The following is a 110,306-nucleotide window of genomic DNA, read 5'->3' on the forward strand; positions in this document are numbered from 1 at the left end:
GAACGAAAGCGGCCGGCGGATGGGATCCGCCGGCCGCTTTTTTATCGAGAGGATGGGGCGACCGAAGTCGCCCGCGCCGATCTTAGTTGAAGTGGTAGGACGCCTTGGCCCAGACCGTGTGGAAGTCGAGGTCTTCGTCGTTCGAATCGGTCGTGTAGCTGATCGTGTCGCCGGCGCCGTTCGTGCCGGTCACGGTCTGCTCGTTCGAGCCGAGGTTGGTGTAGAGATACTCGACGCCGAAGGAGAGGTTCTGGGTCGCCATCACGTCGACGCCGGCGCCGACGGAGTAGCCGATGTCCGCATCGTCGCCATCGGAGTCGAAGTCGTAGCCGGCGATCGACGGTGCCGAGATGTTGTTGTCGACGCCGGCATAGGCGAGACCGCCCGAACCGTAGACGAGAACGTTGTCCATGGCATAGCCGAGGCGAGCACGAACCGTGCCGAGATAGTTGATCTCGCTGTTCGCGTTGAACTCGGCGCCGCCCGGCGTCGTGTAGGAGCGGTTCGTCTCGGCGTCGATGTAGTTGAAGTCGGTGACGGCACCGAGAACGACGTTGTTCTGGAACTGGTAGTCGTAGCCGATATGCGCGCCACCGATGAAGCCGGCATTGTCGTCGTCATCGAAGACGCCCGTGCCGAACACCGGATCGCTGGTGTTGAAGTTGGCGCCGTTGTCGCTGTTGCCGAACGCGACGCCGGCCTGGACGCCGAGGTTGAGGCCGCTCCAGGTGGTCGTCTGCGCGATCGGCTCGATGGCCATCGGGGCCGGTGCCGGGGGCTCGGGGACGAGGATGTCGGCAGCCATGGACGGGGTGGCGATCGCGGTGGCGGCGAGAAGCAGTGCGAGGCGTTTCATGTATCAGTCTCCTTTGTCGCAAGCGCGACGAATGGGCAGAGGGCCGTGGCTCCTGCGTGGCGGATCCGGAAGGCATCCGAATTCGACAACGACCCCTGATCCGTATGGTTGGCTGAAAGATGGCAGGAATGCGGTCATATTTGCTGTGTTGCAGATGTGCCGCACTTGCCTCCGTCGCCGCGCTCTTAATGACCCATTCATCCTATGAAAGCGTTGAAAGTCGCTTAAAAATCAAGGTGAATAGAATTTTCCTCAAATCCGCCAGAGCTTTACGAGTGTGGCGAAACTGTGGAGACAAAATTCCCAAACGGAAGATCCGCCAGCCGCCCTGGTCCGTCGGGCGCGGACGCGTCCGCAGCCGCCTGCGGGTCCCCCGTCCGGGGCGGCCGGAACCGCCCCGCAGCGTGCAGCGGCCATGAGGCGCGACATGGCGTCACCTTGGATTGGTTCTCATCTCTGATTGCCAAGCCGGCCTCTCGCGCAATATGGTCCCCTCAGCAGGTGCTTGGGCAAACTGACCAAGATTGTACAAAATGGAGGATCAATGCGTAGTTTCAGTCTCGCCATTGCCGGTGTGGCACTCGTCTTCGCCGCCGGCGCGGCATCGGCCCAGGACGTCGGCGATCCTGCGGCCGGCGAGAAGGTGTTCAACAAGTGCAAGGCGTGCCACGCCGTCGGCGAAGGCGCCAAGAACAAGATCGGGCCGGAGCTGAACGGCATCGTCGGCGACAAGCCCGGTGCCGACCGTGGCGGCTACAAGTTCTCCAAGCCCTTCCAGGATTGGGCAGCCGACAAGACCTCCTGGAACCAGGAGCTCATGAGCACCTGGCTCGCGGATCCGCGCGGCACGGTCAAGGGCACCAAGATGGCCTTTGCCGGCATCAAGAAGCCCGACGAACTCAGCAACGTCATCGCCTATCTCGCGACCTTCGACGAGAATGGCGGCGCGCAGGATCCGGCCGAGGCGCTGAAGGCGGCAGCCGCCAAGTAGTCTTCGGGCGACCCTCGCCCATCATGAAGAGCGGTGCCGCCCCTGTCGGGGCGGGCCGCTTTTTGTTTGGCGGGGACTTTGAAGACCGGCGATTCTTCCGGCCGCGGCATCCGCATCATCGAGATCCCCGCCGTCATTCCTCGCCGGGCGCGATGCTCCGGCCGTCGGGCATCCGGTTGCCGCTCTCGCCCGCCGGATTGCCGAACGGCACCGGCGGCGCGCCGGCTCGCGCTTCCTCGTCATGGGCGAGCGCCCAGTGCACCGAGGGAAAGGCGAGTTCGTCGCGGGGGATCTCCGCCGGATCGAACAGCCGGACCTCGAGGCTTTCCGGCCCGGCGGCGACATGCCCCGTCGCCAGCCTCGCCCGGTAGATCAGCTGCACCTGGCTGATGCGCGGCACCGAATAGACCGCCAGGAGCCGCTCGATCACCAGCGCGGCCTCCGCCTCCTCCATCGCCTCGCGCCGCGCCCCGTCCTCCGGCGTCTCGTTGAGTTCGAGATAACCGGCCGGGATCGTCCAGAAGCCGCGTCGCGGCTCGATCGCCCGGCGGCAGAGGAGGATCCTGTCGTCGTGGCGCACCACCGAGCCGACGACGATCTTGGGGTTTTCGTAGGCGACATAGCCGCAGCTGTCGCAGATCCTGCGGGCAACGCTGTCGTCGTCGGGGGTGCGGAGGGTGAAGGATGGTTCGGCCATGGGCCTATAGATGGTCGCGGCGGCGCGCCGGGGAATGGCAAAGGCCGGCAAGCGGGGGCGCCGACTGGTTCTCCGCGTATCTTCTGGCCTCGGTTGCTCGCGGGGTCCGCGGCGGAGAAGGTCCATGACGCCGTGGACGGGACGCCGACGCGTCGGGCCTGGCGGTTTCGTCCCGGCATGACAGGTCGTAGGATCGGCGCGCGCGCGTCGCGGCGTTGGCGCGCCCGAAGCGGGCCACCGGCTCGGGCGCGGCCCTGAAGCTCCGCGGCAGGTCGTCGCAGGCAGGTCGTCGCAGGCAGGGAGAGTGAGCGATGTCGCAGGATCGTGAAATGGCGGACTCAGCCGCGGGGCCGGCGACGGTCTTTCGGGACGAGTTTCTCCATCGGGTGCTCGGGCTTGCGGGCGATCGCCGGGTGATCGTCGCGATCGCCGGCTCGCCAGGCTCGGGAAAGAGCACGCTGGCCGACTGGCTGGTCGGGGAACTCGACGTCCAGCGGCCGGGCACCGCCGCCGTGCTGCCGATGGACGGGTTCCATTTCGACGACCTGGTGCTGAACGCGCGGGGCCACCGCCCGCGCAAGGGTGCGCCGCACACCTTCGACACCGGCGGGCTGGCCTCGACGCTCGCCCGGCTCGCCGCCGACGACGGCACCGAGATCGCGGTGCCGGTCTTCGACCGGGCGATCGAGATCGCCCGCGCCGGCGCCCGCATCATCGGGCCGACGATCCGGACCGTCGTGGTGGAGGGCAACTATCTCCTGCTGGACGATCCGGCCTGGGCGCCGCTGCGCCGGCATTTCGACCTGACGGCGATGCTCGACGTGCCGGAGGAAATCCTGCGCCGGCGGCTGACGGAGCGTTGGCTCGGCTTCGGCTACGATCCGCAGGCGCTGGAGACGAAGCTGTCGGGCAACGACCTGCCCAACATGCGCACCGTGCTGGCAAACAGCGTCCGGCCGGACCTGCGGATCGCCTGACGGCTGGCCGCCGCGTCAGCGCGCACGGGTTCTCGCGCCGGCCATCCTCGTGACAGGCTCGGGGACCGCGTCGCTCCGCCGGCCGGCATGGATCGCGGAAAGATCCGGCAGGACCGCCGGCCTCGCCCAGCCGGACGGCTGCAATATGGTCATCGGCGTGCCGAAGACCTTCGACAGGACGCCCTCTTCCACCAGCCGCGCCGGCTCGCCGTCGGCGGCGAGCGCGCCGGCCTGCAAAACCATCAGCCGGTCGCAGAAGCCGACGGCCATGTTGAGGTCGTGGAGCACCGTGACGACGATGCCGCCCTCGTCGGCAAAGCGCCGGGCGATCGCCAGGACATCCAGCTGGTGGCGGATGTCGAGGCTGGCGGTCGGCTCGTCGAGGAGCAGCAGCTTGGCGCGGCCGTCCTCCACCGGACGGCCGATCTGGCAGAGCACGCGGGCGAGCTGCACCCGCTGCTGCTCGCCGCCGGACAGGCGCTGGTAGAGGCGGTCGCCGAAGCCCTCCAGATCGACCGCCGCGAAGGCCTCCTCGACGGCCTGCCGGCGGGCCGTGGCGGTCAGCCCCGCCCGCTGACGCAGGCCGAGGCCGACGATCTCGAAGGCGGTGAAGGGAAAGGCGATGGCTGCCGCCTGGGGCAGCACGGCGCGCCGTCTGGCAAGCTCTGCCGGGGGAATGGCGAAGACGTCGTCGCCATCGAGGCTGACATGCCCGGCCTCCGGCCGCCGCTCGCCGCTGATCGCCTTCAGGAGCGTCGACTTGCCCGCGCCGTTCGGGCCGATCACCGCCGTCATCCGCCCCGGCCCGATCTCGGCCGAGACCGGTCCGAGGATCTTGCGGTGGCCGGCGACGACCCGGATGTCGGAAATTGCCAGTGCCATGCCGGTCAGAATCCTTCGAAGGCGCGTCGGCGCATCAAAAGCCACAGGAAGAACGGCGCGCCGATGGCCGCCGTGATGATGCCGATCGGCAGTTCGGCAGGGGCGACGAGCAGCCGCGCGCCGATGTCGGCGACGAGCATCAGCAGGGCGCCGCCGAGACTGGAGGCCGGGATGAGGAAGCGGTGGTTGGCGCCGACCGCGAGCCGGAGGAGATGCGGCACGACGATGCCGACGAAGCCGATGGTGCCGGACACCGCGACGGCGACGCCGGTCGCCGCGGCGACGAGGAGAATCGCCAGCCGCTTCATCGCCTCGACCCGCAGCCCCATGTGGAAGGCCTCCGCCTCGCCCAGCACCAGCGCGTCGAGGCCGCGCGCCAGCAGCGGCGCCGAGGCGACGATGGCCAGCATGATCGGGCCGGTGATCATCACCTTCTCCCAGGTCACGCCGCCGAGCCCGCCGAGATTCCAGAAGGTGAGGTCGCGCAGCTGGGTGTCGTCGCTGAGGAACGCCAGATAGCCCATGATCGCGGCGGCGAAGGCGGCGAGGGCGACGCCGGCGAGCAGCATCGTCGCCACCGAGGTCGAGCCGCCGCGGGTGGCGATGGCGTAGAGGGCGAGGGTGGCGGCGAGCGCGCCGACGAAGGCCGCGAGCGGCAAGGCATAGCCGCCGAGGATCGCGGTGAGCGGGGCGAGGGCGCCGCCGCCCAGCACGATCATCGAGACGGCGCCGAGGGCGGCGCCGTTCGACACGCCGAGGATCGCCGGGTCGGCGAGGGGATTGCGGAACAGCCCCTGCATGATCGCGCCGCCGAGCGCCAGCATCGCGCCGATCAGCACCGCCATGATCGCCCGCGGCAGCCGGATCTGCCAGACGATCACCACCTCGCCGAGGGGAAACGCCCGGGTATCGGGCCCCGCCGCGAGGATGCGGACCACCCTGTCGGGTGACAGCGCCGAGGGCCCGATGCCGATCGCCAGAACCGCCATCACAGCCACGCAAAGGGCGAGGATGCCGAGGGCGACGGCCTCGGCGAGGGAGCGGTCTCCGGGTGCGCGGGCCATGGCCGCAGAAACGGTGAGCGGGGTCATCTGGCCGGCTTGATCGTGCCGGGATAGAGCTGCGCGGCGAGATCGCGCGCCGCATCCGCCGTGCGCGGGCCGAAGCCGAGGAGGTAGGAGGCGTCCATCCGCACCAGCGCCCCGGCCTCGCCGGCTGGAGTGGCCGCCAGCGCCGGGATTGCGAAGGGATCGACCGCGGCATGGTTCGGCCCCGCCCCGGTCATCATCACGACGACGTCGGGCGCGAGCTCCGTCGCGGCTTCCGCCGACAGCGTCTTGTAGCCGTTGGCCTCGGCAAAGACGTTCCGTCCCCCGGCGATCGCGATGATCGCGTCGGCGGCGGTGTCCGATCCTGCCGCCATCGGCCGGCCGTCGACGATGGAGAGGATGAAGAGGACCCGCTTGCGCTCCTCGATCGGCGCCAGCTCGGCTGCGAGGCGCTCGAGCCCGTCCTCGACCGTCTGCGCGAGCGCCTTGCCCTCTTCGGGCTTGCCGGCCGCCGCGCCGATCGCCGCCAGTTTCTCCGCCAGCACCTCGATCCCGTGGCCGCCGGGGATCGTCTCGACCCGCACGCCGGAGCTCTTGAGGAGAGCAATGGCCGGCGGCGGGCCGGCGCCCTCTTCCATCAGCACGAGGTCCGGCGACCGGGTCAGGACACCTTCGGCGGACAAAGCGCGCATGTAGCCGACATTGGGCTTCTGCGCGGCCTCGGGCGGATAGACCGAGGTGGTGTCGACGGCGACGATCCGGTCCTCGACGCCGAGGGCATAGAGGGTCTCGGTGACGGCGCCGCCGATGGCGACGATGCGCGCCGGCTGGCTCTCCTCTGCGCTCGCCTGGAAGACGAGCGACGCCGCGAGGGCGAATGGCAGGACGGCGCGGATGGCGGCGGGGATGAGGGGTCTGATCGACATGGGCGTGGGGTTCACTTCGTGAGGATGAGCTTGCCGGCCCTCGTCAGCCGCAAGCGGTAGATGGCATCGCCGTGGTGGATCTCGATTTCGTGTTTGTCCGCAAAGAGTTCCGTGGCGGAGACGACGCGCCGGCCCGCTTGCGCGGTCGAGATGGCACGTCCAACCGGTTCGGACGGGTCGGTGCGGAGATCGTCATCCACTTTAGAAAGTCTCCAATCATGCAGCGATTTCAAGGCAATAGAAGTTGACTCTGGTTATCATATTATCTATCGCCGTCAATGGCGATGGCGAAACCGAGGGGGTTGCACCATCGGCCGAGGACGTTAGCGAGCCAGCCCGCGAACCGCGGGTGCCAGCCAGGTCCCTGTCGAATCTCGAAAAATCAGGGGGTCTCCATGGCACGTCATTCGCGCCAACTTGCCGGTGCTGCGTCCGGCCTGGTCATTTCGCTCGTTCTCGGCATGCCGGCGGCGGCCCAAGAGGCCAACGCGGCCGGCGACGCATCCATCCTGCTCCAGCCCGTCATCATCGCCGGCGAGGACGATCGGGCGGCGTCGCAGAACCAGACCGCGACAAGGGCCGCGACCGTGTTGACGGAACGCATCACCCGCAGCGAGCTCGACGCCGCGCAGGTCTTCGACGCCGACGACATCTCCCGGCTCGATCCCGGCGTCTCCTACAGCCGCTCCAACGGCAGCTTCAGCGTCCGCGGCCTCGACAAGAACCGCGTCCTGACCACCATCGACGGCATTCCCATCCCGTGGCTCAACGACGGTGCGCGGGGCGTGCAGGGCGGCAGCGCCACCTTCGACTTCGACACGCTCTCCTCGCTCGACATCGTCAAGGGCAGCGACTCCAGCGTCTTCGGCGCCGGCGCACTCGGCGGCATCGTCGCGGTGCGCACCCTCAACCCGGAGGATCTTCTGCCCGGCGACAAGACCTTCGGCGGAATCTCGCGCGCGTCCTTCGACAGCGCCGACGAGAGCTGGGGCGTCGACCAGGCGCTCGCGGCCCGGATGGGCGACACCTACATGCTGCTCCAGGGCGGCTATCGCTCGGGCCGCGAGGAAGACAACAAGGGCGACGTCGGCGGTTACGGCTCCACCCGCACCGAACCCAACCCGCTCGACTACGACCGTGAGAACGTCCTGGTGAAGATCCGCCAGCATGTCGGCGTCGACCAGGTCTTCGGCGTCACCGGCGAACTCTACAAGCGCGACGACGACATCGACAGCCGGACGTCGTCACCGACGACGTATGCGCCGGGATCGGTGACGACGAACGACGTCGAGAAGCGCGAACGCGTCTCGGCCCATTACGAACTCGGCACCGGCGCCGGCGCCTGGCTCGATGCCGCCGACGTCGTCGTCTACTGGCAGCGCCAGGAGCTTTCGAACGACCTGTGGGGCGAGCGGCTGTCGTCGCCCGCCGGCGACTATTCGCGCCTCAGCGACCTCGAGGACACGACCTTCGGCATCAATGCCAGCGTGATGAAGCATTTCGACCTCGGCGGCCTGGACCACAAGATCTCGCTCGGCACCCAGACCTTCGGCAATCGCACCAAGCAGCTCTCCAGCGGTGAGGACAACTGTCCCCCGCCGCCCTATCCGCCGTTCAGCTCCTGCAACTTCCTGCACACCAACCAGGCCGACATGCCCGAGGTCCACGGCGTCTCGCTGGGCCTGTTCGTCGAGGACGAGATCGCGGTGACGGACAGGTTCCGCCTGACGCCCGGCATCCGCTTCGACTATTACGAGCAGAACCCGCAGGAGACCGCCGCCTACGAAGACAACGTCACCTATAACGGCCTGCCTCCTTCCTCCAGCGACAGCGCCGTCTCGCCCAAGCTCAGGGCCGAGTTCGACGTCACGCCGAACGCCACGATCTACGCCCAGTATGCCCGGGGCTTCCGCGCTCCGACGGCCGAAGAGCTCTATCTCAGCTATGGCGGCCCCGGCACCTATCTTACGATCGGCAATCCGGATCTGGAATCGGAGACCAGCAACGGCTTCGAGGTGGGACTGCGGGCGAAGCACGACGATTTCGACTGGAGCGTCTCGAGCTTCTACAATCGCTACAAGAACTTCGTCGACACCCAGTCGGTCGATCCGGCGGAGGTGGGGCTTTCCCCCGGCGACTATCCCTTTGGCATCACCCGCTACTTCAACCGTGCCAATGTCGAGATCTACGGCATCGAGGCGGCGGCGCGCTGGCAGATGGATGCGGTGTGGCACAGCGGCGCGAGCGTCGCCGCCTATATCGGCCGCGATATCGACACCGACGTCAATCTCAACTCGGTTCCCGCCGCCAAGGGCATCTTCAACCTCGGCTACGACAACGGCGTGTGGGGCGGCGACGCCTTTCTGACGCTGGCGGCTTCCCGCGACGATGTCGAGAACGACATCTCGAAGACGCCGGACTATGCGCTCCTCGACCTCACCGCCTGGTGGAAGCCGGAAGAGCTCGAAGGGGTGAAGCTGCAGGCCGGGCTCTACAACGTCTTCGACGCGACCTATTACGACGCCCTCGACATCCCCGACAGCGCCACCCAGCCGAAGGAGTTCTACTCCGAATCCGGGCGCTCCTTCCGGGCGACGCTGACCTACCAGTTCTGATCCCGGCCGCCCGGGAGATCGGCTCCCGGGCCGCGACCATCCCCACCAAAAAGACCGATCGGGGCCGCTGGCCCCGGTCGTCCGGACGAACGCTCGCCGAAACGGGCGAGCGAGACGACATCCATCCAAAAGACTGTGGAATCACCGATGTATATTGCCATGAACCGCTTCAGGGTCGCCCCGGAGAGCACGGAGGCCTTCGAGATCGTCTGGATGACGCGCAAGTCCCATCTCGAGGAGATGCCGGGCTTCGTAGAATTCCACATGCTGAAGGGCGCCGACAAGGGCGATCACGTCCTCTACGCCTCCCACACGGTGTGGGAGAGCCGCGAGGCGTTCGAGGGCTGGACGAAGTCGCAGGCCTTCCGCGATTCGCATGCCAGTACCGGAGCAGGCGCCGGTGCCAATGCCGGGGGCGAGCGGCCCAAGCTCTTCCTCGGCCATCCGGAATTCGAGGGATTCGAGGTGTTCCAGCACATTGCGGCCCGGGGCGAGACCGCTTCCGCGGCCTGATCCCGGCGCCGGCCGGTCGTCCCGCTGGAACGACTTTCAACGACATCGCGCATCCCGGCCTCGTCGCCGGGGTGCCGTCAACTGGTCGGCGTGCGCGCCTTCGGCTCGCGCTGCAGCGCCCGCTCGACCGCCGGCATCAGCCCGGTCCGGATCGCCTCCGGCGTGAACGGTCCGGTCTGCTTGTAGAGGATCTCGCCGTCCGGAGCGACGAGGAAGGTCTCCGGCACGCCGTAGACGCCCCAGTCGATGGTCGCCGCGCCCTTCTGGTCGACGCCGATCGCCGCATAGGGATTGCCGAGATTTTGCAGGAAGCCGAGGGCGTTGTCCGGCTTGTCCTTGTAGTTGATCGCCACCAGCCGGAACCGCTCGTCCTTGGCAAGCTGCATCAGCAGCGGATGCTCGTCGCGGCAGGGGGCGCACCAGGAGGCGAAGACGTTGACCAGCACCGGCCGCCCGTCGCCGGGGCCGGAAAGGTCGAGGCCCGGCACCGGCTGGCCGTTGGGCAGGGTGGCGCCGGCCAGGGCGGGCAGCACGGTCATCGGCGCGCTCTTGCCGACGAGAACCGAGGGGATCTCCTTCGGGTCATGGCCGGAGAGGAGCTGGTAGAGGAAGACGCCGGCAAGCGCGAAGAACAGGACCAGCGGCAGGAGGACGACCGGCCGCGGGCCACGGCGCCGTTCGGGCGTTGCCTGGTCGGCGGGCGCCGTCTCGAGCAGCGTGCCGTCCTCGTCGCGGGCGCTCATCGGCCGGCCTCGGCCGATGAGCCCGAACGGGCGCCGGCTTGCGATCTGCGGCGGATGCCCTGCGCTTCCAGCGCCTTCAGGGCGCCGCGCTGGGTCCGCGCGTCGAGGAACACCCAGATCGCGAGCCCGAGGATGGCGAGCGCCGAAATGCCGTAGGCACTGGCGATGAAGGCGAAATAATCGGCCTGCATGGGATGAACTCCGGTCAGTCGGCTCAGGCTTCCGCCCGCCTTGCGGCGAGCCGCGACAGCGCGGCGACGCGCCGGCGCAGGATCTCGGTGCGCATCGCCGTCAGATGCAGGGCGAAGAACAACAGCGTGAAGCCGATCGCCGAGACGAGCAGCGGCGTCAGATAGGCGGCGGGCATTGCCGGTCCGTCGACCCGCAGCACGCTCGCCGGCTGGTGCAGCGTGTTCCACCAGTCGACCGAGAACTTGATGATCGGGATGTTGACGAAGCCGACGAGGACGAGGATCGCCGAGGATTTCGCGCTCTTCGACGGGTCCTCGAGCGCGCGACTGAGAGCGATCAGCCCGAGATACATGAGGAACAGCACGAAGACCGAGGTCAGTCGCGCGTCCCACACCCACCAGGTGCCCCACATCGGCCGGCCCCAGATCGAGCCGGTGATCAGGCAGAGCGCGGTGAACACCGCGCCGATGGGCGCCGCCGCCTTCACCGACACGTCGGCCAGCGGATGGCGCCAGACCAGCGTGCCCAGCGCCGACAGGCTCATCACCGTCCAGATCATCATCGACAGCCAGGCAAAGGGGACGTGGACGAACATGATCGTCACGGTCGGGCCCTGCTGGTAGTCGGGCGGCGCCGTCAGGCCGAGCGTGATGCCGACGGCGAGAGCGGCGAGCGCCGCGCCATAGAGCCACGGCTGCAGCTTGCCCGACAGCTCCAGGAAGCGGGTCGGATTGGCGAGGATGGCGAAGCGCGAGGGCTTGGCGCTGGCGGAGACGTCGGTCATGGCGCTGAGTTTAGAGCCTCTTCAGCCTGGCCGCAAACGGATGATGTCCCGATCGGGTCACCTTTTCGCGGGATCGCCGCGCCCGAACGGATCATCGTTTCGCGGGATCGCCGCGAAAGAACCGCGCCATGCCGATCGAGGCCGGCATCACCGGTTCGAAGCCGAACTTGGCATAGAGGTGCCTGGCGTCGCCGTCGGCGATCAGGCTGACATAGGCGGTGTCGGGCACCGTCCGCGTCAGCCAGGCTTCGAGCGCCGCGAAGATCGCCTTGCCGATGCCCTTGCCCTGGTGCTCCGGCTCGACCGCCATGTCGACGACCTGCATGTGGCAGCCGCCGTCGCCGACGACGCGGCCCATGCCGATCGCCCGGCCCCCGTGCCGCACCACGACGGCGTAGAGCGTGTTCGGCAGGGCGATTTGGGCGGCCTCGAGACTCTTGGGGGACAGGCCGGAGATTTCCCGCAGGCGGCGATAGTCCTCGATGGCGGGGATTTCCTCGACGAGCTCGTAAGGGGCGGGCAACTCGCCGGCCGCGGCAGGAATGGACATGGGAGGGACTCGCACCTCTTTTCGGCGGGACATCGGTTCTGGTCGGCGGGACATCGGCTCTGGCGGGGAATCAGCGCCTTGCGACGATGAAGAGGCGAGGGAAGGCCAGAAGCACCCGGCCGTCAACGCGCCGCGGATAGGCGGCGGCGATCTGTTGTGTATAGGCGTCGAGGAAGGCGGTCTTCTCCGCCTCGTCCAGCGGCTCCAGGAACGGCCGCAGCCCCGTCGCGCGCAGCCAGTCGACGATTGCCGGGGCATCGGCGAGGACGTGGACATAGGTCGTGCGCCAGATGTCGAGGGCGGCGGCGAGGGGCGCCAGGAGATCGTAATAGGCCTCGACGGGCAGGATGCGGGCGCGAACCGCTCCGGCGTCGCCGATCTTTCCGGCAAAGTCCGGCCGCGCCGCCACCTCCCGCATCAGCCGGTGCGACGGCTGATCCAGATTGTCCGGCATCTGCACGGCCAGCACCCCGCCCGGCGCAAGACTTTCCATCAGGCGGGGAAACAGCGCCTCGTGATCCGGCAGCCATTGCAGCACGGCATTGGCGAAGAGGAGGTCGGCCGGCGGCTCGGCCGCGAAGGTCGCGGCGTCGCCAAGGGTGAAGGCGACCTCCGGCAGGCGGCACCTGGCCTTTTCCAGCATGTCCGGCGAGGTGTCGATCCCCGCGATCGTCGCTTCTGGATAACGCCGGACGATCAGCTCCGTCGAGTTGCCCGGACCGCAGCCGATGTCGACGGCATGGCGCACCGCGGCGAGCGGCACCCGCGCGAGCAGTTCGGCGGCGGGGCGGGTGCGCTCTTCGGCAAAGCGGAGATAGAGGTCGGCGTTCCAGTCGGTCACGGAGGCTCGCGGGGGGATCGGTTGCGGTCACCGAGATATAGGGCAAGCGGGGCGGGGATGGCCCGACCGGCATCCACTGGCGCCGAGGCGGACGAAGGCAAAATTAAGGCAAGGTTTACCATCGCCCTCTAAAACCGCCCCGGTCGGGCTCGACGCGGCGACAGGTCATTGTCGGCCGCCATGCCTTTGCAGCTTCCTGGCCTTTCTGTCCGATGCCGGCTCGATCCAGCCGCCACGGCAGCGACCGAACCCGGAGAGGAAAGCGTCGAGCGTTGGCAAAGAGGCGAGCACATTCGATGACGTCGAGGCGCTGCGCCGCTCCATCCTCGTTGCCCTCCTGATCTTCACGACGGTGTTCGGCGCGAGCTTCGCGGTCCTCAACTATCTCAACGCCAACTACACGGCGATGGCCGGCGAGATCGCCATGGGGCTGTTCGCGCTGTGCCTCGTTCCCGTCATCCGCAGGACGGCGCATCTCGTCCGGTGGTCCTTCGTCTATCTCGTCCTGTTCAACACGACGATGATGCTGATCCTTTCGACGCCGCAATCGGCGCCGTCGGTCTTCGCCTGGGTCCTCCTGATCCCCATCCTGTCGCACATGCTGCTCGGCCGGGCCCTTGGCGGCGGCGTCACCGCGGTCTTCCTGGCGACGGCCTTCGCCATCTACTACACGCGCTTCTCCGACAGCGCGGTGACCGGCAATCCGCGGGCGCTCCTCAACGTCGCCGGTGTCGCTCTGTGCATCTTCGGCTTCTCCTTCGTCTACGAGACCTCGCGCTCGCGGGCAGGCGTGGAAGCCTGAGGCGCGGACACACGAACTTCGTCATCCCGGGCTTGACCCGGGATCCATTCCTCTGCGCTGAAATAACCATTCGCTTCAGAATGTTAGGATCCGCGTTCACCGATTTGGAATGGATCCCGGCTCAAGGCCGGGATGACGACGCGTTGATGGAATGCGCCCGTTCTGACCGGTGGCGAGTCAATCCTATTGCGGGTATCACGGATTGCAGAAATCCGGTGCTCTGGCTGCTCTGTGGCTACCGGGGATTCAGGCGGAGAGGACCCGCCATGCAACCGAGATACGCAAAGCCCTTGACCATTGAAGAACTGGCCGCGCTGCCGGACAGCGAGATCGACACGAGCGACATCGCGGCGCTGGACGAGGCCTTCTGGAGGAACGCCAGATTGTCTCCGCCGCGGACGAAGCCGAACGTCTCCTTGCGGCTGCCCGAAGAGGTGTTGAATTTCTTCACGGCGGAAAGCCCGAAGGGCTATACGTCGCGGATGGCGGCGGTGCTGTCGGCCTATGTGCAGGCGCATCAGGCGAAGCGGTGATGGCAACGGAATTGACAATCTGTTTCAGATTGTGCCGCTGCGACCCGCAACGGAACGTTTGCACTTCACCTGAAAGAATGCCGCCGCCAATTGAGGAGGATGGCATGAGTGGCACTGTCATTAGATTTGTCACGCGTTCCACGCACCGCCCGTTCGGGCATCGCAGCGGGGTGTTTAAGATCGCCTATCAGCTTCGCCGAGAATCCCCAACGGCATCTCCTCATCTTCCAGAGCTTGAAGAACTGCTGTCATGGTTCGAAAGGAACCTCGCAACACCGACGCGGTTTTCGACATCGCGCCATCCACGTGCACAGGAATCCGCCATCTCATGGGTCAGGGCAAGCGCCGGTGACCACGTCAGAAAATTGCGCAGGCTTGCCCTACTGGTCGAGGAGGCTGGGGATATTTGCATCGACGAACTGCGGACAGAACGACCGGGCTATGTTGTCTTTGAAGACGATCATCAAGTTGTTGCCCTGCCGTTCGCAGACACTCCTCGATAGGTTGCCGTCCCGCCTCGGTACGGACAAGCGAATTTCAATCAGAATTATTCTACATGATTCACAATTTGGAGGATGGTATTTGATCATTTGCCAAATGCTCGAATAATGGATGAAAATTTCATATGATGATGAACGCGGACGCTACAATCTATCATCAAGTGCCGGGGGGCGTGGAGCTTCTACAGTGGTTCGGTCAGGTACCGAGCTTCCATGACGCAGAAGTGCTTAGCCTCGAATTAAGGAGGAAAGAGCCGAGCGTATTAAGGCTACATGGCTGGATCAACACGGTAAGGCACGACGGATCTCATGTGCTCGACCGGCAAGCCGTTGTAAGTTTTATTCTCGGTGAAGTTATGGACCTCCAACTCGACGGCTTCAGCCACCAAAATGTTATTTATAGCTTGACTCTGCGCCGCGCGATTGACCGAGCTGAACGTCGAGGTTCCCTCTCGGTCAATCCGTTACCCGACGACGTCGAGATAGAAATTGAGCCTTGTTACGGATTGGGTGGGTTCATTCGTGCCAGAGCGGTTACAATCGCGTTTGTTCCTGGCACGCCAGAATCTCGTGTGTGAAACACTTTCATTCTATTCCGTTTCAACCCTCGACCATCCATAGTGAGCCAGCGCGACACGACGCCCCGCCCTCAATCCCCGCCCCCCTTCAACGCCGCCCCCGCCGCCACCGGCCCGAGCGCCCCGAAAAACAGCGTCAGCGCGCATAAGATCATGAAGGGCGGCCAGAACGGGTCGGGTTCGTTCACCGCCGCATAGGTGGCCGAGACGCCGAAGATCAGCACCGGGATCGCCAAGGGCAGCACCAGCACCGAGACGAGGAGGCCGCCGCGGGGGAGCGCCACGGCGACGGCGGCGCCGACGGCGCCGATGCAGACGATGGCGGGGGTGCCGACGAAGAGGGTCGCCATCACCGCGAGGAGGGCGGCGGGCTGGAGCGCCAGGAACAGGCCGAGGACGGGGGAGGCGAGGACCAGCGGCAGGGACGAGGCGGTCCACAGCGCCAGGCATTTCGACAGAACCACCAGCGGCATCGGCAGCGGGCCGGCGATCAGGAGGTCGAGGGTGCCGTCGTCGCGGTCCGCCTGGAACAGGCGGTCGAGGGTCAGCAGCGTCGACAGAAGCGCGCCGATCCACAGGATCGCCGGGCCGATGCGCGACAGAAGGTTCAGATCCGGGCCGACGCCGAAGGGGATCGTCGCAATCACCGCCAGGAAGAAGATGACGCCGGTGGTCGCCCCGCCGCCGCCGGCAAAGGCGAGGCGCAGGTCGCGCAGGAACAGGGCGGTCACAGCCAGCCCTCGGCGCTCGCGAGATCGTCTTCGTCGAGCAGCGCATCGGGCGTGCCGGGGCCGGAGGATCGCGGGTCGCGCGCGTCGATGTGCAAGGTCTTTGCCCCTTCGAGGCCGAGCGGGTGGTGGGTGGCGGCGATGGCGATGCCGCCTGTCGCAAGATGGCGCGCGACGATCTCGGCGAAGCGGCCCTGCGAGGCCGCGTCGAGGGCCGAGGTCGGCTCGTCGAGGATCCACACCGGGCGATCGGCGACGAGCAACCGGGCAAGGCTCGCCCGCCGCTGCTGGCCGGCGGAGAGATAGGCGAAGGGGATGGCCTCGAGGCCGGCAAGGCCGACGGCCGCCAGCGCTTCGGCGGGAGAAAGGGGCAGCGATGCGGCGGCGTTGCCGGATGCCGTGACTGGACCAACTGCGTGGGTCGGGCCGGACGCGGACGCGGATTCTGGAGCCGCACCGGCGGGCTCATCGACACCGCCACCGCCGCCGAGATACCGCGCCCAGAAGCCGAGATTGTCGCCGACGCTGATCTGGCCCTTCATGGCGTGGCGGTGGCCGACATAATGGGCGGCGTCGGCGAGGCGTTCGGCCGGTTCGCCGTCGGCGGCCACGAGCCCGTCGAGGCGAATCGCACCGGCGAGCGGCGGCAGCAGGCCGGCAAGCGTGCGCAGAAGGGTGGACTTGCCGGCGCCGTTCGGGCCGGTGACGACGAGGGCCTCGCCCGCCGCGACACCAGCGTCGAACGGCCCGGCGACGGCGACGGTGCCCCGGCCGACGACGAGGCCCTGCAGCGAAAGCCTTGCAGCGCTCACGGCTGCACCCTCGGTGTCGGTGATGTGCCGACCGGGGCTGCGATCGCGGCGGCGGCGGGTCGATGGGCTGTCATATTTTGTCGCCTTTGTTCCCAGCGGGCCTTTATAGCCATTACAAACTTGCCTATAAGGCCCTCAACCACTCCAGCGACCGGCGTGGAAACATCAAGCGCCGATCTCATGGCGCCCGCACGGCACCGACGGGCGTCAGGGCGGACAGCGGAAATGGTCGTACCCGCATCTTCGAGCGCGCTGATCCGCGGCGCATGAAGGCCGTTCGCCCTTCGGACTATTTTATCGGTTCGAGAAGGAATGTGAGCCTCGTGACCAATCATCCCGACAGTTTCAAAGCCAGGAAGACGCTCTCCGTCAATGGCAAGGACTATGTCTATTTCGATCTGAAGGAAGCCGAGAAGAACGGTCTTTCCGGCGCCTCGCGCCTGCCCTTCTCGATGAAGGTCATCCTCGAGAACCTCCTGCGAAACGAGGACGGGCGCACCGTCTCGGCCGACGACGTGCGCGCCGTCGCCAAGTGGCTCGACGACAAGGGCAAGGCCGGCCACGAGATCGCCTACCGCCCGGCCCGCGTCCTGATGCAGGACTTCACCGGCGTTCCCGCCGTCGTCGATCTGGCCGCCATGCGCGACGCGACGAAGCAGCTCGGCGCCGACCCCAGGAAGGTCAATCCGCTGGTGCCCGTCGATCTCGTGATCGACCATTCGGTGATGGTCGACTTCTTCGGCCAGAAGGATTCGTTCGAAAAGAACGTCGACGCCGAATACGGCCGCAACGGCGAGCGCTACACCTTCCTGCGCTGGGGCCAGGAAGCCTTCCAGAACTTCCGCGTCGTGCCTCCCGGCACCGGCATCTGCCACCAGGTCAATCTCGAATATCTCGCCCAGACCGTCTGGACCAAGGAAGAGAACGGCGAGACCATCGCCTATCCCGACACCCTCGTCGGCACCGATTCCCACACCACCATGGTCAATGGCCTGTCGGTGCTCGGCTGGGGCGTCGGCGGCATCGAGGCGGAGGCGGCGATGCTTGGCCAGCCGATCTCGATGATGATCCCCGAGGTCATCGGCTTTAGGCTCGAGGGCAAGCTGCCCGAGGGCACGACCGCGACCGACCTGGTGCTGACCGTCACCGAGATGCTGCGCAAGAAGAAGGTCGTCGGCAAGTTCGTCGAGTTCTTCGGCCCGGGCCTGTCGAACCTCACCCTTGAGGACCAGGCGACGATCGGCAACATGGCGCCGGAATACGGCGCGACCTGCGGCTTCTTCCCGATCGACAAGGACACGCTGGCCTATCTCGAGGCCACCGGCCGCGACAAGGACCGCATCGCCCTCGTCGAGGCCTATGCGAAGGCGCAAGGGATGTACCGCGAGGACGGCACGCCGGACCCGGTGTTCACCGACACGCTGGAACTCGACCTTTCGACGGTCGTCCCCTCCCTCGCCGGCCCCAAGCGCCCGCAGGACCGCGTCGCTCTGACGGAAGCGGCGGCAAAGTTCGTGGATGCGCTCTCCGAGATCAAGGGCGGCCGCAAGAAGAGCGAAACGCCGCAGTCGACCGGCGATTCCCGCTACATGGACGAGGGCGCGGTGCCGCCGAACGAGACGCCGGAGACGGTGCGTCATTCGGTCGAGGGCACCGACCACGGCCTTGCCGATGGTGACGTGGTGATCGCCGCGATCACGTCGTGCACCAACACCTCCAACCCGAACGTGCTGGTCGCCGCCGGCCTCGTCGCCCGCAAGGCCCATGCGCTGGGCCTGACGGTGAAGCCCTGGGTGAAGACCTCGCTGGCGCCGGGCTCGCAGGTGGTGACCGAATATCTGAAGAAGGCCGACCTCCAGAAGGATCTGGATGCGATGGGCTTCAACCTCGTCGGCTATGGCTGCACCACCTGCATCGGCAATTCCGGGCCGCTGCCGGAGGCGATTTCGGAATCGATCACCAGGAACGACCTCGTCGCCTGCTCGGTCCTGTCGGGCAACCGCAACTTCGAGGGCCGGGTCAATCCGGACGTGCGGGCGAACTACCTCGCCTCGCCGCCGCTGGTCGTCGCCTATGCCATCGCCGGCTCGATGTTCGTCGACATCACCAGGGAGCCGCTGGGCAAGGACAAGGCCGGCAACGACGTCTTCCTGAAGGACATCTGGCCGACCACCCAGGAGATCGCCGAGATCGTCCGCGAGACGGTCACCCGCGAGATGTTCGTGGACCGCTATGGCGACGTCTTCAAGGGCGACGAGCACTGGCAGAAGATCGAGGTGTCGGGCGGCCTGACCTACGACTGGGACGACCGTTCGACCTATGTCCAGAACCCGCCCTATTTCGAAGGGATGGAGGCCGAGCCGAAGCCCGTCACCAACATCGAGGGCGCGCGCATCCTCGGCCTGTTCGGCGATTCGATCACCACGGACCACATCTCGCCCGCCGGCTCGATCAAGAAGGACGGCCCGGCCGGCGACTATCTCGTCTCCCATCAGGTCCGCCCGGTCGACTTCAACTCCTACGGCGCCCGCCGCGGCAACCATCAGGTCATGATGCGCGGCACCTTCGCCAACATCCGCATCAAGAACCAGATGCTCGACGGCGTCGAAGGCGGAATGACGAAGCACTTCCCGTCCGGCGAGGAGATGCCGATCTACGACGCGGCGATGAAGTACAAGGACGAGGGCGTGCCGCTCGTCGTCTTCGCCGGCAAGGAATACGGCACCGGCTCGTCGCGCGACTGGGCGGCCAAGGGCACGATCCTGCTCGGCGTCAAGGCGGTGATCGCCGAGAGCTTCGAGCGCATCCACCGCTCCAACCTCGTCGGCATGGGCGTGGTGCCCTTCGTCTTTGCCGAGGAAGGCACCTCCTGGTCCTCGCTCGGCCTGACGGGCGACGAGAAGGTCACCATCGACGGCCTGACCACGATCAAGCCGCGCCAGGAGATGGAGGCGAAGATCGAGCGCGCCGACGGTTCGACCGAGATGGTCAAGCTCAAGGCCCGCATCGATACCGAGGACGAGCTCGAATACTACAAGAACGGCGGCATCCTGCATTACGTGCTGCGCCGCCTCGCCGCCTGATCCCGGTGGCCCGGGAGATCGTCTCCCGGGCCACACCTGTGCCGAGCCCGCGCTGGGCTCGGGCGCACTCCCTGGCGCCGGTCAAGGACCGGGGCCGGCGGGACGAGGCATCATCGAAGCGGCCGGGCGCGACCAGCGCCCGGCCGCCATCCTCGGACGACCCTTCGCCAGGCGTTGCTCCCCGCATCCGCCTCGCCGTTCGAAACCCCCGCGTTTCACCCGCAATTGACTGGCCCGTGTGAGGCCCGATCCCGTAGGGTCCGGCGCGAAAAGGGCACGACGCTATGCATTGCAATCCACCACACGGACCCGACAGAAAACGCCATGCGACGGCGCCGCGCGACGCGCTGCGTTGCGCCGCGACGCCGCGATGGATGCTGGCGGACGGGCATGTGGCGCCGGTCCCCGCCGGCCGGCCGGGGCGCTCCTGATGCGGCATTGGCCGAAGGTCCGCGCCTCTCGCCACGCCCTGGCCTGCCTGACGTTCGCGCTGGGCCTCGCTTTGCCCGGGCAGGTCTCGTCCGGCGAGCGCGTGAAGAGCGAAATCACCCATGTCCTCGAGCTCTTCACCAGCCAGGGCTGCTCGTCCTGCCCGCCCGCCGACCAGCTGCTGGCCAAGTTCGCCGACCAGCCCCACGTCCTCGCCCTGTCCTATCACGTCGACTACTGGGACTATATCGGCTGGCGCGACACCTTCGGCTCAGATCACAACAGCGAGCGCCAGCGCGCCTATGCGCGGGCCTTCGCCAACAAGATGGTCTATACGCCGCAGCTGGTGATCAACGGCCTCCACGACATGGTCGGCTCGCATGGCGAGAAGCTCGACCGGCTGATGGCCAAGAGCCGCCTGCCGGCCTCTCCGGTCAGCGTGTCGATCCGCCGGGTCGGCGACAGCCTCCACATCCGGGCGAGCGGCGTCATCACCCCGCCGGGCGAGCGCAAGCCGATGCTGGTGCTGGTGAACTTCGCCGACAGCGCGACGGTCGAGGTCGATCGCGGCGAGAATGCCGGCGAGACCCTCGTCACCACCCATCCGGTGCGGGGCTGGCAGCTGATGGGCATGGTCGGCAGCGCCGGGATGGAGGTCGACATGCCGGTCTCCTCGGTCACCCCCGACGGCAACGAGACCTATGGCTGCGCGGTGCTGCTCCAGGCCGTGCGCCCCGACGGCACCCCCGGCGCGATCCTCGCCGCGACCCAGCTGGAAATCGATCCGGACTGAGGCCTGGCTGTCCGAAGCCGGGCGGGACGGGACCCTTCCTGCGCAATGCCTCGGTCCGGGACCTCCGTCAGCTGCCTCCCGGCAAAATGCGGTCCGGCGGGCGGTGGCCGTCCATCAGCGTGCGGATGTTGATGATGACCTTCTCGCCCATCTCGATGCGGCCTTCCAGCGTCGCCGAGCCCATGTGGGGCAAGAGCACCACGCGGTTCTCCTCCGCCAGCCGCAGCAGCTTCTTCGACACCGCCGGTTCCTCCTCGAAGACGTCGAGGCCGGCGCCGGCGATCCTCTCGGCCTCGATCGCGGCGACCAGGGCCTTTTCGTCGATGATCTCGCCGCGGGCGGTGTTGACGATGAAGGCGTGCGGCTGGACCAGCGCCAGGCGCCGCGCCGACAGGAGGTGATAGGTCGCCGGCGTGTAGGGGCAGTTGACCGAGATGATGTCCATGCGGGCGAGCATCTGGTCGAGGCTCTCCCAGTAGGTGGCGCCGAGCTCCGCCTCGGTCTTCGGGCTCACCTTGCGGCGGTTGTGATAATGGATCTCGAGGCCGAAGGCCTTGGCGCGCCGGGCGACGGCGGTGCCGATGCGGCCCATGCCGACGATGCCGAGCTTCTTGCCCCAGATCCTGCGGCCGAGCATCCAGGTCGGCGACCAGCCCGGCCAGCGACCGCCGCCGACGAGCCGCGTGCCGCCCTCGACCAGCCGCCGCGGCACCGAGAGGATCAGCGCCATGGTCAGGTCGGCGGTGTCCTCGTTGAGGACGTTCGGCGTGTTGGTCACGGTGAGATTGCGGGCCAGCGCGGTCTCGACGTCGATGTTGTCGAAGCCGTTGCCGTAATTGGCGATCAGCCGCAGCCGCTCGCCGGCCTGCTCGATCACCGCGCGGTCGATCCGGTCGGTCACGGTCGGCACCAGGACGTCGGCCTCGCGCACGGCGGCGACGAGCTCCGGCTGGGTCATCGGCCGGTCGGTCTCGTTCAGCCGCGTGTCGAAGAGCTCGCCCATCCGCTGCTCGACCGGCTCCGGCAGCTTGCGGGTCAGGATCACGAGTGGCTTCCTGCGCTCGTTCATCGCCCGCCTTTCCCGTCTGTTCTCAAGACGTTGTTAACCGAACCGGTTGATTATCCCGGGCAATGCCGGTGGCCATACGTAGCAGCCGGGCCGCGGGAGGAAAAGTTCCGCCCGGCCCGCCTTCGCCATTTCGCCGGCCCCAATACAACGGCCGCGACGACATGTGACGTTCTGGCCGCGCCCTGGAGAGTGCCCGATGCCGTCCGCCTTCCTTCGCCCATGGCTGCGCCCCCTGGTCCTCGCGCTGGCCGGCGCAGCCGCCACCCTGGCCTACGCTCCCGCGCCGGCCAGCGCCCTGGAACTCGGGCCGGTCTCCAAGCTGCCGCTGCCCCGCTATGTCAGCCTGAAGGCGGCTCGCGTCAACGCGCGCATCGGCCCCGGCCGCGACTACCCGGTGACCTGGCTGTATCTGAGGCCCGGCCTGCCGGTGGAGGTGATCCAGGAATTCGGGCTCTGGCGCCGGATCCGCGATTCGGAGGGCGCCGAGGGCTGGGTCTATCACTCACTCCTGTCGGGCGAGCGCACCTCGATCGCCGCGCCCTGGCTGAAGGGCAAGGCGACGATGATCGACGTCCACAACAATCCGGCTCTCGACGCCCCGCTGGTGGCGCGGCTGGAGCCGGGCGTCGTCTCCAGGGTGAAGGAATGCCGCACCGGCTGGTGCGCGATCGAGGCCTCGGAGCGCGAGGGCTATGTGCGACAGGAAGACATCTGGGGCGTCTATCCGGACGAGAGCTTCGACTGACGGCTCGCAACCGGCAGGAGCCGGGGCGCCGGCGGGGGGCGGCAACGCGTCCCGGCCCGCAAGCGCGGCCAGGCCATGATCGCGCCCGGCCTCGGGCGGCCCCGGCAGCCGAACCGAACGCCGCCGGACGGCCGGAATGTCGGCCGCCGGTCTAGCCATGCGTGCCTGCAGACGATACCGATGCGTCCATCTGCAACGCAACGGACAGGATCATGGCCGAATACGACGTTCTCACCATCGGTAACGCCATCGTCGACGTCATCTCTCGCGAGGACGACGGCTTTCTGGAGCGCGAGACGATCCAGAAGGGCGGCATGACGCTCATCGACGCCGAGAGGGCGGAGCAGCTCTATGCCGCCATGGGGCCAGGGGTCGAGACCTCCGGCGGCAGCGCCGGAAACACCATTGCCGGCCTCGTCAGCCTCGGCGGCAGCGGCGCCTATTTCGGCAAGGTCGCGGACGATCAGCTGGGCGCGATCTTCACCCACGACATCCGTTCGCTGGGCGTCAGATACGAGACCAAGCCGCTCGAGGGCCAGCCGCCGACGGCGCGCTGCATGGTCATCGTCACCCCCGACGGCGAGCGCTCGATGAGCACCTATCTCGGCGCCTGCGTCGAGCTCGGGCCGGAAGACATCGACGAGGAGATCGTCAAGGCCGCCAAGGTCACCTATTTCGAGGGCTACCTCTGGGATCCGCCCCGCGCCAAGGAAGCCATCGTCAAGGCCGCCGGGATCGCCAAGGCGAACGGCCGCGCCGTCGCGATGACCCTGTCGGACAGCTTCTGCGTCCACCGCTACCGCGCCGAATTCCTCGATCTCCTGCGCTCCGGCACCGTCGGGATCGTCTTCGCCAACGAGTCCGAGGCGCTGGCGCTCTACGAGACGGAGGACTTCGACGCGGCCTGCGCCCAGCTCGCCCGGGACACGCCGCAGATCGCCGTCGTCACCCGCTCCGAAAAGGGCTGCGTGGTGCTGGAGGGCGACAGACGGGTCGACGTTCCGGGCGAGGGCGTCGACGAACTGGTCGACACCACCGGCGCCGGCGATCTCTTCGCCGCCGGCTTCCTGCGCGGCTACACCGCCGGGCTCGACCGCGAGACCTCGGCGCGCCTCGGCAACGCCGCGGCCAGCCACATCATCCAGCAGATCGGGCCGCGGCCGCAGACGCCGCTGGCCGATCTGCCGGCGGTGAAGGCCATCCTCGGCACGGCCTGACGGCGACTGTAACGCCGGCCTGGCCCTTGATGGCGCTGCCGGCGATGCGGTTCGGCGTTCCGGCTGCGTGAGGCGATGTCCTGCTCTCGAGCCGGCGCCGCTGCACGACGGCATCTGACATAGACGGACGCTGACAGAGACGGCCGCGCGCTCATCGGCGTGCGCGGCCGTCTTCTCGCGAGCCTGCATATCCTGAAGAATCCGATGTCCAAAGGGGCACTCGGGGAATGACCCGCCGGGCCGCTTCGTCGTGGCCGGGCACGGTCTGCTGCCCCACCCGATCCCCCGGGCCGCGTCTGAGAGACCCGTCGCGGCGCGATCGGTCGGCGACAGAGAGCCTTCGGCGGGCAGGGGAAGTCGCGGCGCATGCGACCGGCGTTCGCTGCCGCGTCCCCCGGCGTCGCGCGTTCACGCGCCGTCGCCAAACGCGCCGGACCGGGCGGCATTCTGGCTGCGATGATGCCGACGAGGCGGGCAAATGGAGACGAGCGGCCCGCTGCGGGTTTGCGCAGGAAACGACTGAGCGGAGAGGCTGGAACGGGGACGGCTGCGGCAAGTCCGCGGCGGCCCCGGACGTTGCTCCTCGCGGCAGGCACGCAGCCCGATCGGCGGGACGCCTGCCTGTTCGGCGCCTGGATACTCGGCGCCTGGCTACTCGGCGGGGACAAGCCCTTCATTGGCGAAGAAGCCGGCTTCGTCCTCCTCGGTACCGACGCCGATCATGGCCGGACGCTCGACGCTGCTCGGTGTCGTCAAAGTGAGGATCCGCTCGGTCATCGCCGGCATCAGGATGGCCCGCGCTTCCGGCGTATGGAAGCCGCCATTCAGCTGGCAGGTCATCAGCAGGAAGTTGCGATAGGCCTGGATCATCCTGGGATCCGGCTTCTCGTCGCTCGACCAGAATTCCGCCAGCGGGCCCTGGAAGGTCAGGCCGGCGACATCGTAGACCGCCTTGCCGAGGCATTTCACCGGAATGCCGCTGATCACGCCCTGCAGGCCGCCGGTCGAGTTGATCGTGACGAGGCAGTTGGTCCGGTCCATCAGGCCGGCGATGCCCGTCTTGCGCATGTAGACGGCGCGGCCCTCGAGGTTCAGCTGCTTCGCCAGCGTCTCGAAGATCTGCGGCAGTTTCTCGATGCCGTAGTCGAGCGGGTGCTGCTTGACGACGAGGAAGGCCTCTTTCGGGGCGTTCTTGGCGAAGGAGGTGAGCACCTCCTCGAGAAAGCGCTTGTTGGTGCCGAAGGGCGAGTGATAGCGGATCTGGCCGTCGCCGGGCTTCTGCATCAGCACGAGATAGACGCGGGCCCCGGGCTTGGCCTTGTGGGCATCGACGGCGGCCAGCGCGGCGCTTTCGTCGTTCCACAGGCGCCAGGAATATTCGCAGAAATAGCCGATGCCCTGCCGCTCGACGGAATCGCCGTAATATTTGGAATTGTAGGGCAGCACCGGCTTGAGCAGCATGCTCCAGAAGAAGTGCCGCATCGTGTTCACGACATGCGGACGCATGTGCACGGGAAACTCCCGGCACTTGGTCTGGGGTTCGGGAGCCTCGCTGATCACCGCCGGGTCGCAGCTGAGTTCGCTGTTGCCGTTCACCCCGTTCTGGGCGAGCGTGACGTGATGGGGCCGAAGGTAGCCGTTCTCGAGCACCAGCCGGGTGAGGCCGAGGCGCTTGGCGATGGCGAGAGCGATGCGGTTGCGGGGAAGCGTGTCGTTGTAGGTGACGACGGTCTCGATGCCGCGGGAGCGAATGACGCTGCGCAGGAAACGGGCCCAGCTCATCGACCGATCGAGCATGATCCGGTTGCGACCCGGCGTTTCGGCCCAGTCCCCGCCCTCGAGAACGATCCGGTAGACCTCGGCTCCCTGAGCTTCGAGCGATTCCGCCAGGTCGCGGAAAAACTCTCCGAACGGAGCGCCGATGAACAGGATGCGTTTCACCGCCATTCCTCGCAACGCCCTCTAGCTCCCTGCCAATGCCAGCCGACGCATTTGGCCGGCCCGCCCGTCGAACCCAATACCCGAGCGGTGTAACTCTCGTCGCCCCCAATATAGACGATTGGGAAAGGATGACAGAGTTTTATTTTCACTGGTGCAAGACCGCCACATACTCTGCGTCACCCATGGTCGCGACTGTCCGGAAATCGTCAGCCTGCTTGACCAGACTCCCGAAGAACCGCTCATTTGCGGCGATTTTTTGTGTGGCCCCCGAAATCGAGGGCTGCAAGGCGGGCGAGGTAGTACAACCAATCCTCACGTTACCAAGTTTTTAGCATGAATTTTCGTTCTTGCCATCCTCACATTTCGCAATGCAACATTTCATCGCGTGAGCTGATCACGCGGGTGGGCGCCCGGCCGTGCGTGCCGCCTGGGGACAATCTGCCGTCGGGCGCCGGACCACCCGCAACGGGGGCCGCAGGCGCCGGTCCGGGGCAGGCCCCGGACAAGCCACGGCGTCATCCGAGCGTCAGCACCTCGACCCGGCGGTTGCGATAGACCAGCCCCGCGCGTCCGGAGAGAAGCTCGAGGGCCCGGGCGCCGAAAATCTCGCGCCGCCAGCCGGACAGCGCCGCGACGGCGGCGTCCTCGCCCTTCGAGGCGAGTTGCTCCAGATCGGCGGAGGAGGTGATCAGCTTGGCCGCCACGCCTTCCTCCTCGACGACGATCTTCAAGAGCACCTTGAGGAACTCGACCGCCGCGGCGGTTCCCTCGGGCAGCGCCTGGGGCCGGGGCACGGCCGGCAGCTCGGATTTCGGCAGGGCGAGCGACCGGTTGACCGCGGCGATGATCTCACGGCCGCTGGCGCTGCGCTCGAAGCCCTTGGAGAGCGAGCGCAGCCGGCCGAGCGCGGCCTCGTCGCGCGGCTGCTGCTGGGCGATCTCGTAGATCGCCTCGTCCTTGAGGATCCGGCCGCGCGGCTTGTCGGCATCGCGCGCCTCGCGTTCCCGCCAGGCCGCGACCTCCTTGAGGATCTGCAGCTCGATCGGCTTCTTGACCCGCATCTTCAGCCGCGTCCAGGCTTCGTCCGGGTGCAGGTCGTAGGTCTCGGGATTGGCGAGCAGCGCCATCTCCTCGTCGAGCCAGCTTCTGCGGCCGCTCTTTTCGATCTGCGCGTCGAGGGCGCGGTAGACGTCGCGCAGATGCGTGACGTCGGCGAGCGCGTAGTCGAGCTGCTTCTCGGTCAGGGGGCGCCGGCGCCAGTCGGTGAAGCGCGAGGTCTTGTCGATCCGCGCCTCGGTCAGGCGGGCGACCAGCTGGTCATAGGCGATCGATTCGCCGAAACCGCAGACCATGGCCGCGATCTGGGTGTCGAACAGCGGCTCGGGCACGCGGCCCGCGAGCTTGTAGACGATCTCGATGTCCTGGCGGGCCGCATGGAACACCTTCAGCACCGAGGGATCGGCCATCAGGTCGAAGAGCGGCGCGAGATCGAGGCCGGGCGCCAGCGGGTCGACGATGACGCCTTCGTCCGGAGACGCCAGCTGGATCAGGCAAAGCTCCGGCCAGAAGGTCGTCTCGCGGATGAATTCGGTGTCGACCGTGACGAAAGCGGAGGTCGCGAAGGTCTGGCAGGTCTCGGCGAGTTCCGCCGTCGTCGTGATGAGATGCATGATTCTTCTTTAGCCCGAAGAAACGCTCCGGCGAAAGCGATTCCGGCACGCAAAGCTGCGATCGTCCGCAATCGGCCGTCCGGCCGGGCGTGACGGCGGCTCATGGCGGTTCCGCGAGCCGTCGGGATCGCGTGCCCCGAGGCTGCCGCGGCGGCGGGATGGCGCGTGATCCCGCCGGTCCTTGCCGCCTTCGAGGGCCGGAGATGCCCGTTGGCGGGGCCGGTTCAGTCGCCCGCCAGCAACTGGGCCCGGCGTCGCCGCTCCAGCGCGATGGCGCGGACATGGTTGATGGCGACCTCCTGCCGGTGCAGCAGCCGGACCGGCTCGCTCACGTGGTCGCGTCTCAGGCAGACGAAGAATTCCGAGGCACCCGGCTCGGTGGCCGCGAACTGGCTGATGACGAACGGAAACTGCCGCGCGCGCGACAGCTCTTCAAGGACGTCGAGGAACGACAGCGGGGTGAAGACCCAGCAGCGGCACGCGGCATCCCCGGCGCTTGGCCCGGCCGCCGTCGCTGCTCTGGCGAAGGCGAGCGCGTCCCCGGCGCTCACGCGCGGCTGTTCGGCCGGATCGACGCCTGCCTGCCACAGCGTGCCAGAGCCGATCGGGATCGTCAGGTGGCGATGCTCGAAGCGTTGGCGAAAGCTCGGCCGCTCCAGGCCGAGATGGTCGGCTTCGAGAAGTTCGCCGATGGTCGAGGGTGCGCGCAGCACGTCTTCGGTGACGCGCTTGTCCGGGAGGGTGAGGTTGAGCACGCCGCCCGGCCGCAGCACCTCGAAGATGCCCCGGAACCATCCGAGAAGATTCGGCACCTTGTGGGCGAAGAGGCGGGCGATGGCGAAATCCCGCGGCATGTCCTCGGCAAGGACGGCGGCGAGCGATCCGTTGCCGCTCCACACGTGGTCGATCGGACTGTCGCCCTCGCCCCCGCCGCCGGGATGAAGATCGAGATAGCGGACGGACAATCCGTCGGGCAGGGGAAGCGGGCTGTCGCCCGGCCCGAATTCCAGCCCGTATGACCGAGGCAGGGCGACGTCGTGGGTCAGCCGGGCAAGGCGGGGGTCGGTTCGCCGGACGGCAAGGAAGTCGTCGAAGCTGGGGCGGGTGTTCATGAGGGGAATCTGACGCGCGATCACGGGACCATCGCGCCATTATCACACGGCATGACGGATTTTCCCATTCGCATGACCGGAAATCTCGTGCGGACGTCGCCGAGGCGCCGGCACACACGCCGATGTCCTGCGAAAGCCATCCGGCATGGCCGCGGGCCATGCGAGCGAAGCGGCGCGGCCGGCCTTCCACGCAGTCGCGCAACGATGGCCGGCCCGGACGGATCACACTCCGGCCATGGCGCATAGGCGAGCCAATCGTCGTCCGTCCCATCGGATGCAGCCGCCGCCTCGGACCCATTCCGCCGATCGGATGGATCGCACTGCCCGCCATGCATCCCGGCCGCAGCGCATCGCCCTCCGGGTCGCGGGCATCTCGTCGATGCGCAGACGCGTCAGCCCTGCCGTGTGGGCGCTCACAGCCTGCAAATCCCGCGAGCAGCTGCCAGAGCGCGCCAGACCAGCGAGTGACGCGTGTGCCGTCGATCGGATCGGCCCGTGTCTTGAGCCCGCACGCCTCCCGAGCCGACCCGAAGTCCGACATCGAGGCGAAATCGGCCGGTCGTCGGATCAGCCCTGGATCCTACAACGCGCCATGGCTTTCATGAACCGGCCAGGCGCATTGGGCGGAGAGGTCGGCATAGAAGAGTTCGGAAATCCGCCGCCGCTCGGCCTCGACCAGCGGTCCCTCGACCGCCACGTCGCGGCAGCGGCCGTGCTGGCCGGGCGGCACGAGATCCGGATTGGCGAGGACGTCGTCGAGGTCGTTCTCGAACCAGCCGCGCGAGCCCATGTCGAAGAAGCTCTCGGCCGGCAGGCCGTCGGCCAGCAGCACGTCGTGCCGGTCGAGCTCGACGTGCCAGTAGGTGACGGTTTCCCTCGCCGAGCGCTCGATGGTCGTGCCGTTGATCAGGTTCATCACCGGGACGAGAGCCTCGACGCCGGAGTGGCGCACGAGGACCGGATGGCCCGGCGAAAGATGCACGTCCCGCTCGGGGATGCCGGCGCCGAAGGCGTTCGCCCGGATGCGCACCGGTGCCATGTGGGCGGCCTCGCCGCGGCAGTCGAGCGTCCGGCGGCCGATCCAGGTGATCGTCCGGCGCTCGCCGGAGGCGGTGACCGCCTCGTCGCCGACCGCGAGAGCCTCGATGGGCACGGCGCCCCGCGGCGTCGCGATCCGCGTGCCCGTGGTGAAGCAGATGGCATAGGTTTCATTGGGTGTCGTGGAGGCGGTGACGGCGTCGTTGGCGAACTGGTTGTAGGTGTAGCTGTTCTGGAACAGGTAGTAGAAGGGCCCTCCGGGATAGGTGCTGTTGGTGCCGACCGCGATGAAGCCGCTGCCGTCCTGCGTCAGCGCGATGAAGCGGAACTCGGACGCGAAACCAGGCCCCTCGATTGTTCTGACATCGGACGTGAAATTGTCGGGGTTGATGTCTCCCAACTGTGTTTCGATGTCTCCCGAACCATCATCGACCTCCGTTACTGTAAAAGCGGCGGTCTGTGCGCCGTAGACGGCGGTGACGGTGTAGGAGCCAGAGCTAACCTGTTGTAGAAAAGCAACGAAAAAACCGGACCGACTGGCCATCGCTCATTCTCCGCAAGTCTGCAGCCGCAAGGGCGCAGCGAATTCGCAACGCGTAGATACATCTGTGACGATATCATCTTTCTAGGTTGAGTCGATATCTCCCGAGGCAGGAAAACAAAAAAGTCATTCATAGAAAAATGAGACGGTTGAAAAAGAAACCGAAGCGTTTCGAAGTCGTCCCTGGGCCACGGGCGCCGTCGCCAAGATTGTCGGCATCCCGTCGTTTTCGATGCGGGCTCCGCGTTCGCGGGCGCTGCGATCCGGCGAATGGGCGCGGCGCGGCTCCTGCACCGATTCGGCAGGACCGGCGGTACGACCGGGCCGGTCCTGCCGCGCTCGTCCCTGACGCGACCGGCGTGCAATCGAAGATGTCGGCGCATCCACTTGCAATCGAGGGCCGCGACTTGATTTCGTAATCGAAACGGAGAAAAAACTCTTGGGCCTGCCGTCGAGCCCGGCGACAGCGAGACAAGAGCAAGCCTAGATGACCCATCCTGCGACGCCGCCTGCGACGCCGAACGAGACCCGGCTGCTCTGCGCCTGCAACAGCGGCCTCGCGCCGGACGCCTGTTGCGAGATGGACCGGGCGAAGGCGCTCGCGGTCGCCGTCACGCCGGCGATGCTGGACGAGGCGCGGGACGCCGCATCGGCGCTGCGCTCCGGCGACGTCGAGCGCGCCGAGCGCCTCGCCGTCGCGGTCCTCGGGCGGGCGCCGCTCTGCCTCCCGGCGCTCCGGGCGCTGGCTGGCGTGCGTCTGGAACAGAAGCGGCAGAATGCGGCGGGGGTTCTCCTCGATCGCATCGCCGGCGAGGAGCCGCAGGACTACTGGGCGGTCAGCAAGCTGGCCCTGCTCGAGCTCGGCCGCCACAACCATCTGAAGGCGGAGATCTTCGCCCGCCAGGCGCTCCGGCTGGCGCCGGCGAATCCCCAGTCGCACAATCTGATGGGCGTCGCGCTGACCCAGATCGGCAGGGCGGCGGCCGGCGAGTACCATCACCGCCGGGCCCTCGAACTCGCCGGCAAGCGCCTGCCGATGATCCTGTCCAACCTCGCCCTCAACCTGAAGAACCAGGGCCGCATGGACGAGGCGCGGGCGCTCTACCGCGAGGCCCACGAGGCCGAGCCGGCCAACCGGCAGACCCTCCTCGGCTGGGCCCAGCTCGAGGAGGCCGACCGCAATCTTGCGGCGGCGACGGAGCTCCTCGACAAGGTCGAGCAGCTGACCGCCCCGTCCCCCGCGACGCGCCAGACCCGCGCGGCGATCCTCGGGCGCGAGGGCCGGCTGGAGGACGCCCTGGCGGTGCTCTCGTCAGACGACGAGAAGCGCCTGAGGCCGGTCGAGATGCTCGAACGCGGCCGCCTGCTCGACAAGGCCGGCCGCTACGACGAGGCGTGGGAGGCCTTCCTCGCCGGCAAGAGCCGGGCGATCGAGATGGGCGCGCGCACTTATATGCGCGAAGAGGCCCGAGGCCTCGCAGACCAGCTGGAGCAGTTCTTCGTCAAAGAGCGCACCGACATCCTGCCGCGCGCCGAGGCGAGGACCGACGTCGCCCAGCCGATCTTCATCCTCGGCTTCCCGCGTTCGGGGACGACGCTTCTGGAGCAGTCCCTCTCGGTCAGCCCGGCGATCGTCGCCGGCGACGAGCTGCCGATCATCCACGAGATCGTCGCCGCCATGCCGCGGCTCCTGGCGAGCCCGCACGAATATCCCGGTGCGCTGGCCGAGCTGTGGATGGGCGACAAGCTGCACGAGCTCGACACCCTGCGCGACTTCTATCTGCAGCGGGTGCGCCAGCGGGGGCTGCTGGCCGAGGGGAGCCGCTTCTTCACCGACAAGATGCCGCTCAACGAGATGCATCTGGGGCTGATCGGCCTGATCTTTCCCCAATCGCCGCTGATCCACATGATCCGCCACCCCCTCGACATCATGGTGTCGGCGATGTCGAACTTCTTCACCCATGGCGGCTTCTGCGGCGCCGCCCTCGAAACGGCGGCCGAGCACCTCGTCCTGTCGAATTCCCTCGTCGCCCATTATCGCGGCGTGATGGATCTCGCCTACAAGGCGGTCCGCTACGAGGACGTGGTCGACGACCAGGAGACGACCATGCGCGGCGTCTTCGATTTCGTCGGCGTCGAGTTCGATCGCAAGGCGCTGAGCTTCGAGGAGAACGTCCGCTATGCCCGCACCGCGAGCTACGCCCAGGTCACCGAGAAGCTCTACGACCGGTCGCGCTATCGCTACCGCCACTATCTGAAGCACCTCGAACCGGCGCTGCCGATCCTGAAGCCGCTGATCGAGGAATGGGGCTACGACATCTGACGGGCGACGATCGCCGGGCGATCGGACGGACCACCGGCAATCGGCCTGACCATCGACCTCGTCCAGGTCCGGCGTGCCATTGGGCGCGCCCGTCGCATGACAGGCGCGCGGCCCTCCGGCGGGCGAGACCCCGTGGGCCGCCCGCCGCCGCGAAGGCTCAGATCGCCTCGCCCCGCAGCAGCCGGGGTGAGGGCCCCTTGGTCAGCCCGGCCGCCTGGCCGATGAAGAAGTCCTTCAGCGCCGGCGCCCGGTCGACCAGCGACAGGCCGAAGGAGCGGGCCATGCGAAGCACCGAATTGTCGTTCGAGAACAGCCGATTGAGGACGTCCGTCGTGACCCCCATCTGGAGCGTGTCGAAGCGCCGCCAGCGCTGGTATCCCTCGAGCACGTCCAGCGCCCCGATGTCGAGGCCGCGGCGCTCGGCATCGACCACCGTCTCGGCGAGTGCGGCGGCATCCTTGAAGCCGAGATTGAGGCCCTGGCCGGCGATCGGGTGGATGCCGTGGGCGGCGTCGCCGGCCAGCGCGATGCGTGGGCGCACGAAGTCCCGCGCCAGCGTCAGTCCGAGCGGAAAGGCGCGTCGCGGCCCCTCGACCGTCAGCGCGCCGAGCTTGTGGCCGAAGCGCTGCTCGAGTTCGAGCTCGAACACCATGTCGTCGGCGGCGACCAGACGCTCGGCCTCCCGCGTCGGCTCGGTCCAGACCAGCGAGGAGCGGTTGCCCTTCAGCGGCAGGATGGCGAAGGGGCCGGAGGGGAGGAAATGCTCCTCCGCCCGGCCTTCGTGCGGGCGCTCGTGGCCAACGGTCGCGACGATGCCGGACTGGCCGTAGTCCCAGTGCAGCGTGCGGATGCCGGCCATGTCGCGGATCGCCGACTTGACGCCGTCGCAGGCGACGAGCAGCCGCGCCGCAAGGCTGGAGCCGTCCGAGAGCCGCACGTCGACATGGCCGATGGCCTCGGCGATGCCGGAGACGGCGATACCCTGGCGGATGGTGATGCCGAGGTCGGCGGCGCGCTGCCGCAGGGCGCCGTTGAGCGCGACGTTCGGCATCATGTGGGCGAAGGCCTCGCCCGGCTGCGCCTCGCCGCCGAAGGTCAGGAAGACCGGCCGCACCGCGTCGGCGGCCCTGGAATCGGTGACGATCATCTCGGTGATCGGCTGCGCCTCGTCGCGGATCTGCGGCCAGACCTGCAACTGCTCCAGCATGCGCACCGCGGCGGCGGCCACCGCCGAGGCGCGGCCGTCCTTCTCCCAGACGCCCTCGGGGGCCGCATCGACGATGCCGACGGCGAGATGCGGCGCGGCCTGCTTGATGGCGACGGCGGTGGTCAGGCCGACATAGCCGGCGCCGGCGACGAGGACGTCGATCATCGCTCCGGTCGTGTCGAAGGGGGCGTCGCTCATCGTCATTCCAACTCCACTGACTGCCGGCGAAGGCCGGCGGTAAGGCTTTGCGATCCGTCGGCTCCCGCGATACGAACGGGCGCCACCTGCGGAGTATCTATGGATGAGCGACCCGGTTGAACAGCTTCTGACCCTTCTCGATCTGGAAAAACTCGAGGAAGACCTCTATCGCGGCGTCAGCCCCGACAATGGCTGGCAGCGGGTGTTCGGCGGCCAGGTGATCGCCCAGGCGCTCGTCGCCGCCATCCGCACCGTGCCCTCCGAGCGCGCCTGCCATTCGCTGCACGCCTATTTCATGCGGCCGGGCGATCCGGCGATCCCGATCGTCTATGCCGTCGACCGGATTCGCGACGGCGGCTCCTTCACCACCCGCCGCGTCGTCGCCATGCAGCACGGCCTGGCGATCTTCTCGCTCTCGGCGTCCTTCCAGAAGCACGAGCAGGGCTTCGAGCATCAGCTGACGATGCCGGACGTTCCAAGGCCAGACGAGCTGCCCCACGGCAAGGCGCTGGAGGAGACCATCCTGAAGAACGCCCCGCCGGCGGTGCAGCGCTACTGGAAGCGGCCGCGGGCGATCGAGTTCCGCCCGGTCGGCCTCGACCATTATCTCTCCAACGACAAGCTCGAGCCGTTCCAGCACATCTGGGTGCGCTGCCGCGGCGATGTCGGCGAGGACCCGGTGCTGAACACGGTGATCCTTGCCTATCTCTCCGACATGACGCTGCTCGACACGGCGCTGTTCGCCCATGGCCTGTCGGTCTTCGACGAGCGGGTGCAGGCGGCGAGCCTCGACCACGCCATGTGGTTCCACCAGCCGGCGCGGGTGTCGGACTGGATGCTCTACACCCAGGATTCGCCCTCCTCCTCCGGCGGCCGCGGCCTGACCCGCGGCTCACTCTACGGCCTCGACGGTACCCTGATCGCCTCGGTCGCCCAGGAGGGCTTGATCCGGCCGAAAAGGCAGGCGACTTGAGACGCCGAGCCCTGTCGCTGCCGCGCCGCGCCGCGCCCGAGCCTCTGGCGGGGCCCCGCCGATGAAGGACTCCCGCCTTTTGCAACAGCGCCCCTACTACTATCTCGGTGGCCATCGCGGCCTCACCCGTTTGTCCAGCGGCGAGCCCTTCATCGTCCATGCCGCCGCCCGCGACGTCGCCACCTGGATCATCCTCGACGGCGCCTGGGAGACCCATGTCGACGACGTCCTGATGGGCTTCGTGCGCCCGGGCGACGTCGCGATCGATGTCGGTGCCAACATGGGCTATTACAGCGTCAAGCTCGGGACCCGCATCGGCGAGACCGGCCGGCTCTATGCCTTCGAACCCAACGGCGACCTCGCCGACGTCCTGTTCGAGAACATCCGCATCAACGATCTCAGGCACCGCACGACGCTGTTCCGCGCCGCGGCCGGCGACGTGGCGGAGAAGGCGCGGCTGATCTACATGGCGAACTTTCCCGGCGGCGGCCGGGTCCAGCCGACGACCCGCGGCCCGGCCGCCGGCTACAAGACGGCGGAGATCGAGACCGTCGTCATCGACGATGTCCTCGCCGATCTCGACCGGGTCGATCTCATCAAGCTCGACGTCGAGGGTTTCGAGGCGCGGGTCCTCCTCGGCGCCCGCAAGCTTCTCGATCGCTCGCCGGACGCGGTCGTCGTCACGGAATTCGTCTGGGACGCCTGGAAGAAGATCGGCGATCCGGCTCGCCTCCTCGACGACGTCGCCAGGGGGCGCCGGCTCTTCCACATCCGCAAGGACGGCAGTCTCTCGCAGATCCGCCCGGAGGAGCGCGAGGCGCGTCTTTCGTCCGGCGGCATGATGTATCTCCTGCTCGTGCCGCAGACGCCGGGCCGGCTCGCCCAGCTGAAGGCCCTCACGGGCCGGCGCGGCCGGGCTGGCGGCCGCCTGGGTGCGCTGTCGAGGGCGATGCGCGGCTTGGCCGCCCGGTGGAGGTCGCTGCTGAGGTAGAGCGCGCCGAACGGAAGCCGGCGGGCGGCTCGCGCTCGACGGGGACGGGGTGGCCAATCGGGCGGCACCGGTGCGCTGACGGGGCGATTGCTCCGGAACCGGGGTCATTGTGACGAGCGTCGCTCCCGGCTGATCCGATCTGTTCACTCGAACGCGCTAGTGTTATGTTCATACGCAGATTGCGTAGGATTTCCATGCGGGTCGAAGACATAGAACTCGTCGTCGACCAGCAGCTTTCGGAAGATCCCTGCTTCATCGTCGAGGTAATCACCACTCATGGCCGTCTGATGGTGATGGGCGAAATCGTGGTTTCCAGCGACCATCTCGTCATCGAAGGAATGCATGTCGGCGGCGATGCGGCAAGGCGCTGGGGGTGGTCCTGCCTGCGCCGGATCGGACGGCTGATAGCGGAGAAACTGGATGTCGAATACATTGAAATTCGTGGAGCGGTTCGCACCACGGGTGCAAGTCCGGGACGCAAGCCCGGTCGCGTCCGGCTCGCCCGTTCGCGTTAGCCTGACGTTCCGCCCCGGCGCGAATACGCCTGAAGCAGCGCGTCATCTCATTCGGCGCCACGTGCCTCCCCGGGCGGCGCATGCTGCGCTGACGGAGATGGTCGACTCCGGTCGCGCCTATGTGAACGTTCCGAAGGTCGAAGATCTCGAAACGCTGCAGAGGGAGCTCCTTGCCGTCGGCATCGTTGCGAGACGGCATCAAGCGGATCCTGTCGACGTGAAACTGGTTCGGTCGGCTACCGGCCTTTCCCAGGAGGCGTTCAGCCTCCGCTTCGGCCTCGACGTCGCAACCGTCCGCAACTGGGAGCAGGGCCGTTCGAGGCCGGATGCCGCGGCACTGGCGCTGCTTTGGACGATTGCAAGACACCCGGACGCAGTTTCGTATGCACTCGACATGGATGATCCGGATATGAACCGGTTGACGCCCTGACACCCTGACGCCGGCGACCATCGTACTGGTGGAGTGGTGTTGCACGCTGACTTGCGGTTTGGATCACGCGCTTGCACCGCGGCAGTCCGTCGTTGCACACTGCTTGACCAGATGGTCAAAAACGACGGAACTCCCTGAATGGCCGAAGAAACGTCCGGCAGACTGACGACTCATGTGCTCGACACGATGCACGGCCGGCCGGCGGCCGGGATACGGATCGAGCTCGCAAGGCTGGCGGGCGATGAGGCCTCGCCGCTGACCTCCGTCGTCACCAATGCGGACGGGCGGGTCGACGCGCCGCTCCTGTCCGGGGGCGAGATGCGGCCCGGCCACTACGAGCTCGTGTTTCACGTGGCCGAGTATTTCCGCAAGGCCGGCGTGGACCTGCCCGAGCCGCCCTTCCTCGACGCCGTGCCGATCCGCTTCGGCATCGCCGGGCCGGTGCATTATCACGTGCCGCTGCTGATCTCGCCTTACGCCTACTCGACCTATCGGGGGAGCTGATGGCCGGGACGACCTCTTCTTCCGCGACGAAAGCCTCTGGTCCGGTCAGCCGTCCGATCCGCTTCGTCCTCAACGGTGCGCCGCGGGAAGTGTCCGGCGCCCTCCCGACGACGACCCTCCTCGACTATCTGCGCGGGCCCGAGCGCCTGACCGGCACCAAGGAGGGCTGCGCCGAGGGCGATTGCGGCGCCTGCACGGTGCTGGTCTGCGAGCACGACGGGGCGGGCGGCCTCCAGCGGCGCTCGGTCAATGCCTGCATCCAGTTTCTCCCGGCGATGAACGGCCGGGCCATCGAGACGATCGAGCATCTGGGCCGCGACGGGCTGACGCCGCTGCAGGCGGCGATGGTGGAGAAGCATGCCAGCCAATGCGGCTTCTGCACGCCGGGCTTCGTCATGCAGCTGCATGCCGCCTGGCTCACCGGCGCTCTCGCCGATCGCCAGTCGGTGAAGGACGCGATCTCCGGCAATCTCTGCCGCTGCACCGGCTATGGTCCGATCGTCGATGCCGGGCTGGAACTGGCGGAAGAGCCGGTGCCGGACACCGCCGAGGCCGATGCGGTCCTGGCCGAGCGCCTCGCCGGCCTCGAAGGCGAGGGCGTCTTTGCCTATGAGGCGAACGGGCACCGCTGGCTGGCTCCCACCAATGTGGACGACCTCGCCGATACTTATGCGGCCCATCCCGAGGCGGTCCTCGTTGCCGGCGCGACCGACGTGGGGCTCTGGGTGACCAAGCAGCACCGCGAGCTGCCGCTGCTGATCGACGTCAGCCATGTGCGCGACCTCAAGGTCATCGAGGAGGCGGCGGGCCGGGTCTATTTCGGCGCCGCGATCACCCACCGCGAGGCGCGCGAGGTGCTCGCCGGCATCCATCCGGATCTCGGCGAGATGCTGCGGCGCTTCGCCGGCACCCAGATCCGCAATGCCGGCACGCTCGGCGGCAACATCGCCAACGGCTCGCCCATCGGCGACCTGCCGCCCTGTCTCATCGCGCTCGGCAGCCGGGTCTTCCTGAGGAAAGGCGACGACCTGCGGATCGTCCCGCTGGAGGACTTCTTCATCGAATACGGCCGGCAGGACCGGAGACGAGGCGAGTTCGTCGCCGCCATCGAGGTGCCGCGGCTCGGCGACGACCAGCGCTTCTTCGCCCACAAGATCTCCAAGCGTTTCGATTCGGACATTTCTGCAGTGATGGCCGCCTTCTGCCTGACCTTCGACAGCAACATCGTCCGCGACGCAAAGCTCGCCTTCGGCGGCATGGCAGGCACGCCGAAGCGGGCGAAGGCGGCGGAGGCGGCACTCCTCGGCCGGCCGTTCGACGCGGCGGCGGCAACTGAGGCGATGGCGGCGATGGCGGAGGATTTCGCGCCGCTGACCGACATGCGGGCGTCGCGGGAGTACCGGCTGAAGTGCGCGCAGAACCTGCTGAAGCGCTTCCAGCTGGAACAGGCGGGCGCGCTCTCGGGCCGCATCGCCGTCATCGGCCCGGACGCGCTCGACCTTCAGGCGATCGGCGGGGCGGCGTGATGGACGAGACCCGCATCCAGGACCGCTCGGGCGCCGGCCAGCCGGAGATCGCGACGCTGAACGAGCGGCCGCCGACCCATGAGGCGCGGATCAAGGGCGGCGTCGCGACGCCGACCGCCCATGACAGCGGCGCCAAACACGTCACCGGCGCCGCCCGCTACACCGACGACGAGCCGGAACTGCCGGGGACCCTGCAGGTCTACATCGCCATGTCGGCGCGCGCCCATGCCAGGCTCGTCCGGCTCGACCTTGCCGCCGTTCGCGCCGCGCCGGGCGTCGCCGCGGTGCTCACCGCCGACGACATTCCCGGCCAGAACGACTATTCGCCTGTCTTCGGCGACGACCCGATCTTCCCGCCGCTGACGGGGGACGGGGCGATCGTCCAATATGTCGGCCAGCCGCTGTTCGCCGTGGCAGCCGAGACCGAGCGCGCGGCCCGCTCTGCGGCGAAGCTTGCCATCGTCGAATACGAGGACCTGCCGGCGGCGATCTCGATCGACGAGGCGATCGCCCATGCCGATGCCGCCGGCGAAGATCTTTTGCCGGCTTACGAGATGCGGCTCGGCGATCCGGTCGCCGCGCTCGACGCGGCGCCGATGCGGGTGAAGGGCCGGGTCGAGATCGGCGGTCAGGATCATTTCTACCTGGAAGGCCAGATCGCCACCGCCGCGCCGCTGGAAGACGGCGACATGTTCGTCCGCTCCTCCACCCAGCACCCGTCCGAGGTCCAGCACAACGTCGCCAAGATGCTTGGGGTCCCTGACCACGCGGTGACGGTCGAGCTGCGGCGCATGGGCGGCGGCTTCGGCGGCAAGGAAAGCCAGCCGGCGCTGTTCGCCGCCGTGGCCGCCCTCGTCGCGGCAAAGACCGGGCGGCCGGCGAAATGCCGCCTCGACCGCGACGACGACATGGAGATGACCGGCAAGCGCCACGAGCTGCGGATCGACTACGATCTCGGCTTCGACAAAGACGGGACGATCGCCGCGGCCGAGTTCGAGCACGTCGTGCGCTGCGGCTATTCCCGCGACCTTTCCGCCGCCATCGCCGACCGGGCGATGTTCCACGCCGACAACGCCTACGACCTCAAAGCCGCGCGCATCCATTCGCGCCGGCTGAAGACCCACACGGTCTCCAACACGGCGTTCCGCGGCTTCGGCGGGCCGCAGGGCATGGTCGGCATCGAGCGGGCGATGGACGAGATCGCGTTCGTGACCGGGCTCGATCCGCTCGACGTGCGCAAGCGCAATTTCTATCCAGGTGTCGGAGAAGAGCCGGCGAAGACGCCCTACCACATGCCCGTCACCGACAGCGTCATCGGCGAGATCGTCGACGAGCTGGAAACCTCGTCCGACTACCGCGCCCGGCGCGAGGCGGTGAAGGCCTTCAATGCCGGCAATGCGATCCTCAAGAAGGGTCTCGCTTTGACGCCGGTGAAGTTCGGCATCTCCTTCACCACGACCCATCTCAACCAGGCCGGCGCCCTCGTCCATGTCTACAAGGACGGGTCGGTGCATCTGAATCACGGCGGCACCGAGATGGGGCAGGGACTGTTCGTCAAGGTGGCGCAGGTCGTCGCCGAGGAGTTCCAGATCGACCTCGAGAAGGTGAAGATCACCGCGACGACCACCGCCAAGGTGCCGAACACCTCGGCGACGGCGGCCTCCTCCGGCTCGGACCTCAACGGCATGGCGGCCCGGAACGCCGCCCGCACCATCAAGGACCGGCTGATCGACTTTGCCGCGATGCGCTATCACGTGCCGCGCGAGCAGGTGGTGTTCCAGCCGAACCGGGTGCTCATCGGCAACATGGAGAAGCGTTTCTGCGACCTCGTCGGCGAGGCCTATCTGGCGCGCATCTCTTTGTCCTCGACCGGCTTCTACGCCACCCCCGAGATCACTTACGACCGGGAGGCGGCGAGCGGCCGGCCGTTCTACTACTTCGCCTATGGGGCGGCCTGTTCCGAGGTGGTGATCGACACTTTGACCGGCGAATACCGGCTCCTGCGCGCCGACATCCTCCACGACGTCGGCAGGTCTCTGAACCCGGCGATCGACCTGGGTCAGATCGAGGGCGGCTTCATCCAGGGCATGGGCTGGCTGACCTGCGAAGAACTCTGGTGGGACGCGAAGGGCCGGCTCAAGACCCACGCCCCCTCCACCTACAAGATCCCCACCGCCAACGACCGTCCGGACGATCTGCGCATCAGGATCTGGGAAAAGGGCGAGAACCGCTCCGAGACCGTCTATCGCTCGAAAGCCGTCGGCGAGCCGCCCTTCATGCTGGCGATCTCGGTGTTTTCGGCGCTGACCGACGCGGTGATTGCTGCGGGGGATGGACGCATGTTTCCCCGGCTCGACGCGCCGGCGACGCCGGAGCGGGTGCTGTGGGCGGTGGAAGCGGTGCGGGGCGGGCGGTGAGGCATGGCGGGTGGCGAGATGGACATCGACGGTTTCAAGGCGACTGTCGCGTTTGATCCGGAAATTGGCCTGTTTCGCGGCGAGTTCCTTGGGATTGGCGGTGGGGGCGATTTCTATGCGGCCTCTGAGGAGGAGCTGGAACGGGAGGGACGGTTGTCCCTCAGAACCTATCTCGAGCTTTGTGCTGAAAATGGCATCGACCCTCGTTCGCGCGAGCCGGGAACGCCAGGTGCCGGGGGAACCTGAACCGATGGCGGCGAGGCGCCCCCCTCTGTCCTGCCGGACATCTCCCCCACGAGGGGGGAGATCGGCGGCTTGGCCGTTCGGCGTGTTTCCATACCCGTTCGGGGCATCGGAATCGGCTCTGGAGCAGTCTTCACCGATCAAGGAAAAGAAGCGGCGTCGGCGCGAGATCGATCTCCCCCCTCGTGGGGGAGATGTCCGGCAGGACAGAGGGGGGCGCGCCGGGGCGCCGATGTCTGACCATCTCGAAGACAACCGTGCCAGGTTTGGCGTCGACCTCGGGCGAGCTGCATGACCACCCTCCACGACACCGCCCGCGCCGCCCTTGCCGAGGCCCAACCCGCCACCCTCGTCACCGTCGAGACCGCCCTCGGCTCGACCCCGCGCGAGGCCGGGGCCTGCATGCTGGTGACCGCCGGCACCGTTTCCGGGACGATCGGCGGCGGCCGGCTGGAATTCGATGCCATCGATAAGGCCCGCCGGATGATCGCGGCGGGCGAGGCGGCGGGGACGAGCGACGTGCCGCTCGGGCCGGAGCTTGGCCAGTGCTGCGGCGGCCGGGTCGGGCTGTCGTTTCGGCGCGTCGACGATAAGGTGCGCGAAGAGCTCGGCAAAGCGGCTGAGCTGGAGCGGCAGATCCGTCCCGCCGTGCTGATCTTCGGGGCGGGCCATACCGGCCGCGCGCTCGCCGCGGCGCTGGCGCCGCTGCCGCTCGCCGTCAGCCTGATCGATTCGCGCCCCGACACCCTCGCGGGTATTCCCGAGGACGTGCGCTGCGTCGCGGCTGCCATGCCCGAAGCCGTGATCGAGGACGCTCCGCCCGGCGCGGCCTATGTCGTCATGACCCACGAACACTCGCTGGACTTCCTCGTCGCCGCCGCGGCCCTGGCGAGAGCGGACAGCGCCTATGTCGGGATGATCGGCTCGGCGACCAAGCGGGCGCGCTTCCGTCGCCATCTCGCCGAGGAGGGCCGCGAATCGGATGAGGCCCGCCTGACCCTGCCGATCGGCGGTGCGGCGCTGCGCGACAAGCGTCCCGCGGTCATCGCCGCGCTGGCGGCGGCGGAAATCGCCACTTGCCTGTTAAAACATCAAGAAGAAACCATGCCGTGAAGCTTGGCACCGGCCTCGTTCCGGTGCCATAGTGCGGTGGTTATCGGGGTGAGGCAAGGAAACGATCCATGGGGGCAGCGGCGCGAGCGCCACGTCTGGAACTGAAAGCGATTTCAAAGCGCTTTCCCGGCGTCGTCGCGAACGACCATGTCTCCTTCGAGGTCCCGGCCGGCGCGATCCACGCGCTGCTCGGCGAGAACGGCGCCGGCAAGTCCACCCTCGTCAAGATCATCTACGGGGTGCAGCAGGCGGACGAGGGCGAGATCGTCTTCGACGGCGAGCGGGTTTCCATCGGCTCGCCGCGCGAGGCCCGGGCGCTCGGCATCGGCATGGTGTTCCAGCACTTCTCGCTGTTCGAGGCGATGACGGTGCTGGAGAACATCGCGCTCGGCATGGACGAGCCACCACCGCGGCGCGAACTGGAAATGCGGGTGCGCCAGGTGCTGAATGCCTACGGCCTGTCGCTCGATCCCTACCGCCATGTCCACACCCTGTCCGTCGGCGAGCGCCAGCGCATCGAGATCGTCCGGGCGCTCTTGCAGCAGCCGAAGCTCCTGATCATGGACGAGCCGACCTCGGTGCTGACGCCCCAGGAGGTGGAGCAGCTGTTTCAGACGTTGCGGCGCCTCGCGTCGGAAGGCTGCTCGATCCTCTACATCTCCCACAAGCTCCACGAGATCAAAGCCCTCTGCCAGTCCGCGACGATCCTGCGCGGCGGCAAGGTGGTGGCGACCTGCGATCCGCGCGAGGAATCGGCGCGGTCGATGGCCGAACTGATGATCGGCGGCAGCCTGAAGGCCCTGTCCGACAAGTCCGGCGCGGCCAAAGGCGCGGCGCGCTTCGTCGTCGCCTCGCTTTCCGCGCCGGGCGAGCCGCCCTTCGGCACCAGCCTGAAGGACGTCTCCTTCGAGGTGCGCTCGGGCGAGATCTTCGGCATCGCCGGGGTCGCCGGCAACGGCCAGAACGAGCTTCTGGCGGTGCTGTCGGGAGAAAATCAGCGGGGCGTCTCCGGCTCGATCCGTCTCGACGGCGCGGATCTCTCCGGCCTTTCCGTCGGCGCCCGGCGCCGGGCCGGACTTGCGAGTTCCCCCGAGGAGCGCAACGGCCATGCCGCCGTGCCGGCCATGACGCTCGCCGAGAACGCGCTGCTTTCGGCCCGCAGCCGCATGGGGCTCGCCTCCGGCGGCGTCATCAAGGCGAAGGCGGCGCGGGACTATGCGGCGAAGGTCATCGGCGCCTTCTCGGTCAAGGCCACCGGCCCCGGCGCTGCGGCCGGAAGCCTGTCAGGCGGCAACCTGCAGAAATTCGTCATGGGCCGGGAGATCATGCAGAACCCGGCCGTCCTCGTCGTCTCCCAGCCGACCTGGGGCGTCGATGCCGGCGCCGCCTCCTTCATCCGCCAGGCGATGATCGATCTCGCCGCCAAAGGTGCGAGCGTCGTCGTCGTCAGTCAGGATCTCGACGAACTTCTCGAGCTCTGCGACCGTCTGGCGGTGATCAACGAGGGGCGGCTGTCGGAGCCGATGGCCGTCAAGGGCATCTCCATCGAGCGCGTCGGGCTGTTGATGGGCGGGATCCACGGCGGTGGGCAGGCGGGAGCGGCGCTCGATCCGGATCCCGGCCGCGTCGCGACCTCCGCCAAGCAGCCGGAGCCTGCCCTGTGAGCCTGTTGCGGCTGGAGCCGAGGCGGCAGGAAAGCCGCGCCATGATGCTGGCGGCACCCGTGATCGCGGTCGCGGCGACCCTGTTCGTCGGCGCCGCGCTGTTCACGCTGCTCGGCCATGACGGGCTCGGCGCGGTCTACGAGATCTTCGTCAAGCCGCTGTTCAATCCCTATCGCTGGCAGGATCTCCTGGTGAAGGCGGCGCCGCTGGCGATGATCGCCACCGGCCTTGCCATCGGCTTCAGGGCCAATGTCTGGAACATCGGCGCCGAGGGCCAGTACATCCTCGGCGGCCTCGCCGGCACCGGCGTCGCGCTCGCCACCCTCGACATGACCGGGTCCTGGATCCTGCCGGCGATGTTCGTCTGCGGCATCCTCGGCGGCATGGCCTGGGCGGCGATCCCGGCGCTCCTGAAGACGACGCTCGGGGTCAACGAGATCCTGTCGAGCCTGATGCTCAACTATGTCGCGATCCAGATCCTGTATTACCTGATGCGCGGGCCCTGGAAGGACCCGATGGGGTTCAACTTCCCCCAGACGGCGATGTTCTCCGCCGACCAGACGCTGCCGATGGTGGTGCCCGGCACCCTGATCCATCTCGGCGTGCCGCTGGCGGCGGCCGTCGCCCTGACCGCCTTCCTGGTCCTGGCGCGCACCGTCACCGGCTTCCAGATGAAGGTCGTCGGGCTTGCCCCGAAAGCCGCCGCCTTCGGCGGCTTCGGCGCCGCCTCGACCGTCTGGATCGCGCTGCTGGCCGGCGGCGGCCTCGCCGGGCTCGCCGGCATCATCGAGGCCGCCGGCCCGTTCGGCCAGATGGTGCCGCAGTTTCCCACCGGCTACGGCTACACGGCGATCATCGTCGCCTTTCTCGGCCGGCTGAACCCGCTCGGCATCCTCCTCGCCGCCCTCGTCCTGGCGCTCACCTATGTCGGCGGCGAGAGCGCCCAGACGACCATCGGCCTGCCATCGGCGGCGACCGGCGTGTTCCAGTCGATGATGCTGTTCTTCCTGCTCGCGGCCGATATCCTGGTCCGCTACCGCCTCGTCTCCGGCCGCCCCGCCAAGGCCGGCGCCCCGGGCGGGAACCCTGCGGCCGATCCCGCGGCGCCAGCCAAGGCAAAGACGGTGACGGCATGAGTCTCGACCTTCTCGTCGCCATCCTGATGACGGTGGCCGGCGCCGCGACGCCCCTGCTCATCGCCGGCCTCGGCGAGCTCGTCGTCGAAAAATCCGGTGTCCTCAATCTCGGCGTCGAGGGCATGATGCTGATCGGCGCGGTCACCGGCTTCGCCGTCGCCACCACCACCGGCCTGCCCGTCCTCGGAGCGCTCGGGGCGATGGCGGCCGCGGCGCTGGCCTCGGCGATCTTCGCCTTCCTCGTCCTCACCCTGATGGCCAACCAGGTGGCGACGGGCCTCGCCCTGACGATCTTCGGAACCGGCGTCTCGGCGCTGATCGGCGCCCCCTTCGTCGGCATCACCACGCCGACCTTCGGGCCGATCTTCCCCGAGGCCCTGACGGCGTCGCCGCTCCTGCGCCTCGTCTTCGGCCATTCGCCGGTGGTCTATCTCGGCCTCGCCTTGACCCTTGCCGTCTCGTGGTTTCTCGCCCGGTCCCGGGCCGGGCTGATCCTCAGGGCCGTCGGCGAATCCGACACCGCCGCCCATGCCATCGGCTATCCGGTCCTGAAGGTGCGCTATCTCGCCATCCTCTTCGGCGGGGCGATGGCCGGGCTTGCCGGCTCGTACTATTCGCTCGTCCTCACCCCGATGTGGGCCGAGCGGCTGACGGCGGGCCGCGGCTGGATCGCCATCGCCCTCGTCGTCTTCGCCTCGTGGAAGCCCGGCCGCATGCTCGCCGGCGCCTATCTCTTCGGCCTCGTCATCACCATGGAGCTGCAGGCGAAAGCCGCCGGCTTCAACATGTTCGCGCCCGAGGTCCTCGCGGCGCTTCCCTATCTCGCGACGATCGCCGTCCTCGCGATCATCTCCGCCGCCAAGCGCGGCGGCGCCAACGCCCCGGCCTGTCTCGGAAAATCCTTCCGGGCGACGGCCTGATCCAGACCATACCAGGAGACCTTCGATGTTCGAACTTTCGAGACGCAAGCTTCTCGCCGCCGGCGCCGCCCTCGGCCTCGCCGCGACGTCCGTCGCGCCGGCCTTCGCCCAGGACGGCAAGGAGACGGTGAAGGCGGCCTTCGTCTATGTCGGCCCGGTCGGCGACTATGGCTGGACCTACGCCCACGACCAGGCCCGGCTGTGCCTGGAGAAGAACCTCGGCGACAAGGTCGAGACCAGCTATGTCGAGAACGTCGCCGAGGGGCCTGACGCCGAGCGCGTCATCCGCCAACTCGCCCAGGACGGCAACGACATCGTCTTCACCACGTCGTTCGGCTTCATGAACCCGACGATCAAGGTGGCCAAGCAGTTTCCGGATGTGAAGTTCGAGCACGCCACCGGCTACACCACCGGCGGCAACGCCAATATGGGCCTCTACAATTCCAAGTTCTATCAGGGCCGCGCCGTCCTCGGCACCATCGCCGCCAAGATGTCGAAGTCGGGCAAGGCCGGCTATGTCGCCTCCTTCCCGATCCCGGAAGTCGTCATGGGCATCAACGCCTTCCAGCTCGCTGCTCAGAAGATCAATCCGGACTTCAAGACCCAGGTCGTCTGGGTGAACTCCTGGTATGATCCGGCCAAGGAAGCCGACGCGACGCGCGCGCTGCTCTCCCAGGGCGCCGACGTGATCACCCAGCACACCGATTCCCCGGCGCCGCTGCAGGCCGCGGAAGAGGCCGGCGCCATCGCCTTCGGCCAGGCCTGGAACATGGAGAGCTTCGCCCCCAACGCCCACATGACGGCGATCGTCGACCAGTGGTGCCCCTATTACACCGGCCGCATCCAGGCGCTGCTCGACGGCACCTGGGAGGCCGACAATGTCTGGCTCGGCATGAAGGAGGGCGAGGTCGAAATGGCGCCCTTCAACGAAAAGATGCCCGAGGACGTGAAGGCCGCCGCCCAGAAGATCGTCGACGACACCAAGGCCGGCACCTACGAGATCTTCACCGGCCCGATCAAGGACCAGTCCGGTGAGGTGAAGATCCCGGAAGGAGAGGTTATCCCGGAGGGCGACCTGCTGAAGATGGACTGGTACGTCGAGGGCGTGCAGAGCTGAGGATCGGGACTTAGGCCGTCGGTCTTTTTCCGAGGGACTGAGCCGGTCGACAAATCGGCTTAGTCTCGAAGGGTAAGGGGTGCAGTGCATCCAGCTCTTCCGCAACGTTCGTGCCGAGGGGGGCTCCGAGGCGCGGCGCTTCCTGCTTCGAAGCTCGTGAGACACGGCGCTTCCTGCCTCGCAGCAACAGCCAGCGCCCGCCCGAACGCCGTCTCCACCCAAGGAACCCGACCCCGCATGTGGACATACCTCTCCGAATGGCTGCAGTTCGCGGTGCGGTGGATCCATGTGATCACCGCCATCGCCTGGGTCGGTTCGTCCTTCTATTTCATCGCCCTCGATCTCGGCCTGCGGCGCCGGCGGGAGCTGCCTGTGGGCGTCGCCGGCGAGGCCTGGCAGGTGCATGGCGGCGGCTTCTACCACATGCAGAAATACACCGTTGCGCCGGAGATGATGCCGGACGAGCTGACCTGGTTCAAATGGGAGAGCTATTCGACCTGGCTGTCCGGCGCCGCACTCCTGTTCCTGCTCTATTACGTCCAGGCCGATCTCTATCTGATCGACCCTGAGATCGCCGACCTGCCGGTCTGGGGCGCGAGCCTCATCGGGATCGCCGGCCTCGGCCTCGGCTGGGTCGTCTACGACCTCCTCTGCAAGTCGCCCCTGAAGAACAACGACACGGCGCTGCTCGCCATCCTCTTCGTCTATGTGGTGGTCTCGAGCTATCTGTTTTCGCAGGTGTTTTCCGGCCGCGGCGCGATGCTCCACACCGGCGCGCTGATCGCGACGATCATGACCGCCAACGTCTTCTTCACCATCATCCCCAACCAGAAGATCGTCGTCGCCGACCTCAAGGCCGGCAGGAGCCCGGATCCGGCGCTCGGCAAGGCGGCCAAGCAGCGCTCGCTGCACAACAACTACCTGACCCTGCCGGTCATCTTCCTGATGCTCTCCAACCATTATCCGCTGGCCTTCGCGACGGAGTGGAACTGGGCGATCGCCGGGCTGGTGCTGCTCATCGGCGCCATCGTCCGGCATTTCTTCAACACGATGCATGCGACGGGCGAAAAACTCTGGTGGTGCTGGCCGCTCGCCGGCATCTGCTTCATCGTCGTCATCACCCTGTCCGGCGCGCCCGGATGGCGCACGGCCGAGGCCGAGACCACGCAGCGCGAATGGCGCAGCGATCCGCAAGTGGCCCTCGCCAACTCGGTGCATTTCGAGGCGGCGGAGGCGATCGTCCTGTCGCGCTGCTCGATGTGTCATGCCCGCGAGCCGCTCTGGCCGGGCATGATCCACCCGCCGAAGAACATCCCGCTCGAGACCGGAAGCGACGTCGTCCACTACGCCGCGCTGATCGAGCGCCAGGCGGTGCGCAGCCATGCCATGCCGCCCGGCAACATCACCGGCCTCGAACCCTCCGAACGCGAGATCCTCGCCCGCTGGCTCGCCGACGGCGCGGCGCCGGGCCTCGGCAGGGGACTGTGAGAACGCCCGCTTCGGCGCTATCATCCCTGCCATGACAGGACGAACCGGCACCATCGCGATCCGCGGGCGGCTCCTCTCCTTCGATGCCGATCCGGCCGTCGAGGGGGAAGCCCGCGCCGTGCGCTTCATCGAGGACGGCATCGTCGTCGTGACGCAGGGCATGATCGTCGAGGTGGGCGAGGGGCCGGCGATCGCCCGCCGCCTCGGCCCGGGCATTCCGCTGGTCGACCACCGGCCACATCTCGTCCTGCCGGGCTTCATCGACCCGCATCTGCATCTGCCGCAGACGCAAGTCGTCGCCTCCTACGGCGCCGAGCTGATGGAGTGGCTGGCGAAATACACCTTTCCCGAGGAGCTGCGCTACGGCGACAGCGGCGTCGCGGGGGAGGCCTCCCGCTTCCTCCTCGACACGCTGGCGGCCAACGGCACCACGACCGCGGCGGTCTATTGCACCACCCATCAGGTGAGCGCCGAGACGTTTCTGCACGAGGCCGAGCGGCGGGGCCTGCGCATGATCGCCGGCAAGGTGATGATGGACCGCAACGGCCCGGCGGGTCTCCTCGACACGCCGGCGTCGGGCTACGAGCAGACCCAGGAGCTGATCGCCGCCTGGCACGGGCGCGGCCGCCTGGAAGTCGCGATCACGCCCCGCTTCGCCCCGACCTCCACCGAGGCGCAACTGGAGGCGGTGCAGGCGCTCGCCGCCGAGCATCCGGATCTGCCCATCCAGACGCATCTGTCGGAAAACCACGGCGAGATCGCCTTCGTCGCGCAGGCCTTCCCCTGGTCGGCGGACTACACCGCCGTCTACGAGCGCTACGGTCTCGTTCGCCCGCGGGCGCTCTTCGGCCACTGCATCCACCTGTCCGAGCGCGAGCGATCGGCGCTGGCGGATAAGGGCGCGTCGGCGATCTTCTGCCCGACCTCCAACCTCTTCCTCGGCTCCGGCCTTTACGATCTCGCCGCCTCGCGCCGGGTCGGCCTTGCGACCGGCATCGCCACCGACATCGGCGGCGGCACGTCCTACTCGATGCTGACGACCGCGGCGGAAGGTTACAAGGTGCTGGCGCTGCAGGGCCAGAGGCTGCCGGCCTTCGAGGCGTTCCACATGCTGACGGCGGGCAATGCCGCGGCGCTGGGGATCGGCGGCAAGGTCGGCCAGCTTGCGCCCGGCCTCGAGGCCGATCTCGTCGTCCTCGACACCCAGGCCACCGCCCCGCTGCGCCGGCGCATGGAGCGGGTGGAGACGCTGGCCGAGGAGCTCTTCGCCCTGATGATCCTCGGCGACGAGCGCACCACCGTCGCGACCTATGCGGCAGGCCGGCGGATCTACGACCGCTACAACGCCGGCCAGAGGCCGCTGGCGCCGAAGCTCGACCAGGCGCCCCTGCCGCGAACCCCGCAGGCCGGCGAGAGTGCCCAGTAGGGCCTCGTCGCTCTTGCCCCGGCGGTAAAATTCCGCCGATGTCGCATGGCGCCGACGGGGCCGACCCCGCCTCGGATCGCAAAGCGATATCAAGGCGGCACGCCAATCCTTTTTTCCGCCCCCCGACCTGAACTTCCCCGGCGTTCGGGCGTTGCGACTGGACATGCGATCCAGCCCGCCTATCCCTTAACCCTGTGCTCCGCGACCGCCGGCGTTCCCATGGCGGTCTTCACCTGACCCGAAACCTTTCAAGAAGGTTCGTGCATGGCCGATGCCGATCTGCAGCCCAAGAAGCCGAAGAAAGCCCTGAAGGCGAAGAATGCGGAGGGCGAGGCACTCCTCTTCGCGCTCGCCGAGAACCGGGTCGCCATCGAAGGCGTCGAACCCGAGGTTGACGGCGGACGTTTCGCCGTCAAACGCGCCACCGGCGAGCCGCTGACCGTCTCGGCGGACATCTTCTGCGACGGCCATGACAAGATCGACGCGGCGCTGATCTACGGCCCGGCCGACGTCGATCCGTCGAAGTGGACGGAAGCCAGGTTCGAGTTCGTGACGAACGACCGCTGGCAGGCGACGATCCGCTTCGAGACGCCCGGCCCCTATCGCTATTCGATCATCGCCTGGCGCGACCTCTACGCCACCTGGCGCGACGAGGCGAAGAAGAAGCGCGACGCCGGAAAGCTGACCGATCTCGAGCTGACCGAGGCGCGGGACCTGGTGAAGAAGGCGGCCGAGTCAGGCCGCGGCGCCAAGGGCGACCAGCGGGCTTTGGCCAAGCTGTTCGAACGGCTGGAAAAGCATGCCGCGAGAGGCGATCAGGACGGCCAGTACCAGTTGATGCAGTCCGACGAGGTCACGCAGCTCCTCACGCAGGCCGGCGCGCGCACGAACCTGTCGCGCTATCCCGGCGCAATTCCGGTGTGGGTCGACCGGGAGCGGGCGGCGTTTTCCGCCTGGTACGAGATCTTCCCGCGCTCGCAATCGGGCGACGCCAACCGTCACGGCACCTTCGACGACGTCATCGCGCGGCTCCCCGACATTGCGGAAATGGGCTTCGACGTCCTCTATTTCCCGCCGATCCATCCCATCGGCAAGACCAATCGCAAGGGCAAGAACAACACGCTGACGCCGGCGCCGGACGATCCCGGCAGCCCCTATGCGATCGGCTCGCCCGAGGGCGGCCACGATGCGATCCATCCCGAGCTCGGTTCCTTCCAGGATTTCGCCCGGCTGATCGCGGAATCGAAGAAGCACGGGCTGGAGGTCGCCATCGACTTCGCCATCCAGTGCTCGCCGGACCATCCCTGGATCAGGCAGCATCCCGAATGGTTCGACTGGCGGCCGGACGGCACGATCAAGTTCGCCGAGAACCCGCCGAAGAAATACGAGGACATCGTCAACGTCCATTTCTATCGCGGCGCGCTGCCCTCGATCTGGTACGAATTACGCGACATCGTCCTGTTCTGGCTGGACAAGGGCGTGCGGATCTTCCGGGTCGACAATCCCCACACCAAGCCGTTCCCCTTCTGGGAGTGGATGATCGCCGAAGTGCGCAAGGTCGATCCGGGCGTCATCTTCCTCGCCGAGGCCTTCACCCGGCCGAAGGTGATGAAGCGGCTCGGCAAGGTCGGCTACAACCAGTCCTATTCCTATTTCACCTGGCGGAACGCCAAGGGCGAGCTGACGGAATATCTGACCGAGCTGACGACCGAGGAATGCGCCGAATACATGCGGCCGAACTTCTTCGTCAACACGCCGGACATCAATCCGCTCTATCTCCAGACCGCCGGCCGTCCGGGCTTTCGCACGCGCCTCGCTCTGGCGGCCTCGCTCGCCGGCAATTACGGCGTCTATTCCGGCTTCGAGCTGTGCGAATTCCTGCCGGTGCCCGGCAAGGAGGAATATCTCAACTCGGAAAAATACGAGATCCGCGCCTTCGACTGGCATGGCGAGGGCAATATCCGCGACGACATCGCCTTCTTCAACAGGCTGCGCAACGAGGAGGCGGCGATGCGGGACTTCCGCTCCCTCGCCTTCCTCAATTTCTGGAACGACCAGATCCTCTATTACGCCAAGCGGACGAAGGATCTCTCCTCCTACCTCCTGTTCATGGTGAATCTCGATCCCCATCACGATCAGGGGGGCAACTTCGAGGTGCCGCTCTGGGAATTCGGCCTGCCCGACGACGGGACGATCCAGGCGACCGACCTTGTGAGCGGCAACGCCCTGACCTGGACCGGCAAGGTCCAGCACTGGTGGCTGAACCCGCAGGATTGCCCTTACGCCGTCTTCAAGCTCACGCGATAGAACCAAGAACGCCGAAAGCGCCTCAGCTCCATGAACGAGATTGCCACCATCGTCACACCCGAGACGTCCTCCGGGCCGGACCTCAACGCGCCGGACTGGTACAAGGACGCGATCATCTATCAGGTGCACGTCAAGACCTTCGTCGATTCCAACGGTGACGGTATCGGCGATTTCGCCGGGCTCCTGTCGCGCCTCGACTACATCCAGGAACTCGGCGTCACGGCGATCTGGCTCCTGCCGTTCTATCCCTCGCCGCTGCGCGACGACGGCTACGACATCTCCGACTACCGCTCGGTCAATCCCTCCTACGGCAATCTGGAGGATGTCGAGCGGCTGATCGAGGAAGCCCACAAGCGCGGCATGCGGGTGATCACCGAGCTGGTCATCAACCACACCTCCGACCAGCATCCCTGGTTCCAGGCGGCCCGCCGGGCGCCCAAGGGCTCGCCGGAGCGCGACTTCTACGTCTGGGCCGACGACGACAAGGGCTACGACCTCACCCGCATCATCTTCACCGACACCGAGACCTCCAACTGGACCTGGGATCCGGTGGCCGGCCAGTATTTCTGGCACCGCTTCTTCTCGCACCAGCCGGATCTCAACTTCGACAATCCGAAGGTCATGGAGGAGGTGCTCTCCACCATGCATTTCTGGCTCGACAAGGGTGTCGACGGGCTGAGGCTCGACGCGATCCCCTATCTCGTCGAGCGCGAGGGCACCAACAACGAGAACCTGCCCGAGACCCACGAGGTCCTCAAGGCGATCCGCGCCGATCTCGACAAATACTACCCCGACAAGATGCTGCTGGCCGAGGCCAACCAGTGGCCCGAGGACACCCGTCCCTATTTCGGCGAGGGCGACGAATGCCACATGGCGTTCCACTTCCCGCTGATGCCGCGCATGTACATGGCACTCGCCCAGGAAGACCGGCATCCGATCACCGACATCATGCGCCAGACGCCGGAGATCCCCGAGAACTGCCAGTGGGCGATCTTCCTGCGCAACCATGACGAGCTGACGCTGGAAATGGTCACCGAGGAGGAGCGCGACTATCTCTGGTCGACCTATGCGGCGGACACGCGGGCCCGCATCAATCTCGGCATCCGGCGACGGCTCGCCCCGCTGATGGGCAACGACCGGCGCAAGGTCGAGCTGCTCAACGCGCTCCTCATGTCGATGCCCGGCACGCCGACCGTCTATTACGGCGACGAGATCGGCATGGGCGACAACATTTATCTCGGCGACCGCGACGGGGTGCGCACCCCGATGCAGTGGTCGGCCGACCGCAATGGCGGCTTCTCCCGCGCCGATCCGCAGCGGCTCTATCTGCCGGTGATCCAGGATGCCGTCTACGGCTACCAGGCGGTCAATGTCGAGGCGCAGTCGAACAACCCGGCCTCCCAGCTCAACTGGATGCGCCGGCTGATCCAGGTGCGGCGCACCAAGGAAGCCTTCGGCCGGGGCGCGATCACCTTCCTGCTGCCGTCGAACCGCAAGATCCTCGTCTATCTGCGCGAATATGCCGATGAGCGGGTGCTGTGCGTCGCCAATCTGTCGAGTTCGGCCCAGGCCGTCGAACTGGATCTGGCGGACTACGCCGGCTGCGTTCCCGTCGAGATGCTCGGTCTTTCGCCCTTTCCCCCGATCGGCACTGGCTCCTACATGCTGACGCTGCCGGCCTACGGCTTCTTCTGGTTCGACCTTGCGGACACCGCGGCGACCCAGGGGCGTCCGAGTGCGCCGACGCCGTTGCCGGCCTTCTCGACGCTCGTCGCCCAGGGCGACCTCAAGGCCACCATCGGCGGACGCAACCTCACCGAGCTGAAGTCGGTGCTGCCGGACTATGTCGCCGGCCAGCGCTGGTTCGCCGGCAAGTCGGCCCGCCCGACCGGCCTCGACATCTCCGTCCTCGGCCCGCCGACCCCCGACAGCCGCCGCCATCTCCTGACCGAGCTGACGGTCGAGACCGGCGAGGGCACCCAGAACTATCTCCTGCCGCTGTCGGTGCGCTGGGGCGAGCAGCATCTCAGCCCGACGGACGCCGACCTGCCCTACACCATCGCCAAGGTGCGCCAGGGCCCGCGGATCGGCGCCCTCGTCGACGGCACCCGCAGCGCCGAATTCGCCAAGCTGATGATCGCCCTGATCGCGGCGGACGTGAATGTCGAACTCTCCGGCGGCGAACTCGTCGTCACCGCCTCTGCGAGCGAGCGCGAGGGCCTCGGCCGCACGCTGCTGATCGAGACCGACGCGATCCGGCCCTTGTCCGGCGAGCAGTCCAACACCTCCCTGCTGGTCGGCGGCGAGGCGATCCTGAAATACTACCGGCGCCTGCGCGACGGCATCCAGCCGGAGCTGGAGGTCACCCGCTTCCTCACCGAAAAGACCAGCTTCGAGGCCGCCCCGGCGCTCTACGGCTCGATCGAGCTGGTGCGCGGCGACGGGACGAGCACGGCGATCGCCGCCCTGTTCCAGCAGGTGCAGAACCAGGGCGACGCCTGGACCGTCATCGTCGAGGCCCTGGCCCGCTACCTGCGCGACCACGCCTATTCGCAGCCGCCGATGGCCGACGACACTCTCGAGACCGGCACGATGAGCGAGCCGAAGCTCAACATCCAGATCGACCCGGCCGAGGTGCTCGGCCGGCGCACCGGCGAGATGCATGCCGCGCTCGCCACCCGCACCGGTGACGCCGCCTTCGATCCCGAGCCGCTGGACGACGACAGCTACATGGCGATCGTCGGCGAGGCGAAGCAGGATGCCGGTGATGCGCTGGCGGTGCTGGCGAGGGCGAAGCCCAACCTTCCGTCCGAAGAGCTGGAGAATGTCGAGCGGCTGCTCGGCGCGGAGAAGGACATCCTCACCTGGTTCGACCGCTTCGGCGGCCTGAAGGTGAAGGCCCATCGCACCCGTATCCATGGCGACTACCATCTCGGCCAGGTCCTCGTCGCCAAGAACGACGTGGTGATCCTCGACTTCGAGGGCGAGCCCGGCCGTTCGCTCGAAGAGCGCCGGGCCAAGACCTCGCCGCTGCGCGACGTCGCCGGCATGATCCGCTCCTTCGACTATGCGGCCTTTGCCGCAAGGGACCGGGCCGGTCCCGTCGACGAGACGACGGCCGAGCGGCTGCGCGACATGGCGACGAGCTGGCGCGACGAGGTGACGGAAGCCTTCCTCGGCCATTGGAGCGCAGCGTCCGGCGTCGCTCTCGACGAGCCGACCCGGCAGCTCCTCGACCTCTTCGTGCTGCAGAAGGCCTTCTACGAGCTTCGCTACGAGGCCGCCATGCGGCCGGGCTGGTTGTCGATTCCCCTGCGCGGCATCGTCGCCCTCCTCGAGAAACGACAGGTTCTGAAATGACTTTGACCCCCGCAACGCCCCCCGCCGGCATCGAGCATCTGCCCGACGAGAACCAGGCCTGGGAGATCGGTCGCGGCGTCCATGGCGATCCCTTCTCGGTCCTCGGCCGGTTTTCGACCGATGGTGGCGCGATCGTGCGCGTCTATCGGCCGGGCGCCCATTCGGCCAAGGTGATCGACGGCGCGGGCAAGGAGATCGCGGTCCTCGAGGCCTTCGGGCCCGAAGGCTTCTTCGCCGGCTACGTGCCCGGCCTCGACGGCGCGTCGGCCTACCGGATGCGCTACAGCCATGGCGGCGGCCCTGAATGGGACGAGGAAGATCCCTATCGCTTCGGCCCGATCCTCGGCGAGCAGGACGTCTATCTCCTCGCCGAAGGCAGCCATTACCGCCTCTACGAGAAGCTCGGCGCCCATCCGGCGACGATGGAGGGAACGTCCGGCGTCGCCTTCGCGGTCTGGGCGCCCGGGGCCCGGCGGGTCTCCGTCGTCGGCCATTTCAACTCCTGGGACGGCCGCCGCTCGGTGATGCGCAAGCGGCACGAATGCGGCGTCTGGGAGCTGTTCATCCCGCATCTCGGCAAGGGCGAGGTCTACAAGTTCGAGGTGATCGGCCAGGACGGCAACATCCAGCCGCTGAAGGCCGATCCGGTGGGCTTCCTGCAGGAGGAGGCGCCGTCGACGGCTTCGGTCGTCCACGGCCTCGTCGATCACGAGTGGCAGGACGGCGAGTTCCAGGCCCATTCGAAGGAATGGCAGAACCGCGAGACGCCGATCTCGATCTACGAGGTGCATCTCGGCTCCTGGCGGCGGGGCGAGGGCAACGAGATGCTCGACTACGACGCCATCGCCGAGGCACTGGTGCCCTATGTGAAGGACATGGGCTTCACCCATGTGGAGCTGCTGCCGGTTTCCGAGCATCCGTTCTACGGCTCCTGGGGCTATCAGCCGATCGGCCTCTTCGCCTCGTCGTCGCGCTGGGGCTCGCCGGAAGCCTTCGCGCGGCTGGTCGATGCGCTGCACCAGGCGGGCATCGGCGTGCTGCTCGACTGGGTGCCGGGCCATTTCCCCACCGATGTCCACGGCCTCGTGCGCTTCGACGGCACGGCGATCTACGAGCATCCCGACCCGCGGCGCGGCTTCCACAGGGACTGGAACACGCTGATCTACGACTATGGCCGGCCGCAGGTGAGGAACTTCCTCGTCGCCAACGGCATGTACTGGCTCGACCAGTTCCACATCGACGGTCTGCGCGTCGATGCGGTGGCCTCGATGCTCTATCTCGACTATTCCCGCGAGCAGGGGGAGTGGGAGCCGAACATCCATGGCGGCCGCGAAAATCTCGAGGCGATCGCCTTCCTGAAGGACACCAACGAGCGGGTCGGCGAGTATTTCCCCAAGGCGACCACCCATGCCGAGGAATCGACGGCGTTTCCGGACGTCTCCCGGCCGACCTATGCCGGCGGTCTCGGCTTCCACTTCAAGTGGAACATGGGCTGGATGCACGACACCCTGCATTACATGCAGGAAGAGCCGATCAACCGGCGCTACCACCACCACCACATGACCTTCGGCATGGTCTATGCCTATTCGGAGAACTTCGTCCTGCCGCTCAGCCATGACGAAGTGGTCTACGGAAAGGGCTCGCTGCTCGGCAAGATGCCCGGTGACGAGTGGCAGAAATTCGCCAATCTGCGGGCCTATTTCGGCTTCATGTGGAGCCATCCGGGCAAGAAGCTGATCTTCATGGGCGGCGAGTTCGGCCAGCGCGCCGAGTGGAACCACGACCAGTCGCTCGACTGGCACCTGCTCGAGCAGCCGAACCATGCCGGCGTCCAGCGGCTGGTGCGCGACCTCAACACGCTCTACCGCGAGATCCCGGCCCTGCATCAGCTCGACTGCGACCCGAGCGGCTTCGAATGGGTCGATACCTCCAATGTCGAGGAGAGCGTCATCGCCTTCCTGCGCAAGGACCGGGAAGGCCGGCAGGTGCTGATCGTCTCCAACTTCACGCCGATCCCGCGCCATGGCTACCGGGTCGGCGTGTCGAAACCGGGCACCTGGACCGAGCGGCTGAACACCGACGCGGAGATCTATGGCGGCTCGAATGTCGGCAACATGGGCGGCAAGACGGCCGAGGAACCGTCGGTCCACGGCCGGCCCTATTCGATCGCGCTGACGCTGCCGCCGCTCGCGACCGTCGTCATGGTCCACGAGGGCTGATGGGCCGAGGGTGCCGACGCGTCCGCGCGTCGGACGCGATCTTTCGGGCGGGGCAGAAGCCGGGCGCCGACGATCGCGCCGTCAGGTGGAGAAGTCGAGGGCGGCCCGGGAGCCGTAGCCGGAGGTGGCCGTGGCCTCCCGCCGGGGCCCACACTCGACCCGGTTGCGCCCATTCGCCTTTGCCCGGTAGAGGGCCTCGTCGGCGACGGCAAGGAGCCGATCGAGGCTTGCCGCATGGCGCGTCGAGGCGATGCCGATGCTTACCGTCGCGCCGACCTTTTCGGCTTTGCGCGCCAGCATAGCCCTGGCAAACTCGGCTCGGATCGCTTCGGCGAGCCGCGCCGCGGTGGCCTCGTCGCAATCGGGAAGCAGGAGGGCGAACTCCTCGCCACCGAGCCTTGCGAAGGTGTCGCCGGGGTGGATGTGGGCGCTGACCAGGGCGGCGAAATCCTTCAGCACCTCGTCGCCGAAGGCGTGGCCATTGGCATCGTTGATCTGCTTGAAGTTGTCGAGGTCGAGCATCAGCAGCGTCGTTTCGCGGCGATCGGTGGCGCTGCGCCAAGCCGCTTCCGCCTTCAGCTGGAAGGCCCGGCGATTGTCAGCGCCGGTCAGATAGTCGGTTTCGGCCAGCTTGACGAGCGAGCGCTCGCGCTTCGCGCGCAGCAGCGCAAGCAGCAGATAGCCGGCGATGACCGAGGCCCAGAGACCTTCGATGATAACGATCTCGAAGCCGAGCTCGCGCTGAGCGTCGGAAATCGGCCCGAACATCGCGCTCGCCCAGGCGGCGCGGATCGCAGAGAAGCCGGCTCTGATCGTCATCAACAGGGCGAGCGCACGCCCCAGCCGCCTCGGCCTCGCATCGCCGGACAGGGCACCGAAGGCACTGACGATCGAAATGACCGACGTCAGCACGGATATGACGGCGACGCGGCTGTCGAAGTCGGACGCGAGTGGGCAAAGCCACCAGAACAATAGCCACACGAGGCTCGGGCCGACGAACATGACGACGTTCGCCCGGCGGCCGTGATAGTTCCAGATCCCCGCGCAGATGGCGCCGTAGGACAAGAGAAACATGGCGTTCGCCAGGCCGATCGAGACGATGTCGAGATCGTCGTATTGCCGCAGCGGGAAGAGGCTCGAGGCCACGGCGCTGGCGAAGAAGGCGGCCGTCCACCAGAGGGCGGCCGGATCGCGGAATCTCCGCCATTCGGAGAACAGCGCCGCTCCGGCGATGACGAAGGTCCCCATCGCCAGGAAGAAAATCAACTGGACGCTGCCGATCATGCTGTCATCTGTGCTCAACGATCGCGCCGAGAGCTGGGGACCGCACGGTACCCAGAGCTCGGAAAGGGACGACTGAAACGTTGGCATGCTCGCGCGCGAAAGCCATCTGTCTGGCGCGATCGAAGCCTTGCCGCCATCATCGTGGGGATGTCTCTAGAAAGCTTTAATTCGGCGGCGACTGATGCGATGCGGACACGCCCATGCGTCGACGACCGTGCGATCTCCGCCGCCGGGCCGGCCGGTTCGGCGGAACCGCCATCTGCAGCGACAACCCCTCGATCTGCCGCCCCCCGGCCAAGGCCGCTCGGGCCATCCTTGCGGGTCGACCGGCCCCCGGCAGGCATCCGTGCCGACCGACACGCCGCGTCCTCGTGCCGTTCGCGAAGGCTCGCAATGGCGCGAATGCTCAGCCGATCGGCACCACGTCGACGAAGTGGTCCGTCGCCTGCGGCCCGGCGGTGACGAAGGCCCCGGCGATCGGCAGCGCGTCCGAATAGTCGCGACCGACGGCGACGACGATGTGGTCGTCGCCGGCGAGGATTCCGTTGGTCGGATCGAAGCCGACCCAGCCGAGCGTCTTTCCCAGCCACACGTCGACCCAGGCGTGCATCGCATCGGCGCCTTCGAGGCGGGGCCGGCCCTTCGGCGGTTCGGTGCGCAGGAAGCCGCTGACATAGCGGGCGGGGATGCCGTTCGCCCGCAACCCGGCGATCATCACATGGGAGAAATCCTGGCAGACGCCGCGCTTCTGGGCGAAGGCCTCGGCGACGCTGGTGCCGACGCTGGTCGAGCCCGGCTCGTAGACGAAGTCCGCGCGGATGCGCCTCGTCAGCGCCATCACCGCCTCGCCGGACGGCTGTTCCCCCGCATCGAGGGTCTCCGCCACATAGGTCGTCACCGCGGCGAGCGGGGCGATGCGCCGGCTGGGCCCCAGATGGTGGAGCGGCGAGGCGCCCTCCGCCGAGCGGCAGTGCAGCGCCTCGTCGGCGAGCGTGCCGAGGTCCGGCGAGGCGTCGAGGGCCGCCGGCGGCCGGTCGACCGTCACCTTGGCCTCCATGACGACGGACAGTTCGGTCTGCGGCGTGAAGAAGGCGATGGCATCGACGCCGTTGCCGAAGAAATCGGTCTCCCGCGCGTGCTCGCCGGGGCGGGGAGCGATGGCCACCTCCACCTTCTGGAGCGTCTGGCCGCCGCCGTCGCGCGGGCGCACCCGCAACAGGTGGCGCGCATCACTCACGGCAGAGGGGTAGTCGTAGGTGATCTTCAGGCGGATGGCGTATCTCATTCCGGTCCCCCGCTCCATTCGGCCGCCGCCCGCGGGCTCGACAGGAGATAGCGCTGGGTGAGGAGGTCGGAGATCAGCGCCAGATCACCGGCGATCCGATCGAGGAAGGCGCTGTCGACCTCGACGGCGTCGGCCGTCTGCAGCCGGACCTTCAGCCTCGCGAGGCGGCGGAACAACAGGTCCGGCGTCTCGCCGAGATGCACCCCCGGCAGCGCCGAGGTGACCTCGGCGAGGGTGTTGACCTGGAAGGCGAGGGAGCGGGGGTTGAGCGGGTCGAGAACCGCGAGATCGACCACCGTCTCCTCCGACAGGTTCACCGAATAGCGCCGGCGATAGGTGACGGAGGAATCGGTGAAGGTCAAAAGCGCCTCCAGCGCCCCGACCGGCGCCTCCCCTGCGAGCAGGGCCGAGACCACCGCCGCCGTCGCCTGGCCGCGCTCCAGCGCCCGGCCGCACTGCATGAAGCGCCAGCCGGTGAAGCGATACATGTTCTCGTGCGCAAGACCGGCAAAGCCCGAGAGATGGGTGAGGATGGCGCTGGTCAGTCCGACGACGTCCTCGTCCTTCTCGGCGATGGCGTCGAGGATGAGGGCGACGATGTCCTTCAGCGTGCGCCAGGCGTCCGGGGAGAAGCGCTCGCGGATGCGCGAGGCGGTGTCCGCCGCCTGGCGGGCGAGGGCGAGGAGCCCGCGCTCGGGATGGCCGCCGTCGATCTCGACGCCGTAGTCCTCGAGGATCGTCGCGATGCGGGCCTCGAGCTCGCCCTCGCTCCAGCCCTCGCCGGCGCGGCCGGCATGCAGCCGCAACAGCCGCGCCGCCACCTCGCCGCGCTCGGCATAGCGGCCGAGCCAGAACAGGTTGTCCGCCGCCCGGGCGGGCAGCGCCCCCGGCAGCCGCCGCGAGAAGCGGTCGCCCTTCGGCCCGAGCAGCGTCACCGGCTTGGCGGCCGGCGCCGGCGAGGGGATCCAGACGTCGATCGAGCCGCCGCCCCGCTGCATCGAGATCACCCGCGCATCGCGCGAATCGGCGACGCGGGCAAAGCCGCCGGGCATGACGTGCCAGCCCTCCTCGTCGCGCATCAGGAAGGCGCGCAGCGTCACCGGCCGCGGCTCCAGCCCCTTGGCGCCGAACACCGGCGCCGTCGAGAGGGCGGCGATCTCCTGGCCGACCAGGGAGACGCCCTCGCGGGTCGTGGCCGGCACCTTCTGGCCGCCTGTGCCCGGCCGGGCCGCGGTCTCGCCCATGACGGGAAAATGCGGGGCGCCGGGAAAGGCCGGGCCGAGCTGCAGCCGGGCGGCGTTCTCCTCGACGAAGCGGCGGATCTTCTCCTGGCCGCACCACCAGGTGGCGATGGTCGGCAGCGTCAGTTCCTCGCCGAGGAGCGCTTTTGCCAGCGGCTTCTGGAAGGCGAGCAGCGCCGGCGTCTCGAGGATGCCGGCGCCGAGCGCGTTGACGAGGGTGAGCGCGCCGGAGCGCACCGCGCGCGCAAGACCCGGCGTGCCGATGCGCGAGCCGCCGAAGAGTTCGAGCGGGTCGCAGAAATCGGCGTCGAGCCGCCGCCACAGGACGCGGATCGGCTGGAACCCGTCGACCGTGCGCACTTCGGCGCGGTCGTCATGGACGACGAGGTCGCCGCCTTCGAGGAGCAGCAGGCCGAGATAGCGGGCGAGATAGGCGTGTTCGTAATAGGTCTCGTTGTGCGGGCCCGGCGTCAGGAGGCCGATGCGGGCCCGTTCCGGCCCGCCGAGGGCGAACAGCATCTCCCGGAATCTGCGGAAGAAGCCGGCGAGGCGCTCGACATTGAGGGCGCGGGAGACGTCGGGAAAGGCCTTCGAGGTCGCCACCCGGTTCTCCAGCGCGAAGCCCGCGCCCGATGGCGCCTGGGTGCGATCGCCGAGCACCCACCAGCGCCCGTCCGGGCCCCGGCCGAGATCGACGGCGATGAAGGACAGGAGCGGCGCCGCGCCCTTCCCCTGGCCGGCGAGAGGCCGCAGGAACTCCGGATTGCGCCCGAGCAGGATACCCGGCAGGGCGCCATCGGCGATCACCCGGCGCTCGCCATAGAGGTCGGCGAGCAGCCTTTCCAGGAAGGTCGCGCGCTGGACGAGGCCATCGCAGAGCGTCGTCCACTCGCCCCGGTCGATCACCAGCGCCGGATGGCCGAGCGGCCATTCGTGGCTCTGCTCGCTGCCCTCGCCATAGACCTGGTGGAAGACCCCGGCCTCGGAGAGATATTGGCGCGAGGAGGCGAAGCGCCGGGCGAGTTCGCCCGCGGCCATCGGTGCGAGCTTGGCCATCAGCGGCGCGTAATGCGGCCGCACCGCGCCGCCGGGAGCGATCATCTCGTCCCGGCCCTTGGCGGCGAGGGTGGCGTAGCGGCGAATGAGGTGGGGTTCGGGAGGCACGTGATTCCGCATGATGATCGTTGCTCGGCTATGCTACAGGGCTGCCGACCCGTCGATCATAGAGTACAAATCGCATGCGCGCGCGCCTCAAGACCATTCTGCTTTCCACCGGATGGGAGCGGTTCATCGTTTCCCTGATCATCGTCAATGCGGTGATTCTCGGCCTCGAGACCGACGCCTCGATCATGGCCTCCTTCGGCCATGTCCTCATCGCCCTCGACACCGTCATCCTCGGTCTCTTCGTGATCGAGATCGCCCTGCGCATCACGGCCTTCGGCTGGCGCTTCTTCACCCAGCCCTGGTCGCTGTTCGACTTCTTCGTCGTCGGCATCGCGCTGGTGCCGGCGACCGGGCCGCTGACGGTGCTGCGGGCGCTGCGCATCCTGCGGGTTCTCCGCCTGATCTCGGTGGTTCCCTCGCTGCGCCGCGTCGTCGGCGGCCTCGTCGCGGCGCTGCCGGGCATGGGGTCGATCATCGGCCTTCTGGTCCTGACCTTCTACATCTTCGCCGTGATGGCGACGAAGCTCTACGGCGCGACTTTTCCCGAGTGGTTCGGCACGCTCGGCGCGTCCTTCTACACCCTGTTCCAGGTGATGACGCTGGAAAGCTGGTCGATGGGCATCGTCAGGCCGGTGATGGAGGCGCATCCGACCGCCTGGCTGTTCTTCGTGCCCTTCATCCTGTGCACGACCTATGCCGTGCTCAATCTCTTCATCGGTGTCATCGTCTCGGCGATGCAGGACGAGCAGCTGGCGAATGCCGAGGCGGAACAGTTGCACCGCCACGACGAGAACCTCGAAATCCTCGCCGAGGTGAGGGCGATGCGGGCCGAGATCGCGGCGCTGCGGGCGGCGACGGAGCGCGGGGCGCCCGGACCGCAAGGCTGAAGAGACCCGGACGGAGGGCCGCATCGCCTTCGGGCGGCCTGCGCCGGGACGCCGGGACCGCCGGTGTCGAAAGCGGGCGATGAAGGCAGGGCGCCGGTCGTGGCCGATGGCACCGGCTCGGAAATGGAGGGGCATCCGCGCGGCACGCTGGGCGGATTTGGCCGGTGAAGGCCGAGTTCTGGCGTGCAGGGGGCAACTGCCGGTTTTGCCACGCATGGTCGGAGCCCATCGGTTTCCTACATGGGATGATAGACTTGACGGGGCGCGAGCGGACGCTGCGCTCCGTCGGAATGTCCATCATCCGTCATGCCAGCGAGGTCCAGATGCCACTGAAATCCTTCCCTGCCACAGCCCTGTTCGTCGCTCTGACGGGCACGGCAGCGCTCGCTCAGGATCTGCCCGATCTGTCTTCGGCCTCGAGCGATGCCGTCTCGGCTCTGTCCGATTCGGCCGAACGCAAGCTGCTGATCGCCGACCTGATCGGCGCCGACGTCTCGGACCCATCCGGCGACACCGTCGGGACGGTGGACGATCTCGTGGCCATTCCGGGTGGGCGCATCGTCGCCGCACTGATCAAGCCCAGCGATGGCGGCGACCTCGTTCCCGTACCGTTCAAGGCAGTGAAGGTTTCGCAGTCGGCCGACAAGGCGTCCGCGACGCTGCCCGACACGCTGGGTGCGATGCGCGACAGTTCGGCCGTGAAGGACCTGTCCGACGCGCTCGGCTCGCTGGCGGACGGCTCCATCGACTGAACCGGCCCGGCGTCTGCGCTTCGTCCGTCTCAGGCCGGCCCGGCGGAGCTGGATCTGTCGCGGCGCCGAGCGGCTCATCCATTCTCGGCCGCGCGGGCTTCGAGCACGCCGGCCATCGCTTCGGCCGGATCCGCCCCCTGTCGTTCGAAGAATTCCATCGCGGCCGGGCTGAGGGTGATCGACACGCTGTTTCGTGTCGGCGGCGGGTGGAGCACCGCATCCTTCCAGAAGTCGTCGCCGAGATCTTCTCCGTCGGGCGCGTCTGCCGGACGACGAAGGTCGCCTGCCTCATCCATGGCCCTCAGCGCGTCCAGCGAGACCCGCCGAAGATCGTTGTCGGTCACGTGCGCCTCCTCTCGGGCGGTGACGATGCGAAGAGGTTAGCCGCGCCTGCCGCTTCGCCTCGTCCCACCGGGTCTCCACCTCGGCTGCGCGTCACATCACCGCCAGCCCCGCCGGCCGCCTGAGATCCAGCGTCGCCGGGAAGGACGGGTCCGGGATCTCCCGCATCGGCTCGTAGGAACCCGGCGTGTGGCCGATGTCCTCGAAGCGGGCGAGGCGCCTTGCTTCCGCCTCGTAGGAATTGACCGGGAAGGTCTCGTAGCTGCGCCCGCCCGGATGGGCGACATGGTAGACGCAGCCGCCGAGCGAGCGCTTCGACCAGCGGTCGTAGATGTCGAAGGTCAGCGGCGCGTGGACGGGGATCGTCGGGTGCAGGCCCGAGGCCGGCTGCCAGGCCTTGAAGCGCACCCCCGCGACCGCCTCCTTGCCGCGGCCGGTCGCCATCATCGGCACCTCGCGGCCGTTGCAGGTGACGATGTGGCGGGCCGGGACGAACTCCGACAGCTTCACCTGCAGCCGCTCGACGGAGGAATCGACGAAGCGCACCGTGCCGCCGATCGCCCCGGTCTCGCCCATGACGTTCCACGGCTCCAGCGCCTGGCGCAGCTCCAGCGTGATGCCCTCGCGCTCGATCTTTCCACAGAACGGGAAGCGGAACTCGGCCTGCGCCTCGAACCATTCCGGCTTGATCGGATAGCCGGACCGGGCGAGATCGCCGAGGACGCCCTGGAAATCCGCCCAGACGAATTCCGGCAGCATGAAGCGGTCGTGCAGCTCGGTGCCCCAGCGCACGAACCGGCCCTCTTCCGGCGCCTTCCAGAATTTCATGATCAGCGCCCGGATGAGCAGCTGCTGGGCGAGACTCATCTTCGGCTCGGGCGGCATCTCGAAGCCGCGGAACTCGACGAGGCCGAGGCGGCCCGTCGGCCCGTCCGGCGAATAGAGCTTGTCGATGCAGATCTCGGCCCGGTGGGTGTTGCCGGTGACGTCGATGAGGAGGTTGCGGAACAGCCGGTCGGTGAGCCAGGGCGGGGTGGAGAAGCCGTCCTGCGTCACCTGCGCCATGGCGATCTCCAGCTCGTAGAGCTGGTCGTGGCGTCCCTCGTCGACCCGCGGCGCCTGGCTGGTCGGGCCGATGAACAGGCCCGAGAACAGGTAGGACAGGGACGGGTGGCGCTGCCAGTAGAGGACGAGGGATTTCAGAAGGTCCGGCCGTCGCAGGAACGGCGAATCCAGCGGCGTCGCCCCGCCGACGACGACATGGTTGCCGCCGCCGGTGCCGGCATGCTTGCCGTCGATCATGAACTTGTCGGTGCCGAGCCGCGACTGGCGGGCGTCCTCGTAGACGCCCATGGTGATCGCCTTGGACTCCTCCCAGGACGCCGAGGGATGGACATTGACCTCGATGACGCCGGGGTCCGGCGCGACGCGGATGACGTTGAGGCGCGGATCGGCCGGCGGCGCGTAGCCCTCGATCTGGACCGGCAGGTTTTCCCGCTCGGCGACCTCCTCGATGGCGCCGAGAAGGTCGAGATAGGCCTCGGTCGATTCCAGCGGCGGCATGAAGACGCAGAGCTTGCCGTCGCGCGGCTCGATGGAGAGGGCCGTGCGCACATAGCCGACGATCTCGCCGGAGGCCGGGGCGAAGGAGCCGTAGGTCGGATAGAGGCCGGCCGCCGCGCCGCCCGCCGGCAAGGGCGGCAGCGGCGGCATCCACTGGCTCATGCCGCCGGAGCCGCCGCCGTTATCGCCGAGATGCTGCTGCATCTCCACCCGGCCGAACTGCTGGCGGCTCTGGGGCGGCAGCGGCGGGAAGGGCTGGGTCGGATCGTCGGGATGGATGAAGGGAAAGTCCGCCGGCCCCAGATGCGGCAGCGCCGCCAGCGGCAGCCGGTAGCCCATGGCGCTGTCGCCGGGGACGAGGAACAGGTGCCGGCGCCGGGTCGACCAGCGCTCCGAGACCCACCGCACGCCGCGGGCCCGCGCCTGCCAGGCCTGCACCGGCAGTACATGGCCGGTCGGCTTGGGCAGGCCGCGCTCGAACACCTTGGCGAGGCGGGCGCGCTCCTCCCGGTCCTCCAGCTTGGAATCCGTCGGCTCGACGTTCTCCGGCAGCTGGGCTTCGCGGAGAAGCCAGTAGCCGGCGTCCTCGAAGGCGGGGAGAACGTTGTCCGATGGAACCCCGATGGCCTCGGCGACCGCTTTGGTGAAGCGCTCGGACTCGGGCGCCCCCACCGGAGCGGCATCGGTCTCGCGGGCGATCGCCTGCGGGTTCTGCCAGATCGGCACGCCGTCCTTGCGCCAGTAGAGCGAGAAGGTCCAGCGCGGCAGCGTCTCGCCGGGATACCACTTGCCCTGGCCGTAATGGAGGAAGCCGCCCGGCGCGAAGCGATCCCGGAGCCGGCGGATCAGATCGTCGGCAAGGCCGCGCTTGGTCGGGCCGGTGGCGTCGGCGTTCCATTCCGCCGCCTCGAAATCGTCGATGGAGACGAAGGTCGGCTCGCCGCCCATGGTGAGCCGCACGTCGGCGGCCTTCAGTTCGGCATCGACCTTCTTGCCGAGTTCGTCGAGCTCCTCCCAGCTCTCGTCGGAGAAGGGATAAGAGACCCGCGGCCGCTCGGCGACGCGGGTCACCGACATGGCGAAGTCGAACTCGACCTCGGCATAGTCGACGGCACCGGAGATCGGCGCGGCGGAGCGGTAATGCGGGGTCGCGGCCAGCGGCACGTGGCTCTCGCCGGTGAGGAGGCCCGAGGTCGGGTCGAGACCGATCCAGCCGGCGCCGGGCAGATACACCTCGGCCCAGGCATGCAGGTCGGTGAAGTCGACGCTGGTGCCGGCGGGGCCGTCGATCGCCACCTTGTCGGGCTTCAGCTGGATCAGGTAGCCGGAGACGAAGCGTGCGGCAAAGCCCAGATGCCGCATGACGTTGACGAGCAGCCAGGAGGAATCGCGGCAGGAGCCCGACAGCTTTTCGAGCGTCTCCTCCGGCGTCTGCACGCCGGGCTCCATGCGCACGAGATATTCGACATGGTTCGCGATCGTCCGGTTGAGCCCGACGAGGAAGTCGACCGTGTGGGTCTCCGAGCGATCGAGACCGGCGAGGAATTTCTCGAGCAGCGGGCCAGCCGGTTCGGGCGAAAGATAGGCCGCAAGGTCGCTCTTCAGGATCGCGTCATACTCGAAGGGCCAGGCCTGGGCCGCCTCCTCGACGAAGAAGTCGAACGGGTTGTAGACCGTCATGTCGGCGAGGAGGTCGACCTCGATCTTGAATTCCGTCGCCTTCTCCGGGAAGACGAAGCGCGCGAGATAGTTGCCGAACGGGTCCTGCTGCCAGTTGATGAAGTGGTTTTCCGGCGTCACCTTCAGCGAATAGGACGGCACTTTCGTGCGCGAATGGGGCGCGGGCCGGAGCCGGATGACCTGGGGGGCGAGGGTGACGGGACGGTCGTATTTGTAGTGCGTCAGGTGGTTGAGCGCGGCAAGGATCGACATGGTCGCTTTCGTCTTTGCGGGGAGCGTCCCGTTTCGTTTCACCCCGTAAGCTTACCGCCATCTTGCGGTGCGGCAAGGCTTATCCGGCGTGCCGGGCCGTCGGGGCACGACATCGGCGGATGTGACGCTGCGATATTCGCTCCGACCGGGCTCTCCGCCGGAACCAGCCACCCTTCCAAACATTGAGAGGCGCAACGTTTTTCGCGCGGTGCGCGCGCCGAGGTTCTCGATGAAGCTGTTTTCCTGCCCCGCCTGCTCCCACGTCGTGTTTTTCGAGAACGTCCTGTGCGAGCGCTGCGGCCACGCCCTCGGCTACGAGCCCGAGACGAACCGCATGCTGGCGCTCGACCCCGACGACGGCATCTTCGTGTCGGCCGGCACCCATTCGGACGGCTCGCGCTGGAAATACTGCGCCAACTACCAGTACGGCGTCTGCAACTGGCTGATCGCCGGCGACAGCACCGACCAGTTCTGCCGGGCCTGCCGTCACAACGTCACCGTGCCGGATGCTTCCGACCCCGACAACGTCGCGCGCTGGCGCAAGATGGAGATCGCCAAGCGGCGGATGATCTACACCCTCATCCGTCTCGCGCTGCCGCTCATCACCCGCGACGAAAATTCCGAGGGGCTGGGCTTCGACTTCCTCGCCGAGACGCCGGGCGAGCCGCATGTGATGACCGGCCACGACAACGGCCTCATCACCATCGCGCTCACCGAGGCCGACGACGCCGAGCGCGAGAAGCGGCGGACCTCGATGGGCGAGCCCTATCGCACGCTGCTCGGCCATTTCCGCCACGAGGTCGGCCACTGGTACTGGGACCGGCTGGTGCGCGACGGCAATCCCGGCGCCCTCGAGGCCTGCCGGGCGATCTTCGGCGACGACACGGAAGATTACGGCGAGGCGCTGCAGCGGCACTACCAGAGCGGCCCCAAGACGAACTGGCAGGACGAATACGTCTCGTCCTATGCGGGCGCCCACGCCTGGGAGGACTTCGCCGAGACCTGGGCGCATTATCTCCACATCGTCGACACGCTGGAGACCGGCCACTGGTGGGGCGTCTCGGTCGACCCCAGGGTTCGCGATTCCGGGCTTTTGACGACCGCCATCGACTTCAACGTCTACCGCGACGAGGAATCGATCGACGACATTCTCGATGCCTGGGTGGCGCTGTCGGCGGCGCTGAATTCCTTCAACCGCTCGATGGGGCACCAGGACCTCTATCCCTTCGTGGTTTCCGAAACGGTGAAGCAGAAGCTCGGTTTCATTCACGATCTGGTGCGGGGGAAGGCGGGCGCATAGGGGTTTTCGAATGCTGTTCCGAACTGACAGCTCGAGAGCAGTCGATCGTTCATGGCCCCCAGTAGTAGGCGCGCTGTTCCGCCCGAATGAAGACGATGAGGCCAGGGTTGGAGCCCTCGCCGAACATGACGACGCCTCGCTTGTCGCTGAGGCGTTTCATGAAGCCGGTGATCCTTGTCCGAACCCTCTCATCACCCCACAACGAGATACAGTCCATGCCCGGAGCAGTCCTAAGGAGGAGGACGCCTGCATCGTTCGACCCTTTGCTATCCGCCAAACTGCCAGGCCATTTTTCGGCGACGGCCGTGGGGATGGTGGAATCGGCGGAGGTCTTCACCTCCGCGAAGGTGCAGCGATCGTCGAACGTCTCGATGTCGAGAAACGATTCAATTTCGATCGAAGCTGGGAAATCGCGCGCGACCTCGGCTTCGCCGCGATCCGTGCAGGACGAAATGAGAAGACAAAGCGCCGCAGCGTAGAAACCACTTCTCATTCGGACGACCAATCGTTGGTCGAAGATATCCGGGACAGTCATTCGGAGGCGCTAGGATCGCAAGCTCCAAACGAGCAGTTCGTTCGTGAACGCGGTGCTTTTGATTCCGCCACGTTGCGCCATGCTCCTCGCATCTGGGCAAGATCCTCAAATCCCAGTCGACATTCGTGATTTCATGCTGGCGATCTTGGGAGATCTCAGCACAATGCACAAATTTTGCAACTTTTAGCCCTCCTGTATGATCAGAAGGGTTCCCACATCCGCAAAGCCGCACAACGAAATTTCATCCGGCCTGAGGGCTGGAAGCGGCGGCCGCGGCTTTAGTTAAAGGCGAGTGCATGGGCGCTTCACGGAAGATGAGCGCCCTGGCCTCGAAGGGACGAGTGCCCGCACGGCGAAAAGCCACAAACGACGGGGACTGACCACATGGCACGATCTGCCAATCATTTTGCATTCGAGACCCATTGGGGCCCCCGCTTCGTCGACGGCGGGACCGAATTCCGCCTCTGGGCGCCCTCCGCGCCTTCGATCGAACTCGCCCTCGGCGATGCGGCCGGCAAGCCGGTGGACTTCCTGCCGATGGAGAAGGCCGACGGCGGCTGGTGGAAGATCACCACCGACCGGGTGAAGCCGAGCGATCCTTACGGCTTTCGTCTCGAAAGCGGCCTCGTCGTCCCGGACCCGGCCTCGCGCCGGCAGTTCGGCGACGTCCATTCCCTGTCGGTCCTGGTCGACCCGACCGCTTACGAGTGGAAGAGCGCCGACTGGAACGGCCGGCCCTGGGAAGAGACGGTCTTCTACGAGCTTCACACCGGCACGTTTTCGCCGAGCGGCGACTTCGACGGCATCGTCGAGAGGCTCGACTACCTGAAGGAGACCGGCATCACCGCCATCGAGCTTCTGCCGGTCGCCGAGTTCGGCGGGCGCCGGGGCTGGGGCTATGACGGCGTGCTGCTCTACTGCCCGCACGAAGTCTATGGCGGTGAAGCCGGGCTGAAGCGCCTCGTCGACGCGGCGCACGAGCGCGGGCTGATGGTCTTCCTCGACGTCGTCTACAACCACTTCGGCCCGGACGGGAACTATCTCGGCGCCTATGCGCCGGAGTTCTTCCACGAGGAGATCCACACCCCCTGGGGCGCGGCGATCGCCTATGACGAGCAGCCGGTGCGCGAGTTCATGATCGACAATGCGCTGTTCTGGCTGGAGGAGTTCCGCATCGACGGGCTTCGCCTCGACGCGATCGATTCCATCAAGGACACCACCGACACGCCGCTGGTGAAGGAACTGGCGGCGAGGGTGCGCGAGGTCTTCCCCGATCGCCACGTCCACATCACCACCGAGGACGACCGCAACATCACCTGGCATGTCGAGCGCGAGAACGGCCAGCCGGCCCTCGTCTCCGCCGAGTGGAACGACGACTTCCACCACACCGCCCATGTCGTCGCGACCCATGAGGAAGAGGGCTATTACGCCGACTATTCCCGCAAGTCGGTGGCACAGATGGCCAGGGCGCTGGCCACGGGCTTCGTCTTCCAGGGCGATCATTCCGGGCACCGCGACAAGCAGGTGGGCGTCTCCTCCGCCCACCTGCCGCCGACCGCCTTCGTCAACTTCCTGCAGAACCACGACCAGATCGGCAACCGTGCCTTCGGTGACCGGCTGGCCGATCTCGCCTCGCGCCGGGTGGTCGAATGTCTGCAGGCGATTCTCTTGCTGTCGCCGCAGATCCCGCTGATGTTCATGGGCGATGAATTCGGCGCCACCGATCCGTTCTGCTTCTTCACCGATTTCGACGGCGTGCTGGGAGCCGCCGTGCGCGAGGGGCGCCGCGCCGAGTTCAAGAAGTTCGCCGCCTTCCACGACGAGGATGCCCGCAAGCTGATCCCCGATCCGAACGCCGAGACGACCTTCCTGGCCTCGAAGCTCGACTGGTCGGCGATCGCGCGGCCGACCTATCGGCGCCGCCTCGAAATGGTGAAGAGGCTGCTCGACAAGCGCCAGAAGCTGATCGTGCCGCTGCTGCGCGGCGAGTTGCCGGCAAACTGCGGCGAATATCACGTCTCCGACGACAGCCTCGCCTTCGTCGTCGCCTGGCACCTCAAGGACGGCGCGGTGCTGCATCTCTTCGCCAATCTCGACGACGAGCCCTGGGCGATTCCGGGCGACGTCGTCAGCGGCGACCTGACCTGCGGCGAGCTCCTGCATGCCCATCCGAAGGGCGCCGACGAGATGCTGCGCAGCGGCGTCCTGCCGGGTCCCTCCGTGGTCTTCCGCCTCGAGGGCCAGAAGCTTCTCGCCGGGAACGTCCGATGACCGACAGACTAGACCGGCTGGCCGCCAGCCACGGCATCCAGATCACCTACGTCTCCGAACTCGGCGAGGAGAAGGCGATCGACGACGACGCCAAGCGCGCGCTCCTGCGCGTCATCGGCGTCGATCCCGACGAGGGCGCCCTCGGCGATTTCCACGCCGTCGCCGAGACGCCCACGCTGTCCTGTCCTTTGCCGGAGGGGATCGCCCGGAACCGCCACTGGGGCGTCGCCTGCCAGCTCTACGCCCTGCGCTCGGCGCGCAATCTCGGCATCGGCGATTTCGAGGATCTCGCGCAACTCGCGATCGTCGCGGCGGGCGAGGGCGCCGACTTCGTCGGGGTCAATCCGCTGCACGCGCTGTTCCTCGCCGAAGCGTCCCGCTACAGCCCCTATTCTCCCTCGACCCGGCGGTTCCTCAACCCGTTCTACATCGCCGTCGATCACATGGAGGGCGGCGCCGCGGCCATCGCGGCGCTGCGGGCCGAGCGGCCGGAACTCTTCGATGTCGGCGACGGCGAGCTCGTCGACTATCCGGCCATGGGGCGGCTGAAGCGCGCCCTGTTCGATGCCGTCTTCGACGTCCGCCGCAGCGAGCTCGACGACCTTCAGGCATTCCAGCGCTTCGTCGAAGATGGCGGCGAGGCGCTGCAGGGCTTCGCCCTGTTCGAGGCGATCTCCGAGGATCAGGTGGCAGGGGGCGGCCATGCCGGCTGGCACCACTGGCCGGAGCCGCTGAAGGATCGCCATTCGGCCGAGGTGGCGCGCTTTGCCGAAGACAAGCGCGAGCGCGTCCTCTTTCATCTCTGGCTGCAGTTCGAGGCCGAGGAACAGCTCGCCAGCGCCCAGGCGCGGGCGAAGACCGCCGGCATGGCGATCGGCCTCTATCTCGACCTTGCCGTCGGCGTCGCGCCGGACGGCGCCGAGACCTGGGCCGATCCGGCCCTGACGGTCAATTCGGCCCGCGTCGGCTCGCCCCCGGACATGTTCAACAGCCAGGGCCAGGACTGGGGGCTCGCGCCGCTGTCGCCGAAGGCCCTGGCGGAGCGCGGCCACAAGCCGCTGTTCGACGCCTTCGAGGCGCTGACGCGCCATGCCGGCGCGGTGCGCATCGATCATGCGATGGGGCTGGCCCGGCTCTGGTGGATCCCCAGCGAGGCGCGCTCGGCCGGCGGCGGCTATGTGCGCTACCATCTCGGCGCGATGATCGATGCCGTGGCGGCGGCGGCGAGCGCCAATCGCTGCCTCGTCATCGGCGAGGACCTCGGCACCGTGCCGCCGGGTTTCCGCGAGATCATGGCCAAGGCCAACGTCTTTTCCTACCGGGTGCTCTATTTCGAGCGCCACCAGGACGGCAGCTTCATCGCTCCCGAGGCCTATCCGCGCCTGTCGCTCGCCTGCATCTCCACCCATGACCTCGCGACGCTGGCCGGCTGGTGGACGGGCAGCGACATCGAGCTGCGCCTCGAGGCGGGCACCCAGGACGAGGCGGCGACGACCCGCGACCGCACCTCCCGGCAACACGAGAAGCGGATGCTCCTCGAGGCCCTCGGCCATGGCGGCGCGCTGCCGCAGGAGCTGGCGGCGAGCGCCCGCGGCGAGGCCGCGCTGCCCGGGGACCTGCCCGGCCCCCTGGCGGTCGCCATCCACCGCCATCTCGCCCGCAGCGCCGCCCTGCTGTTTGCCGTCCAGCTCGACGACATGGTCGGGTCGAAGCGACAGGCGAACCTTCCCGGAACCACCGACCAATATCCGAACTGGCGCATCGTGACCCCCGTCCCGCTCGAAGACCTGGCCGCCGACGGCCGGTTCCGGGAGTTCGGCGCGGCCATGCGCGAAGAAAGGCCGAGACCCTCATGAGCCGCTCGCTCGTCGCCACCTATCGCCTGCAATTTCGCGAGGGCATGGATTTCGGCAAGGCCGCCGATCTCGCGCCCTATCTGAAAAAGCTCGGCGTCAGCCATGTCTATGCCGCGCCGATCTTCGCGGCGGCCGACAATTCCACCCACGGCTACGACGTCACCGACTACAACACCCTCGACGAGGGGCTCGGCGGGGTCGCCGGCTTCACGGCGATGAGCGACGCCCTGTCGTCGGAGGATCTCGGCCTCATCCTCGACTTCGTGCCGAACCACATGGGCGTTTCGCCCGCCAACCACTGGTGGGAGGACGTCCTGCGCTGGGGCTCGGAGAGCCGCTACGCCCGCACCTTCGACATCGCCTGGGAGGCCGAGAAGATCCTCGTTCCGGTGCTCGGCAAGCCCTATGGCGAGGCGCTGGAGGCGGGCGACCTGTCGGTGCGCCTCGACGCCAAGGCCGGCGCGCTGCGCTTCGACGCCTCCGGCTACGGCCTGCCGGTCGATCCGCGCACCTATGGCCACGTCTTCGGGCTTCTCGACCATGCGGAAAAGGATCGGCTGGTGCGCCGCTTCTCCGTCGCGACGCCGGCCGAGGCGGACGAACTGACCGAACGCCTGCTCGAGCATCTCGAGGACGGCGGCTTCACCGCGGCGCTCGATGCGGCGCTTGCCACCATCAACGCCGATCGCGGCGCGCTGCACGATCTCCACGAGGCGCAGGCCTGGCGGCTCGCCTGGTGGCGCACGGCCCGCGAGAAGCTGACCTATCGCCGCTTCTTCGAGATCGCCGACCTGATCGGCGTGCGCCAGGAATCGCGGCGGGTGTTCCGCGAGTCCCATCAGCTGGTCATCCGCCTCGCCCGCGAGCGCCGGCTCGACGGCATCCGCATCGACCATGTCGACGGGCTCGCCGATCCGAAGGGCTATCTCGAGCAGCTGCGCCAGGCCTTCCAGTCGGTGCGTCGCTCGCCCTCGATCCACGTCGAGAAGATCCTGACCGGCGACGAGCGGCTGCGCACCGCCTGGGAGATCGAGGGAACGACCGGCTACGAGTTCATCACCGCGCTCGCCGGCCTCTATGTCGATCCCGCCAGAGAGATCGAGATGACCGAGGCCTATCAGGCCTTCGTCGGCGAGGAGCAGGACCTGCGCGCCATGATCCTGCGCCAGAAGCGCTCGATCTTCCAGCGCAACCTCGCCGGCGAACTGTCGGCGCTGACGGCGCTCGCCCTCTCCGTCGCCTCCCGCGGCCTCGCCACCCGCGACCTCGGGCCCGACACCATGGCCCGGGCGATCGTCGAGGTGGCGGCGGCGCTTCCCGTCTACCGCACCTATGTCTCGGTCGACGGCGTGCCGCGCCGCGACATCGCGATCATCGACGAGGCGGTCGATCTCGCCATGACCTGGCGCGAGGTCGAGGCCGACGAGCCGATCCAGTTCATCGGCCGCCTCTTGAAGCTCGACTTCGAGGACGGCGCGGACATCGCCGGCGCCCTCGACTTCACCCGGCGGTTCCAGCAGACCACCGGCGCGGTGATGGCCAAGGCCGTCGAGGACACCGTCTTCTACCGCTACAATCGCCTGATCGCCCTCAACGAGGTCGGCGGCGAGCCGGATCACTACGGCACCGACGTGGGCAGCTTCCACGACGCGATGCAGATCCGCCTCGAGGACCAGCCGGAAGGCCTGCTGGCCACCTCCACCCATGACACCAAGCGCGGCGAGGACGCCCGCGCCCGGCTCTATACGCTCTCCGAGGCGCCGGAGCGCTGGGCCGAGCTCGTCGCCGGCTTCGCGCAGACGCTGTCCGATCACCGGCTGGCGGTCGAGCCGGGGGTGACCTCGCCCGATCCCGAGACCGAATGGGGCCTCTACCAGTCGCTGCTCGGCGTCTTGCCGGCGGATTTCGACCCGGCCGACGACGCGCTGCGCGACGAGATCGCCGGGCGGCTCGCCGCCTTCGCCGAAAAGGCGGTGCGCGAGGCCAAGCGCTGGACCAGCTGGACCTCGCCGGCCGAGGCCTACGAGAAGGCCCTCGCCGACTTCGTGGCGGCGATGCTGGCGGACGGCGGCGAGGACTCCTTCATCGCGCATTTCTGGCAGGAGGCGCAGCCCTTCGTCGCCGCCGGCGCGCTGAACAGCCTGTCGCAGACGGCGATCAAGCTCCTCGCGCCGGGCGTTCCGGACATCTACCAGGGCACCGAGTTCTACGACTTCTCCCTGGTCGATCCGGACAACCGGCGCACCGTCGACTTTGCCGCCCGCTCAGAGGTGATCGGCAAGACGCGGAACCTTGCCGAGGACCTCGAGGACTGGCGCTCGGGCGTCTTGAAGGCGCGCATGACCGCCGCCGGACTGGCGCTGCGCGCCGAGATGCGCGACCTCTCCGGAACGGCCGCCTATGTGCCGCTCGCCGCGAGCGGGCCGCGCGCCGGCCATGTCGTCGCCTTTGCCCGCAAGGGCGAGAACGGCCGGGCGGCCCTGGTGGTCGCCCCGCGCCTGACCCTCGGCCTCGTCGGTGACGGCAGGGATCTTGCCGCCGCGACGACGGGCTGGGAGGGAACGACGGTGACGCTCCCCGAGGGACTGGCGACGCGGGGCTGGCGCAATATCTTCACCGGCGAGGCCTTCGACGACCGTGGCATGCTGGATCTCGGCGCGGTCCTGAAGGACCTTCCGGTCGCCATCCTCGCGACCACGTGAGGCCGGCCGTCGGCGGCAACGAACAGGGCCGGGCACGAACAGGCCGGCACGAACAGGCCGGCACGAACAGACATGACCGGCGCCGGGATGCGAGGCCGGGAGGAGGCATCATGACCATTCGCGCACTCGTCTGGAACGAGTTCTTCCACGAGCAGCACAACGACACCGTCCGGGGGATCTATCCGGACGGCATCCATGCGACCATCGCCGGCTTTCTCGGCCGCGAGGAGGGGATCGCCGCCGAAACGGCGACGCTGCCCGAACCCGAGCATGGGCTCTCCCAGTCCCGGCTCGACGAGACCGACGTGCTCCTGTGGTGGGGCCACAAGGCCCACGGCCAGGTGGAGGATGCCATCGTCGACCGGGTGGCCGAGCGCGTCCATCAGGGAATGGGGCTGATCGTCCTCCATTCGGGACATTTCTCCAAGCCGTTCAAGCGGCTGATGGGAACGCCCTGTTCGCTGCGCTGGCGCGAGGCCGGCGAGCGCGAGCGGCTGTGGGCGGTCAATCGCTCCCATCCGATCGTCCAGGGCGTGGGCGATTCGATCGAACTGCCGAATGCCGAGATGTATGGCGAGCCCTTCCTCGTCCCCGAGCCGCTGGAGACGGTGTTCATCTCCTGGTTCGAGGGCGGCGAGGTGTTCCGCTCGGGGCTCACCTACCAGCGCGGCGCGGGGAAGATCTTCTACTTCCGGCCCGGCCACGAGACCTATCCGATCTATCACAACCCGCAGATCCAGCGGGTCATCGTCAATGCCGTGCGCTGGGCCCACAATCCGGCTGCCGCCTGGAAGGATGTCTCCGCGGCGCCGAACGTTCCGGTCGACAAGGCGCCGGAGAAGATTGAACGACGGGGCGGTTCGCTCCACAAGCCGGGCGAACAGGGCTACCGGTAGAGGCAGGAAGCATGACCAACGACAATGCTGCACGCACGGGCGGAACGATGACGGGCGCGGGCGAAAAGCGCATCATGATCCTCGGCACCGGCGCGATCGCCCATCGCCATGCCGAACATTTTATCTCGATCCCCGGCTGCCGGGTGGTCGCGGCCTGCGACGTCAATGCCGAGCGGGCGCAGGCCTTCGCCACGCTGCACGGCATCGACCGGGCCTTCGCCGACCTCGGCGAGGCGCTGGCCTGGGGCGAGTTCGACGCGGTCGTCAATGCGACGCCCGATCAGGTGCACAAGGCGACGTCGCTCCAGGTGATCGCCGCCGGCAAGGCGATCTTCTGCGAGAAGCCGCTGGCGCTGAACGCCGAGGACGCCTTCGAAATGGTCGGCGCCGCCGAGCGGGCGGGGCTGATCAACATGGTCAACTTCACCTATCGCAACGCCCATGCGATCCAGCTCGCCCGCCGCATGGTCGAGGCCGGCGACATCGGCGAGGTGCGCCATGTCGATGCGAGCTATCTGCAGAGCTGGCTCACCGGCCACCACTGGGGCGACTGGCAGAGCGACGAGCGCTGGCTGTGGCGGCTCTCCTCGGGCCATGGCTCGAAGGGCGTGCTCGGCGACATCGGCGTCCACATCCTCGATTTCGTCACCTACGGGTCGGGGCAGGGGATCGCCGCGCTGCAGGCCCGGCTGAAGACCTTCGACAAGGCCGAGGGCGGGGCGATCGGCGCCTACACGCTCGACGCCAACGACAGCTGCGCGATGACCGTCGAGTTCGACAACGGGGCGCTGGGCGTCGTCCACATGAGCCGCTACGCCACCGGCAAGGCCAACGACCTCGACCTGATGATCCACGGCACGAAGGGCGCCCTGAAGATCTGGTCGAACACCACCGAATCCAGCCTCGACGTCTGTCTCGGCGAGGACATCCACACCCAGACCTGGCGGCGGGTCGAATGCCCGCCGACGCCGCTCAACGCCGAGCGCTTCGTGCTGGCGCTCCTGTCGGGGGTCAATGGCGAGCCGGATTTCCGCCACGCGGCCGAGGTGCAGAAGCTGCTCGATCTCTGCTTCGTCTCGGACGAGGAGCGCCGGATGCTGCCGGTGGTCATGCCGCCGGCGTGAGGCTGCAAGATTCGCACAAGCGATCGCGCCGGCCGTTCGTGCCGGCGGCAGCGGCGCCGGATGAAGGTCACGGAGATCGAAGCTTCGTCATCCCGGCCCCCGAGCCGGGGGCATCGGCGCTGGATGAAGGTCGCGGACATCGAAGCTTCGTCATCCCGGCCCCCGAGCCGGGAGCCATTCCAAATCATCGGTGCTGCAGCGACAGACCAATCCGAAGTCGTTGAATCGTCTGGAGCGATCGGCTGGTTCCAGGGCAGGGGAATCGATCCCGGGTCAAGCCCGGGATGACGAAGCTTTGTTGCTTTGACCGGTTCTGCGACGCCGAGACGGAGAACAGGCGGCCGCTCGTTCGTGTCGGAAGGGAGATGTATGAATCTCATAAGGCGTGAGGTGAGCGGCGCGGGATCCGGCCCCAGGTCGCGCCGGAGCCCGCGCGTCTTTGTCCGTCCGCGTGAACCTTTTGGCAAGCAGTTCGGCAATCGGTGCCGCAGGCTTAACGAACGGTTAATCATGAATTCGTAAAACTGCGGCCAGCGACGTCCGACCGCCAATGCGCGGGACGTTGCGTCAACGTTCAGTGGGCCGGCCATGCTCTCGACCTTCACGACCTACCAGCTCTACACCCGGGACCAGTCGCGGGTGCTCGACCGCATCGCGGCGGAGCCGGTGAACCAGCGCCTGGCCGACTACTACCGCAAGACCATCGGCGACGTGACCTCCGTCAAGGAGTTCATGGACGACTACAAGCTCTATTCCTACGCGATGACGGCCTATGGCCTGGAAGACCAGATCGATTCCCGCGCGCTGATCCGGAAGGTGCTCGAGAGCGACCTCTCCGACGAGAAGAGCTTCGCCAACCAGCTCTCCGACGAGCGCTACCGCGACTTCGCCAAGGCCTTCAGCTTCGTCACGGCGGCCGATGAGACCGACCCCGTCGCCCAGACCAATGCCCAGCAGCAGGTCATGGTCGAGGGCTATTCGGAGCATCGCACCAAGGCGGCCCAGACGGTCGCCGCCAGTGTCAACTACTACACGGAGAACATCGGCGCGGTGAAGACCGTCAGCCAGTTCCTCGCCGACGACAAGCTGTTCTCCGTCGCCCTCGAGGCCGCCGGCATCGATGCCTCGATCGCCTCGAAGAGCTTCATCCGCGAGGTCCTGACCGGCAACAAGGCCGACCAGATGGCCGCCCAGGGCGATGGCCGCTACCTGCTGCTCGCCACCATGCTGCCCTTCGACGCGGCGGGACGGGCGCCGGCCGGCGGCCTGCAGGATGCCGGCCGGGCGAATTCGACCGCCTATCTCTACTATCAGCAGAAGGGGCTGGAGGCCTCGCCCCAGGCCGCCGCCCTGCAGGTCGCCTTCTACGAATCCGAGATCGGCAAAATCACCAGCGCCGACGCGCTGATCGAGAACCCCCGGCTGCTCGACGTGGCGCTGACGGCCGTCGGCCTCGATCCCGCGATCGAGTCCCCCGCCTATGTCTGGAACATCCTCACCAGCGACCGCTCCGATCCCAAGAGCGTCCTCAACAAGATGCCGGAGACGACCACCGCGGAAAAGACCCGCAAGCAGCAGTATACGGCGCTCGCCGAGATGTTCCGCTTCAACACCGACGGAAGCCTCGACGCCGGCACGACGGCGCAGACGGCCGCGCAGGTCGCCAGCCTCACCGGCGCCTATCTCGACAACTACGGCGATGCGGCGGCCGAGGACGACCGCCTGTCCTCCTCCTTCTACTCCGCGAACCTGGCCAGCATCGGCACGGTCATGGACTTCATGAACAAGCCCACCGTCTATGATTACGCGCTGAAGGCCGTCGGGCTCGACCCCGCCACCGAAAGCCGGTCCACCATCATGCGGGTGCTGCGCAGCGATCCCTCCGACCCGAACGGCTATGCGGCCGGCCTGAAGGACGACCGCTACATCCGTCTCGCCAGCGCCTTCAACTTCGGCGCCGACGGCAAGGTGACCGACGTGCGGCGCGTCCAGACCGAGGCGGCCCAGGGCGATACGATCGACCGCTATCTGAACCGCCTCGAGGAAGACGAGGACAAGGCCGCGATCACGACGGTCGTCCAGGATTCCCAAGGGTTCCGCTCCGCCATGTCGTCGATCTCGACGATCGACGAATTGCTGGAGGACGAGACCGCCTTCGACTACGCGATGACGGCGATCGGCTTCGATCCCGAATACCAGGACGTGGAACTGATCCGGAAGGTCCTGGCGAGCGATCCCGAAGATCCCTCGAGCTTCGTCAACCGGCTGGGCGTCGACGCCTACAAGACCCTGCGCAGCGCCTTCGACATCGATGCCTACGGCAATCTCAACCTGGCGCAGGACGAGACCGGCGGGCAGATCATCATCGATGCCTATATCGACCGCGAGCTCGGGCGGAAGGATCCGGCCCTCGTCGAGGCCGCCGAGGGCATTCTCGCCTACAATGCCGGCATCCCGAAGGTCGCCACCATGAACGACCTCCTGTCGGACGCGGGCGTCCTCGACTTCGCGCTGAAGTCCTTCGGCCTCGACGGCGCGAAGCTGTCGAGCGACGAGATCCGGGCGATCCTGACCAGCGACCTGTCCGATCCCAAGAGCGCGGCCGCGAGCTACGGCGACGACAGCTATCTGGAATTCGCCGCGGCCTTCAACTTCGCCGCGGACGGCACCATCGAACGGGACCAGACGCGGGTCCAGAGCGTCTCCGCCATGCTCTCCACCCAGGATCTCTACCTGCGCCAGCGGATGGAGGAAGAGGCCGGCAGCGAGAACAACGGCGTGCGCCTGGCGCTCTACTTCAGCCGCACCGCGGCCGACATCGACAATGTCTACACCTTCCTCGCCGACGACGCCCTCCTGGAATTCGTCAAGACGACCTTCAGCCTGCCCGACGAGTTCTCCTCCAGCAACATCGACGTCCAGGCCCGCAACCTCGAGAAGAAGATCGACCTCGAGCAGCTGGACGATCCGAAATATGTCGAGCGCATGATCAGCCGCTTCCTGGCGATGTACGACCTCTCCAACGACAGCAGCGCCTCCAATCCGGCGCTCTCGATCCTGAGCGGCGCGACCTACATCTGATACCCTCGGCCCCGGTCTTCGACCGGCGCCGAGGGGCGACCGCTCGAGCGCCGCGCGGGCTTGATACCAGCGGGCGCGCGAGTCACTCTCTCGGGACGCCGGCATGACGCCTGCGGCCTGACGGGCTTCGGCCATGCAATTCGATCATGCAACATGCAATTCGGTCATGCAAAAAGGGCGGCGGGGTTTCCCCCGGCCGCCCTCTGTCCATTCCGTCCATGGGTTGCGCATCTGCGCGAGGCGCTCTCGGCCCGCCGCGCGGCGCGCGTTCAGCGAACCCGGATGACGGCGCCGCTGTCGCGGTCGACATCGACGCGGATCCGGTCGCCGCGGCGGTCGACGCCGGCGACCCGGTAGGCATTGCGCGTCCGCGTCACCTGCCGGACCTCGCGAAGCCCCTGGCGCCGGGCGATCCGCACCGCGTCCCGCTCGGAGACGCCTTCGCGGACCCGGTAGCGCTCGCCGCGGCGGTCGCGATTCTCACCGCGGTCCCGCGCCGATTCCTGCGGCACGATCCGGATCCCGTCCGGTCCGATGCGCACGGTCTGTGCCGCGCCGGGCGTCGCGGTTGCCAGCAGGGTGGCCGCGAGAATTCCATAAGTCCAAGACGTCCTGCGCATGACCGCTCTCCTCCGCCGGCAAGGGTCGCCAGCCTCGTTGTTTGGGGATCGGAGGAAAAACTGCTTTGATTGCAAATGGTTCCGCAGGGTCTTTGGCCGGCGGCGCGGCTCGCGCCTGGCCGGTCGCAGGCATGTCGGACCGGTCAGGCGGGTGCACGTCCCGCCTGACCCGGCGCCGCATGCGGCCTCAGGCGAGATACTGCCCACCATTCGCCGACAGCGTCGAGCCGGTGATGAAGCCGGCCTCGTCGGAGACCAGGAAGACCACGCAGCGGGCGATCTCTTCCGGCTCGCCCAGGCGGCCCACCGGAATGTTCGCGACGATCTGCTTTTCCATCACCTCCGGCGGAATGGTCGCCATCATGTCGGTGTTGATGTAGCCGGGGCAGATGGCGTTGACGGTGACGTTCTTGCGCGCCCCCTCCTGGGCCAGCGCCTTGGTGAAGCCGAGGTCGCCGGCCTTCGCGGCGGCGTAGTTCGTCTGGCCCATCTGGCCCTTCTGGCCGTTGATCGAGGAGATGTTGACGATCCGGCCGAAGCCGCGGGCGCGCATGCCCTCCCAGACCGGCCGGGTCATGTTGAACAGGCCGTTGAGATTGGTGTTGATGACCGCCTGCCAGTGTTCCGGCGTCATCTTGTGGAACATGGCGTCGCGGGTGATGCCGGCATTGTTGACGAGGATGTCGACGGGCCCGAGCTCGGCCTCGACCCTGGCGATGCCCTCGACGCAGGCGTCATAGGAGGCGACGTCCCATTTGTAGACCGAGATGCCGGTCTCCTCGCGGAAGGCGTTCGCCCGCTCGTCATTGCCGGCATAGGTCGCGGCGACGTTGTAGCCTTGCGCCTTGAGCGCCTTCGAGATCGCTGCCCCGATGCCGCGCGAGCCGCCCGTCACGATCGCTGTTCTGGCCATGATTCCTCCCTTTCGACAGATCCGCCGGGCCATTGCCTGTGCCGACGGTAACCTTCGAGACAGAGACTACGGAGGCTTCTCGCCTCTGGCTAGGCCGGATCGGCCGGAGACGGCGAGGAATTTGCCGCGACGAGAGGGGCGGTCGATCGAACGGTTCTGAGAAAGCTGCGGCCGTCCGCCACCCCGGCATTCCAGGTGGCGACGATCTTGCCCCGGTCGGTGAAGTCGATCTTGTCGGCGGGCACGGCTTGCGACGGCTCGACATAGACCCGGTCCGGGTGCTCCGGCAGGTTGCGGAACTTGCGGGTGAGGAGCACCAGCGTGCGGCCCCGGTTGCCGGTCGGCATCGGCGCCTTCGACGTCATGCCGCCGTCGATCACCTTCCGGCCGTTCCAGCCCTGCAGGTTGAACACCGGCGGGATGACCGCGGCGTTGCAGATGAGATCGACGATGCGCCCGTCCCGGGCCGCCTTGCGCGCGTCGACCAGCTGCTGGTGGGCGCCGAGCTTCTCGGGGAAGATCACATGCGGGGTCGAGCGGATGGCGGTGTCGGCGAGATAGGCCGCCATCATCGGGAAGGTCGAGAGCTTGGGAAAGCCGCTGTATGGCGGATGGGCGAGCAGCACCTCGAAAGCCGGCCCGTCGGCGATCCTTTCGATCGCCTCGGCGTCGAGCGTGTCGCGCACCACCTCGCGATACATCTGCTGGTGCGGCGTCAGGCCGTTCTCGCCGATCTCGTTCCAGTCGGTCGAGACATTGTGGTCGCGCCGGTCGAAGGCGGCGCCCATCACCTTGAGCAGTTTCTCGTCCCGCCCGCCGATGAAGCAGGCCGCCGCAAGCGCCCCGCCGGACACCCCGGCGACGCGCTCCGGCTTCAGATCGAGCGGCCCGCGCACCGTCTCGAGAAAGCCGCCATGCCAGAAGCAGCGGGTGCCGCCGCCGGAAAAGACGAGTTGTTCGAAGGGGAGGGGATCGGACGTCGACACCGTTTGAAGGTCACCTTCTTTCCGGGTTTCGCGGATGCGGCACTTTCCTGGCTAGTCTAGTCGACGAAACCGGATGCGCCAGTGATGTCCGCCCGGCATGACGCGTCCCGCTGCGGCTCGGCAGCCCCTGCTAGAGCGGCCTGGCCCCGGCCTTGCGCATCTTGGCGATGGCGTCTTCCAGGGCGTCGAACTGGCCGGCGCGGTCTGCCGCCTGTTTCTGCAGGCGTTCGATGGATGTCGATTGGGGCGGGAGCCTGTAGGGAACGAGCCGACGACGGCTTAGATCGAAGACGTCTCCATCCGCAAAGTCGACAACCGCATGACGCGTAACGGGTCGACATTCCCATGAGCCGCCGTCTCTTGCGGTGACAGGATTGTAAGAGGCCGAGGGATACTTCCAGCAGATCCGGTTTTCAAAAATGATCCCGCGATCTTCGATCTTCCAAAGGCTCGGGACGACCGACATGTTCCCCGGATACCAGAGGTAGGCTTGGCCGTCCGACCCGAAATATTCGACCTGCGTGCCGTGCTGGTTGGAATAGGTCATGACGGTCTTGCCGGCAAACCCCGTGTCCGACAGCTTGATCTCCATTGTCTCGCCACCAGGCGGAAAATCTGCGCTGAGGGTTTCCCGTTCAGCGATCTCCTCGGGGGTCGCGCATCCGGCCAGGCTCGCAATGAGCAGGGCCCCCGCGGCAGCCCTTGCCAAAAGGCCCCAGGCGCCCTCGCGCAGCCAGCCGGTCTGTCCCATCGTTCGTGTCCCTTCGATCCGGGGTTTGCGATGGGATAGGACGTGGTGACAGGTTTCGTCCAGTCGGTGGCCCCGACGGCGCATCGAACGACCGCGCGCCGCCGAGGACCGGACGGATCACATCCGCTCGAAGCACATGGCGACGCCCATGCCGCCGCCGATGCACAGCGTCGCGAGGCCCTTCCTGGCGTCGCGGCGGATCATCTCGTGGATCAGCGTGTTGAGGATGCGGTTGCCCGACGCGCCGATCGGATGGCCGATGGCGATCGCCCCGCCATTGACGTTGACGATGTCCGGGTTCCAGCCGAGGTCCTGGTTGACCGCGCAGGCCTGGGCCGCGAAGGCCTCGTTGGCCTCGACGAGGTCGAGATCGTCGACCGACCAGCCGGCCTTTTCCAGCGCCTTCCGCGAGGCCGGGATCGGGCCGGTGCCCATGATCGCCGGATCGACGCCGGCGGTCGCCCAGGAGACGATGCGCACCAGCGGCGTCAGCCCGCGCCGCTCCGCTTCGGCTTCGCTCATCAGCACGGTGACGGCGGCGCCGTCATTGATGCCCGACGCGTTGGCGGCGGTCACCGAGCCTTCCTTGTCGAAGGCCGGGCGCAGCTTGGAGACGCCGTCGATGGTGACGCCGTGCTTGATGTATTCGTCCTCGGAAACGACGGTGTCGCCCTTGCGGCCCTTGATGGTGAAGGGGACGATCTCATCCTTGAAGCGGCCGGCCTTCTGGGCGGCCTCGGCCTTGTTCTGGCTCTTGACCGCGAACTCGTCCTGGATCTCGCGGGTCAGCTGCCACTGGCGCGCGACGTTCTCGGCGGTGTTGCCCATGTGATAGCCGTTGAAGGCGTCGATCAGGCCGTCCTTCAGCATGGTGTCGACCATCTTCAGGTCGCCCATCTTCTGGCCGGCCCTGAGATAGGCCGCGTGCGGGGCCATGGACATGGATTCCTGGCCGCCGGCGACGATCACCTTGGCGTCGCCACAGGCGATCTGCTGCATGCCGATGGCGACGGTGCGCAGCCCCGAGCCGCAGAGCTGGTTCAGCGCCCAGGCGGTGGTCTCCTTCGGGCAGCCGGCGGCCATGGCCGCCTGGCGCGCCGGGTTCTGGCCCTCGCCGGCGGTGAGGATCTGGCCCATGATGACCTCGTCCACCTCGGCCGGGTCGACCTTGGCGCGGCTCAGGGCTTCCTTGATCGCGGCAGCGCCCAGCTCATGGGCCGGCACCTGGCCGAAGGCGCCGTTGAACGAGCCGACCGGCGTGCGCGCGGCGCCCACGATCACCACGGATGGGGTGTTGCTCATCGTCATTTCCTCCGCATTGCGCGTCTCGCCGACAGGTGGCGCGCGCGTTCGAGTTCAGGCCAGTTGTTCCAGAGCGACCGGGGAAGGTCAATTCGCATGCCGCACCGCATCGCGGGATCCGTCATGCCGGGCGGCTTGCCTTCGTATCTCGATCGAAAAACCCCGCTTCGCCTCCTTCGGCACGCTGATCCTTGTGAAAATCGCCGCCTTCGGTCCACCGAACCGTTTGGAATATCTGCAAAGATATGCCTATCATTTATGCGGTGCAAATGAGCGGTCGCACAATTCCGTGGCGGTTCGGCTCATGCGCGCAGTGAGGGAGTTGTGCATGGCCAGAAACGACGATGTGACGGTCATCAAGAAATACGCCAATCGGCGGCTCTACAACACCGGGACCAGTACCTACGTCACGCTCGAGAACCTTGCGGCGATGGTCAAGAGCAACGAGGAATTCGTCGTCCAGGACGCCAAGTCCGGCGAGGACATCACCCATTCGGTGCTGACGCAGATCATCTTCGAGCAGGAGAACAAGGGCGGCCAGAACCTGATGCCGATCGCCTTCCTGCGCCAGCTCATCCGCTTCTACGGCGACCAGATGCAGGTGGTGATCCCCGGCTATCTGGAACAGTCGATGTCGGCTCTCGCCAAGGAGCAGGACGCGATGCGCGAGCAGATGACCGGCGCCATGACCCAGTCGCCGATCAAGCTCATCGAGGCGCAGGTCCGGCGCAACACCGAGATGTTCCGCCGCGCCATGACGATGTTCAACCCCTTCGTCGCCGGAGCGCTCACCGACGGCGACCTCGACGAGGCCGGCGGCGCGGCCCGCCCCAATGGCGACGCCGGCAAGAACCGCGACGAGGACCTCAAGGCGATGCGCGAGCAGCTGCAGCGCATGCAGGAGCGGCTCGAGGCGATCGACGCCAAGAAGGGCGAATGAGGATCGCGGCCGCCGCCTCGCCCCGGATGCCCGACGGCAGGCCGTGAGCGGGTCCGGGCCGGCCGACTTCGACGCCGCCATGCAGGCCGGGCGTCTGGCCAGGTCCGAGAGCCGCCGCGACGATGCGCTGGCGGCATATCGTGCCGCCGCGGCGTTTCGCCCCGCGGACGTCAATGCCCGCCTGAACGTCGCGATCGAACTGCGCGACCTCGGCCGGTTCGAGGAAGCTGCGGCCTGTCTGGAACAGCTCGGAGGGAGCGGCGCGGCGCATCCCGGCGTCCGGCGGCAGCTGGCCTACGTGCACCGGGCGCGCGGCGATCACCGCGCTGCCGCGGAGGCTTTCGAGGCACTGGCAGGGGATCTGCCGAAGGACATTCCCGCGCGGATCGAGGCGGCGCGTTCGTTCCTCGAGATCGGCGCGGTCGAAGACTTCGAACGCAATCTCGCGGCAGCCCTCGCTCTCGATCCCGAAAACGACCATACGGTGCTGCTCAAGGCGCGGGGTATCGAGAATTCCGGCCACGGGATCGCGGCGTTCGAGGTCCTGGACGATCATCTGAAACGCATGGTGGCTGCGGGAAAGGCCCCGCATTTCGAGCTCGCCAGCTATCTCGTGGGCATCGGCCTGCGCATCGGCCGCAACGCGCGGAGCGAGGAGGTGCTCGCCTCGCTGCCGCTGAGCGGGGCAGGGCAGGTCGGCCGCGGCGCCTTTCTGCGATCCCAGCTGCTTCGTCAGAAGAACCGCTTCCTCGAAGCGGAGAGCGAACTCGCCCGTGCGGTGGAGGCGGCCCCGCAGATGCTCCCCTACCGGCTCAACCTCGCCGAGGTGAGGATCGTGCTCGGCCGCCTGGCCCTCGCCGAAGCGGACATGGCGCTGGCCGGCGAACGCCTTGCCGCCAGTCCGGGGGCGGGGCAGTCGGCGGCGCAATACCAGTATCTTCAGGGCTTCCTCGCGATCGCGGCCGATCATCGGGACGCCGCGCCGGCACTGCTCTCGACGCTGTCCGAGAGGCCTCAGGGCGGGGCTTCGGTCGCGGCGCTGACGGCTCTCGCCAGCAACTGTCCCGATCACGTCCCGACCAGCCTGGCGCTGCTGCGCAGCCTGCTGCAAGGCCGCGAGCCCCCGGTCCCGCGGCCGGGGCCGAACCCGTCGATCCCGCGGACGATCTTCCAGTTCTGGGATGCGCCGCAACCGCCTGCCGACGTCGGGGCGCTGATGGCGAGCTGGTCGCGGACCAGTCCGGACCACCGCTATCTGCGCTTCGACGACGACGGCGCGCGGAGCTTTCTGGTCGAACTGGGCGATCGAAATGTTCTGGCAGCTTATGACCGGGCGGCTCACCCGGCCATGCGATCCGACCTCTTCCGCCTCGTCTACGCCTATCACCGCGGCGGCATCTATGCGGATGCCGACGAGGCGAGCCTGATGCCGCTCGCCCGGATCGTGCCGGCCGAGGGCGATATCCTGCTCGTTCTGGAAGAGCGCACGGGTGTCGTCTGGAACGGCTTCTTCGCCGCCGCGCCGCGCCATCCGATCATCGGGCGGGCGCTCCGCATCGCCGCCGCGCGGATCCTCGCCGCGACGGCCGGAAACGTCTGGTCGATCACCGGCCCGCCGGTGCTGGCGCTGGCAACGACGCAGATCCTCTGCGAGGAACCGGATCGCCTCGCAGCGGCCAATCTCGTCGCCCTGTCGAGTGCCCGTCCATGGCTCGCGACGGGCCACGACTGCGCCTACAAGCAGGCCGGCGGCAACTGGAAGAATGCCGCCGCCGGATCTCCCTACCGCTCCTGAGCGCCCGGCTCGGCCCGTCGCCTCAGGCCCCGGCTCAGCGCGTCGCCGTCAGGTCGTCTTCGGCGAAGGCCTTGATCAGGTGATGGGCGATGGCGAAGGGCTTCGGCACCATCAGGCCCGTTTCGTGCCGGGCCCCCAGCATCGCCTGCACCTCGGCCCGCGAGAACCAGCGGCAGGCCTCCAGCTCCGTCGTGTCGAAGGTGATGTCGCGGCTCGTCGCCAGCGCCAGGCAGCCGATCATCAGGTTGCCGGGAAACGGCCAGGGTTGCGAGGCGACGATCTCGACCGCCCCGACGCCGACGCCCGCCTCCTCCATGGTCTCGCGGCGCACCGCGTCCTCCAGCGTTTCGCCGGGCTCGACGAAACCGGCGAGGCACGACCAGAAATTCTCCGGAAAGCGCGGCTGGCGGCCGAGGATGCAGTTCCCTTCGCCGTCATGGACCAGCATGATCGTCACCGGGTCGGTGCGCGGGAAGACGACGTTGTCGCAGGCCGTGCATTCGCGCCGGTAGCCGGCGGCGGCATTGCGCGTCGGCGCGCCGCAGACGCCGCAGAACCGCGTCTTGGCGTGCCACTGGACGAGATGGGCGGCCTGGCCGAGCCGGCCTTCGGTGTCGGGATCGACCCGCCCCTCCATGGCGATGGCGCGAAGATCCATGGCGGAAAGATGCGGCGGGAGCGCGTCGACCGGGACCGGGGCGAGGGCGGCGAGGGCCGGGACATCGCCGGCGTCGAAGCCGAGCAGGATCGCCTCATCGAGAGCGACCCCCAGCGCCATTGCCTCGTCGATCGTGAAGTCGGCGGCAAGGCCGGGGCCGTCGGTCTTCACCAGCCACTTGCCGCCCGCCGAGAGATAGGCGGAGGCGGCGGGATGGCCGAGGGCGGCGGCGAGGCTTTCCTCGGTCCGCAACTCGCCGTCGCGGCGCAGGCTGTTGCGGGAAAAGCCGGTGCGCCGGCTGATCTGCGGCAGGGCCGTCGCCGGTTTCTCGCTGTCGCTCATTGCTGATCTCCTTCGGGCCGGCCTTGCGGGTGCCGTTTCCTTTCAGCCCGAAAGCACCGCCTGCACAAGCTCGTTCCGCAGCGTGTCGAGGGCGTCTGCCTCGTAGGGCTCGGCCTGGCCGAAGCCCCAGACGGGACCTGGCCAGTTGGCGTCGCCTCGACGCCGCGCGATGACATGGACGTGCAGCATCGGCACCCGGTTGCCCAGCGCGCCGACATTGATCTTTTCCGCCCCGGCGAAGGCCTTCAGCGCCTTGGCGGTCAGGCAGGTCTCGAAGGTCAGCATCGTCTGGTCGAGCGGTGTCAGGTCGTGGATCTCGGTGACGTCGTTGCGCTGGGGAACGAGAATCAGCCACGGCCACCGCCGGTCGTTCATCAAGAGCAGCGCGCACAGCCCCAGCGTCGCGACCATGGTCGTGTCCCCCGCCAGTCGCGGATCGAGTTCGAAGCGACGCATCCCGTGTCCTCCCTGGGGCGGGTCCTGTCAGCTTTTCCGCTCCCGCGCTTGCATTTAGAGAGATCTTCGCCGATATGGAGGCCGGGAGGTTGGTGGTGGACGAGCCACTCGCCAACCGGGTCAGGTCCGGAAGGAAGCAGCCCCAACGAGCTATGGCACGGGTCATCGTGCCAGCCTCCCACCTTTTCCCCCGTCAGGCTTCCCCGGAGAGGCCGACTGTTGCGCCGTCCGCCCGATGCTGTTCGGCGGCGTCTGTCGCCGGTCGTCGGCTCCCCCATGCGGGGTCGAGCCCATGTCCCGTGGCGCCTCCGTTTCCTGGTCCCGTCCCCCCTCGGTCCGTTCTCTCCCGGTCGCTCTGCGGTCACCCGGATCAGTTGATCCGAGGACATGTCGCGGGCCGTTCGCGCCAGCCCCGCCGAGCCATGCCGGGGCTGTTTCGCCGCGCGCGGGTGCCGCGGCGAAGCCTTTTTCCGTCGCCGCGCAATGCTCGCGCAAGCTTCGTCCTGCAGGAGACGATCCCCTTGAATGTGAAGGTGAATACCGCGGCGAACGCGGCGATCCTCCGGACCGGACGGCTCGTCTGGTGGGCCAAAGTGCCCTCGCAGTGTGACATACGGGTCGCATTCATCGGAAAAATGGCCTAATGCCGGTTCATGGGTGCTGAAGCCCTTGGACACGGCCACAGCAAAGCGGAACGTCAGATGTATGCTCGCCTCCTCGTTCTCACGGTCCTGATCGCGATGTTCGCAATTGCCATGAGTTACCTGGCGCAGCGCCCCACGCCCGGTCAGCCGGCCAGCTTCGTCGCCTCGATCTCCGGCGGGACCTGCGACTATTCCTCGGGCACCCTCTGCAAGATCAACCGCGGCGCCGCCGGCCAGGCGAAGTTCTGAACCCCCCCGGGCAGAGCGGCGACCGGCAGGCCGGATCAGCCGCCGGATCGATTGTGGCGGCCGGGCGTTGCGTCGATGGCGCAACGCGGCAGTCGCCTTGCCGAGGTCCGGCGGGCGTTCTCGGCACCTGCAGGGTCGTGCCGTCTCAACACCGCCATCGAGCTTCGGTAAGACCTCGCCCATGACCGTTTTCGACGCTGCCATCGAACATCTTCCCATCGAGACGCCGGAGGCCTCTGCGCCGCGTCCGTTCAGCGATGCCGGTGCGGCGGTGGCCGAGCTGCAGCGCCTCTACGAGCGCTCGGTCGCCTTCCTGACCGGGAAATTCGCCGGCGTTCTCGAGCACACCCGGGCCGACCGGCGCTACCGGGCCTTCTATCCGGAGATCTCGCTAACCACCCGCACCCATGCCCGTGTCGATTCGCGGCTGGCCTTCGGCCACGTGCCGCTGCCCGGTGCCTATGCCGCGACGGTCACGCGGCCCGATCTCTTCGAGCGCTATCTTATCGAGCAGGTCGATCTCCTTTTGAAGAATCACGGCCAGCCGGTGCATGTCGGCGACGGGTCGACGCCGATCCCCTTGCATTTCGCACTTCCCGAAGGCGTCTTCGTCGACGGGGCGCTGCCCGACAAGCTCGGCCACCCGCTGCGCGACGTCTTCGACGTGCCCGATCTCGCCGCCACCGACGACCGGATCGTCAACGGCACCTTCGAGCCGCGGGCCGGGGAGAGGCTGCCGCTCGCCCCCTTCACCGCCCAGCGCGTCGACTATTCGCTGCACCGTCTCGCCCATTACACGGCGACCCGGCCGCTGCATTTCCAGAACTTCGTCCTGTTCACCAACTACCAGTTCTATATCGACGAGTTCTGCATGCTGGCCCGCGAGACGATGCGCCGCGGCGGTGAGGGCTTCGACGCCTTCGTCGAGCCGGGCGACCTCGTCACGCCGGCCGGCGGCGAGCATCCGGTCTCGGGAGCCGCGCCGCAGCGGCTGCCGCAGATGCCGGCCTATCACCTGAAGCGCGGCGACGGCAGCGGCATCACCATGATCAACATCGGCGTCGGCCCGTCCAACGCCAAGACGATCACCGACCACGTGGCGGTGCTGCGCCCGCATGCCTGGCTGATGCTCGGCCACTGCGCCGGGCTGCGCAACAGCCAGGCGCTGGGCGACTACGTGCTCGCCCATGCCTATGTGCGCGAGGATCACGTCCTCGACGCCGACCTGCCGCTCTGGGTGCCGATCCCGGCGCTGGCCGAGGTCCAGGTCGCGCTGGAGCAGGCGGTCGAGGAAGTCACCGGCCTGTCCGGCTACGACCTGAAGCGGATCATGCGCACCGGCACCGTCGCCACCATCGACAACCGCAACTGGGAGCTCCGCGACCAGCGCGAGCCGGTGCAGCGGCTGTCCCAGTCGCGGGCCATCGCCCTCGACATGGAATCTGCGACGATCGCCGCCAACGGCTTCCGCTTCCGGGTGCCCTACGGCACGCTGCTCTGCGTCTCGGACAAGCCGCTGCACGGCGAACTGAAGCTGCCCGGCATGGCGACGGAGTTCTACAAGCGGCAGGTCTCGCAGCATCTGAAGATCGGCATGCGGGCCCTGCAGCTGATGAGCGAACTGCCCTCGGAACGGGTGCATTCGCGCAAGCTGCGGTCGTTCTTCGAGACCGCATTCCAATAGAGACGGGCGCCGCTTGAAGACTTTCCTCTCCCGCTTCGCGACGAATGCAGCCCTGGGGCTTGCCCTGATCGTCGGGGCCGCGCTCCTCTGCGGCTTCTTCGGCCGCAATGTGCCGTTCTTCGATTCGCTCGCCCATTTCCGCGCCCATCTGGCCGCCGTGCTGTTCGCGCTCGCTCTGGTGCTCCTCGTTTCGCGCAACGTCGCCGCGGCGATCCTGTCGGCGGCGGTGGCGGCCGGTGCGGCGGTCTCGGTCGCCGGCTTCATGGTGCCCCGCCCCGCCGACCCGGAGCCGGCGCTGTCGCGGGCCAGCGCACCCGCCGGCGGCGGCAGGGCACTGAAGCTCCTGCAGATGAACCTCCGCTTCAACGCCGCGACGGCGCCGGCCATCGAGATGATCGAGCGGCTTCGGCCGGACGTCGTGACGCTGGAGGAGATGAACCGCCGCTGGGTGGACGCCATCGCGCCGCTGCGCGAACGCTTCCCCTACACCGCCTTCTGCGGCGTCGGCGAGGTGGTCGGCGGCGTTGCGATCCTGTCGCGCATTCCGTTCTTGCCAGAGGATGCGGTCTGCCGCGCCGAGGACGGCTTCGTGGCGCGCCGGCTGGACCTCGGGGACGGCTCCGGCCTCACCGTCGTCGCGGAACATCTCGTCTGGCCCTGGCCCTATCATCAGGGCCGGCAGGTGGACCGGCTCGGGCAGACCCTGTCGCAGCTCGGCAAGCCGCTGGTGATCGCCGGCGACTTCAATGCCGCGCCGTGGAGCGGGACCGTCCGCCACTATGCCGAGCGATCCGGCACGCAGCCGGTCGCCGGCATCGGGGCGACCTGGCTGACGACCGATCTGCCCGCAGCCCTGCGGCCGCTCGTCGGCCTGCCCATCGACAACGTGCTGGTGTCGAGCGACGTCGCGGTCCTCTCCGCCGCCCGGCAGCCGGCGACCGAGAGCGACCACCTGCCGATCCTCGTGCGCTTCGACCTGCCGACGCTCGCGACCCCGCCGCGCCTCGTCGGCCGCGCCACCGGCGACTGACGGCAGGATCGCGCGACGGGCGGCAGCCGGTGCCCTCGATCCGCACGGGATCAGCCGGCGCTCTTGCCGATCCGTCGCCGGAAATGCCACAGTGGCCGGGTCGCATCCGCATCCCGTTTCATCCTGACATTGTCGCCCGGTGGCTCGGGAAAAGCCGGGTCCGCTCGCGCCACTTGTCTCATCGCATCTGTCTCGGGGCCCTCGCCCCCAACGCCTGCCTCGACGGTGTTGCCCGGACGGCGGCACCCGGACGGCGGTGCCCGCAGGCCGCGAGATTTTCAACGGCTCTGCCCGCTGCGCCTCTGGACATCATTTATCATATAATATTATCCTTGCGTCGTCCGGTTTGGAGGCCGGACGTTTTCGGGAGGAATTCATGACACGTTTCAAGACGCTCGCCGGCGCCGTGGCGATCGCCGCCCTGACCGCGGGCTCGGCCTTCGCCGCCGACATGACCGTCGGCTTCTCGCAGATCGGTTCGGAATCCGGCTGGCGCGCCGCCGAGACGACGCTGACCAAGCAGCAGGCGGAAAAGCGCGGCATCGACCTCAAATTCGCCGACGCCCAGCAGAAGCAGGAAAACCAGATCAAGGCGATCCGCTCCTTCATCGCGCAGGGCGTCGATGCGATCCTGCTCGCGCCCGTCGTCGCCACCGGCTGGGATCAGGTGCTGGAAGAGGCCAAGGACGCCGAGATCCCGGTGGTCCTGCTGGATCGCCAGGTGGATTCGTCCGAGGATCTCTATCTGACCGCCGTCGGCTCGGATCTCGAGCACGAGGGCGAGGTCGCCGGCCAGTGGCTGGTGGACAATGTCGGCGACAAGGACTGCAACGTCGTCGAGCTGCAGGGCACCACCGGCTCCTCGCCGGCCATCAAGCGCAAGGCGGGCTTCGAGAAGGCCATCGCCGGCCACGACAACGTCAAGATCGTCCGCTCCCAGACCGGCGACTTCACCCGCACCAAGGGCAAGGAAGTCATGGAGAGCTTCCTCAAGGCGGAGAACGGCGGCAAGGACATCTGCGCCCTCTACGCCCACAATGACGACATGGCCGTCGGCGCCATCCAGGCGATCAAGGAAGCCGGCCTCAAGCCCGGCTCGGACATCCTCGTCGTCTCGATCGACGCCGTGCCGGACATCTTCCTCGCCATGGCCGAGGGCGAGGCCAACGCCACGGTCGAACTGACCCCGGACATGGCCGGCCCCGCCTTCGATGCGCTCGAAGCCTATCTGAAGGACAAGACCGAGCCGGCGAAGTTCATCCAGACGGAATCCAAGCTCTACACCCAGTCGGACGATCCGAAGGCGGTCTACGAAGAGAAGAAGAACCTCGGCTACTGATCGGCTAGGGGTTCCTCGGCCGGCCGGCCTCTGGACGGCAGGCTGGCCGATGGTCTCTTCGCAGCGTTTGTGGCCGGATGACGGTTCGACCATCCGGCCGCAAACGCTCCATTCGCGCCGGCGGCTTCACCGTCGTCCGCGATGGCGGACCGGATCGCCGTGGCAGCCTCGCATCGCTGCGGGCGTCTTTGCCGCGTCCCGTCCCTTGCGCGGCCGGCTCCGGCGTCAGCGCGCCCGCCGTGCCGCGGCATCCCCGGGGGCCGCGACGACGGCGACCGTGGAGCGTTCCCTTGCAACATTTCTCTGGCCGGAAGATCCCATGATCAGGAGCGAGCCGCTGCTGCGCGCCGAGGGCGTCACCAAGCAGTTTCTGGGCGTCACGGCCCTGTCGAACGTCGATTTCGAGCTGGCCGCGGGCGAGGTCCACGCGCTTCTCGGCGAGAACGGCGCCGGCAAGTCGACCCTCATCAAGATCCTGACCGGCGCCTATCGCCGCGACGGCGGCCGGATCAGCCTCGAAGGCCGGCCGATCGACCCGTCCGACGTGATGGACGCCCAGAAGCTCGGCATCGGCACGGTCTATCAGGAGGTCAATCTCCTGCCCAATCTCACCGTCGCGGAAAACCTGTTCCTCGGCCGCGAGCCGAAGCGCTTCGGCCTCACCGACCGGCGCGAGGCGAACCGCCGCTCCCGCGAGATCCTCGACCAGTACGGGCTCCACATCGACGTGACGGCGCTGCTTTCGACCTATTCCGTCGCCGTCCGCCAGATCATCGCCATCGCCCGCGCCGTCGATCTGTCGGGCAAGGTGCTGATCCTCGACGAGCCGACGGCGAGCCTCGACGCCGCCGAGGTCACGCGGCTGTTCGCCATCCTCGACGATCTCAAGGCGAGGGGCCTCGGCATCGTCTTCATCACCCACTTCTTCGACCAGGTCTATCGCATCGCCGACAGGGTCACGATCCTCAGAAACGGCCACAAGGTGGCGACGCGGCCGATCGCGGGCCTTCAGCGCATCGAGCTCGTCTCGCTGATGCTCGGCCGCGAGCTCAAGGAGCAGGAGGAGCACCGGGCGGAGCCCGTCGACCTGTCGCAGAGGCCGGTGGTCGCAAGCTTCGCGGGCACCGGCAAGAGCGGCCGCATCGCCCCCTTCGACCTGGAACTGCGGGCCGGCGAGGTGGTCGGCATGGCGGGGCTGCTCGGCTCCGGGCGCACCGAGACCGCCGAGCTGATCTTCGGCCTCGCCCAGCCCGACAGCGGCACCGTCACGGTGGACGGCCGGAAGGCGCGCTTTTCCTCGCCCCGCGACGCGATCGCGGCGGGCTTCGGCTTCTGCCCGGAGGATCGCAAGCAGGACGGCATCGTCGACGATCTCTCGGTGCGCGAGAACATCATCCTGGCGCTCCAGGCCCGCCGCGGCTGGGCCAGGCCCTTGACCCGCAAGGAGCAGGAGGCGATCGCCGACCGCTACATCTTAGCCCTCGACATCCGCACCAGCGACCGCGAGAAGCCGATCAAGTTCCTCTCCGGCGGCAACCAGCAGAAGGTCGTCCTCGCCCGCTGGCTCGCCACCGACCCGCGCCTTCTGATCCTCGACGAGCCGACCCGCGGCATCGATGTCGGCGCCCATGCCGAGATCATCCGGCTGATCGGCGAACTCCGCGAGGGCGGCATGTCGCTCCTCGTCATCTCCTCCGAACTCGAGGAGATCGTCGCCTATGCGACGCGGGTGCGGGTGCTGGCCGACCGCCGCCACACCGGCGAACTGCCGGCCGGCCGGATCACCGCCGACGCCATCATGCGGGCGATCGCCGCCGGCCAGCCCGACGCCGCCGGCGAGGATGGCGACGCGATCGAGCCCGCCCATGCCGGGCGCCCGAGCCGATCCATCCGGGAGGGCGCGGCGTGACCATCCCCACCACCCTCCGGCGCGTCCTGCCCCAGCTCGTCGCGCTTTTCGTCATCCTGGCGCTCAACACGGCGATCGCGCCGGGCTTCCTCGACATCGCCTATGCCAATGGCCGGCTCTACGGCAGCCTGATCGACATCCTCAACCGCGGCGCGCCGGTGGCGCTGCTCGCCATCGGCATGACGCTGGTCATCGCGACCAAGGGCATCGACCTCTCGGTCGGGGCGGTGATGGCGATCTGCGGCGCCGTCGCGGCGGCGCTGATCACCAACGATCACTCGCTGGCGGTGACGCTCGTGGCGACGATCGGCATCGGCATCCTGTGCGGGCTCTGGAACGGCGCCCTCGTCGCCTTCCTCGGCATCCAGCCGATCATCGCGACGCTGATCCTGATGGTGGCGGGGCGCGGCATCGCCCAGCTCGTCACCGAGGGCGTCATCCTCACCTTCAACGATCCGGGGCTGATCTTCGTCGGCACCGGCTCGGTCCTCGGGGTACCGTTTCCGGTGATCCTGTGGATCGTCATCGGCATCGCCGCCTCGCTGCTGTTCCGCACCACCGCGCTGGGGCTGCTGGTCGAGGCGATCGGCATCAACCGCCGGGCCTCGATGCTCGCCGGCATCGGCACCGGCGCCCTGCTCATGGCGGTCTACGCCGCCTCCGGCTTCTGCGCCGCGATCGCCGGCATCGTCGCGGCCGCCGACATCCGCGGCGCCGACGCCAACAATGCCGGGCTCTGGCTCGAGCTCGACGCCATCCTCGCCGTCGTCGTCGGCGGCAACTCGCTGATGGGCGGGCGGTTCTCCATCGCCGGCTCGCTGATCGGCGCGATGATCATCCAGTCGGTGAACACCGGCATCCTGCTCGCCGGCTTCCCGCCGGAATTCAACCTCGTCATCAAGGCGGCGATCATCGTCGTCATCCTCGTCGTCCAGTCGCCGGCGAGCCACACCCTGTTCGCCTTCTTCAGGCACAGGCCCCGCCGCGAGCCGGCGACCACGAGCGAACCCGGGAAGGAGGCTGCGCAATGACCTCGTCGAGACTGTTCCCGCTGGCGACGACGCTCTTGATCTTCCTCCTCGCCTATGCGCTCTGCTACGCCCAGTTCCCCAACATGCTGTCGACGCGGGTGATCGGCAATCTTTTGACCGACAACGCCTTTCTCGGCATCGCCGCGGTCGGCATGACCTTCGTCATCCTGTCCGGCGGGATCGACCTGTCGATCGGCTCGGTGATCGCCTTCACCGGCGTGTTCCTCGCCGTCGCGATGGGCGAGGGCGGCATGCCGCCGCTCCTCGCCATCCCGCTGCTCCTCGTCATCACCACCCTCTTCGGCGCGGCGATGGGGGCGATGATCCATTATCTCGCCATGCCGCCCTTCATCGTCACCCTCGCCGGCATGTTCTTCGCGAGAGGCGTCGCCTTCCTGATCTCGACCGCGTCGGTGCCGATCAATGTCGACCTCTACGACACGCTCCAGGACCTCTATTTCCGCATGCCCGGCGGCGGCCGGCTCTCCTTCATCGGCATGACGATGCTCGCCGTCTTCGTCGCCGGCATCGTCATCGCCCATTTCACCTCCTTCGGCCGCAACGTCTACGCCATCGGCGGCAACCGGCAGTCGGCCGAGCTGATGGGCGTGCCGATCGCCCGCACCACCATCCTCATCTACGCGCTGTCGAGCTTCCTCGCCGGCCTCGCTGGAATCGCCTTTTCGCTCTATACCTCGGCGGGCTACTCGCTGGCCGCCGTCGGCGTCGAGCTCGATGCGATCGCCGCGGTGGTCATCGGCGGAACGCTGCTCACCGGCGGGTTCGGCTATGTCGCCGGGACGTTCCTGGGGATCCTGATCATGGGACTGATCCAGACCTACATCGTCTTCGACGGGACGCTTTCGAGCTGGTGGACCAAGATCGTCATCGGGCTGCTCTTGTTCAGCTTCATCGCGCTGCAGCGGGGCCTCGTCTGGCTGAGCTCGCGGCGGGCCAGCGCTGCGGCGGCAGCGTCGGCATGACCGGCCTCCTTGCCGCCGTGGAGACCTCCCATCCGACCCGCTCCAGCCACGCCCATGTGGTCGGGACGCTGGGGCGCCAGATCGTCGACGGGACCTTTCCCCCCGGCTCGATCCTGCCCGGGGACAAGGATCTCGGCGAGACCTTCGGCGTCTCGCGCACGGTGCTGCGGGAGGCCATGAAGACGCTCGCCGCCAAGCGGCTGATCGAGGCCAAGACCCGCGTCGGCACCAGGGTTCTCGAGCGCGAGCGCTGGAACCTCCTCGACCAGGACGTGCTGCGCTGGCGGGTGGAGGCCGGCCTCGACGGCCGCTTCATCGAGGACCTGGCGACGATGCGCCTTGCCTTCGAGCCGGAGGCCGCCGCGCTCGCCTGCCGGCGGGCGGCGGCCGCCGACATCGCCCGGCTGGAGGCGATCGTCGCCGAACTCGGCAACCCCGCCCACGACCGCACCTCCATCGCCCGGGTCGACCTGAAGTTCCACCTCGCCGTCGCCGACATCTCGCAGAACCCGTTCATGCGCGCGACCAGCGGCCTGATCGAGACGGCGCTCGCCATCGTCCTGCGGCTGTCCTCCCCCGCCGAGGACGCCGAGATGATCCGCGAATGCGCCGACAATCACCGGCTCATCGTCGAGGCCATCGCTTCCGGCGATGAGGAACGCGCCCGCGCCACCATGCGCGCCGTCATCGAACTCGGCGCGACGCGCACGCAGGCGGCGCTGGGGGACGGGGCGCCGGAGGGGTGAGAGGTGAGCGCCCTCTCTCCCCTTGTGGGAGAGAAAGCGATTTCATCATCTTGGCGAAGCCAAGTGATAGAAATCGCAAGAGAGGGGTGCCACCGGTTACGTCGCCCCGCCTGTGCCTGGTGAGGCACCGGGACCTTCTGCAATGTCGGCACGGATGGAACCGGTGGCACCCCTCTCTTGTCATTCTCAAGGTTTGGACCTCGGCGAGCCGAGGCCCAACTCCTTGGAATGACTTTCTCTCCCTCAAGGGGAGAGAGGGCGGCTGCGGGAGCCGGGTGTCGCCTATCGGGAATGGCGACGCGCCTGCGCGCCACCGCGAACGGCCGGGTGGCGAGACCCGCTACCGGTTCCCATACCCGAGCCCCGCAATCACCCCCCGCAGCTCCGCCAGGCCCTTCAGTCGCCCGATCGCCGGATAGCCCGGCTGCGCCTTGCGCGACAGGTCGTCGAGAATGTCCTGGCCGTGGTCGGGCCGGAACGGGATCGAGACGTCGGCCCGGCCCTCGGCCTTGCGCCTCGCTTCTTCCTTCAGCGCCGCGGCGATCAGCGCCACCATGTCGGTGTCGCCGGACAGGTGCTCGGCCTCGTGGAAGGACACGGGCAGCGTGTCGCCCTCGCGGATGGTGTTGCGCAGGTGCAGGAAATGCACCCGGTCGCCCAGCCGCTCCATCATGCCGGCGAGATCGACGTCAGGCCGCACGCCGAGCGAGCCCGAGCAGAGCGTGATGCCGTTCGCCGGGACGTCCACCGCCTCCATGATCTGCCGGTAGTGCGCCTCGGTCGACATGATGCGTGGCAGGCCGAGGAGGGGGAAGGGCGGATCGTCGGGATGGCAGCACAGGCGGATGCCGAGCTCTTCGGCGAGCGGCGCGACCTCCGACAGGAAGTCGATGAAGTTCGACCGCAGCCCGTCCTCGCCGATGGGACCATATTCGGCGAGATGGTCGCGCACGTCGGACAGCGTGAAATGCTCCGCCGCGCCGGGCAGGCCGAAGACGACGTTGCCGGCGAGCTCGACCCTGCGGGCCGCGCTCATGTCGGCGAACCGCCTCTCGGCATCGGCCGCGACCGCGTCCGGAAAGCTCTCCCTCGCGCCGGGACGCTCGAGGATGAAGATGTCGAAGGCGGCGAAGTCGACGAGGTCGAAGCGCATCGCCGTGCCGCCGTGGGAGACCCGCCAGGCGAGGTCGGTGCGGGTCCAGTCGAGCACCGGCATGAAGTTGTAGCAGACGATCTCGATGCCGGCGGCGGCGAGGTGCCTCAGGCTGGTCCGATACGCTTCCACATGTTCGCGAAAGGCGCCGGTCTGCTTCTTGATGTCTTCCGACACCGGCAGGCTCTCGACCACCTCCCAGGCGATGCCCGAGGGCGAGCCGTCCCTGCGGGTCGCGATCTCGCGCTGGCGCTGCGCGATCGCCTCGGGTCTCCAGACGTCGCCGGTCGGCACGTGATGGAGCGCCGAGACGACGCCCTCGACGCCCGCCTGCAGCATGTCGTCGACGCTCACGAGATCGCCGGGGCCGAACCACCGCCAGGTCTGCCGCATTGTCACTCCTCGTTGTCTCTCTCAGGAACGGCCCCGGGGCCGGCTCACATCACCAGGTTCGGCAGGAACAGGACGATCCCGGGCATCAGCGCCAGGATCGTCACCACCAAAAGGATCGCGAAGATGAAGGGCAGCGATTCCTTGACATAGTCCTCGATCGGGCAGTCGAGGATCGAGCACACCGCATACATCGCGACGCCGACCGGCGGAGTCATGCCGCCGAGGGTGACGATGGTCATCATCAGGATTCCGAAATGCACCGGGTCGACGCCCAGCGGCTGGACGATCGGCAGAACGATCGGCGTCAACAGGAGGACGAGCACCGTCGCCTCGATGAACAGCCCGCACAGGAAGACGAAGACGAGGATCAGGAAGACCACGATGACCGGCTGGCTGGAGAGGCCCAGCAGCACCTCGGCGATGGTCTGCGGCGCCCGCTCGAAGACGATGGCATAGCCGACCATGCCGGAGAACAGGATGATCAGCGTGATCACGCCGATGTCGACGACGGTCTCGCCCAGGGCCTCCTGGAAGCCCTCCCATGTCAATTCGCGGTGGAGGAGGGCGCCGACGACGACGGCATAGACGACGGCGAAGGCGCCGACTTCCGAGGCCGTGAAGACGCCGCTGCGGATCGACACCAGCAGCGCCACGGGAAACAGCAGCGCCCAGATCGCGTCGACCAGCGTCGCGACCACCGTGCGCCAGCTCGGCAGCTCCTTCACCTCGGCGCCGCAGCCGCGCCTCTTGGCGATGATCCACACCGTCGTCATCAAGGCGACCATCATCATCAGGCCGGGAATGACGCCGGCGAGAAACAAGCGGCCGATCGAGACGTTGCCGACGAAGCCGTAGAGGATGAGGCCGAGGCTCGGCGGGATCGTCGCGGTGATCAGCGAGCCGACGGCGATGGTGGCGGCGGTGAAGCCCTTGCCGTAGCCGGAGCGGATCATCTCCGGCCCGAGGATGCGCGCTTCCATCGCGGCGTCCGCGACGGCCGAGCCGGAGACGCCGCCCATGAAGGTCGACAAGAGGATGCAGACCTGGGCGAGGCCGCCGGCCATCCACGAGACGAGGGCGTTGGAACAGCTGATCAGCCGGCGGGTGATGCCGGTCTTGTTCATCATGTGGCCGGCGAGCAGGAACAAAGGCACCGCCAGCAGCGGAAAGCTCTGGGAGGCGGTGGCGACCTGCTGGATGCCGATCGAGACCGGAATGAACTGGCTGGTCAGGAAGAAGCTGAAGCCGGCGATTCCGATCGCGAAGGCGATCGGCATGCCGAAGAGCATCAGGGCGAAGAACAGGAGGGTCGGCAGCAGCATGGCGTTCGGCTCACAGTTCGCCGGCGGTGCGCACGCGCGCGGCACGGCCGTCGTCCGGGGTCTCGCCGGCGTCGCTGCGCGGCTCGGGCGAATAGACGAGGCCGCCGGAGCGGATGGCGCGCACGAGCTGGGCGAGGAGGACGAGCGCGAGGGCGAGGCAGCCGGCCGGCACCGCGGCCGTCACCCAGGCGTAGGAGATGCCGCTGTCGCCGAAGATCCGAGCCGTGTTGAGGAGCGTCAGCTGGATGCCGAACCAGCCCATGGTGGCGAGGAAGGCGAGGACGACGACGGCCAGCAGCAGTTCGATCGCGCGGCGCGCCGGAAACGGCAGCTTGGCGACGAAGTAGTCGACGCCGATATGGGCCTTGCGGCGCATCGCCTTCAGCGCCCCGAAGAAGCACAGCCAGACGAAGGCGGCCTGGGCCATGTCGACCGACCAGATGATCGGATGCCCGACGAAGCGCGAAAGCGCGCCGGTGAAGACAAGGACGACGACGGCCGCGAGCAGCAGGCGGCCGATGGCGTCCTCCAGGCGGATGACGATTGCTGACATGAAAGGGAGAACTTCGCGCCGGTTCGGGAAGGCGAGCCGGCGGCCTTGCGCGAGGCCGCCGGATCCGGACGTCGGGGCCGGTCAGTTGCCGGCGAGAACCGCGTCGACCTTGGTCTTCAGGTCGGCGTAGCCCAGCGTCTCGTAGACGCCGGCGGTGGCTTCCTTGAAGGGCGTGACGTCGATCTCGTCGATCGACATGCCGGCCTCCTGCATCTCGGCATCGACCTTGGCAATGGCCTCCTCGGTGCCCTTCGAGGCGGCGTCGCCGGCCGCGAGGGCCTCTTCGGAGACGATCGTCTTGAGGTCGTCGGGCAGCGAATCGAACCACTGGCCGGAGGTCACGAGGCCGGTGAGCAGGCCGATATGGCCGGTCTTGGTCAGATGCTTGGCGACCTCGTAGAGCTTGGCGCCGTGGACGGCGGTGTCCTGCGCCTCGGCGGCGTCGATGGCGTTCTGCTGGAGGGCCGGATAGACCTCGGTCCAGCCCATCGGCGTCGGGGTCGCGCCCATCGCCTTGATCGTCTCGATCCAGACCGGGGCGCCGGGGGTGCGCATGCGCACGCCGGCAAGGTCGGCCGGCTTGGAGACGGCGTTCTGGGTGACGAGATTGCGCTGGCCCTGCCACCAGTTGAAGGACAGGATCTTCAGGCCGGCCTTCGAGTTCAGCTCCTCGGCCCAGCCGGCGAAGAGATCGGAGGTGGTGATCTTGCGGTACTGGTCGAAGCCGCTGGCGAGATAGGGTCCGCCGAGGACACCGATGTCGTTGACGAAGACCGCGAGCCGGCCGGGATCGACCAGCACGGCGACGTTCGCCCCGGCGCGGGCCTGCTCGAGCACGTCCTCGTCCTTGCCGAGCTGCGAGCTCGGGAAGATGCGGATCTCGACCTTGCCCTCGGTGCGCTCCTTGACCTTGTCGCGGAACTGCTCGAGGCCCTTGTAGATCGGGTCCTGCTGGGTCAGGGCGGTGTTGACGTTGAGCTGGTAGTCCTGGGCGAGGGCAGTCTGCCCGGAGCCGACGATGAGGCAGCCGACGAGGGCCGCCGCGGCGAAAGCCGTACGAAACATGGTGTGGAACCTCCCGATTCACGGCAGCGGCGGACTTCTCCCTCCGATCGCTTGCCTGATCTGACTAGTATGGTAGTATGAATCTCGCATTTGCAAGTGGAAAATTTCGAGCATGCTGAAGATCGACGAGAAGGGGGCGGTGGCGCCGCAGATATTCACGGCGCTGCGCCAGGCGATCATCACCATGGCCCTGAAGCCCGGCCAGCCCCTGTCGGAAAAGGAGATCGCCGCGAGCTTCGGCTCCAGCCGCCAGCCGGCCCGCGAGGCGGTGATCAAGCTCGTCGAGGCCGGTCTCGTGCGCGTCCTGCCCCAGCGCGGCACCTATGTCGTCAAGGTCTCGCCCCGCCAGGTGGCCGATGCCCGCTTCGTGCGCGAGGCGGTGGAGGTGGCGGTGGCGCGCCATTGCTGCCTGTCGGCGAGCCAAGGCGCGCTGGACGCCCTGGACCAGCTGATCGCCGGCCAGGAGGAGGCCGCGGCGGCGAACGACCATGCCGGCTTCCTCGCCCTCGACGAGAAATTCCACAAGGGTCTCGCCGAGGCGATCGGCTGCAGCGAGGCCTGGCGGGTGATCGAGACGGGCAAGGCGCAGATGGACCGGGTGCGCTATCTCTCCCTGCCCGAAGCCTCGCCGATGTCGCTGCTCATCGACCAGCATCGCGACATCCTGTCCGCCATCCGCGCCGGCGACGCCGACGCGGCGGCGGCCGCCGTGCGCGTCCATCTGCGCGAGATCCTGCTCGTCCTGCCGCGCCTCGCCAAGGCGTTTCCCGATCTCTTCGAGGACGAGGAGCTGCCCGGCCACGCGGCCGACCTGCAGCCGGTGTTGCGGGTGGGGGCTTGAGGAAAGGCGCAGGCCGTCCCGGCAGATGGAGTATCGCTCTGGGCGAGCCGAACGTTGCGGCGGCGCACTAGCCTCGGCTTTCGCCCTTGCCTGACGGGCTGACCGCGTCGCCCACCTTGCCGTCGAACACCCGCACCGTCCCGCGGCCGGCGGCCTTCGCCGCGTAGAGCGCGGTGTCGGCATGGCCGTAGAGCGCATCGCCGCGGCCGTCCTGCGAGAAGGCGATGCCCACCGAGGCGCCGATGTGGATGCGCCGGCCCGCCACGAGGATCGGCCGCTCCATCAGCCGCACCACCGCTGCGCCGAGACGCAGGGCCGCCGCATGCGCCGTCTGCGGACCGAAGACGACGGCGAACTCGTCGCCGCCGATCCGCGCCACGCAGTCGCTGCGGGAGCGAAGAAGAGCGAGCCGTCGCCCGACTTCCTTCAGGCAGTCGTCGCCGACGATGTGGCCGAGGTCGTCGTTGACGTCCTTGAAGCGGTCGAGGTCGATCAGCATCACGGCGCCCACCGCAGAGGCCGCGACGCCCTCCGCCTCGACGCCCTCCGCCGCGACGCCGCCGATCACGGCCTGGAACCGGCTGCGATTGGCGAGGCCGGTCAGGGAATCGAACTCCGCCATGGTGCGCAGCCGCAGCGCCGCGGTCTTTTCGGCGGTGATGTCCTGCTTCATGCCGAAGATGCGCACCGGCTCGCCGTCGACGCATTCGACCGAGGCGGTGATGCGGATCCAGCGCCGGTTGCCGCGCATGGTGACGATCTCGGCATCGAGGCAGAAGCCGGACCGATCCTCGATGGCCTTCGAGCGGATCCGCTCCAGCGCCTCGCGGGTGGCTTGCGGATAGCATTCGAGCGTCCTGCCCCGGTCGAGGGCGGAGCCGCGCGGCAGTTCGAAGATGTCGTAGACGACGTCGGTCCAGCGCAGGCTGGAATCGGCGAGCTCGCATTCCCACACGCCGATCTGCGCCGCCTCCGAAGCGCGGTCGAAGACCTTCCGGCTGTGGGCGAGCTCCGCCTCGAGCCGCGCGATGACAGCCTGCTGCTCGTCGATCCTGGCTTCCATCCGGGCGATCCGCGCCTTCGAGCAGGCCGCAGACGCCACCGCCAGACGAGCATCCGCTGCCGGCGCCTCTGTCAACTTCAGGTGGGTCGCGTGGGACACGGCGGGCTTTCGCGGTGAGGACGGGACGATGGACGGAACTTTAGGAAGCGTTGCTTTCCAGAGCGTAAAATTCGCATGACACTTTTGTCAGGTTCCGCAATCGGATGGCGATCGTTCCCGATGAGGGGATGCAAGACCATGATTCGGCGTCCTTGTCATCAGCGCCGCGCATTATTGCATTTTTGAGCAATTCCAGAAGCTGTTGCGGATCTGCCGCAGGTTGATTGCGGCTGAAAAGCGGCGGCGCATATTTGTTGACTCTTTCGATCATGATAAAATAGCACTGACCGGGCCAGACCCGTCCCGGTTTCCGATAAGACATTGGAATATCGATAAAAACGGCGGCGATTTCATCCCTTGGCCAGCTGCGTCCGCCTTGGCGGTTTGCCGCATGCTGCCCCCAGTCATGAGCCGTGACCATGCCCGCTTCGCCCTTCCGGATCCGCTTGTCCGCCACCAGCGCCCTCGTTGCCGCAGCGGTTGCCATGATCGGACCGGCCAGGGCCCAGGAGGAGGGCGAGATGATCTCGCTCGACACCGTGGTGATCACCGGCTCGCGCGCGCCCCAGCGCCTGTCCGAAATCGCCAACACCATCACCGTGGTCGACGAGGAGACGATCCGGGAAGAGGCGCGCGCCGGCCTGTCGCTGAAGGACATTCTCGGCCAGGAAGTGCCGGCCTTCGATCCCGGCAGCCGCGGCACCCGCACCAATTACGGCCAGAACCTGCGCGGCCGCAGCGCCCTCGTGCTCATCGACGGCGTGTCGCTGAATTCCGCCCGGGCGATCAGCCGCCAGCTGGATTCGATCGACCCGTTCAACATCGCCCGCATCGAGGTCCTCTCCGGCGCGACGTCGCTCTATGGCGGCAACGCCTCGGGCGGCATCATCAACATCATCACCAGGAAGGGCAGGGACGCCGCGCCCGGCCTGCACGGCGAGGTCCAGGCGGGCATCAGCTCCGGCTTCAATTCCAGCGAGGACCGCGACCTCAACGGCGCCGCGGCCGTCACCTACAACGACGAGACCTGGGACATGCGCCTGTCGATCGCCGGGGCCGATACGAAGGCCTTCTTCGACGGCAACGGCGACATGATCGTTCCCGACATCACCCAGACCTCGACCCAGTTCAACACCGCGGTGGATGTCTTCGGCAATGTCGGGCTGCAGATCGACGCCAACCAGCGCCTCGAACTGACCGCGCAATATTACGACAGCGCGCAGGACAGCCCCTACGGCCTCTATTTCGGCACGAACTACTCCGGCCTGCGCGGCAACCCCGAGGACATCGAGATCCGCGACGGCTATTCGTCCGACCTCGACCCGGCGACGAAGCGCGAGATGGTGACCGCGAACTATTCCAACGACGATCTGTTCGGCCAGCAGCTGATCCTGCAGGGCTTCTGGCGCTCCGAAACCCTCGACTTCAACCCGTTCCCCGATTCCAGCGGGCGGTTCTTCTCGGCTTCCAGCCAGGAGACCGACTTCTACGGCTACAAGGCGGCGATCGTCACCGAGCCGCTGGACCGGCTGAAGCTGACCTTCGGCACCGACGGCGATGTGGACGACTTCTCCGCCGGCCAGACGATCTTCGATCCCGTCCTGTCCGCCGCGACCGGCGCGATGGAACTGGAGGACTTCGCCACGATCGGCCGCTATCCGGGCATCAAGGTCTCGACGCTGTCGGGCTTTGCCCAGGCGAGCTACGAGGCGACCGACTGGCTGACGCTGTCGGGCGGCTACCGCCATCAATATGCCAAGACGAAGATCGACGACTTCGTCGCCACGACCCAGCAGGCGGCGATCGCCCTCGGCCTCGCCACCGGCGCCGACTCGATTCCGGGCGGGTCGGTCGACTATTCCGCCAACCTCTTCAACGTCGGCGCCACCGTCGACGTCGGTGCCGGCAGCCAGGTCTACGGCAATTTCAGCCAGGGCTTCGAGCTTCCCGATCCCGCAAAATACTACGGCCAGGGCAACTATGCCCTGTCCGGCGGCCGCTACGTCCTCCTGTCATCGATCAATGTCGACGATTCCGCCCTCGGCGCCATCAAGACCGATTCCTACGAGCTCGGCTATCGCTATGGCGACGACACGTTCAAGGGCCAGATCGCCGGCTACTATTCGCTCTCCGACAAGACGGTCGATTACGACCGGACCTCGCTGCTGCTGTCGCTCGTCGACCAGGAGCGCCGGGTCTACGGTGTCGAGGGCAAGCTCGACGTCGAGCTGCCGCACGGCTTCGACACCGGCGTGATCGGCCATTACGTCCGCTCCGAGGTCAAGGACGGGGGCGACTGGGTCGCCTCCCCGGTCACCGACGCCAGCACCTCGACGCTCGGCGGCCACATCGGCTGGTCGAACGAGATCTTCAAGGTCGCCCTCAACGGCCAGCACATCTTCGACTACGAGGACGACGCCGGCCTGGAACTCGAAGGCTACACGCTGTTCGACCTCGTCGGCTCCTACAAGTACCAGCCGGCCGACCTGACCGTGAACTTCGGCGTCCTCAACCTCTTCGACAAGGACTACACGACGATCTGGGGGCAGCGCGCCAAGATCTTCTACGGCGCCTACGCCAGCGAGGAAGTGTTCGACTACAAGGGCCGCGGCCGCACCTTCACCGTCTCGATGACGAAGGAGTTCTGATCGCAGATGGAAAGTCTTTCCATCACCGGCGAGACGGCGCCCGCGGGTCCTCCAGCCGCGGGCGCCGACCTGTTCGCGCTGAAGGGCGCCGGATATGTCGTCGGCGGGACGCGAATTCTGGCGCCGCTCGACCTCGCCATTCCGGCCGGCCGCTTCGTCGCGCTGCTCGGCCACAACGGCTCGGGCAAGTCGACGCTCCTGTCGATGCTCGGCCGCCAGTTGCAGCCGAGCGAGGGCGAGATCGTCTTCGCCGGCGATCCGATCGGCCGCTATGGCAGGCGCGGCCTCGCCC

At 67.7% G+C, this 110,306-nt stretch carries 90 protein-coding genes, 1 other RNA gene and 1 pseudogene; 54 read left to right on the plus strand and 38 right to left on the minus strand.

The genetic code is table 11. The features are described 5' to 3' along the window. Positions 1-82: 82 nt before the first annotated feature. Positions 83-856 (minus strand): outer membrane beta-barrel protein, encoded by a 774-nt coding sequence (locus tag ATO4_RS14860; protein ID WP_083592322.1) that lies wholly within the window; start codon positions 854-856, stop codon positions 83-85. A 544-nt stretch (positions 857-1,400) separates the two neighbouring features. Between ATO4_RS14860 and ATO4_RS14865 the strand changes: the two genes are divergently transcribed. Then, positions 1,401-1,847, plus strand: a complete 447-nt coding sequence (locus ATO4_RS14865; protein WP_083592323.1) for a c-type cytochrome — start codon at positions 1,401-1,403, stop codon at positions 1,845-1,847. A gap of 133 nt (positions 1,848-1,980) precedes the next feature. Here the strand turns inward: ATO4_RS14865 and ATO4_RS14870 are convergent, their stop codons facing one another. Continuing rightward, positions 1,981-2,544 carry an NUDIX hydrolase gene (locus tag ATO4_RS14870; RefSeq protein WP_083592405.1) on the minus strand — a complete coding sequence of 188 codons (564 nt, stop codon included), beginning with the start codon at positions 2,542-2,544 and terminating at the stop codon, positions 1,981-1,983. Between the two features lie 329 nt (positions 2,545-2,873). On the opposite strand from ATO4_RS14870, the gene ATO4_RS14875 reads away from it, so the two are divergent. Beyond that, positions 2,874-3,521 carry a nucleoside/nucleotide kinase family protein gene (locus ATO4_RS14875; RefSeq protein WP_083592324.1) on the plus strand — a complete coding sequence of 216 codons (648 nt, stop codon included), beginning with the start codon at positions 2,874-2,876 and terminating at the stop codon, positions 3,519-3,521. Positions 3,522-3,536: 15 nt separating this feature from the next. Here the strand turns inward: ATO4_RS14875 and ATO4_RS14880 are convergent, their stop codons facing one another. From ATO4_RS14880 to ATO4_RS14895, 4 genes are read right to left on the minus strand one after another with little or no spacing between them, the layout of a single operon-like run. Beyond that, positions 3,537-4,403, minus strand: a complete 867-nt coding sequence (locus ATO4_RS14880) for a heme ABC transporter ATP-binding protein (protein WP_083592325.1) — start codon at positions 4,401-4,403, stop codon at positions 3,537-3,539. Between the two features lie 5 nt (positions 4,404-4,408). Further along, on the minus strand, positions 4,409-5,494 hold the full coding sequence (locus tag ATO4_RS14885) for an iron ABC transporter permease (protein WP_083592326.1): 1,086 nt from the start codon (positions 5,492-5,494) through the stop codon (positions 4,409-4,411). After that, positions 5,491-6,378, minus strand: a complete 888-nt coding sequence (locus ATO4_RS14890) for an ABC transporter substrate-binding protein (protein ID WP_083592327.1) — start codon at positions 6,376-6,378, stop codon at positions 5,491-5,493. Before ATO4_RS14890 ends, ATO4_RS14885 begins: the two co-directional genes overlap by 4 nt. Positions 6,379-6,389: 11 nt before the next feature. Further along, positions 6,390-6,578 (minus strand): hemin uptake protein HemP, encoded by a 189-nt coding sequence (locus ATO4_RS14895; RefSeq protein ID WP_083592328.1) that lies wholly within the window; start codon positions 6,576-6,578, stop codon positions 6,390-6,392. A gap of 195 nt (positions 6,579-6,773) precedes the next feature. On the opposite strand from ATO4_RS14895, the gene ATO4_RS14900 reads away from it, so the two are divergent. Both ATO4_RS14900 and ATO4_RS14905 read left to right on the plus strand, forming a co-directional pair. Continuing rightward, positions 6,774-8,993: a TonB-dependent hemoglobin/transferrin/lactoferrin family receptor gene (locus ATO4_RS14900; RefSeq protein WP_176223003.1), complete on the plus strand. Its 2,220-nt coding sequence runs from the start codon at positions 6,774-6,776 to the stop codon at positions 8,991-8,993. Positions 8,994-9,140: 147 nt separating this feature from the next. Further along, positions 9,141-9,506, plus strand: a complete 366-nt coding sequence (locus tag ATO4_RS14905) for an antibiotic biosynthesis monooxygenase (protein WP_083592330.1) — start codon at positions 9,141-9,143, stop codon at positions 9,504-9,506. 77 nt (positions 9,507-9,583) lie between these two features. On the opposite strand, the gene ATO4_RS14910 is transcribed toward ATO4_RS14905, so the two are convergent. The 5 genes from ATO4_RS14910 to tam form a co-directional block, all read right to left on the minus strand. Then, positions 9,584-10,249 carry a DsbE family thiol:disulfide interchange protein gene (locus tag ATO4_RS14910; RefSeq protein WP_083592331.1) on the minus strand — a complete coding sequence of 222 codons (666 nt, stop codon included), beginning with the start codon at positions 10,247-10,249 and terminating at the stop codon, positions 9,584-9,586. Further along, entirely contained in the window at positions 10,246-10,440 is a 195-nt protein-coding gene (gene ccmD, locus ATO4_RS14915; protein WP_083592332.1) for a heme exporter protein CcmD, read from the minus strand. The genes ATO4_RS14910 and ccmD overlap by 4 nt, the downstream gene beginning before the upstream one ends. Positions 10,441-10,463: 23 nt before the next feature. After that, complete coding sequence (locus ATO4_RS14920) at positions 10,464-11,225, minus strand: heme ABC transporter permease (RefSeq protein WP_083592333.1); 762 nt, start codon at positions 11,223-11,225, stop codon at positions 10,464-10,466. Positions 11,226-11,316: 91 nt separating this feature from the next. Next, positions 11,317-11,775, minus strand: a complete 459-nt coding sequence (locus ATO4_RS14925; RefSeq protein ID WP_083592334.1) for a GNAT family N-acetyltransferase — start codon at positions 11,773-11,775, stop codon at positions 11,317-11,319. 70 nt (positions 11,776-11,845) lie between these two features. Beyond that, on the minus strand, positions 11,846-12,616 hold the full coding sequence (gene tam, locus ATO4_RS14930; protein WP_083592335.1) for a trans-aconitate 2-methyltransferase: 771 nt from the start codon (positions 12,614-12,616) through the stop codon (positions 11,846-11,848). A 223-nt stretch (positions 12,617-12,839) separates the two neighbouring features. On the opposite strand from tam, the gene ATO4_RS14935 reads away from it, so the two are divergent. From ATO4_RS14935 to ATO4_RS14945, 4 genes are all read left to right on the plus strand, one after another. Continuing rightward, on the plus strand, positions 12,840-13,418 hold the full coding sequence (locus ATO4_RS14935) for a hypothetical protein (RefSeq protein ID WP_348626469.1): 579 nt from the start codon (positions 12,840-12,842) through the stop codon (positions 13,416-13,418). A 266-nt stretch (positions 13,419-13,684) separates the two neighbouring features. Continuing rightward, complete coding sequence (locus ATO4_RS14940) at positions 13,685-13,951, plus strand: BrnA antitoxin family protein (protein WP_083592337.1); 267 nt, start codon at positions 13,685-13,687, stop codon at positions 13,949-13,951. Between the two features lie 104 nt (positions 13,952-14,055). Beyond that, the gene (locus ATO4_RS27165) at positions 14,056-14,454 is read left to right on the plus strand and encodes a hypothetical protein (protein ID WP_139802465.1); all 399 of its coding nucleotides are present in this window, start codon (positions 14,056-14,058) and stop codon (positions 14,452-14,454) included. 122 nt (positions 14,455-14,576) lie between these two features. Beyond that, entirely contained in the window at positions 14,577-15,029 is a 453-nt protein-coding gene (locus tag ATO4_RS14945) for an Imm50 family immunity protein (protein WP_245308766.1), read from the plus strand. Between the two features lie 71 nt (positions 15,030-15,100). On the opposite strand, the gene ccmB is transcribed toward ATO4_RS14945, so the two are convergent. Continuing rightward, positions 15,101-15,760, minus strand: a complete 660-nt coding sequence (gene ccmB, locus ATO4_RS14950; RefSeq protein ID WP_083592338.1) for a heme exporter protein CcmB — start codon at positions 15,758-15,760, stop codon at positions 15,101-15,103. Further along, entirely contained in the window at positions 15,757-16,569 is an 813-nt protein-coding gene (locus ATO4_RS14955) for a heme ABC exporter ATP-binding protein CcmA (protein ID WP_083592339.1), read from the minus strand. Before ATO4_RS14955 ends, ccmB begins: the two co-directional genes overlap by 4 nt. Positions 16,570-16,892: 323 nt before the next feature. Between ATO4_RS14955 and acnA the strand changes: the two genes are divergently transcribed. Together acnA and ATO4_RS14965 are read left to right on the plus strand one after the other, a co-directional pair. After that, entirely contained in the window at positions 16,893-19,652 is a 2,760-nt protein-coding gene (gene acnA / locus ATO4_RS14960) for an aconitate hydratase AcnA (RefSeq protein WP_083592340.1), read from the plus strand. 430 nt (positions 19,653-20,082) lie between these two features. Further along, positions 20,083-20,874 (plus strand): DUF1223 domain-containing protein, encoded by a 792-nt coding sequence (locus tag ATO4_RS14965; protein WP_176223005.1) that lies wholly within the window; start codon positions 20,083-20,085, stop codon positions 20,872-20,874. A 67-nt stretch (positions 20,875-20,941) separates the two neighbouring features. Here ATO4_RS14965 and ATO4_RS14970 read toward each other — a convergent pair whose 3' ends face one another. Continuing rightward, positions 20,942-21,943: a D-glycerate dehydrogenase gene (locus ATO4_RS14970; RefSeq protein WP_083592342.1), complete on the minus strand. Its 1,002-nt coding sequence runs from the start codon at positions 21,941-21,943 to the stop codon at positions 20,942-20,944. Positions 21,944-22,139: 196 nt separating this feature from the next. On the opposite strand from ATO4_RS14970, the gene ATO4_RS14975 reads away from it, so the two are divergent. Both ATO4_RS14975 and ATO4_RS14980 read left to right on the plus strand, forming a co-directional pair. Continuing rightward, positions 22,140-22,688 (plus strand): SH3 domain-containing protein, encoded by a 549-nt coding sequence (locus ATO4_RS14975; protein WP_083592343.1) that lies wholly within the window; start codon positions 22,140-22,142, stop codon positions 22,686-22,688. Between the two features lie 212 nt (positions 22,689-22,900). After that, positions 22,901-23,905 carry an adenosine kinase gene (locus ATO4_RS14980; RefSeq protein ID WP_083592344.1) on the plus strand — a complete coding sequence of 335 codons (1,005 nt, stop codon included), beginning with the start codon at positions 22,901-22,903 and terminating at the stop codon, positions 23,903-23,905. A 651-nt stretch (positions 23,906-24,556) separates the two neighbouring features. On the opposite strand, the gene ATO4_RS14985 is transcribed toward ATO4_RS14980, so the two are convergent. From ATO4_RS14985 to ATO4_RS15000, 4 genes are all read right to left on the minus strand, one after another. Beyond that, positions 24,557-25,846 carry a capsular biosynthesis protein gene (locus ATO4_RS14985; RefSeq protein WP_176223006.1) on the minus strand — a complete coding sequence of 430 codons (1,290 nt, stop codon included), beginning with the start codon at positions 25,844-25,846 and terminating at the stop codon, positions 24,557-24,559. A 515-nt stretch (positions 25,847-26,361) separates the two neighbouring features. After that, the gene (gene rnd, locus ATO4_RS14990) at positions 26,362-27,516 is read right to left on the minus strand and encodes a ribonuclease D (RefSeq protein ID WP_083592346.1); all 1,155 of its coding nucleotides are present in this window, start codon (positions 27,514-27,516) and stop codon (positions 26,362-26,364) included. A gap of 224 nt (positions 27,517-27,740) precedes the next feature. Continuing rightward, positions 27,741-28,628: a hypothetical protein gene (locus tag ATO4_RS14995; RefSeq protein WP_083592407.1), complete on the minus strand. Its 888-nt coding sequence runs from the start codon at positions 28,626-28,628 to the stop codon at positions 27,741-27,743. A 580-nt stretch (positions 28,629-29,208) separates the two neighbouring features. Then, positions 29,209-30,066 (minus strand): Hint domain-containing protein, encoded by an 858-nt coding sequence (locus tag ATO4_RS15000; protein ID WP_245308767.1) that lies wholly within the window; start codon positions 30,064-30,066, stop codon positions 29,209-29,211. Between the two features lie 628 nt (positions 30,067-30,694). Here ATO4_RS15000 and ATO4_RS15005 point away from each other — a divergent pair. Then, the gene (locus ATO4_RS15005; RefSeq protein ID WP_083592348.1) at positions 30,695-32,530 is read left to right on the plus strand and encodes a sulfotransferase; all 1,836 of its coding nucleotides are present in this window, start codon (positions 30,695-30,697) and stop codon (positions 32,528-32,530) included. A gap of 157 nt (positions 32,531-32,687) precedes the next feature. On the opposite strand, the gene ATO4_RS15010 is transcribed toward ATO4_RS15005, so the two are convergent. Beyond that, on the minus strand, positions 32,688-33,902 hold the full coding sequence (locus ATO4_RS15010) for a ubiquinone biosynthesis hydroxylase (protein WP_083592408.1): 1,215 nt from the start codon (positions 33,900-33,902) through the stop codon (positions 32,688-32,690). 136 nt (positions 33,903-34,038) lie between these two features. Here ATO4_RS15010 and tesB point away from each other — a divergent pair, with 136 nt between their 5' ends. From tesB to glgB, 18 genes are all read left to right on the plus strand, one after another. Beyond that, complete coding sequence (tesB, locus tag ATO4_RS15015) at positions 34,039-34,908, plus strand: acyl-CoA thioesterase II (RefSeq protein ID WP_083592349.1); 870 nt, start codon at positions 34,039-34,041, stop codon at positions 34,906-34,908. Between the two features lie 79 nt (positions 34,909-34,987). Beyond that, on the plus strand, positions 34,988-35,899 hold the full coding sequence (locus tag ATO4_RS15020) for an FkbM family methyltransferase (RefSeq protein ID WP_176223007.1): 912 nt from the start codon (positions 34,988-34,990) through the stop codon (positions 35,897-35,899). A gap of 194 nt (positions 35,900-36,093) precedes the next feature. Next, entirely contained in the window at positions 36,094-36,414 is a 321-nt protein-coding gene (locus tag ATO4_RS15025; RefSeq protein WP_139802467.1) for a hypothetical protein, read from the plus strand. 97 nt (positions 36,415-36,511) lie between these two features. Beyond that, positions 36,512-36,844: a type II toxin-antitoxin system MqsA family antitoxin gene (locus ATO4_RS27755; RefSeq protein ID WP_083592352.1), complete on the plus strand. Its 333-nt coding sequence runs from the start codon at positions 36,512-36,514 to the stop codon at positions 36,842-36,844. 138 nt (positions 36,845-36,982) lie between these two features. Then, positions 36,983-37,348 carry a hydroxyisourate hydrolase gene (gene uraH / locus ATO4_RS15035; RefSeq protein ID WP_083592353.1) on the plus strand — a complete coding sequence of 122 codons (366 nt, stop codon included), beginning with the start codon at positions 36,983-36,985 and terminating at the stop codon, positions 37,346-37,348. Then, complete coding sequence (gene xdhA / locus ATO4_RS15040; RefSeq protein ID WP_083592354.1) at positions 37,348-38,874, plus strand: xanthine dehydrogenase small subunit; 1,527 nt, start codon at positions 37,348-37,350, stop codon at positions 38,872-38,874. Before uraH ends, xdhA begins: the two co-directional genes overlap by 1 nt. Beyond that, positions 38,874-41,291 carry a xanthine dehydrogenase molybdopterin binding subunit gene (gene xdhB / locus ATO4_RS15045; protein WP_083592355.1) on the plus strand — a complete coding sequence of 806 codons (2,418 nt, stop codon included), beginning with the start codon at positions 38,874-38,876 and terminating at the stop codon, positions 41,289-41,291. The genes xdhA and xdhB overlap by 1 nt, the downstream gene beginning before the upstream one ends. Positions 41,292-41,294: 3 nt before the next feature. Further along, entirely contained in the window at positions 41,295-41,537 is a 243-nt protein-coding gene (locus ATO4_RS27760) for a hypothetical protein (RefSeq protein WP_083592356.1), read from the plus strand. A gap of 288 nt (positions 41,538-41,825) precedes the next feature. After that, complete coding sequence (xdhC, locus tag ATO4_RS15060; protein WP_083592357.1) at positions 41,826-42,647, plus strand: xanthine dehydrogenase accessory protein XdhC; 822 nt, start codon at positions 41,826-41,828, stop codon at positions 42,645-42,647. A 68-nt stretch (positions 42,648-42,715) separates the two neighbouring features. Further along, positions 42,716-44,311, plus strand: coding sequence for an ABC transporter ATP-binding protein (locus ATO4_RS15065; protein ID WP_083592358.1), 1,596 nt, complete (start codon positions 42,716-42,718; stop codon positions 44,309-44,311). Positions 44,312-44,352: 41 nt separating this feature from the next. Then, positions 44,353-45,447, plus strand: coding sequence for an ABC transporter permease (locus ATO4_RS15070; protein ID WP_083592359.1), 1,095 nt, complete (start codon positions 44,353-44,355; stop codon positions 45,445-45,447). Then, positions 45,444-46,367: an ABC transporter permease gene (locus tag ATO4_RS15075; RefSeq protein ID WP_083592360.1), complete on the plus strand. Its 924-nt coding sequence runs from the start codon at positions 45,444-45,446 to the stop codon at positions 46,365-46,367. The genes ATO4_RS15070 and ATO4_RS15075 overlap by 4 nt, the downstream gene beginning before the upstream one ends. A gap of 25 nt (positions 46,368-46,392) precedes the next feature. Next, positions 46,393-47,484, plus strand: a complete 1,092-nt coding sequence (locus tag ATO4_RS15080) for a BMP family ABC transporter substrate-binding protein (protein ID WP_083592361.1) — start codon at positions 46,393-46,395, stop codon at positions 47,482-47,484. A gap of 237 nt (positions 47,485-47,721) precedes the next feature. Then, positions 47,722-48,972, plus strand: coding sequence for a urate hydroxylase PuuD (locus ATO4_RS15085; RefSeq protein ID WP_083592362.1), 1,251 nt, complete (start codon positions 47,722-47,724; stop codon positions 48,970-48,972). 31 nt (positions 48,973-49,003) lie between these two features. Continuing rightward, positions 49,004-50,398 (plus strand): guanine deaminase, encoded by a 1,395-nt coding sequence (gene guaD, locus ATO4_RS15090; protein ID WP_083592363.1) that lies wholly within the window; start codon positions 49,004-49,006, stop codon positions 50,396-50,398. Positions 50,399-50,662: 264 nt separating this feature from the next. Further along, entirely contained in the window at positions 50,663-52,705 is a 2,043-nt protein-coding gene (locus tag ATO4_RS15095; RefSeq protein WP_083592364.1) for an alpha-1,4-glucan--maltose-1-phosphate maltosyltransferase, read from the plus strand. Positions 52,706-52,735: 30 nt separating this feature from the next. Beyond that, the gene (gene treS / locus ATO4_RS15100) at positions 52,736-56,065 is read left to right on the plus strand and encodes a maltose alpha-D-glucosyltransferase (RefSeq protein ID WP_083592365.1); all 3,330 of its coding nucleotides are present in this window, start codon (positions 52,736-52,738) and stop codon (positions 56,063-56,065) included. Further along, on the plus strand, positions 56,062-58,284 hold the full coding sequence (gene glgB, locus ATO4_RS15105; RefSeq protein ID WP_083592366.1) for a 1,4-alpha-glucan branching protein GlgB: 2,223 nt from the start codon (positions 56,062-56,064) through the stop codon (positions 58,282-58,284). Before treS ends, glgB begins: the two co-directional genes overlap by 4 nt. Before the next feature lie 81 nt (positions 58,285-58,365). Here the strand turns inward: glgB and ATO4_RS15110 are convergent, their stop codons facing one another. The 3 genes from ATO4_RS15110 to ATO4_RS15120 all read right to left on the minus strand — a co-directional run bounded on the left by ATO4_RS15110 (position 58,366) and on the right by ATO4_RS15120 (position 63,270). Next, a complete protein-coding gene (locus ATO4_RS15110; RefSeq protein ID WP_083592367.1) occupies positions 58,366-59,568 on the minus strand; it encodes a GGDEF domain-containing protein in 1,203 nt (400 codons plus the stop codon). A 406-nt stretch (positions 59,569-59,974) separates the two neighbouring features. Further along, positions 59,975-60,853 (minus strand): transglutaminase family protein, encoded by an 879-nt coding sequence (locus ATO4_RS15115; RefSeq protein ID WP_083592368.1) that lies wholly within the window; start codon positions 60,851-60,853, stop codon positions 59,975-59,977. Beyond that, positions 60,850-63,270: a circularly permuted type 2 ATP-grasp protein gene (locus tag ATO4_RS15120; protein ID WP_083592369.1), complete on the minus strand. Its 2,421-nt coding sequence runs from the start codon at positions 63,268-63,270 to the stop codon at positions 60,850-60,852. The genes ATO4_RS15115 and ATO4_RS15120 overlap by 4 nt, the downstream gene beginning before the upstream one ends. Before the next feature lie 62 nt (positions 63,271-63,332). Here ATO4_RS15120 and ATO4_RS15125 point away from each other — a divergent pair, with 62 nt between their 5' ends. Both ATO4_RS15125 and ATO4_RS15130 read left to right on the plus strand, forming a co-directional pair. Then, the gene (locus ATO4_RS15125) at positions 63,333-64,145 is read left to right on the plus strand and encodes an ion transporter (protein WP_083592370.1); all 813 of its coding nucleotides are present in this window, start codon (positions 63,333-63,335) and stop codon (positions 64,143-64,145) included. Positions 64,146-64,309: 164 nt separating this feature from the next. Then, positions 64,310-64,897, plus strand: coding sequence for a PRC-barrel domain-containing protein (locus ATO4_RS15130; protein WP_139802470.1), 588 nt, complete (start codon positions 64,310-64,312; stop codon positions 64,895-64,897). A gap of 74 nt (positions 64,898-64,971) precedes the next feature. On the opposite strand, the gene ATO4_RS15135 is transcribed toward ATO4_RS15130, so the two are convergent. After that, positions 64,972-65,241 (minus strand): hypothetical protein, encoded by a 270-nt coding sequence (locus ATO4_RS15135; protein ID WP_083592372.1) that lies wholly within the window; start codon positions 65,239-65,241, stop codon positions 64,972-64,974. Positions 65,242-65,332: 91 nt separating this feature from the next. Next, the gene (locus ATO4_RS15140) at positions 65,333-68,734 is read right to left on the minus strand and encodes a transglutaminase family protein (protein WP_083592373.1); all 3,402 of its coding nucleotides are present in this window, start codon (positions 68,732-68,734) and stop codon (positions 65,333-65,335) included. 229 nt (positions 68,735-68,963) lie between these two features. Here ATO4_RS15140 and ATO4_RS15145 point away from each other — a divergent pair, with 229 nt between their 5' ends. Next, complete coding sequence (locus tag ATO4_RS15145; RefSeq protein WP_083592374.1) at positions 68,964-70,034, plus strand: putative zinc-binding peptidase; 1,071 nt, start codon at positions 68,964-68,966, stop codon at positions 70,032-70,034. A 49-nt stretch (positions 70,035-70,083) separates the two neighbouring features. Here ATO4_RS15145 and ATO4_RS15150 read toward each other — a convergent pair whose 3' ends face one another. Further along, positions 70,084-70,527 carry a hypothetical protein gene (locus ATO4_RS15150; RefSeq protein ID WP_083592375.1) on the minus strand — a complete coding sequence of 148 codons (444 nt, stop codon included), beginning with the start codon at positions 70,525-70,527 and terminating at the stop codon, positions 70,084-70,086. A 426-nt stretch (positions 70,528-70,953) separates the two neighbouring features. Between ATO4_RS15150 and treZ the strand changes: the two genes are divergently transcribed. From treZ to ATO4_RS15180, 6 genes are all read left to right on the plus strand, one after another. Continuing rightward, entirely contained in the window at positions 70,954-72,840 is a 1,887-nt protein-coding gene (gene treZ, locus ATO4_RS15155; RefSeq protein ID WP_083592376.1) for a malto-oligosyltrehalose trehalohydrolase, read from the plus strand. Beyond that, entirely contained in the window at positions 72,837-74,696 is a 1,860-nt protein-coding gene (gene malQ / locus ATO4_RS15160) for a 4-alpha-glucanotransferase (protein ID WP_083592377.1), read from the plus strand. Before treZ ends, malQ begins: the two co-directional genes overlap by 4 nt. Continuing rightward, positions 74,693-77,398, plus strand: coding sequence for a malto-oligosyltrehalose synthase (gene treY, locus ATO4_RS15165; RefSeq protein ID WP_083592378.1), 2,706 nt, complete (start codon positions 74,693-74,695; stop codon positions 77,396-77,398). Before malQ ends, treY begins: the two co-directional genes overlap by 4 nt. Positions 77,399-77,508: 110 nt before the next feature. Further along, positions 77,509-78,294, plus strand: coding sequence for a ThuA domain-containing protein (locus tag ATO4_RS15170; RefSeq protein ID WP_083592379.1), 786 nt, complete (start codon positions 77,509-77,511; stop codon positions 78,292-78,294). 11 nt (positions 78,295-78,305) lie between these two features. Continuing rightward, positions 78,306-79,418 carry a Gfo/Idh/MocA family oxidoreductase gene (locus ATO4_RS15175; RefSeq protein WP_245308768.1) on the plus strand — a complete coding sequence of 371 codons (1,113 nt, stop codon included), beginning with the start codon at positions 78,306-78,308 and terminating at the stop codon, positions 79,416-79,418. Between the two features lie 588 nt (positions 79,419-80,006). Next, positions 80,007-82,499, plus strand: a complete 2,493-nt coding sequence (locus ATO4_RS15180; protein WP_083592380.1) for a DUF1217 domain-containing protein — start codon at positions 80,007-80,009, stop codon at positions 82,497-82,499. Positions 82,500-82,768: 269 nt separating this feature from the next. Here the strand turns inward: ATO4_RS15180 and ATO4_RS15185 are convergent, their stop codons facing one another. From ATO4_RS15185 to ATO4_RS15205, 5 genes are all read right to left on the minus strand, one after another. Further along, entirely contained in the window at positions 82,769-83,119 is a 351-nt protein-coding gene (locus ATO4_RS15185; RefSeq protein ID WP_083592381.1) for a PepSY domain-containing protein, read from the minus strand. 187 nt (positions 83,120-83,306) lie between these two features. Next, a complete protein-coding gene (locus ATO4_RS15190; protein ID WP_083592382.1) occupies positions 83,307-84,032 on the minus strand; it encodes a beta-ketoacyl-ACP reductase in 726 nt (241 codons plus the stop codon). Between the two features lie 89 nt (positions 84,033-84,121). Beyond that, positions 84,122-85,018, minus strand: coding sequence for a patatin-like phospholipase family protein (locus tag ATO4_RS15195; protein WP_083592383.1), 897 nt, complete (start codon positions 85,016-85,018; stop codon positions 84,122-84,124). 130 nt (positions 85,019-85,148) lie between these two features. Beyond that, complete coding sequence (locus ATO4_RS15200; protein WP_083592384.1) at positions 85,149-85,769, minus strand: hypothetical protein; 621 nt, start codon at positions 85,767-85,769, stop codon at positions 85,149-85,151. Positions 85,770-85,886: 117 nt separating this feature from the next. Beyond that, the gene (locus tag ATO4_RS15205; protein WP_176223009.1) at positions 85,887-87,071 is read right to left on the minus strand and encodes an acetyl-CoA C-acetyltransferase; all 1,185 of its coding nucleotides are present in this window, start codon (positions 87,069-87,071) and stop codon (positions 85,887-85,889) included. A 328-nt stretch (positions 87,072-87,399) separates the two neighbouring features. Here ATO4_RS15205 and phaR point away from each other — a divergent pair, with 328 nt between their 5' ends. After that, positions 87,400-88,011, plus strand: a complete 612-nt coding sequence (gene phaR / locus ATO4_RS15210; RefSeq protein ID WP_083592386.1) for a polyhydroxyalkanoate synthesis repressor PhaR — start codon at positions 87,400-87,402, stop codon at positions 88,009-88,011. A gap of 43 nt (positions 88,012-88,054) precedes the next feature. Beyond that, complete coding sequence (locus ATO4_RS15215) at positions 88,055-89,806, plus strand: glycosyltransferase (RefSeq protein ID WP_083592387.1); 1,752 nt, start codon at positions 88,055-88,057, stop codon at positions 89,804-89,806. A 34-nt stretch (positions 89,807-89,840) separates the two neighbouring features. Here ATO4_RS15215 and nudC read toward each other — a convergent pair whose 3' ends face one another. After that, complete coding sequence (nudC, locus tag ATO4_RS15220; RefSeq protein WP_083592388.1) at positions 89,841-90,806, minus strand: NAD(+) diphosphatase; 966 nt, start codon at positions 90,804-90,806, stop codon at positions 89,841-89,843. A 42-nt stretch (positions 90,807-90,848) separates the two neighbouring features. After that, positions 90,849-91,262, minus strand: a complete 414-nt coding sequence (locus tag ATO4_RS15225) for an HIT family protein (RefSeq protein WP_083592389.1) — start codon at positions 91,260-91,262, stop codon at positions 90,849-90,851. An 84-nt stretch (positions 91,263-91,346) separates the two neighbouring features. Between ATO4_RS15225 and ffs the strand changes: the two genes are divergently transcribed. From ffs to ATO4_RS15270, 9 genes and pseudogenes are all read left to right on the plus strand, one after another. Next, positions 91,347-91,444: signal recognition particle sRNA small type (ffs, locus tag ATO4_RS15230), an RNA gene on the plus strand. A gap of 519 nt (positions 91,445-91,963) precedes the next feature. Beyond that, positions 91,964-92,155, plus strand: a complete 192-nt coding sequence (locus ATO4_RS15235) for a hypothetical protein (protein ID WP_083592390.1) — start codon at positions 91,964-91,966, stop codon at positions 92,153-92,155. 181 nt (positions 92,156-92,336) lie between these two features. Beyond that, positions 92,337-93,839, plus strand: a complete 1,503-nt coding sequence (locus ATO4_RS15240; RefSeq protein ID WP_083592391.1) for an AMP nucleosidase — start codon at positions 92,337-92,339, stop codon at positions 93,837-93,839. A 13-nt stretch (positions 93,840-93,852) separates the two neighbouring features. Next, entirely contained in the window at positions 93,853-94,869 is a 1,017-nt protein-coding gene (locus tag ATO4_RS15245) for an endonuclease/exonuclease/phosphatase family protein (RefSeq protein WP_083592392.1), read from the plus strand. A gap of 376 nt (positions 94,870-95,245) precedes the next feature. Next, the gene (ytfQ, locus tag ATO4_RS15250; RefSeq protein WP_083592393.1) at positions 95,246-96,208 is read left to right on the plus strand and encodes a galactofuranose ABC transporter, galactofuranose-binding protein YtfQ; all 963 of its coding nucleotides are present in this window, start codon (positions 95,246-95,248) and stop codon (positions 96,206-96,208) included. Positions 96,209-96,527: 319 nt separating this feature from the next. Continuing rightward, positions 96,528-98,030: pseudogene (locus ATO4_RS15255) on the plus strand (sugar ABC transporter ATP-binding protein); the annotation flags it as partial. Between the two features lie 83 nt (positions 98,031-98,113). After that, complete coding sequence (locus ATO4_RS15260) at positions 98,114-99,148, plus strand: ABC transporter permease (protein WP_083592395.1); 1,035 nt, start codon at positions 98,114-98,116, stop codon at positions 99,146-99,148. After that, positions 99,145-100,131, plus strand: a complete 987-nt coding sequence (gene yjfF / locus ATO4_RS15265; RefSeq protein ID WP_083592396.1) for a galactofuranose ABC transporter, permease protein YjfF — start codon at positions 99,145-99,147, stop codon at positions 100,129-100,131. The genes ATO4_RS15260 and yjfF overlap by 4 nt, the downstream gene beginning before the upstream one ends. Continuing rightward, positions 100,128-100,877 carry a FadR/GntR family transcriptional regulator gene (locus tag ATO4_RS15270; protein ID WP_083592397.1) on the plus strand — a complete coding sequence of 250 codons (750 nt, stop codon included), beginning with the start codon at positions 100,128-100,130 and terminating at the stop codon, positions 100,875-100,877. Before yjfF ends, ATO4_RS15270 begins: the two co-directional genes overlap by 4 nt. A 340-nt stretch (positions 100,878-101,217) precedes the next feature. On the opposite strand, the gene uxuA is transcribed toward ATO4_RS15270, so the two are convergent. The 4 genes from uxuA to ATO4_RS15290 form a co-directional block, all read right to left on the minus strand. Then, positions 101,218-102,423, minus strand: coding sequence for a mannonate dehydratase (gene uxuA, locus ATO4_RS15275; RefSeq protein WP_083592398.1), 1,206 nt, complete (start codon positions 102,421-102,423; stop codon positions 101,218-101,220). A 44-nt stretch (positions 102,424-102,467) separates the two neighbouring features. Further along, on the minus strand, positions 102,468-103,745 hold the full coding sequence (locus ATO4_RS15280) for a TRAP transporter large permease (protein WP_083592399.1): 1,278 nt from the start codon (positions 103,743-103,745) through the stop codon (positions 102,468-102,470). Between the two features lie 10 nt (positions 103,746-103,755). Then, complete coding sequence (locus ATO4_RS15285; protein ID WP_083592400.1) at positions 103,756-104,298, minus strand: TRAP transporter small permease; 543 nt, start codon at positions 104,296-104,298, stop codon at positions 103,756-103,758. A gap of 81 nt (positions 104,299-104,379) precedes the next feature. Further along, positions 104,380-105,363, minus strand: coding sequence for a C4-dicarboxylate TRAP transporter substrate-binding protein (locus ATO4_RS15290; RefSeq protein ID WP_083592401.1), 984 nt, complete (start codon positions 105,361-105,363; stop codon positions 104,380-104,382). A 112-nt stretch (positions 105,364-105,475) separates the two neighbouring features. Here ATO4_RS15290 and ATO4_RS15295 point away from each other — a divergent pair, with 112 nt between their 5' ends. Continuing rightward, positions 105,476-106,204, plus strand: coding sequence for a GntR family transcriptional regulator (locus tag ATO4_RS15295; protein WP_083592402.1), 729 nt, complete (start codon positions 105,476-105,478; stop codon positions 106,202-106,204). Between the two features lie 67 nt (positions 106,205-106,271). Here the strand turns inward: ATO4_RS15295 and ATO4_RS15300 are convergent, their stop codons facing one another. Further along, positions 106,272-107,366 (minus strand): sensor domain-containing diguanylate cyclase, encoded by a 1,095-nt coding sequence (locus tag ATO4_RS15300; RefSeq protein WP_245308769.1) that lies wholly within the window; start codon positions 107,364-107,366, stop codon positions 106,272-106,274. 40 nt (positions 107,367-107,406) lie between these two features. After that, a complete protein-coding gene (locus tag ATO4_RS27180; protein WP_139802471.1) occupies positions 107,407-107,823 on the minus strand; it encodes a hypothetical protein in 417 nt (138 codons plus the stop codon). Here ATO4_RS27180 and ATO4_RS15305 point away from each other — a divergent pair. After that, the gene (locus ATO4_RS15305; RefSeq protein WP_245308770.1) at positions 107,813-110,014 is read left to right on the plus strand and encodes a TonB-dependent receptor; all 2,202 of its coding nucleotides are present in this window, start codon (positions 107,813-107,815) and stop codon (positions 110,012-110,014) included. The genes ATO4_RS27180 and ATO4_RS15305 overlap by 11 nt on opposite strands. Positions 110,015-110,020: 6 nt before the next feature. Next, the coding region (locus ATO4_RS15310) for an ABC transporter ATP-binding protein (protein WP_139802472.1) at positions 110,021-110,306 on the plus strand (286 nt) is incomplete at its 3' end.

The sequence above is a fragment of the Aurantimonas sp. 22II-16-19i genome (genome assembly GCF_002088275.1).
Taxonomy (GTDB): domain Bacteria; phylum Pseudomonadota; class Alphaproteobacteria; order Rhizobiales; family Rhizobiaceae; genus Jiella.

Excerpts from the sequence above, each read along its gene's own strand:
- ATO4_RS14995 (WP_083592407.1), bottom strand. The coding sequence starts at position 28,628 with ATGAACACCCGCCCCAGCTTCGACGACTTCCTTGCCGTCCGGCGAACC.
- ATO4_RS14920 (WP_083592333.1), bottom strand. The coding sequence starts at position 11,225 with ATGACCGACGTCTCCGCCAGCGCCAAGCCCTCGCGCTTCGCCATCCTC.
- nudC (WP_083592388.1), bottom strand. The coding sequence starts at position 90,806 with ATGAGCGACAGCGAGAAACCGGCGACGGCCCTGCCGCAGATCAGCCGG.
- ATO4_RS15125 (WP_083592370.1), top strand. The coding sequence starts at position 63,333 with ATGCGCGCGCGCCTCAAGACCATTCTGCTTTCCACCGGATGGGAGCGG.
- ATO4_RS14860 (WP_083592322.1), bottom strand. The coding sequence starts at position 856 with ATGAAACGCCTCGCACTGCTTCTCGCCGCCACCGCGATCGCCACCCCG.
- guaD (WP_083592363.1), top strand. The coding sequence starts at position 49,004 with ATGACAGGACGAACCGGCACCATCGCGATCCGCGGGCGGCTCCTCTCC.
- ATO4_RS15235 (WP_083592390.1), top strand. The coding sequence starts at position 91,964 with ATGTATGCTCGCCTCCTCGTTCTCACGGTCCTGATCGCGATGTTCGCA.
- ATO4_RS15115 (WP_083592368.1), bottom strand. The coding sequence starts at position 60,853 with ATGAGATACGCCATCCGCCTGAAGATCACCTACGACTACCCCTCTGCC.
- ATO4_RS14980 (WP_083592344.1), top strand. The coding sequence starts at position 22,901 with ATGGCCGAATACGACGTTCTCACCATCGGTAACGCCATCGTCGACGTC.
- ATO4_RS14945 (WP_245308766.1), top strand. The coding sequence starts at position 14,577 with ATGATGATGAACGCGGACGCTACAATCTATCATCAAGTGCCGGGGGGC.
- ATO4_RS14970 (WP_083592342.1), bottom strand. The coding sequence starts at position 21,943 with ATGAACGAGCGCAGGAAGCCACTCGTGATCCTGACCCGCAAGCTGCCG.
- ATO4_RS14925 (WP_083592334.1), bottom strand. The coding sequence starts at position 11,775 with ATGTCCATTCCTGCCGCGGCCGGCGAGTTGCCCGCCCCTTACGAGCTC.
- tesB (WP_083592349.1), top strand. The coding sequence starts at position 34,039 with ATGAGCGACCCGGTTGAACAGCTTCTGACCCTTCTCGATCTGGAAAAA.
- ATO4_RS14965 (WP_176223005.1), top strand. The coding sequence starts at position 20,083 with ATGCGGCATTGGCCGAAGGTCCGCGCCTCTCGCCACGCCCTGGCCTGC.
- ATO4_RS15005 (WP_083592348.1), top strand. The coding sequence starts at position 30,695 with ATGACCCATCCTGCGACGCCGCCTGCGACGCCGAACGAGACCCGGCTG.
- ATO4_RS15150 (WP_083592375.1), bottom strand. The coding sequence starts at position 70,527 with ATGAGAAGTGGTTTCTACGCTGCGGCGCTTTGTCTTCTCATTTCGTCC.
- ATO4_RS15205 (WP_176223009.1), bottom strand. The coding sequence starts at position 87,071 with ATGAGCAACACCCCATCCGTGGTGATCGTGGGCGCCGCGCGCACGCCG.
- ATO4_RS15290 (WP_083592401.1), bottom strand. The coding sequence starts at position 105,363 with ATGTTTCGTACGGCTTTCGCCGCGGCGGCCCTCGTCGGCTGCCTCATC.
- glgB (WP_083592366.1), top strand. The coding sequence starts at position 56,062 with ATGACTTTGACCCCCGCAACGCCCCCCGCCGGCATCGAGCATCTGCCC.
- ATO4_RS15110 (WP_083592367.1), bottom strand. The coding sequence starts at position 59,568 with ATGATCGGCAGCGTCCAGTTGATTTTCTTCCTGGCGATGGGGACCTTC.
- malQ (WP_083592377.1), top strand. The coding sequence starts at position 72,837 with ATGACCGACAGACTAGACCGGCTGGCCGCCAGCCACGGCATCCAGATC.
- ATO4_RS14940 (WP_083592337.1), top strand. The coding sequence starts at position 13,685 with ATGCAACCGAGATACGCAAAGCCCTTGACCATTGAAGAACTGGCCGCG.
- ATO4_RS15240 (WP_083592391.1), top strand. The coding sequence starts at position 92,337 with ATGACCGTTTTCGACGCTGCCATCGAACATCTTCCCATCGAGACGCCG.
- ATO4_RS15120 (WP_083592369.1), bottom strand. The coding sequence starts at position 63,270 with ATGCGGAATCACGTGCCTCCCGAACCCCACCTCATTCGCCGCTACGCC.
- ATO4_RS15185 (WP_083592381.1), bottom strand. The coding sequence starts at position 83,119 with ATGCGCAGGACGTCTTGGACTTATGGAATTCTCGCGGCCACCCTGCTG.
- ATO4_RS14875 (WP_083592324.1), top strand. The coding sequence starts at position 2,874 with ATGGCGGACTCAGCCGCGGGGCCGGCGACGGTCTTTCGGGACGAGTTT.
- ATO4_RS15145 (WP_083592374.1), top strand. The coding sequence starts at position 68,964 with ATGAAGCTGTTTTCCTGCCCCGCCTGCTCCCACGTCGTGTTTTTCGAG.
- ATO4_RS15180 (WP_083592380.1), top strand. The coding sequence starts at position 80,007 with ATGCTCTCGACCTTCACGACCTACCAGCTCTACACCCGGGACCAGTCG.
- ATO4_RS15285 (WP_083592400.1), bottom strand. The coding sequence starts at position 104,298 with ATGTCAGCAATCGTCATCCGCCTGGAGGACGCCATCGGCCGCCTGCTG.
- ATO4_RS27165 (WP_139802465.1), top strand. The coding sequence starts at position 14,056 with ATGAGTGGCACTGTCATTAGATTTGTCACGCGTTCCACGCACCGCCCG.
- ccmD (WP_083592332.1), bottom strand. The coding sequence starts at position 10,440 with ATGCAGGCCGATTATTTCGCCTTCATCGCCAGTGCCTACGGCATTTCG.
- rnd (WP_083592346.1), bottom strand. The coding sequence starts at position 27,516 with ATGCATCTCATCACGACGACGGCGGAACTCGCCGAGACCTGCCAGACC.
- ATO4_RS14880 (WP_083592325.1), bottom strand. The coding sequence starts at position 4,403 with ATGGCACTGGCAATTTCCGACATCCGGGTCGTCGCCGGCCACCGCAAG.
- ATO4_RS14910 (WP_083592331.1), bottom strand. The coding sequence starts at position 10,249 with ATGAGCGCCCGCGACGAGGACGGCACGCTGCTCGAGACGGCGCCCGCC.
- ATO4_RS14900 (WP_176223003.1), top strand. The coding sequence starts at position 6,774 with ATGGCACGTCATTCGCGCCAACTTGCCGGTGCTGCGTCCGGCCTGGTC.
- ATO4_RS15170 (WP_083592379.1), top strand. The coding sequence starts at position 77,509 with ATGACCATTCGCGCACTCGTCTGGAACGAGTTCTTCCACGAGCAGCAC.
- ATO4_RS14865 (WP_083592323.1), top strand. The coding sequence starts at position 1,401 with ATGCGTAGTTTCAGTCTCGCCATTGCCGGTGTGGCACTCGTCTTCGCC.
- ATO4_RS15270 (WP_083592397.1), top strand. The coding sequence starts at position 100,128 with ATGACCGGCCTCCTTGCCGCCGTGGAGACCTCCCATCCGACCCGCTCC.
- treS (WP_083592365.1), top strand. The coding sequence starts at position 52,736 with ATGAACGAGATTGCCACCATCGTCACACCCGAGACGTCCTCCGGGCCG.
- ATO4_RS15280 (WP_083592399.1), bottom strand. The coding sequence starts at position 103,745 with ATGCTGCTGCCGACCCTCCTGTTCTTCGCCCTGATGCTCTTCGGCATG.
- ytfQ (WP_083592393.1), top strand. The coding sequence starts at position 95,246 with ATGACACGTTTCAAGACGCTCGCCGGCGCCGTGGCGATCGCCGCCCTG.
- ATO4_RS15075 (WP_083592360.1), top strand. The coding sequence starts at position 45,444 with ATGAGTCTCGACCTTCTCGTCGCCATCCTGATGACGGTGGCCGGCGCC.
- uxuA (WP_083592398.1), bottom strand. The coding sequence starts at position 102,423 with ATGCGGCAGACCTGGCGGTGGTTCGGCCCCGGCGATCTCGTGAGCGTC.
- ATO4_RS14905 (WP_083592330.1), top strand. The coding sequence starts at position 9,141 with ATGTATATTGCCATGAACCGCTTCAGGGTCGCCCCGGAGAGCACGGAG.
- ATO4_RS15190 (WP_083592382.1), bottom strand. The coding sequence starts at position 84,032 with ATGGCCAGAACAGCGATCGTGACGGGCGGCTCGCGCGGCATCGGGGCA.
- ATO4_RS27760 (WP_083592356.1), top strand. The coding sequence starts at position 41,295 with ATGGCGGGTGGCGAGATGGACATCGACGGTTTCAAGGCGACTGTCGCG.
- ATO4_RS15200 (WP_083592384.1), bottom strand. The coding sequence starts at position 85,769 with ATGGGACAGACCGGCTGGCTGCGCGAGGGCGCCTGGGGCCTTTTGGCA.
- treZ (WP_083592376.1), top strand. The coding sequence starts at position 70,954 with ATGGCACGATCTGCCAATCATTTTGCATTCGAGACCCATTGGGGCCCC.
- ATO4_RS15010 (WP_083592408.1), bottom strand. The coding sequence starts at position 33,902 with ATGATCGACGTCCTCGTCGCCGGCGCCGGCTATGTCGGCCTGACCACC.
- ATO4_RS15085 (WP_083592362.1), top strand. The coding sequence starts at position 47,722 with ATGTGGACATACCTCTCCGAATGGCTGCAGTTCGCGGTGCGGTGGATC.
- ATO4_RS15070 (WP_083592359.1), top strand. The coding sequence starts at position 44,353 with ATGATGCTGGCGGCACCCGTGATCGCGGTCGCGGCGACCCTGTTCGTC.
- ATO4_RS15140 (WP_083592373.1), bottom strand. The coding sequence starts at position 68,734 with ATGTCGATCCTTGCCGCGCTCAACCACCTGACGCACTACAAATACGAC.
- ATO4_RS15080 (WP_083592361.1), top strand. The coding sequence starts at position 46,393 with ATGTTCGAACTTTCGAGACGCAAGCTTCTCGCCGCCGGCGCCGCCCTC.
- ATO4_RS27755 (WP_083592352.1), top strand. The coding sequence starts at position 36,512 with ATGGTCGACTCCGGTCGCGCCTATGTGAACGTTCCGAAGGTCGAAGAT.
- ATO4_RS15225 (WP_083592389.1), bottom strand. The coding sequence starts at position 91,262 with ATGCGTCGCTTCGAACTCGATCCGCGACTGGCGGGGGACACGACCATG.
- ATO4_RS15095 (WP_083592364.1), top strand. The coding sequence starts at position 50,663 with ATGGCCGATGCCGATCTGCAGCCCAAGAAGCCGAAGAAAGCCCTGAAG.
- ATO4_RS15295 (WP_083592402.1), top strand. The coding sequence starts at position 105,476 with ATGCTGAAGATCGACGAGAAGGGGGCGGTGGCGCCGCAGATATTCACG.
- uraH (WP_083592353.1), top strand. The coding sequence starts at position 36,983 with ATGGCCGAAGAAACGTCCGGCAGACTGACGACTCATGTGCTCGACACG.
- ATO4_RS15065 (WP_083592358.1), top strand. The coding sequence starts at position 42,716 with ATGGGGGCAGCGGCGCGAGCGCCACGTCTGGAACTGAAAGCGATTTCA.
- ATO4_RS15175 (WP_245308768.1), top strand. The coding sequence starts at position 78,306 with ATGACCAACGACAATGCTGCACGCACGGGCGGAACGATGACGGGCGCG.
- ATO4_RS14890 (WP_083592327.1), bottom strand. The coding sequence starts at position 6,378 with ATGTCGATCAGACCCCTCATCCCCGCCGCCATCCGCGCCGTCCTGCCA.
- xdhC (WP_083592357.1), top strand. The coding sequence starts at position 41,826 with ATGACCACCCTCCACGACACCGCCCGCGCCGCCCTTGCCGAGGCCCAA.
- ATO4_RS14885 (WP_083592326.1), bottom strand. The coding sequence starts at position 5,494 with ATGACCCCGCTCACCGTTTCTGCGGCCATGGCCCGCGCACCCGGAGAC.
- xdhA (WP_083592354.1), top strand. The coding sequence starts at position 37,348 with ATGGCCGGGACGACCTCTTCTTCCGCGACGAAAGCCTCTGGTCCGGTC.
- yjfF (WP_083592396.1), top strand. The coding sequence starts at position 99,145 with ATGACCTCGTCGAGACTGTTCCCGCTGGCGACGACGCTCTTGATCTTC.
- xdhB (WP_083592355.1), top strand. The coding sequence starts at position 38,874 with ATGGACGAGACCCGCATCCAGGACCGCTCGGGCGCCGGCCAGCCGGAG.
- ATO4_RS14975 (WP_083592343.1), top strand. The coding sequence starts at position 22,140 with ATGCCGTCCGCCTTCCTTCGCCCATGGCTGCGCCCCCTGGTCCTCGCG.
- ATO4_RS14870 (WP_083592405.1), bottom strand. The coding sequence starts at position 2,544 with ATGGCCGAACCATCCTTCACCCTCCGCACCCCCGACGACGACAGCGTT.
- ATO4_RS15025 (WP_139802467.1), top strand. The coding sequence starts at position 36,094 with ATGCGGGTCGAAGACATAGAACTCGTCGTCGACCAGCAGCTTTCGGAA.
- treY (WP_083592378.1), top strand. The coding sequence starts at position 74,693 with ATGAGCCGCTCGCTCGTCGCCACCTATCGCCTGCAATTTCGCGAGGGC.
- phaR (WP_083592386.1), top strand. The coding sequence starts at position 87,400 with ATGGCCAGAAACGACGATGTGACGGTCATCAAGAAATACGCCAATCGG.